Source organism: Microbacterium sp. NPDC076768, from assembly GCF_040687205.1.
In the GTDB taxonomy this organism is placed as follows: Bacteria; Actinomycetota; Actinomycetes; order Actinomycetales; family Microbacteriaceae; genus Microbacterium.
Map to the genome: position 1 here is coordinate 1 of NZ_JBFBMU010000003.1, position 115078 is coordinate 115078.

Consider the following 115078-nt stretch of genomic DNA (forward strand, 5'->3'; position numbering starts at 1 on the left):
CCCCGCCGTGTCTGCGCAGACACGGCGGGGTTTCGACGCTAAAGCGGGGTCTCAGCGGAGGGGGTTAGGGGGGGGGGGGTAGGGGGTTAGGGGGTGAAGAGGCGCTGCAGGCGCTGGACGCCTTCGAGGAGAGCGTCGTCGCCCAGGGCGTATGACATGCGGATGTAGCCGGAGGGGCCGAAGGCTTCGCCGGGGACGACGGCGACCTCGGCCTGGTCGAGGATGAGGTCGGCGAGCTCCAGAGACGTCGTCGGCGTCACGCCACCCCAGGTGCGACCGAGCAGACCCTGCACATCGGGGTAAACATAGAACGCGCCCAGCGGGTTCGGCACCACGAGACCATCGATCTTCGACAGCTCAGAAACAATGAGCTTGCGCCGGCGATCGAACGCATCGCGGAACTGCTCTGCCTCTGTCTGCGGACCGTTCAGCGCGGCAATCGCTGCCTTCTGGGCGACGTTATTGACGTTGCTCGACAGGTGAGACTGGAGGTTGCCCGCGATTTTGATGGCGTCGGACGGGCCGACCATCCAGCCCACACGCCAACCCGTCATCGCATACGTTTTTGCGACACCGTTCACCAGAATCGTCTGACCGGCAACTTCAGGAACGGCCTCGACGATCGACGTTGCCTTGACGCCCTCGTAGGTGAGGTTCTGGTAGATCTCGTCACTGATGATCCAGATGCCGTGCTCGAGAGCCCATTCGCCAATCGCCTTCGTCTCTTCGGCCGTGTAGACCGAACCCGTGGGGTTCGATGGGGAGACGAACACCAGCGCTGTCGTGCGTGCAGTGCGCGCAGCTTCGAGCTGGGCGACCGTGACCTTGTATTCCTGGTCGGCCCCGGCGAACACCTCGACGGGGGTGCCGTCGGCGAGACGAATGGCCTCAGGGTAGGTGGTCCAGTACGGCGCAGGCAGGAGTACTTCATCGCCGGGGTTCACCACAGCTTGGAACGCCTGGTACACCGACTGCTTGCCACCGTTGGTCACAATCACCTGGCTGGGGGAGACCTCCAGACCAGAGTCCCTCAGCGTCTTCGCGGCAATAGCCTCCCGCAGCGCTGGTAGCCCTGGAGCTGGCGTGTAGCGGTAGCTCGCCGGGTCGGCTAGTGCCTCGGCCGCGGCATCGACGATGAACTGCGGCGTCGCGAAGTCGGGCTCACCGGCGGCATAAGAGATGATGCTCTTGCCTTCGGCCTTGAGAGCCTTGGCTTTCGCATCAACCTTGAGAGTCGCAGACTCGGCGATGGCGGACAGCTTGCGAGAGAGAGGAGCGCGTTCGGTCACGACTACGAGCGTACTCGGATCACCCGGCGTCGTGCCCGGCGAAGTGTCATCAAAAACCTGAGATCTTTCTGCTGCACCGGATCGCTCAATTCGTTGTGAAGCCGTGCGCCTGCGCGACAGCATCGAGCGTGATCCGGCCGCCTTCGACGTTGAGGCCCTTTGCGAGCGCTGCGTCGTCTGCGGCGGCGCGCGTCCATCCCTTTGCCGCAATCGCCGAAACGTAGGGAAGTGTTGCATTGGTGAGGGCACGCGTCGCTGTCTCCGGAACAGCACCTGGCATGTTCGCGACGCAATAGTAAACGGAGTTGTGCACCTCAAAAGTGGGGTCGTCGTGGGTTGTCGGGTGCGAACCTTCGAAGCATCCGCCCTGATCGATCGCGATGTCTACGAGTACCGATCCCTGCTTCATCGTGGCGACCATCTCATCCGTGACGAGCTTGGGAGCGGCGGCGCCGGGGATCAGCACAGATCCGACAACCAGGTCGGCGGTCGCAAGCTCTTCCGCGATGTCATAGCGGCTGGAGGCGCGAGTTTCCAACGCTCCGCCATACCGATGTTCGAGTTCGCGCAGTCGCGGCAGAGCCACGTCGACCACCGTGACCTTTGATCCGAGCCCCAGAGCGTTGGCTGCCGCATGCTCGCCAGCGACCCCGCCGCCGATCACGACGGTCTTGGCGCGAGGGGTGCCTGCAATACCGCCGAGAAGCATGCCGCGCCCACCTTGCGAACGCAGCAAAGAGTGCGCGCCCATGACCACAGACAGGCGTCCCGCAATCTCGCTCATTGGCACAAGGAGCGGAAGCGAGCGGTCGGGGAGTTGCACTGTCTCGTAGGCAACCGCTGTGGTTCCTGCCTCTACGAGGGCGCTCGTCAGGGCGCGATCAGCTGCCAGGTGCAGATACGTGAAAAGGGTGAGATCAGAGCGGAGGAATCCGTACTCCTGGGCGATGGGCTCTTTGACCTTGATCAGGAGGTCGGCTTCGCCCCAGGCCTCAGCGGCGGTGGCGACGATCTCCGCTCCGACGGCGCGGTACGCGTCATCGTCGATGCGTGAGCCGAGACCAGCGCCGGCCTGCACGAGCACGCGGTGTCCTTCGCGAGTGAGGCGATCAGCACCCGCAGGGGTGAGAGCGACGCGGTTTTCGTTGTTTTTGACCTCGGTGGGTACGCCGATCTTCATCGATCCTCCTGATTACGTGCGTGGATGGCACCTAGAATCGCAGAAACACCGATAGAACGACAGAACCTCTGAAGATGATTCGCGTTAGCTCGAAATCCTGAATAATGCTTCGTATGCAGACGACTTCTGGAGCCTCCGTGCCGAACACTGTTCGGACTCCCGCCCTCGACGATGTTGACGCGAAGATTGTGCGCCTTCTCACCGAAGATGGGCGGATGACCAATGCGGAGCTCGCCGGGCGTCTCGGGGTGGCCCCCTCGACGGCTCATGCCCGGCTTCGCGCGCTCGTCGATCGTGGCGTGATTACCGGCTTCCACGCCAGCGTCGACGAGCGGATGCTGGGAGCAGGACTCCAGGCGATCATCGGAGTAACTCTGCGCCCGAGTGGTCGGCGCGAAAGCATTGTCGAGTTTGCCGAGCGGGTGCGTGTGCTGCCGCCGGTCATCCAGGTGTTTTTTCTGGGAGGTGACGATGACTTCTTGCTGCACATCGCCGTCGCCGACTCATCAGAGATGCGGGAGTTCGTGCTGGAACATCTTTCTGCCCAGAGCAGTGTCGCATCGACCCGCACAAGCATCGTCTTCGACTACCACCGCAACTCGGTAGCTGCCTCTTTCCACTGAGCGAGCTGAATGCAGAGAGCCCCCGAGGTGCGGCTTGATGACAAGCGGTGTTGCCGCACCTCGGGGGCTCTCTTTTCCTGATCAGTCTTCGTCGATGAAGAACCGGTTGTAGGCCCCCAGTGTGAGGAAAGCAGGGAACTCTTCCTGCAGTGCCACCTCGCGGAAGATCTCCGCCGCATCATCGAAACGGTCGCCAGCCCGGCGAGTTGCCTGCGCCAGCACCTGCGTGATCAGGTGTTCGATGTACTCCGCGGTGATCGGGGTGCCGTCTTGGGTCGTGCGATCCTGATGAATCCACTGCCACACCTGCGACCGGCTGATCTCCGCAGTGGCAGCGTCTTCCATCAGATCATCGATCGCCACGGCGCCGAGCCCACGAAGCCAGGCTTCGAGGTAGCGAATAGCGACAGACACATTGTCGCGCACGCCCTGGGCCGTGATCGGTCGTCCGATGTGCAGGTCGAGCAGGTCCCGCGCCTCCACATGCACATCATCGCGCTGACGATCAACCTGGTTCGGTCGATCACCGAGCACCGCATCGAACTCTGCCTGTGCGGTGGGGATCAGATCGGGGTGCGCGACCCAGGTGCCGTCGAAACCGTCGCCCGCTTCACGCTTCTTGTCTGCTGTGACCTTTTCGATCGCACGGGCGGTCACCTCGGGGTCGCGGCGATTGGGGATGAATGCACTCATACCGCCAATCGCAAAGGCACCCCGCTTGTGGCACGTCTGCACGAGCAGATCGGTGTAGGCCCGCATGAACGGCACGGTCATGGTGACCTCGCTGCGATCGGGGAGCACGAAGCGTGCGCCGCGTCCTCGGTAGTTCTTGATGATCGAGAAGATGTAGTCCCAACGCCCGGCGTTCAAGCCAGCGCAGTGGTCGCGCAGTTCGTAAAGAATCTCGTCCATCTCGAATGCGGCAGGCAGCGTTTCGATCAACACCGTCGCCCGGATGGTGCCGTGCGGGATGCCGATGTACTCCTCGCTGAAGGTGAACACGTCATCCCACAACTTCGCCTCATCGCTGGATTCGAGCTTGGCGATGTAGAAGTAAGGTCCTCGTCCGCCGTCGATCAGCGCCTGCGCGTTGTGCAAGAAGTAGAGGCCGAAATCGACAAGTGAACCGGAGGCAGCGGTGCGACGGCCTGCGCGATCGGTGAACGCCACATGCTTCTCTGGCAGGTGCCACCCGCGCGGTCGCATCACGATGGTGGGCGTGCGTTCGGCGGTGACACGGTACTCCTTTCCTTCGGGGGAGGTGAAGGAGAGCGTGCCGGAAATGGCATCGCGAAGCGACATTTGCCCTTCGATGACGTTCTTCCAGGTGGGGCTGGTGGCATCCTCCTGGTCGGCCAACCAGACCTTCGCGCCGGAGTTGAGCGCATTGATCGTCATCTTCGGATCTGTGGGGCCCGTGATTTCGACGCGGCGATCTTCGAGTCCTGGGCCTGCGCCCGCTACCCGCCAGTGCGGATCTTCGCGGATGTATGCGGTGTCTTCGCGGAACCGAGGGTCATGTCCGTTGCCGATCTCGAACCGGCGGCGCATGCGGTCTGCGAGCCTGTCGTGACGCCGGGAGGCGAATCGGTGGTGCAGCTCGGTCAGAAACGCGATCGCGGCCGGCGTGAGGATTTCTTCGTAGCCTTCGCGCAGTGGTCCGGTGATGTCGATCGACGGGCCCTGCTGGCTCGTCTGGATCGGAGCCGTGGTCGGGGGAGCGGTGGGAGTGGTCATGATCAAGTCCTTTACGTGGTGTGCTTCGACGGGCTCAGCAACCCGGGGTCGCTTGTCGAAGGTGGCGTGGTGTGCTTCGACGGGCTCAGCAACCCAGATGTGGGTCCCTGAGCCTGTCGAAGGGGTGTGGGTCCCTGAGCCTGTCGAAGGGTCAGTGGAACTGTGCGGTTTCGGTGGAGCCGGCGAGGGCGAGCGTCGCGCTGTCGGGGTTGAGTGCGGTGGAGATAACGTCGAAGTAGCCGGTACCTGCTTCGCGCTGGTGCTTGGTGGCGGTGTAGCCGTCTGCTTCAGCGGCGAATTCTGCTTCCTGCAGCTCGACGTAGGCGCTCATGGCGCGGTCGGCGTATCCGCGGGCGAGGTCGAACATCGAGTAGTTCAGGGCGTGGAATCCTGCCAGCGTGATGAACTGGAACTTGTAGCCCAGGTCGGCAAGCTCCTGCTGGAAGGTCGCGATCTCGGCATCTGAGAGGTGACGCTTCCAGTTGAAGCTCGGCGAGCAGTTGTAGGCCAGGAGCTTGCCCGGGAATTCCGCGTGCACAGCCGCCGCAAACGCACGCGCAAGCTCGATGTCTGGCTCTCCTGTCTCGACCCACAGCAGATCGGCGTATGGAGCAAACGCCAGACCACGGCTGATGACCGAGTCGATGCCAGGGCGGATCCGGTAGAACCCTTCTGGGGTGCGCTCGCCGGTGGTGAACTGCTGGTCGCGCTCATCGACGTCGCTGGTGAGCAGGTCGGCGGCGAGGGCATCGGTGCGGGCGATGATGACGGTCGGCACTCCGGCGACGTCCGCCGCAAGACGGGCGGCGTTCAGCGTGCGGATGTGTTGCTGCGTTGGAACCAGCACCTTGCCGCCGAGGTGGCCGCACTTCTTCTCGCTGGCAAGTTGGTCTTCCCAGTGGATGCCGGCGGCGCCGGACTGAATCAGCGACTGCGCGAGCTCGTAGGCGTTCAGCGGACCACCGAAACCCGCCTCAGCGTCAGCCACGATGGGCGCAAGCCAGTCCTGCGTGATCTCGCCTGTGCCAGCGCTTGCTTCGGCGTGCTCGAGCTGGTCCTGACGGATCAGGGCGTTGTTGATACGGCGCACGACCGCGGGAACAGAGTTGGCAGGGTAGAGCGACTGGTCGGGGTACGTCTGTCCCGCGAGGTTGCCATCGGCGGCGACCTGCCATCCAGAGAGGTAGATGGCCTTGAGGCCCGCCCGCACCTGCTGTACAGCCTGTCCTCCGGTGTAGGCACCCAGTGCTCGCACATAGTCTTCGGTGTGCAGCAGGTTCCAGAGGTTCTCGGCCCCGCGGTGGGCGAGCGTTGATTCTTCGCGCACAGAGCCACGAATGCGGATGACGTCTGCGGCAGAGTAGGTGCGTTCGACACCGTCCCAACGAGGGTCGGTGTCCCAGATCTCCTGAAGCTCCGCTGCTGTCTGCACTTGGTCGCCCGCACGCAGTCCGGCGGGTCGGGGAGTGGGGGTGTGTGCGGTGTTCGTCATGGTGTCTCCTCGGTGAGTCCTGAATCCGGTTGGCTTGTTCCCACTTTGTGTGAATATCGACGCACTTGAACACCAAACCCGAGGAGAAGATCACCAAAAATTCTGTTTCTGTGACAGAATCGCGGCCATGACCCCTCCGATCAATCCAGGGACCGATCTCTCCGATGCAGAGGAGTCCGATGCTTTGACAATCGGCCGTCGCATCCGGCAGCTCCGCACGGCGAAGGGGATGACGCTCGATGACCTGGCGTCGGCCGTTGATAGGGCGCCCAGCCAGATGTCGATGGTGGAGACGGGAAAGCGCGAGCCGAAGCTCACCCAACTGCAAGCGATCGCGCGCGCTCTCGGGGTCACCATCGATGCGCTGCTCGAGGGGGAGCCGCTGGATGAGCGCAGTGCGGCGGAGATTGCATTGGAACGCGCGATGAAGGGGCAGACCTTTCGCACCCTGGGTATTGAACCGTTCCGAATCGCCAAAAGCGTGCCAACGGATGCGTTGAAGGCGATGCTCGCTTTACACGGTGAGATCGACAGGCTCAGAGACGAGCGTGCGGCCACGCCAGAAGAAGCGCGACGGGCGAACGTCGAGCTGCGGCACCTCATGCGGCGGCAGGATAACCATTTTGCGGACCTGGAAGCGAAGGCTGCAGAGATTTTGGCGGCGGTGGGTCATCCTGGCGGGCCGCTGACGCAGCGCACCGCCTCGGAGATCGCCGCGTATCTCGGTTTCACACTGCATTACGCCTCTGATCTTCCGCCGACGACCCGCAGTGTCGCCGACCTTGCAAACGGTCGGCTCTATTTGTCGAGCAGTGTGCCGGCGAAAGGAGATGCACGCACCGCAGTGTTGCAGGCGTTGTCGAGTCGCATTCTTGGGCACTCTGAGCCGAAGAGCTACGCCGAGTTTCTGCGGCAACGCGTGGAGACGAACTACTTCACAGGAGCGCTCCTCATTCCGGAGGCGCACGTGGTTCCTGCGCTGCGAGATGCGAAACAGCGGCGCGCGATCTCGATTGAGGATCTACGCGACACGTACTCGGTTTCATACGAAACGGCGGCACATCGGTTCACCAATCTCGCCACTCGACACCTCGACATCCCCGTGCACTTTCTCAAGGTGCATGAGTCCGGCACGATCACGAAGGCGTACGAGAACGACGATGTGAATTTTCCCACCGACAGGTTGGGGGCGATTGAGGGTCAGATGTGCTGTCGCAAATGGACCTCACGCGTGGTGTTCGATGAGGATGACCGGTTCAATCCGTATTACCAATACACCGACACAGGCAACGGCACGTTCTGGTGCACCGCGCGGGTCGAAGCCTCGAGTGAGGGCTTGCACTCTGTGAGCGTCGGTGTGCGGTTCGACGATACGAAGTGGTTTGTCGGCCGCGATACCACTCACCGTGGCGTTTCCAAGCACTCGGTCGAAGCCTGCTGCCGGCGCGCTCCCGCTGACCTCGAAGAGCGCTGGCGAGATAATTCTTGGCCGAATGTGAAGACTCCGCGCACGCTCCTCGCCACGCTCCCGACCGGCGCATTCCCGGGCGTAGATACGACCGACATGTACGAGTTCCTCGAGGCTCACGCCCCCCGCTAACCCCCCCCCCACTCACTACCTGAATGCTCCCGTCGCACTTCCTGAATGCTCCCGTCGCACTTTCTGTCGCCCACACACCTGTGTTAGCGACAGAAAGTGCGACGGGAGGGATCAATGGGGGGCGTGGTATTCGTCTTCGTCGCGCTTCCAGTAGCCCTTGACGACGGCGTGGTCGGTGTCGACGCTCCAGCGGGTGAGCAACGCACGGCCAGGCTTGACGATCGACTGCTCCGCTGCGATGAACACGAATGGATCTGGTCCGACGGCGTCGTCCGCCGTGAGGGTTTCGAGGAAAGTTACCAGGGCGGATCCGGCGAGGTTGTCGCCCCTGTGCACCCATTCGATCGCTACCGGAGCATCGATCTGAATCTCGTCTTCGCTGCTTGCCACCTCCACCACGATGCGTGCCGGTGTGCCTTCTGGAATGAGCGCAGCGAAGCGGCGGATGGCCGGGATGGCTGTCTCGTCGCCCACCAGCATCCAGGCGCCAGGGTCGCCCACGATGACCGCCGAGCCGCGAGGGCCGCCAGCGCCGACCGTGGATCCGACGGGGGCCGTTGCTGCCCATGGCGCGGCAATACCCTGGTCTCCGTGCACGGCGAACTCGACATCGAGCCAGCCTTCACCCCAGGCCAGCGGCGTGTACTCGCGGCTGGGTGACGCGCGCAGTTCTTCGACGGAATTCGTGGGGCCGCTGGGGAAGAACAGGCGCATGTGGTCATCGGAACCAAGGGAGCCGAAGCCTTCAAGTTCCGAGCCGGTGAGCCGCACCCGCACGAAGTGGGGTGCCAGCCATTCGCGCGCAGCGAGGGTGAGATTGCGGAAGCGAAGCTCGAGGCCTCGACGCTCGATCGAGAAACCGGATTTCGTATTGCTCATAAAGTAAGGCTAACCTAATGGAGGTGAGCAAAGGTCACCCTAACCTCACCATCACCTGCGCCCCAGTGTGCGCGACCACCCCGCAGAACAGGAGTCACTCCATGTCCGTGCCCAGAACTCTCACTGCCACGAGCGCCGCGCTCGTCGGCCTCCTCGCGCTCGCCGGTTGCAGCAGCAACACGGCTGACTCGGAGGAGACTGAACCCGCGGCCGCGTCGGTAACGATTGAGGACAACAACGGTACGCATGAAGTTGCAACGCCCCCGACCTCGGTTGTCGCTCTGGACAACCGCACCTTCCAGACGCTTTCTGACTGGGGGATCGAGCTTTCCGCCGGCGCTGTGTCACTGATGCCAGACACCGTTTCTTACGTGGATGACGACGCGATCGTCGACATCGGAAACCACAACGAGCCCGACTTGGAAGCGATCGTTGCGGTCGACCCTGACCTGATCATCAGCGGACAGCGCTTTACGCAGCACAACAGTGCGATTGCCGACCTCGTTCCCGATGCCACCATCATCGACCTCGAACCGCGTGAGGATGAGCCTTTTGATGAGGAGCTGAAGCGCCAGGTCACAGTGCTCGGCGAGATCTTCGGCAAGGAAGACGAAGCGGAGCAGCTCGTCAGCGACTTCGACGCCGCCGCAGAGCGCGCCGCTGCCGCATACGACGACTCAGACACCGTGATGGCTGTGAACACCTCTGGCGGCACGATCGGCTACCTGGCACCGACTGTCGGACGCTCGCTTGGCCCGATCTACGACATGCTCGGCCTAACGCCTGCGCTTGAGGTGGACGACGCCACTGACGACCACCAGGGTGATGAAATCTCCGTCGAGGCAATCGCTTCTTCGAACCCTGACTGGATCCTCGTGCTCGACCGCGACGCAGTTTTTGCGGCAGACACGCCCGACTATGTGCAGGCATCTGAGATCCTTGAAAGCTCCGAGGCGCTCGCTGGCGTCACCGCAGTGACCGATGAGCAGATTGTCTACATGCCGACCGACACCTACCTGAATGAGAGCATTCAGACGTACACCATCTTCCTCAACGACTTCGCTGACGCCCTCGAGGCGAGCGCGAAGAACTGAGGCAATGCGGCGGCATCCGGTGAAACGGGTGCCGCCGCATTCACATGATGGTCACCACTGATATCACTCAGCCGCCCCGCTATGCCGGGCGGCTCTTCGACGTAAAACTGCTCTTCGGCGTGCTCGTCGTCGGCGTGCTCCTCGTTATCTCGCTGTTCACCGGGGTGTACGACATTGCTGGCGCGGACGACGGTGCGCAGATGTTCCAGATCACTCGTGTCCCTCGCACCATCGCGCTCGTGCTCGCGGGGGCGTCGATGGCGATGGCTGGCCTGGTGATGCAGCTCCTCACCCAGAATCGTTTCGTGGAACCCACCACCACTGGCACCACCGAGTGGGCAGGGCTGGGGTTGCTGATGGTGATGATCCTTGTGCCGCAGCCGTCGCTTACTTTGCGTATGGCCGGCGCGGTGATCGCCGCGTTCATCGGCACGATGATCTTCTTCGCTTTTCTGCGCAGGGTCGCGCTCAAGTCGTCACTTATCGTCCCCATCGTCGGTCTGATGCTCGGCGCAGTCGTCGGTGCGCTTTCGACGTATATCGCCCTCGCCACCAACTCGCTGCAGGCAATCGGGGTCTGGTTTGCCGGGAGCTTTACCTCGGTGATGCGTGGCCAATACGAGATGCTGTGGATTGTCGCCATCATTGGCGTGGTGATTTTTCTGGTGGCAGATCGACTCACTATCGCTGGTCTCGGAGAAGAGATCGCGACGAACGTCGGCGTCAACTACAACCGAGTCATTCTGCTGGGAACCGTGCTTATCGCCGTCACGACCGGTGTCGTTACCGTGGTCGTCGGCAACCTTCCGTTCCTGGGACTGATCGTGCCCAACATCGTTTCGATGGTGCGTGGCGACGACCTGCGCAGCAACCTCCCGTGGGTGTGCCTTCTCGGCATCGCGATCGTGACGGTGTGCGACATCATCGGACGCACCATCATCATGCCGTTCGAGGTTCCGGTCTCGCTGATCCTCGGCGTCGTCGGCGCTGTGGTGTTCGTTCTTCTTCTTCTGAGGCAGCGTCGCCGTGGCTAACGTGATGACGAGTCAGATGACAGCAAGTGGCGGCGTGCGCTCCGCTGGATCTTTCACGACTCCGCGCGCTCGTCGCCGCTATTTCATCGTGCTCGGAATCTTGCTGGTGCTCTCGGTCGGCTCCGCTGTTGGCCTGCTCGTGTGGGACAACCCGATGCCGGTGGGCTCCACCGGATTTTGGCGTATCGCTCAGTTGCGAGCGACCAATGTCACCGTGATTGCGCTTGTGGCTGTCGCCCAGGCGGTCGCAACCGTGAGCTTCCAGACGATCACCAATAACCGCATCATCACCCCCTCGATCATGGGCTTCGAGTCGCTGTATCGCTTGGTGCAGACCGGAACTGTCTACCTTTTCGGAGTGGCCGGAATCGTCGCGATTCAGGGGGTAGGGCAGTTCGCTATCCAGGTAGTGATCATGGTCGGCCTCGCCGTGGCGCTCTATGGCTGGCTGCTGTCTGGGCGGTACGGCAACCTGCAGATCATGCTGCTGGTGGGGATCGTGATTGGCGGCGGGCTCGGAGCAATCGCCACCTTCATGCAACGTCTGCTCACGCCCAGCGAATTCGATGTGTTGGCTGCGCGTCTGTTCGGCAACGTGTCGAATGCTGACCCTTCCTACTTGCCGCTTGCGATACCTCTCGTCGTCGCCGCATCCGCACTGTTGTGGCTTCGCTCGCGACGACTCAACCTCATGGCGCTCGGCTCCGATTCTGCACGCTCGCTCGGAGTAGACCACCGGCGGGAGCTCTTCATCGTGCTCTTCTTGGTTGCTGTGTTGATGGCGACGTCGACGGCACTGGTCGGGCCGATGACCTTCCTGGGCTTCCTGGTCGCGACGCTCGCGTATCAGTTCGCTGACACCCACGATCACCGACTGATCTTTCCGGTAGCGGTACTCACGGCATTCACCATCCTCGGTGGTGCGTACTTCGTGATGAAAAACCTGTTTTATGCCCAGGGGATGGTGTCGATCCTGATCGAACTGGTCGGCGGCACAGTGTTCCTCATCGTTATCCTCAGAAAGGGCAGGCTGTGATCTCACTCGAAGGCGTGCGGCGGGACTACAGCAGCGATGTTGCGATCGGCCCCGTCGACCTGATCATTCCCACCGGGGGCATCACAGCCCTCATCGGACCCAACGGTGCGGGCAAGTCGACTCTGCTGACGATGATCGGTCGGTTGAGTGGCATGGATGCCGGTGCGATCGAGATCGCAGGTCTCGATGTTGCATCTACCAAGTCGAAAGACCTGGCGAAAGTGGTGTCGATTCTGCGGCAAGAGAATCACTTCGTCACCCGGCTCACCGTTCGTCAGCTAGTCGGTTTTGGCCGTTTCCCGCATTCCCAGGGGCGGCTGAATAAGGCAGACGAAGAGATCATCAGCGAGGCCATCGACTTTCTCGAACTCGGTGCGCTGGAGGGCCGCTACCTCGATGAGCTTTCTGGAGGTCAGCGTCAGCGGGCCTACGTTGCGATGGTCCTCGCCCAAGACACCGAGTTCGTGCTCCTCGACGAGCCGCTGAACAACCTCGACATGCGTCACGCCGTGCAGATGATGAAGCACCTGCGACGTGCGACGGATGAATTAGGACGCACCATCGTGATCGTGCTGCACGACATCAACTTCGCAGGCCACTACGCCGACCATATCTGTGCGTTGAAAGATGGCGAAGTGGTGGAGTTCGGAACCCCGGCCGAGATCATGACCGACGATGTGCTCACGCGAGTGTTCGACACTCAGGTGCAGGTGGTTGATGGGCCGTCTGGCCCGCTCGCTGTCTACTACTGAAACGCGTGGTGTTTAAAGCTCGACACCGTGGTCTTTGTCGTTGACGCCGGCGTTGTTGCCGCGGCGCGACTCGTAGCCGAGAAACCATCCGAGCCAAATGATGGTGGCAAGCAGTACACCCAGCCAGACGTTCTGGAAGATCAGCCCCAACACAATGCCGGCGATCAGCAGGCCAGCGGGGACGAAGATGCGCAGTGCGTTACGGGACATAGCCTCAGCTTAGACGCCGAGCTCAGCGCTCACGGTGGTCTTCCGGTGCGAGGCGCGGTCCGCGACGCGGCTCGCGCACTCCGCTGGCGAACATGAGCCGGATGACGCGCTGACGCTGCCCTGCCCATGGCGCGAGCAGCTCGAGCATTCCGCTGTCATCCGTCCGCTTCCCTGTCAAAGCGAAGCCCACTTCATGGGCAAGGTGGTAGTCGCCCACACCGACACCGTCTGGGTCGCCGAGGGCACGAATGCGGGTTTCCGCCGACGTCCACGCGCCGACACCGGGAAGGCTGGTGAGGATGCGCTCGCGGTCTGCGCCGGAACCTGCCATTCTTACGGCTTTCGCAATGCGGTCACCTCGTTCAGCAGCGCGGGCGATGGTGCGCGCCTGCGGGGGCTCCACCCCGGCGCGATGAAAGTCCCACGAGGGGATCCGGTGCCACTGCTCTGCAGGCGGCGCCGCGAACATGGGCCGCGGCGTCGGACCTGGAGCGCGCTCGCCGTAGCGGGATACCAGCCAACGCCAGGCGCCGAACGCCTGCATGCCGGTGACCTTTTGTTCGATGATTGCGCACGCCAGCGCATCGAAGACCTCACCGGAGCGGGTCAGCCGGAGTCCAGGATGGCGTCGTGCTGACTCTGCGATCAGCGGATGCTGCGCTGCGTCAAAGTCGGTGGCATCGTCGTCCCGTCCGCAGAGCACTGGCACGGTTTCGAGCGCGTGCTCTGCGCCGTCGCCCCACGCCGATGCCCGTACCTCTCCGCTGATCGAGCGAAGTGCGAGCGTCGCTGGACCGACGGGCGTTCGAACCGCTCGCCAGATCACGGAACCATCGATCACGGTTGTTGGATCAGTTCGTCCGCGGCGAAGAAAACCCACTGTCCGGTGAAGATCGAGCTCGTGTTTCGGCCGGTACACGAGCTCCCGAGGGGAGGCTGTGCTGGCGGCTGCCGCCGTGACAGAGTCCGCCGGGAAGGTCATGCGCCTACCCTACGCGCGGCCCCTGACACTCGCTGTGATGCGCCGAAGGAACCGTGCTCAGAAGCGGTCAGGGGAAGGCGTGCCGTGGCCGTAGCGGATGACGACATCGGCGTGGCGATCGAAGCGGTATCCGATTCCGCGCACGGTGCGGACGATGTCTTCGTAGCGGCCGAGCTTTGCGCGAAGGCGGCGTACGTGCACATCAATCGTGCGCTCGCCCGGCGTTTCGTCGTCGTGCGCCTGCCACAGTGCCTCGACGAGCTCGCTGCGTTCGATCGTGCGGCCTTCGCGAAGCACGAGGTACTGCAGCAGTTCGAACTCTTTGTAGGTGAAGGCGGCAGATTCTCCGTCGATCAGTACGCGCTTGCGGGAGATGTCGACGGTGACGCCGCGTTCCGTGTCTTTTACCTCTTCTTCAGCCGCGGCTTTTGCGCGGGCAATGGCCCCAGGCTCCTGCAGAGCGAGGCGAACGACGTCGAGGTCTCGGCCACCAGAACCGTGCGGTGCGAGAGCGACAGTGGCGTGCGTATCCGCACCGGGGGCAAGCTCCGCAAGTGTGCGACGCAGGGCGTCGACCAGAAGGGGGAGGCTGACGCCTGCCTCGGCGGCTTTGATCTCATCGAGTCCGACATACAGCGCGAAGCCGCGGGGCGATCGGAGAGCCGGAAGGTCTGCAGCCGGAGCATGAGCGGCCGGTGCAGTGGAAACCGGTGCGGTGGATGTGGGGCGGGCCGAGATGGCGTCGTTGGTGGCGATGGCGGCTGGACGCTCAAGAAGTGCGGTGTTCGACATGATGATGAAGTCCTCAGGACATGAGCCCGAATCGAGCGGGGCTCTGATGCGTTGCATGAATGACCGGCGGAGCCGGGAAGCGAGCAAGGGTGGATGCTCGAGACACTGATCTCGCAGATCGCGAATTACAGGTCAGGCGGGGTGGCTGTTCGTTCAGCGACACATTCGGCAACACATACCGACGCGGCCGGGCATCATCATCCCGGCAGTCCTGTTCGCCTCCTGGGCGGATACAAGGCTTGCGTTGGTGGTCATGGGGGGATTATGTCTGACCATGACGCCCTGTGTCAAAACGTCCAGGCTGTTCAGGCAGGCGTAACGTGGATCGAATGAGCATTTCGCACAGTGTCGACGGGTTCATTCTTACCGACGAAAAGGACGCATCGCGCTACACGCTCGCGCGCGACGGAAAGCTCGTGAGCGTCCTCGACTACCGAGACGACGGCCACACCATCGCGCTCACCAGAGCCTTCACAATCCCGTCATTCCGGGGCAACGGCTACGCGGGAAAAGTTGTCGAAGGTGCCGTGGCAGATATTGAAGAGCGCGGGGACCGCAAGGTCGACGCTGTGTGCTGGTACGTCGGTGAATGGTTCTCTGCACACCCTAAACACGCGGGGTTGCTGCGCACGCGCTGAATGAGTCGCTGTGTGACGCACTGTGACGAGTGTCACCCGCACAAACATGCAGTTCGCTGCGACCTTGCGGCACGCCTGAGACGGAATGTCGGTGGTGGTTCGTAGCGTGTGAGTATGCGAATCCTGCACACCTCCGACTGGCACATTGGGCGGACCTTCCACGGCAACTCGACCTTGGACGCTCTCGCCGAGGTGTTGAGCGCGCTCACCGAGCAGGTTCGGGTGAACGCGGTAGACGTCGTCGTTGTCGCTGGCGACATTTTCGACTCGGCAACACCTTCCGGCGCTGCGTACACAGTGCTGGGAGACGCGTTGGTCGCGCTGCACGAGACGGGCGCCCGTGTCATCGTCACAAGCGGCAACCACGACTCGGCTGCGCGGTTGGGGTTTCAAGCCAAGCTGCTCCGTGACGGCATTCATGTTTTGACCGACCCCCTGGCTATCGGTACTCCCGTAACGGTGACCGATGCCGACGGGCCAGTACATTTCTTCGGCATCCCCTACCTCGAGCCGGCAATCGTCCGTCAGCACTGGCCAGAGGGCGACAGCGCAGGACGACAGTTGCGCACGCAAGCCCAGACCATGGGACACGCGATGGACCTTGTCCGCGAAGGCATGCGCGCACACGAAGGCCGCTCGGTCGCCATCGCGCACTGCTTTGCGGCAGGTGTCGAAATGACCACAGGACTCGAGAGGGAGGTGCGTCAAGGGGGCCTCGATGTCGTACCCCTCAGCGTTTTCGACGGCCCTGACTATGTCGCCCTCGGCCATATTCACGGACGACAGCAGATCAGTGAGCGCGTGCGCTACGCCGGAGCTCCGCTGCACTACAGCTTTGGAGAGCAGCACAAGCCGCGTGGGTCTTGGCTCGTTGACCTCGATGCAGATGGCCTCGGTGCTGTCCAGTGGCTGGAACTGCCGGTTCCCCGGCGGTTGGTCACCCTCACCGGCTCCCTCGACGAGATCCTTTCGGCGGAGAACATCAGCGCGCATCAAGACAGTTGGGTGTGCGCGATCTATACCGACACAACACCGCAGACAGAGCCCATGAGGCGACTCCGAGAGAGCTACCCCCACTGCGCGATGGTGCAACACCAACCCGCAGTGGTGATTGAGAAAGACGAACGTTCGTATGCGCAGCGATTGCGTAGCGCCGTCACCGACGCCGACCGCATCGAGGCGTTTCTCGAGCATGTGCGCGCAGGACAGGGGGCGACCGAGGCGGAGACCGAGCTGATCCGCGCGGTGCTCGACGAGCGGGTGCGCGCTGAGGCGCTCGTCTAGATGCGTCTCCATCGCTTAGAGGTCGAAGGGTTCGGCCCTTTTCGTGCTCGCCAGACTGTCGACTTCGATGCATTTGCCGACGACGGGATCTTTCTGATCGCCGGACGCACCGGAGCCGGAAAATCGAGCATTCTCGACGCCGTCTGTTTTGGGCTTTACGGGGGAGTGCCGCGCTACGACGGCGGCGAAAAGCGGCTACGCAGCGATCACTGCGAGGCAGACGATCTCTCTGAGGTGGTCGTCGAGTTCAGCACCCCTGCCGGTCGCTTTCGGGTGACGCGCTCGCCGGAGTATCTGCGCCCGGCCAAACGCGGCGGCGGCTTGACGAAACAGGCGGCAGCGGTCGCGCTTGACGAGTTGACCGAGTCCGGCTGGATCGGGCGAGCCGCGCGTGCCGTCGACGTTGCGACAGAACTAGAAGGGATTCTGCAACTCAGCCGCGAGCAGTTCCTCCAGGTGATCTTGCTCGCGCAGAACCGATTCTCGGAGTTTCTGCTTGCGGGGAGCCGTGATCGGCAGGCACTGTTGCGGCGGCTGTTCGGTACGCAACGTTTCGAAGACGTGCAAACACGGTTTGACGAGCGACGACGGGAACGGGAACAAGCGCACGGAGTGCGACTCGCTGCCGTCGACGCACGTATCGACGAGGCAGAGCGGCTCGCACGCACAGCAGATCTCACCGGCGAATCGGGCGAAGAGTCTCCGCACGCGTCTGAAAGCGAGACGGGGCTGCCCCAACCTCGGGTCACGGTGGACGAGCGCATCGAAGCCCTCCGCCGCGCCGATGCCAGAGCCGCGTACCAGGTAGAGCGCAAGAAGGCAGAGCAGGAAGCTGCAGAGCAGCAATCGACGGAAGCGGACGCGGAGCTGGCCGCGGCACGCGAAAATGAACGTGCACAACGCGAGCGCGATCGCGCACGGTCAGCCCTCGATCGGTTGGAGGAGGAGGCTCCGCTGATTGAGGCCGCAAAAGCTGAGCTCGAAGCCGCACACTCGGCAGAGCTGTTGAGATCGCTGATCACGGCCGCTGTGCGGGCACGGACCGCTCTGACGAGCGCCGTCGAACACGAGAAATCTGTGCGCGAGAGCTGGGAGGCTTTCGGTATCGCCGTAGGTGGCGAGCTCGAGGCGTGGGCAGAGGAGCGCACGAGAGAGAGCGGAGCGTGGGAGCGAGCACGCGAGTGGGAAAAGCAGGCTCCGCACCGTGAGGCAGAGCTGCAAAAGGCCGAGGGAAGCCTCTCCCTTGTGGCGGCACGGATCGAATCGGGAGAAACAGAGCGCGACTCCCTTCCCGCAGCCATGGCGGCTCTGACAGCAGAGCGAGACGACAGTCGTCGGCTGGCCGATCGAAAGAACGATCTAGACGCAGCGCAACAGACGGCCGATGGCCGGCGCAGGGCAGCGCACGAGATCGAACGCTTGCGGGTAGCCGAAGCGTCTGCGGAGCGTCAGCTCAGCGAATCCAGTGCGGTGCACGCGGCAGCCCAATCGGCGCTGGCTCAGTTACGACAGCGCCGCATAGACGGCATGGCGGGAGAGCTCGCTTCGGCTCTGCAGCCCGACCATTCCTGCCCCGTCTGCGGTTCGCTCGAACACCCGGCGCCGGCAGCGCACTCCGACCCCGTTTCGCCGGAAGATATTGCCGAGGCTGAAAGTGCTCGGGATTCCGCCGCCCAAAACGAGCGCGACTGTGCATCGACCTGTGCCGCATTGACAGCCGAACTTGCCGCCTCGGCCGCCGTTGCTGGTCAACGCAGTGTCGACCAAGCAGAGAGCGAGTATGCCGAGGCAGTGGAGGCATACGAACAGAGTCTGGCAGCGGCGAAAAGATGTGCGGAGCTTGACCAGCAGCTGAGCGAACTCTCCGCCAGGGCCGAACGACTTGAGGCAGAGCGAGCCGCGGACGTTACGGCGCTCGCGCAGGCGAGAGAAGAGCACGCGGTGCTCTCGCAACGAAACAAAGATGCGCACGATCTGATTGCTGACGCGCGAGGCGAGTTCGACTCCGTCAGCTCTCGCCTCGCAGACAACGCCACCAAGATCGCCGCGGCACGTGCCGTGGTCGAGGCAGAAGCCGACCGCGCACGAAAAGCAGAGGTGCTTGCCGAGGCTGAAGCTGAACGTGATGCCGCACTCGCCAGTTCTCTGTTCGACGATGTCACCGCTGCGGAGCAGGCGCTTCGTTCTGCATCGGCACGCGATGCGTTGGCAGAACGAATCAAGAAGCACGGGGTGGAGTGGTCCAAAGAGCGAGAGATCTTGCTCGCTCTCGAGCTACGAATCCTCCCAGAAGATCCGATCGATCTTGCGCCGATCGAAGAGGCGGCCGCCGCGGCCAGGACGATGTGGCAGGCGGCGGTAGCGGCCGCTTCTCGCGCCGCAGCGACCGCGGATCGGCTCCGTGAGCTGATCGACTCGGCTGCCACAGAGCACGAAAAAACCGCGGAAGATGCCGCGGAACTCGAGGTGTTGCAGGGGTTGGCCGATACCATCGCGGGGCGCGGGGCCAACAGTCGCAAGATGGCACTCGAGACATTCGTGCTCGCCGCAGAACTCGAAGAAATCGTTGAGGCGGCGAACCGTCGTCTGCACGATATGTCAACGGGGCGGTATCAGCTGCAGCATTCCGACGCGCTTGCCGCACGTGGAGCGGCTTCGGGTCTGGGAATCGTCGTCTTCGATGCCTTTACCGGGCAAGCGCGACCGCCCCAATCGCTGTCGGGTGGCGAGACTTTCCTGACCTCGCTTGCCCTGGCGCTCGGCCTCGCCGAGGTGGTGACGGCGAGGGCCGGCGGCATTCGACTAGACACGCTGTTCATCGACGAAGGATTCGGCTCTCTCGACGGCGACACTCTTGACGTTGCCATGGCCACCCTGGATGAACTGCGCCAAGGGGGCAGGACAGTCGGCATTATCAGCCACGTCGAGGCGATGCAGGAGCAGATCCCGGCTCAACTGACCGTGCGGGCGCTGTCGAATGGACCGAGCGTGATCTCGGCGCGCTAGGAGCGGATTGCAGGCTCAGACGCCGTACTTGGCTCGGATGAAGTCACGGAGTTGGGCACTGCACCGAGCGAGAGCTGCGCGCCAATCCGTCAGAGCGCCCTCTTCTGCCTGGTCAGATACGGAGCGGAAGACACGAATGGGAACCCCGAACTGTTCGGCCACCCAGATGTAGGCGTAGGTCTCCATATCGACCATCGCGGCTCCGGCTGCACGAATCGCGGCGGTCACCTCTGCATCTTCGACAAAGCTGTCACCGGTAGCGATCAGAATTCCCGCGCGCCCGGTAGTCACCCGCGCTGGCAGGGAGATGTGCTGCCCTGTGACGCCATCGTGATCGACGACGTCGTGCTGGTAGGCAGTGCCTACCTCATGCACCGTCGGGGCAAGGTCGGGGTCGATCCCGCCGGCGGTCCCCACGACGACGATCTCGTCGTAGGTGTTTTCGTTCAGTGCCCTCGTCAGCGCATAGGTGGCGTTCAACTTGCCTGGCCCCGTAACGAGACGATCAAAGCCGCTGAGTTCCTCCGGGAAGGCGGAGAGTTCGGACTCGAGGGCGGCGAGGAGAAGCTTCACCTGGTCATTCTGTCACCTCGACGTAACACGGAGGGGCGATACTGATTTGAGGATCAGACCGGAGGATGAAATGTCGTTGCAACAGCAGATCTCTGAGGACCTCGGCGTTATGCCTGAGATTGACGCCACCGCTGAGGTAGAGCGCCGTGTCAGCTTTCTCGCCGACTATCTCCGTTCCACCGGCGCGAGAGGTTATGTGCTGGGGATCTCCGGCGGACAGGATTCGACCCTTGCCGGGCGCCTGGCCCAGCTCGCTGTCGAGCGAGTGCGAGCCGAAGGAGGAGACGCGCGTTTTCTTGCGGTGCGCTTGCCCTACCGAGTGCAGCACGACGCCGCAGACGCCGAGGCTGCGCTCCAATTCATCGCTCCAGACGCCTCCGTAGAGGTCAACATTCAAAACGGTGTCGATGGGGTAGAAGAAGACATCGAGTTTGCCGTGACCAGTGACATCAGCGACTTCAACCGGGGCAATATCAAGGCGCGCGTGCGCATGGTTACGCAGTACGCCCTTGCAGGGCACGACGGGATGCTGGTGATCGGCACCGACCACGCCGCCGAGGCTGTGACGGGTTTTTACACCAAGTTCGGTGACGGTGCCGCTGACATTCTTCCCCTGTCTGGCCTCAGCAAACGACAGGGGCGAGCCTTGCTGCAAAAGCTGGACGCGCCTGATCGTCTGACGTTCAAAGTGCCCACGGCTGATTTGCTCGATGGCCAGCCGGGGCGCGCTGACGAAGACGAGCTGGGACTCACCTACGAGCAAATCGATGATTTTCTCGAAGGGCACGATGTTGATCCAGAAGTCGCCGGTCGCATTGAGGCGAGGTACCTCGCAACTCAGCACAAGCGGCGCCTTCCGGTGACGCCCACCGACGGCTGGTGGCGTTGATCGTCGCCGCGCAATACTCGGCGAGCTTCATCGGTGTCTGACGTCACAGATAGTGTCGAGGCATCCGACAGAACAGGAGCATCGTGCGGATCGACACTCAGGCGCAGCGCGTCATTTGGAGCGCGAGCGACCTAAAAGCAGCGGCAGAATGCGAATTCGCATGGGGCAGAGCCATCGATGCGAAGTTGGGCAGAGTGCCTGCGGTCGAAGAGCCCGAGGATGCGACCCTTCGGCGTGCGGCGCGGTTGGGTGACGCGCACGAAGAGAATGTGCTCGCCCGCTATATCGATGACCTGGGAGACGAGAGTGTCCATCGCGTCGAGAAGGTCTCTTCAATTGACGCGGAAGCTCTCGCAGCGGCGACGCAAGAGACGCTGGACGCGTTGCGATCCGATGCGCTCGTTGTCTTTCAAGCTGCCTTTGCCACAGAAGAATTTGTCGGGTTCGCTGACTTCTTGCGCAAAGATGACGATGGTCGTTGGCGCGTGCAGGACTCGAAGCTGGCTCGAAAGGCCCGCGTAACGGCGCTCATGCAGCTGGCGGCATATGTCGATCAACTCGACAGGCTCGGGGTGCCCCGTGCCGATGAGGTCGACCTCATTCTGGGTGATGGTTCGCTGAGCACGCATTCCGTCGATGACCTCCTTCCGCTGTTTCAGGTTCGGCGCGCACGCCTGCGCGCGCTCATCGCAGATCGGCAGATCTCCGATGGGGCTGTGGGGGCGCCACTGGCCTGGGGAGACGACAGAGGCGATCTGCAGATCGTGGCGTGTGGGCGCTGCGCGACGTGCGAAGAACAGGTGTCGGCACACCGCGACCTTCTGATGGTGGCCCGGATGCGTCCGGTACAGCGCGCTCGCCTGCGCGCAGCCGGCATCGAGAGCATCGATGGGCTGGCGGCTGCGACAGAAACGCCAGCGGGAATGAATGGTGAGACGTTCGAGACCCTCCGCGCCCAGGCCCGCCTGCAGATCCGCGCCGATGCAGAAGGGGAGCCAACTTTTGATGTGCACTACGCCTCGGCGATCCACACCTTGCCTGTGCCCAGTCGTGGCGACATCTTCTTCGACTTCGAAGGTGACCCGCTTTACACCGAACCTGCCGCCGATGGCGCGGCGCAGTTGGCTGACGGTGCGGCGCAGTGGGGCATCGACTATCTCTTCGGCTGGGTAGACAACGCCGATGAATATTCGGCTCTCTGGGCGCATACGTTCGCTGAAGAAAAGCGTGCCTTCGAAACGTTTCTCGACTTCGTGAACCTTCGCAGATCAGCGCACCCCGACATGCACATCTACCATTACGCGCCGTACGAAACGTCGCACCTTGTGGCGATGGCCGCGCGATACGGCGTGCGCGAGGGCGAGGTAGACAGACTGCTTCGCGAAGGCGTGTTCGTTGATCTGTACCCGCTGGTGTTGCGGACAGTGCGCGTCGGTTCCCGCTCTTACTCGATCAAAAAGCTCGAACCCCTCTACATGGGCGAAGACGTGCGCACGAGCGACGTGCAGAAAGGTGACGACTCGATCGTGCAGTACGTTGCTGCGCGCGAGCTCGCGGTGGCGGGAGAGCAGGTCGAAGCCGATGCCGTACTCGCTGACCTTGCCGACTACAACCGCTACGACTGTGTCTCGACACGGCGACTACGCAACTGGCTGATCGAGATCGCCAGACAAAAGGGCGTTGCACCCGCACCGCCAGATGATGCCGACCAGATCATCTACGAGCCTTCGTATCGTTCGGTTGCATTGCTCGCCGACGCCGAACGCGCTGTCGAGGCAGGCGGCGACGGGCAGGTGCATCGGATCGCCGCTGCGGCGATTGACTACTTCCCGCGCGAGGCAAAGAGCTTCTGGGTCTCCCATTTCCAGCGGCTACGCGAGCCAGTGACGATGTGGGAGGGGACCCGCGACGTCGTGCGGATCGATCCAGCGGTGTCCGTTGTCGCGCGGGAGTGGAGTGTCGGCGAAGGGCGACGAGTGATGTCGCGCGACATTGAGGTTCGTGGCGAGGTGTCGCCAGGGACGACGCTGGGGGTCGGCTCGCAACCCTTCGCGCTCTACGACGTACCAGCTCCGTTCGACACCGAGGTGCCTTCGCGAGCAGTCCATGTGCCGCACGCCGTCACGGTGACCGAGGTGCTCGACGACGGTTACCTCGTTACAGAGTCCGCTGTGCGAGGGGAGACGTGGGACGAACTGCCGCTTGCGCTTACGCCAGCAGCACCTCCGCGCGTGGTGTCGCTCCAAGGCGCGATCGACGAATGGGCAGACGCGGTCCACGCGGCGGCGCCAGGGTTCCCAGAAGATCCGGCGACCGACATCCTGCGCCGTATTCCGCCGCGGACGGTATCGGGTGAAGCGTTGCCGGATGCAGATGGCGATGTCATCGACGCGATTGTGCGGGGCGTTATCGACCTCGACCGCAGCTACCTTGCCGTGCAGGGCCCTCCTGGCACCGGAAAGACCTACACAGGGTCGCGGGTGATCGCGCGGCTTGTGAACGAGTACGGGTTCAAAATTGGGGTGGTCGCACAGTCGCACTCGATCATCGAAACGCTGTTGTCCCGCGTTGTCGCAGATGGAGTGCCAGCGGGCCAGGTGGCGAAAGCGCCGAAGAACTCCGATGCAGATCCGGCCTACACGGTAATTCCGAAGAACGGTATGGCGAGCTTCCTGGCTGAGCATGCCGGCGAAGGAGCCGTTGTCGGCGGCACGGCGTGGGACTTCAGTAACACGCAGCGAGTCGACCGCTCCGGCCTCGACCTGCTGGTGATCGATGAGGCTGGCCAATTCTCACTTGCCTCCACGATCGCTGTGGCTGCGGGCGCGAAGCGGCTGTTGCTGCTGGGAGACCCGCAGCAACTTCCTCAGGTAAGCCAAGGCGCGCATCCCGAGCCAGTGGACACTTCTGCGCTCGGATGGGTGTTGGACGGCGACCAGGTTGTGCGGCCCGAGTACGGCTACTTTCTCGCTCGTTCTTGGCGCATGCATCCGTCCGTGGCAGCGCCCGTCTCAAAACTCGCCTACGCGGGGAAACTCGCTTCGGCCCCAGGAACAGAACGTCGCTCGCTTGACGGCGTCACTCCCGGCCTTCACCCCGTTCCGCTACGCCATCGGGGAAACGCCACGCAGTCGGTTGAGGAGGCATCGGAGGTGGTTCGGCTCGTTCGTGACCTTCTCGGACGAACCTTCACTGACAACGATCCTGCTGCTTCGACAAGGCCGCTCGCACAGTCAGACATCATCGTTGTCGCTCCCTACAATGCGCAGCGGCAGCTGGTGCTCGATGCGCTCGTGGATGCCGGGTTCCCCGACGTGCCGGTGGGAACCGTCGACAACTTTCAGGGCAAGGAGGCGGTCGTGTCGATCACCTCGTTGGCTGCTTCCAGCGGTCGAGACGCGCCCCGAGGCCCCGAGTTCTTGCTGCTGCAAAACCGCCTCAATGTCGCGATCTCACGGGCGCAAGTTGTCGCATACCTCGTGCACTCCCCGGCACTGCTTGACGACCTCCCGCGCACGCCAGAAGGCGTCGCTCGTATGAGCGCGTTCGCCCGTCTCGTCGGCGCAGCTGAGTAAGCACACCCGAGTAAACACACCCGAGTAAACACACCCGAAGCACATGCACACAAACGAGCAGATCCTACGCGCGGCTGCAGAGTGGACGTGGACACCGCGGGGAAGCATGCAGGACACAGATCAGCTGCGCCTCACGCGTTATCCGGAGCGACTCGGCGGGGGAGTGCGCGCCTCTCAGGTGAACTCAGAAAGTCCTGCGGATGAGGTGCTGAGTTACGCAATCGAGCGCACGCGTGCATGGGGTTCATCGGAGATCACTTTTTGGACTAATCCCGCTGACAGTCCAGACATCGAAGCGGCGTTGATTCGCCGCGGCGCACAGCACGTTGACACTGTGACGGTGTTTGCCTGCGCAATTGCCGAGGTCTCACTTCCGGTCGATGACATCGTTTCGGTCGAGGTCGTGCGCACAGGCGAGCAGGTGCGCGAAGTTGACGCGATCAATGTCCCCGTCTGGGGCCAGACCGCTCTGGACGAGAACGGACTTGCCGCCGAGCTGCAAGACGTGACCAGCGCGTTCGAGAGCGGCCTCAGCATTCAGGTGCTCGCTCGGCTAGATGGTGAGGCAGTGAGCGTCGGCGGCTGCACGATTGTTGACGGTTTCGTGCGCTTGTGGGGTGGCGCGACCCTTGGGGCAGCGCGCGGACGCGGCGCCTATCGTGCGGTGCTGGCCGAACGGTTTCGGGTCGGCTCCGAGCGCGGTGCGACGACTGCCCTGGTGAAGGGCCGGGTGTCGACGTCGGCACCGATCATCGCCAGTGCAGGATTCCAACGATACGGAGACGAACGCGCATACCGCCTTACGGTCGAATGACTGCGCACTTGTCGGGAGTTTTTCCCGCAGCACCCACAGATCGCCCAAATTCGACCGACATGCGTACATCCTCCCGACATCCGTACCGCGGGACGGGATTAGGGATGGGCAGGCGAGGCGGGGCGGCGAGGGGGAGGGGGGCTAGACGGTGCCGTAGAGGCGGTCGCCGGCGTCGCCGAGCCCTGGGACGATGTAGCCCTTTTCGTTGAGGCCTTCGTCTAGCGCACCGAGAACGAGCGTCACGTCGCGGTCGCCAGCCATCGCCTCGATGGCGGCAACGCCCTCAGGCGTTCCGAGCAGACAGATCGCCGTGACGTCTTTTGCGCCACGGTCGAACAAGAACTGGATCGCGGCAGCGAGCGAACCACCCGTGGCGAGCATCGGGTCGATCGCGAAGCACTGGCGGTCGCTGAGGTCGTCGGGGAGACGCTCTGCGTAGGTAGTCGGCTCAAAGGTCTCTTCGTCGCGGACCATCCCGAGGAAGCCCACCTCGGCGGTCGGAAGCAACTTCACGAGGCCCTCGAGCATGCCGAGGCCAGCGCGAAGAATCGGCACCACAATTGGCCGCGGCTCCGAGATCTTCACGCCCATGGTGGTCGTCACAGGAGTGTTGATCTCAATCGGACTGACCTTCACACTGCGAGTAGCTTCGTACGCCAGCAGCGTGACGAGCTCCTCCGTGAGTTGCCGGAACACGGGCGATGGGGTGCGCGCATCGCGCAATACCGAAAGCTTGTGAGTGATGAGAGGGTGGTCGGCCACGTGAACACGCATGGATACAGGGTAATGCGCCGTGCGACCGGATACGACATCGAACCCACTCGACGTGTTCGATCCCTGTCGTAGGCTCATGTCATGACCGCGGCCGACAACCTTGCGATGGAGCGTGCTCTTGCCCTCGCCGTGGAAGCATCGGAGGCAGCCGAGATCCCCGTCGGAGCCGTGGTTCTCAACGCTGCAGGCAACATCGTTGCCGAGGGGCGCAATACCCGCGAAGCGACGCATGACCCCACCGGTCACGCTGAAATCGAGGCGCTGCGTCAGGCGGCGGCATCCGTAGGCTCTTGGAATCTTGAGGGACACACCCTCGTCGTCACCCTGGAACCCTGCATCATGTGCGCAGGGGCGATTCTGCAGGCGCGGATCAGTCGCGTGGTGTTTGGTGCATGGGACGACAAGGCTGGCGCCGCTGGGTCGATGTACGACGTGCTGCGTGACCGGCGCTTGCCCTACCGCGCAGAAGTGATCGGCGGCGTGGAAGAAGAGGCGACTTCCGCTCTGCTGCGTGAATTCTTCGAACGGCGGCGTTAGCCAGATTCAGTCTGCCGACTTGAGGACGAAAACGTCGGTCGGGGGCGTCGGGTCGATCGCGGGGCGATAGACATCCGGCTCGATGTAGATGACCCGTGCGACGGGGACTGCTTCGCGGATTCGCGCTTCGATGGAGTTGATGTCATCCGCGGCTTCTCGCAGAGGCTTGTCGGCGTTAAGAGCGATCTTTGCCGCGACCATCAGCTCATCCGGGCCGAGGTACAGGGTCTTCATGTGGATGATCTTCTCGATCTCGTCGCCTGCGTTGATGGCGTCGACAATGCGGTCGTAGTCGGCACGGGTCGCTCCCTCGCCAACCAGCAGGCTCTTGGTCTCGATGCCGAGCACGATTGCAATCAACACCAACAGCACACCGATCATCACGGTGCCGATCGCATCAAATACGGGGTTGCCGGTGATGAGGGTGAGTCCGACGCCGAGCAGCGCAAATGTGAGACCGGTCAGTGCCCCGGCGTCTTCGAGCAGCACGACAGGGAGCTCAGGCGCCTTCGAGCGCCGAATGAACGACACCCAGGACTGCCCCTTTTCGCGAATGACGTTGCTCTCCCTGACAGCCGTGCGAAGCGAGAACGACTCCAGCCCAATCGCGATGACAAGAACCACCAGCGGAAGCCACCACCAGGTCTCGTCGATCTCGTGGGGATTGGCGAGCTTTTCCACACCCTCGTAAATAGCGAAGAGCCCACCGACCGAGAACAGGATGATCGAGACGACGAACGCATAGACGTAGCGCTCGCGACCGTAGCCAAATGGGTGAGCACGGTCGGGGTCGTGCTGCGCCTTGCGACGGCCGAGCAACAGCAAGAGCTGATTGCCAGAATCAGCGACCGAGTGGATCGCTTCGGCGAGCATGGACGCAGATCCAGAAAGCGCCCATGCGACGAACTTTGCGAGGGCGACCCCGACGTTCGCCAAGAACGCTGCGACGATGGCCCTGTTGCCTCCGGATGCACTCATGGCATGAGTCTAGAACCGTCAGTCGGAAGATGCGGGAGTGCCCGCCGTAGGATGGCGAGATGGTTGACTCGCTTCCCTCTCTTGCTTTTCTCGGTGCCGGTTCGATGGGAGGGGCCATCCTTCGCGGAGTGGTCTCCTCCGGCGTCCAGGTGGACGGAGGGGTGATCGCAACAAACCGCACAATCGAGAAGGCACAGGCGTTTTCGGGCCTCGACGGCGTCACGAGCATTGCGCTCGCCGAACGCCCAGACGGCAACGCTGAAGCCGCAGCGGCCGCGCGAATCGTCTTGGTCGGGGTGAAGCCGGCAATGGTTCCTGACCTGCTGCGCGAGATCGCGCCGCACCTCGCCTCTGACGCGATTGTCGTGAGCCTGGCCGCAGGGGTCACGCTGCAGACGTTCACCGATGCGCTGGGGGAAGACGCTCGCGTGATCCGCTCCATGCCCAACACGCCGTCGATGGTGCGCAAGGGTGTTACGGGTCTTGCCGCCGGCGCCACCACCACTGCCGAGGACTTGGCGCTCGTGCGTCGCCTGTTCGAGACTGTCGGCGCAGTGATCGAGGTGCCGGAGTCGCAGATTGACGCGCTCTCCACGATCTCGGGGTCGGGGCCTGCGTATGTCTACCTCCTCATCGAGGAGTTCACGAAGGCCGCGATGGGGCTGGGGTTCGAGCAGGCAGACGCTCGCCTGATGGCGGAACAGACATTCATCGGCGCGACGGCCCTGCTCGACAGCTCTACGCAAGAAGTGACCGAGCTTCGTCGCAGCGTTACCAGCCCGAAAGGCACGACAGAGCGCGCCGTGGCCGTTTTGCAGGACGCGCAACTTGATCGCACCTTCGCTGATGCTGCCGCCGCTGCGCTGGCGCGTGCCAAAGAGATCGCTGCGGGCTCCTAACCGCCCCGGACGTGCTCTTGCGTGAGGCGGTCAGCTTTCGCTGGAGACCGCGGCGAGCACTTCTGGCCAGCGACGATCCAGGATGCGTCCCCCGAGCGCTGTTCCGGCCCAGAGAGCGCCTGCTCCGACGACCACGCCACACGCCAGGCTCACCCAGCCGAGCGCGGGGAACCAGATCGCCGCGATCGCGAAGCCGAATGCCGGGGCGCCGAGCACGAGCGTGATGGGCCCGACGATGATCATCGCCAGGAACGTCTGTATTCCGCCGGACGATCCCCGGCCGAACGGACTCGCCTCTGGCGCGGGAGCCTGGCCAGGCAAGAAGCCGCCCACCCACGCCCCGGCCCCGGCCGCGATCGCGCTGAGGCCCAACGCGGAGCCGAGGCTGGCTGGCAGGAGGTCAGGTCGTCCGGCGACAAAGCACGATGCGACGCACATGGCGACGGTCACTGGTACGGCAATCACTCCGAAGCCGAGCAATCGTCCGGCCCTATCCGCGGCCCCACTGACGCCGCTGAGGATATGCATGGCGACGGCGTCATTGTCGTAGGCGATCATCATCTGCATGATCGTGCCGGTAAGTAGTGCGTTGACCGTGGGGATCAGGATGATGGCGGCGCTGAAATCGAAGCCGACAGTCTCAATCCCATTCATCAAGGACAGGGCGAGGAAGAGCCCCGGCAAAACCACCAGCATTGCGATGTTGACGAGGTGGCGGGGGTCGCGTCGGAAGAACCGCAGCGTGCGCGCGGCAATCGCACCCACCGGACCGGCTGGCAGCATCCGATCGAGTACCTTGCCTGAGCGCACGCGTCCGCCGCCGCTGCTCTGAATCGGCGCGACGAGGCGCGCGTCTAGCAGGCGCTGCGCCGTGAACCAGAGCACCACGACGGTTGCGAGTGCGATGACTATCCGAAGAGCCGCACTGAGAAAATCTCCGTGAGCAAGCGACGCAGAGACTCCGAACACGGCTCCTACTGGTGTCCACCCCGCGATATCGCTTGCAGCGGCAAACGCACCATTCGCGTCTGACACGGTGGAAAGCGCTCCGATGCCCAGGTTGATGATCAGGCCAGACGACGCGACCAACAGCACACCGACAGTGAGCACCAGGTCCCGCGTGCTGCGACGCGCCAGCCACCGGCCGAGGAGACCGCTGACGACTCTGGCGCCCAGCACGCAGGTGGCGACGGCGAGGGGAATCAGGATGAGCGCGGCGAGGAGAGCCGGCATGCTCACCGACCACCCGACAAGCATGAGCAACAGCGCAAAAGTCGTGCCGATGCCCCCCACTGTCGTCACGCCAGCAACGACGAACCCCGGCAGCAGCGCTCGCGCTGTCACCGGAAGCAGCGCAAACCTCTCGGGGGCGAGCGAGTCGTCTGCACTGATCAGGATCGACCCGATCCACCACGCAAGCACAATGACAGAGCCAGCGAGCACGACGGCTGCAACGGCATCGTTCGGGGCGAAGATACGCAGCGCGAGCAAACCAGCTGCGAGGAGCGCGAGAAAGCCGAGGGCCAGCATCCCCATGATGATCAGCGTGACGAACATCCACGGGTTGCGCGACAGCTGATGCCGAAACTGGCGCCACCGCAGGCCTACGAGGAGCGCAACCACGCGAGCGTCTCCGATCCGAGTTCGTGCGCCCCCACGAGAGTAAGGAACCGCTGCTGCAGGGAAAGCCCATCACGCACGTCATCGAGAGTGCCGTGCGCGAGCAATCGACCCTCGGCCAAAATGGCGATCCGGTCACACATCGACTCCACCAGCTCCATCACGTGACTGGAGAGCACCACCGTGCCGCCTCCCGCGACGAACGAGCGCAGGATCTGACGGATCGTCTCCCCAGACACTGGATCGACGGCCTCCAGCGGTTCGTCCAAGATCAACAGACGCGGCGCGTGGATCAAGGCGCAGGCAAGCCCGATCTTCTTGCGCATTCCAGCGGAGTAGTCGACCACGAGTGTGTCGCGATCGTCTGCAAGACCCAGGGCCTCCAGGAGGTCGCTACTGCGCGAAATGACATCGGCTTCGGCCATGCCGCGGAGCAAACCTGTGTAGCGCAGGAGTTCGGCGCCGGTGAGTCGGTCGAGCATGCGGATGCCGTCTGGCAGCACGCCCATGCGTGCCTTTGCCTCAGCAGGGTTTGCCCAAACGTCGGCTCCGAGCACCCACGCGGTCCCGGCATCGGGGCGCAGAAGGCCGGTCGCCATCGCCAGCGACGTCGTTTTGCCTGCGCCGTTCGGCCCGAGAAGGCCGAGCATGGATCCGGCAGGCACGTCGAGGGAGACGTCGTCGACGGCGACTTTTGCTCCGAACTGCTTACGAAGCCCGCGAAGGGCGAGCACTGGTGGGGCCGCTAGGTGATCGGTCATGACACCCATCCCACCACGAGCAGAATGAGGCGGCATCCACCGCCAGACGGAGTTTCTCGAAGAGGCTAGCGGTCTAGGGCAGCGAAGCGCTCGATGTCGCTGTTCGTGCCAGAAACGATGATCAGGTCGTGGTTCGTCACGATGGTGTTGGCCTCCGCATAGCGGAACGGCTTGCCTGGGCTCTTCACACCCACAACGGTGACCTTGTACTTGGAGCGCACACCGGATTCGTTGAGACCAACGCCGCGAATGAACTTCGGCGGGTACATTTTGGCGAGAACGAAGTCATCGTCGAAACGGATGAAGTCGAGCATCCGTCCGCTGACGAGGTGCGCGACGCGCTCGCCGGCTTCACGCTCTGGGTAAATCACATGGTTCGCGCCGACGCGCGCCAGGATCTTGCCGTGCGACTGCGAGACCGCCTTCGCCCAAATCTGGGGAACCTTGAGGTCGACAAGGTTGGCGGTGATCAGCACAGAAGCCTCGATCGAGGAACCCACGGCGACCACGGCGACCTGAAAGTCTTGCGCGCCGATCTGGCGGAGTGCATCGATGTTCTTCGCATCGGCCTGAACCGTGTGGGTAACGCGGTCTGACCACTTCTGCACGAGCTCGAGATTGCCGTCGATCGCGAGCACTTCGCGGTCGAGGCGGTCGAGTTCGCCGGCACACGCCGCGCCGAATCGGCCGAGACCGATGACCAATACAGGAGCGTCGCTCCGGAGCCCTTCAACCAACGATCGGCCTTTCCACGGGCAGTGAGTAATACTGCGTTCGTGATGTCGCGGCGACTGCCGCGGCGAGAGTCACTGTACCAATGCGCCCCATAAAGATGGTGGCTGCGAGTACATAGGTGGCGGATTCTGGCAGCTCAGCGGTGAGACCAGTACTGAGGCCGACGGTACCGAAAGCCGAAATTACGTCGAACAAGACGTGGCTAATGTCGGCCTTGGTGATTTGCGCGATGGTGATTGTCGAGAGGGCCACGATCGTTGCGCCCCAAGCCACGACACTGAGGCCGACTCGCTGCACGTCGCTGGGGATGCGGCGACCGAAAGCTTCAACCGACTGGCGTCCCTTCGCCTCTGACCACACGGCGATGGCGAGCACGGCGAGGGTGGTCACTTTGATTCCGCCTGCGGTGGAGGCAGAGCCACCGCCGACGAACATCAACATGCTCGCGGCGACCAGGGAAGAACCGTTGAGGTCGGCGATATCGATCACGTTGAAGCCGCCGGAGCGGGTCATCGCAGAGAGGAAGAAGGCCTGGAACGTGGTGTCTGCGGCATCCATCGACCCGAACGTTTTCGGGTTGTTGAACTCGAGAGCGAGGAACACAACCGCGCCGAGCAGAAACAGGAGAGTGGTGGTCAGCAGGGTGAGCTTGCTGTGCAATGACCAGCGCTTGACGTGCCACACATGCTTGGCGAGCGTGTAAATGACGGGAAAGCCGATGCTGCCGAGAAAGACGCTGGCCATCAGCACGGTAAGCACGAGATAGTCGTCTGCGAAGGCGGCGACACCGCCCACGTTCGGGGTGAACCCGGTATTCGTAAACGACATCGCGGCGTAGTAGGGGGCTTCCCAAAGTGCGGTGATCGGGTCGATCCCCGCCATCACGAGGCCCGGATACAGCAGCAGCGCGACCACACCCTCGATGAGGAGGGTAGAAAGAGCGACGGTCGTGAGAAGTTGTCCAACCTCACCGAGACGCACTGTCTGGCTTTCGTTGACGACACCACCGTGGGCGCGCATCGGGTTGGTGTCGCCAGCGGCCATCAGCTTCGCGCGAAGGCCCAGCTTGCGAGAAATCACCATTCCCATCAGCGAGGCAAGGGTCAGCACACCCATCCCGCCGATGTTCACACCGATGAAAATCAGCACATTCCCGAAAGGAGACCAATGGGTGGCCATATCGACAGTGGTCAGACCCGTCACACAGATCGTTGACACCGCAGTGAAGAGGGCATCGTTCAGCGGCGTGACGCTGCCGTTCGCCGAGGAGATCGGCAGCGAGAGCAAAACGGTAAACACCAGAATCAACAGCGCAAAGACCACGATGGCGAAGCGCGAAGGGGAAGAGGTGACCAGGTGTTTGAACCAGAAACCGAATCCGCGCAACCGCTCTTTGGGGGACGACGCCGAATCGATACCCGACATCGCAACCCTCTCTTTCGCTCTCGACCGCTCGAATTTGCACACCCGCCGCTAGTCGCCGAGCCTTCGTCATGGTACTCCGTGCGGGGGACGACTACCCTAATCACATGACCGACATCTTCGACGTGATCGCAGACGGCACGAGGCGCGACATCCTCCAGCTCCTGTTGCGACGCACCACAGAAGGTGAAACTGGCACGAGCGTGAGCCAGATAGTCGCCGATCTGGGTATCAGCCAGCCCACCGTGTCGAAGCATCTCAAGGTGCTGCGCGACGCCGAACTCGTCAGCGTGCGGGAGGACGGGCAGCGGCGTTTCTACAGCCTCGCCGTCGCGCCGTTGGAGGCCGTCGACGACTGGCTCGTCCCGTTCCTCGTTGACGCGTACGGCGATGACGCGCCTGACATCGACTACTTGGGAAGCCCCTTGCCCGGCAGTGCATCGCACGCTGCAGAGGTCGTCGGACGTGCTGCCGCATCTGCGAAGCACGTGGTTGCGACAGCCCTCAAGCGTCTCGGTTCCTGACCGAATCGACGGAAGGCTCTTCGGCCGTCTGTATTGCCGGCGACCACTATTGCAACTGGATGCGAATTCGATGAGAACGACGCTTAGTTACTTGTGGACAACCTCGCCCCCGTGGATTTCGGTTGGGCATGGAGAACCCGGGAGTGCGAAAAGGATTCCATCCTATTTTTACAACCCGTCGGATTCGAGTGACGTGTGTGTGCGAAAGCTGCGTGGCTGGAAGATGCGCTCTTATGAAGGTCTGATGGACGAATTTGGAGCCGTATTTCAGTTCTTTGATGGGTTCGGGGAAAACTGGCCCGCGTTGGGTGAACTTCTCCAGATCATGGACGACTGGCTTCCGGCCAAGGCGTACGTGCTCGTTATCGAACGGGCCGAGGAAGTCCTTGCTGACGATCCGGTTGAGCTACCAACTTTCCTCAAGGTGCTTAATTACGTCGGTGATGCGTGGGCGGAAGCTGTCGATGGGCCTGAACAGCATGTAAGGCCTCCCATTCCGTTTCATGCGTTGATGATTATCAGTGAGAACGGTACCGACAACATAAGTCGTTTCACCGCAGCTGCAGCCGAAAGGCAAGTTCCTTTGCGTCTGGAGAGCTAGCTTTCAGCAACGCTCGGCGAATCCTCGCTGGGCGGGTGGGTGAAGTGAAATAGGAAATCGGGGTTGTATGTCGTATGACATAGAGGTCTACGGAGAGACAGCCCTCCCCGTAGACCAGGCGCTAGCGCTCATGGCGGGAAAGCTCATCGAACGGAAGAATTCTGCCGATGAAGACGTCTCCACCATTGCACACCAAGAAAGCGGTGAGTACTGCTTCACGATCGAGGGCCCATACGACGTCGATGATGACGCTGGGGACATGCGGGAGGTCGATATCCCGAAGTCGCTCAAGTATCGCTATTCAATATTGGTGGAAGGAACGCAGGAGCCCCATGTGGGCCACGCGCTTCGTTTCGGAGAACAGCTCGCCCTTCTTGTTGCTGGTCGCATAGTCGATCTGCAGGTGGAGTCCAGCGTTCTGGTTGGAGAAGCTGCTGAGCAAGAAGAACCGAAACCTGAAGACGGTTTTCTTCATGTCAGGTGGCATCGCCGCTTGGATCTGGATAGCCGTTCTTTTGCGGCGCACTACATCGAGTCGGCGTCGAGATTGCTGCCGGTTGCATTGCCATTCACTTATGAGCCGAACCGAGGGAAGTTCTCGCGGGATGGCGGGGAGGGTGTCGACCGTGTGTATCGGGAGATGTGTGAGACCCGCCCACTCCGCATCAGTGGACGCAAAGGCTTGGTCTCTGGAGTCGTTGACTCATGGACAGACGAGTATCTTGCGAACTTCCAGGTTCTCGAGCTGAAGTTCGAGGCAACGCTACTCGCGAAGAAAAGTTTTGCTAGTAACTTCGAAGCATTCTTTATCGAGCTCGCTGAACGCTCGAACAGCTTTTTCGCCTTTGCTGAGATCAACCAGTCGAGATATTTCACGTCAATCGCGGATTCACAATGGGGCGAGTGGCCAGGGCTCCCCTCCAAGGCGCCCTGGATGAGTTGGTTCTCTCCTGATTATGCAGAGCTCGTGCGGCCACACCTGGTGGCTGAACGAGTCCGCGATCTGGGGAAGGGCACCTTCTACGATGTGCCGCTGCCTCCTCACCGGGCTGATCGAGGAGTCGAAGATTGGGTTCCGCGCGAATTTATGGCCAAGCAAGACGATCCTGCACAACCGCAGAGGTCTACGGCTGCAGCGTTGACGATGCCTGACGCGATCCGCTCGCTCGGCCAAGACCAGTGATCACATCCGTCACATGGGTTTACATGCGTCACAGCTACCCCATAGAGTGTGGACATCGAGAAAGGGGTACGTGGGATGCCCGAAGTTCCTGACGTCCGGTTCCTCACAGTTGCTGAGGTTGCAGAGTTGATGCGCGTATCGAAGATGACCGTGTATCGACTCGTTCATGCGGGCGAGCTGCCAGCTGTCCGCTTCGGTCGTAGCTATCGTGTGCCAGAGTCCGCTGTGGCTGACGCATTGCAACGACCAATCGCCGACGTCGGATGATGTCGGTGGCTGTTGCACTTGTGTGACAGCCGAGGCCGTCGGGTTTGCTAGACTGATCCGAGGCATTTTCCGTGCCCGTACCCGGGTGTCCGATTTCGGCGACACCTAGCCACTGACTTAGTGAGGTTTCCGTGGGTTCTGTCATCAAGAAGCGCCGCAAGCGCATGGCGAAGAAGAAGCACCGCAAGTTGCTTCGTAAGACTCGCCACCAGCGTCGCAACAAGAAGTAAGCGACCAGACACGAGCGCCTGTCTTCGGACGGGCGCTTTGTGTGTCTGGCCGTATTTCTCTACCGCCGAGAGGACGTCATGAAGTCGATCACTGTCACCGAACTCGCCGCACGCAGCGGAGTTCCGCTTATCGATGTGCGCGAGGTCGATGAGTTCGCCGCGGGGCACGTCCCCGGGGCTGTCAACATCCCGATGTCTGAGATCGGCAACCGTCTCGAAGAGCTGCCATCCGAGTCTTTCGACGTGATCTGCCATGCAGGTGGACGGTCGGCGCGCGTCATCGAAGCGCTGGAGACTCGCGGCTACGACGCCACCAACGTCGAGGGCGGCACCAGCGAGTGGATCGCGCAGGGACACGCAGTCGAGGTGCCTTCGGCGTGACCACGCTGACTCTGATCGGCAAACCAGACTGTCACCTCTGCGAGGTGGCATCTGAGGTTGTAGACGCGGTCATTGCCGAGCTGCCAGACGCCGCAGCAGAGCAGATTGAAGTTGTCGAAGCGTCGATCCAAGAAGATCCAGCCCTCTATGAGCTGTGGTGGGAGAAGATTCCCGTGGTCTTGATCGATGGTGAACTGCACGCACACTGGCGTGTAACCCCCGACCGCCTCCGCACCGCTCTTGAGCAGGCCGTGAGTGCGGATTCAGTGACCGTCAAGAAGGAATCGCTATGACAATCCGCCACGTCGTCACCTGGAAGCTCGCCGCCGAAGATGCGGACGAACGCAGCGCACAGGCCGCAGAGGTCGCCCGCCGCCTGAATGCGCTCGATGGTGTCGTGCCGCAACTTCTCTCCGTCTCAGCGGGGGCGAATTGCGCCTATCTCGATGCGAATTGGGATGTGACCCTGGTGGCAGACGTGGCCTCGCTCGCCGCGCTGGAGGAGTACCAGGTACACCCTGCCCATGAAGAAGTTGCGGTCTACATCCGCTCCGTCGTCGCCTCCCGCGTCGCGGTCGACTTCGAGGTCTGACTGGCGGTTTTCCCTCAGTGACGATCAGCGGAGGGATCACCTGGTGCGGTGTGACAATCGCCTGGGCTCGTCCAGATGACCTGCGCGACTTCGGCGAAGCTGACCTCGCCGCGCTGGGCGCTTCGCAACTCGATCGCTACCGTCAACTCAGCGGTCATCGCTCCGCGGGCTTTCTCGCAGGACGGGCGCTTATCCGCGACCTTGTCTGGCAGGTCCGAGGGCACGGTGCTGTCACGATAGATAGTCAGTGCATGCGGTGTGGTGATGCGCACGCGGCGCCGCGTGTGCAGGGCGTCGCGGTGAGCGTGAGCCACGCCGACGACCTCGTCGTCGTAGCTGTCAGCACAGAAGCCACTGCAGTGGGAGTTGACGTGGAGGCCGATTCCGCAGCTCCCAGGATTGCGGATCTCGCGCCTATGTTTGCACAGGGTGGCCTCCCCGACCTCGCTGGCTGGACGCGCATCGAGGCCGTCGTCAAGGCCGACGGTCGAGGCATCGAGGTTGAGCCAAGCACGGTGCAGTTTTCTCTCGATCCTCCAGGGGTCGCCGACGATGCGACCTGGATGGCTAGGCTCCCCGGCAGCCCCGCGACGCTGCGTGTCGTCACGTTGGCGGGGCCCTCCGGTTACACGCTGTCTGTCGCGCGCGACTGAGCTTCGCGGGGGAGTGCAGGTAGTGGCAGCTCATCGATCCACGTACGCATCAGATCGCGAGCCGCTGTCCCCGCGAGCTCGTCGACGAGTCCGAGAAAGTCGTCGCTAGACACGGCAAGGCTTGCATAACGCGAAGTCCAGGTGCGGGCCAGCGTGAAAAATGCCTCGGAGCCGATCGATAGGCGTAGTGAGTGCAACGCGAGCGCGCCTCTTTTGTAGACGCGGTCATCGAACATGTCTTTTGCGCCGGGGTTCGACAGCAGCAGATCTGCGGGGAGCGACGCAATGCGGGCGTAGTGCGCGAGCGCCTCGGCGTGCGCGCTCGGGCCCCCAGCGGCCTCCGACCATATCCATTCCGCGTAGCACGCGAAGCCCTCGTTCAACCAGATGTCTTGCCACCGGCGAACGCCCACACTGTTGCCGAACCACTGATGCGCGAGTTCGTGAGCGACGAGCCGCTCGCTGCCCCCGGCGCCATCGATATGGTTGGCACCGAAAATTGCCATCCCCTGCGCTTCGAGCGGGATTTCGAGTTCGTCCGGTGTGACGACCACCTTGTAGGAGTCCTGAGGGTACGGGCCGAATGCTGTTTCGAACACACGCATCATCTGCGGAAGATCAGCAAAATCGGCCGCAACTCTTGGTGCCATCGCTCGCGGGTAGTAGATGCGACCGGGGACGTCGCCCAGATTCACACGCTCGTCGACATACTGGCCGATTTGCACGGTCATCAGATAGGTAGCGGTCGGCAGCGGTTGCTGAAAAGTCCACCTCGTCCGGCCTCGCTGGGTCGACCGAGTGGCGGTTCCGCCGCTCACGACCGTGTACTCGGGATCTGCGGTGAACTCCAGCCGGTACGTCGCCCGATCGGAGGGGAGGTCGTTGCAGGGAAACCATGTCGGCGCTCCCGTGGGCTGCGATGCGACGAGCGCTCCGTCTTCGAGTTCCTCCCAGCCGATGAGGCCCCACCTGGTTCGACGTGGCGCGGGAGCGCCGGAGTATTCAACGGTGATCGCGAGCTCTTCTCCAGCCGCGCTCTCTTTTCCGAGCTGCAGTTTGAGGTGCCTCGCATCCTGCCGGAACCGCACGGCCCGATCGCCGCCCACTTTCACCTTTGTCGCTTTGAGACCGACGAGGTCGAGGAACAGGCTGTTCGTGCGTTCTTCAACGCGCACGTGGAGAGTCGCCGTTCCGGTGAGCCTATTGGGGGGAACACGGTAGTCGAGCGCCAGGTCGTAGTGCAGAACACTGAATCGTCGATCTCCGCTGTGCGGTGTGTATGCGTCAGCGGTCATGCGTCTGTCTCCTGGTAGGAGCGCACTTTGACCGCGCGCCATGGCCCAATCGGATTGCCGCTCCAACGGCTCCCGACCGGAACATACTCACCCCTCATCACGAGTGAGGCAGGGCCCACCGTGGCATCCGCACCAATCGTCGCAGCGGGAAGGATCACGCTGTGCGGCCCGAGGGTCGCACCGTTCTCGAGATGTACGACATCAATGCTCATCACACGATCATGGAACAGATGTGTCTGAACCACACAACCGCGGTTCACGGTGGCGCCATCGCCGAGGGTGACGAGGTCGGGTTCTGGCAGCCAGTAGCTGTCTGTCCAGACACCGCGTCCGATCTTCGCCCCCAACGTGCGTAGCCAGATCGCCAGTGCCGGTGTGCCGGAAGCGGCGTTGGCAAACCAGGGCGCGGCGACCATCTCGGTGAAGGTGTCCGATACCTCGGTGCGCCACACGAAGCTCGACCAGAGCGGGTGCTCACCCGCGCGGATCGGGCCGACGATCAGCCACTTGGCTGCGGTGGTCACTAGCGCCGCCACGGCGCCAGCGGTCAGCATGACAACGCTAGACAGCGCGACAGCCCAGCCCCACCCCCACGACTCGAGGATCGTGGAGAGCGCGAGCATCACGCACAACCCGATCGCGCAGGTGACGAACACAGGAATGACGCGACAAAGCTCCCACAGCGCCCTCGCCACGCGCAGGCCGGTGCGTGGGCGGTAGGTGCGTTCAAGGTCGGAATCGTTGACAACCCGGCGCAGTCGCGCGGCAGGCGACCCGAGCCAGGATGACCCTGCTTTCGCCTTCAACGGCGCGACCGAGAGCACAGCGACGAGACCATCACGCGGCACGTTGTGTCCTCCGGCGGCGAGACCGGAATTGCCGAGGAAGGCGCGCTTGCCGATGCGGGCACGCCCAAGGCGCATCCATCCGCCGTGCAGCTCATATGTGGCAACCATGGTGTCGTCCGCGAGGAACGCACCGTTTGCGATGGTGGTGAGTTTGGGGATCAAGAGCACAGTCGAGGCCTCAACATCACGGCCAACGTCAGCGCCGAGCGCCCGCAACCACAGCGGCGTGAGGATGCTCGAGTACAGCGGAAACAGGAACGTGCGCGCCGAGTCGAGCAGTCGTTCCGTCGTCCAGGCCTGCCACGCCACCCGAGAGCGCACCGGATAGGTGCCCTCAGTGAGGCCGATGCCGAGAAGTCGCACCAGCAGCAGCACCACGACAGTGAAGACCGCTCCCGTGAGTAGTACCGCAGGTATCAGCATTGCGAACAGGTGGGGAGCAGCTGCGGCGATGCTCGCGGCGTCCCGCGCGGGAGAGACCAGTAGTGCTGCTCCGGCGGCGAAGGAGAGGACAGGCAGAATGCCGAGGAACGTGGAGGAGAGGGCATAGGCCCAGAGCCATCGCGTCTTGCTCGGCGGGCGCTCGTTGGCGAACGGCTGAGAGGCCCCGCCCACGCGAGCCGCTGGCGAACCAGCCCAACGCTGACGTGAGCGCACGCGTCCGAATACGGCGGAGCCCGGAGCGATCTCCGCCCCTCTGCCGATCTTCGTACCGGGCGCCAGGGTGCTTCTCGCGCCGATCTTCGCATCGGCACCAATGCGGATACCGCCGATGCGTACGGTGTCACCGTCGATCCAGTAGCCCGTGAGATCGACCTCCGGCTCGATGGAGGCACCTGCGCCAACGCTGAGCATGCCGGTGATCGGCGGAATCGTGTGCATGTCGACGTCTTTGTGGATCCGGGCACCGAGCGCTCTGGCGTAGTAGACAACCCAGGGCGCTCCGGCGAGGCCTACCGGATCGACCTGCTGAGCGATCTGCTCAGCGAGCCAGAGTCGCAGGTGCACTCCACCGCCGCGCGGGTAGTCACCTGGTCGCACCCCCGCCAGCAAGAGCCGAGCCGACACCGCCGCGATACTCATCTTGCCCAGCGGTGTTGCGAAGACGACAAGGCCGAGCAAGAGCCCCCAACCGGAGACAACAGGCAGAAAATCGAACCCGGGAACCCACTGCAGGATCCAGCCAGCGGTGAGCACGAAGAGGAGCCAACGGATACCGGTGAACACGAACAGCGGCAGACCAGCGATTGTCTGCACCCACTGCATTCGTCGGGGCGTCGGGCGCTGCTGGCTGAATGAGCGGGGTCCGTCGTCGTCTGATTCTTCTTCTACCGCATCTGCCATCTGCCGCAGTCGCGGCAGATCGTAGACATCAGACATCGTGAACTCTGGGGCGCGGGTGCGCAGCCGTGAAACCAACTGCGCCGCGGCGAGTGACCCGCCGCCGAGCCGAAAGAAGTCGGCGTTCTCATCCCCAGGGCGCACGCCCAGCACAGCGAGCCACTGCTCCGCGACCCAGGCAGCCGTGCCAAAGAGTGACGATCTGCCGGGTTCCGCCGAGTCGAGCGGCCACGGAAGTGCTGCCTTGTCGACTTTGCCTGAGGTGCGAACGGGAAGGTCGTCCACTGTCGTCAGTAGCGGAATGAGAGGGGCGGGAAGGGTCTCTGACAGCTCGCCTCTGGCGGTCTGCAGGTCAAAGTTCTCATCCGGCACGAGGTAGCCCACGAGGAGTGGCATGCCACTCTCCGTCTTTTGCACCACCACAGTGGCCGCCGAAACAGCACTCAGGCGCTGTAGGGCGGTCTCTACCTCACCCAATTCGATACGTCTGCCGCCGATCTTCACCTGATCGTCGGCACGGCCTTGGAAAATCAGGCCCTCGGGTTCGAAGCGCACCAGGTCGCCCGAGCGATACGCCCGGTCCCAGCCAAGCGACGGCATCGGGGCGTACTTCTCCTGATCCTTGGCGGGATCGAGGTAGCGGGCGAGGCCCACTCCGCCGATGATCAGTTCACCGGGTTCTCCATCTGCGACCAGCTCGCCAGCCTCATCGACGACGGCGAGCGACCATCCGTCGAGCGGTAGGCCAATGCGGACGGGGCCCGTGCCGGTCATCAGTGATGCACAAGCAACGACGGTCGCCTCCGTCGGGCCGTATGTGTTCCAAATCTCTCGCCCTTCGGAGGCGAGGCGGGCGACCAGCTCAGACGGGCAGGCTTCGCCGCCAAAGATCAGCAGGCGTACGTTCTCGATCGCATCTTGAGGCCAGAGCGCTGCGAGAGTCGGCACGGTAGAGACCACAGAAATACCGTGGCCGAGCAGCCAAGGCCCCAGATCTTCGCCGGAGCGCACCAGCGCTCGGGGAGCGGGAACCAGACACGCGCCGTGACCCCACGCGAGCCACATCTCTTCGCAGGAGGCATCGAAAGCGACCGAGAGTCCTGCCAGCACTCGATCTCCCGCACCGAGCGGCGCATCCTGCAGGAAGAGTCGACTCTCGGCGTCGACAAACGCGGCAGCGGAACGGTGCGAAACGGCGACCCCCTTCGGCACCCCTGTCGAACCGGAGGTGAAGATGATCCACGCGTCATCATCCACCGTCGGTGGGGTCGCGATAGGGATAGCTGCGGTGCGCGGATGCGGCGCTTCGCCCTTGAAAAGTTCCGTGTGGTCTTCGGTTCCCGCGAGTTGAAAGCCGGAGTCGGTGATCATTCCGGCAACTTCCGCTTCGCGGAACACGAGATCAGCGCGCTCCTGCGGGTCGTCGGCATCGACCGGTACGTAGGCCGCGCCTGCGGCCATGGTGCCAAGGATCGCGATGTACAGCTCTCGTCGCCCCGAGGTCATCCGCACACCGATGCGGTCACCCGCGCGCACTCCGTGTGCGGCCAGAACAGCGGCGGTCTGCCGCACACGCACGAGCAGTTCGGCGTAGCTCAGTGCGCCATCTGCGTCTTCGATTGCTGACGCCTCGGGGTGCTGCGCCGCTGTTGCGCTGAGGATGTCGATCAGAGTGCGGGGTGCGGGAGCCTCAGCGCCCCGATCCAGTCCTTGTTGCACGTCAGCGTTCAAGGAGATCGAGCAGGTCGGCCTTCGAAAGACGCGAGTATCCGGTGTGTCCGGCTGCACGGGCACGGGCTCGAAGGGCGACGACCGTCAGTGACGAAAGATCCGGCGTGGCCTCCGGTGCAGACGCTGGCGCCTGGACCGAGGTGTCCGCGGAGGTCGCAGTCTTCTTCGGAGCCTCTTTCTTCGGAGCCTCTTTCTTCGGAGCCTCTTTCTTCGGAGCCTCTTTCTTCGGAGCCTCTTTCTTCGGAGCCTCTTTCTTGGAGGACTCCTTCTTGGAGGACTTTTTCGGTGCCTGCAAGCGTGCGGTCGCTTCTTCCAGTCGCTCGGTGGCAGCGGTGGCCTTCTTGATTACCTTCTTCGGGCGGTCGGCAACCTTCTTCTTCGATGCCTTCGACGCATCCTTTGCATCCTCGACGAGCGGCTTCAGCTTCTTTGCGCGTTTCTTCGGGAGGGTCTTGATCAGCTTGTTGGCGCTCTTAGCTGCGTCTTTCGCCGCGTCTAGAGCGGCCTCAGCGTTGCGTTGTGACGTCTTCTTCTTGGCCATGATCTCTTCCCTTTGCATGTGGAGCATGTGCGCTCAAGCGATAACGGGAAGCAAGGTAGTGCGCGTAGGTGAACAGTTGGTGCCGCACCCTGGTGCGCAGGCGCGCATCTGAAACACAAACGTAATGCGCCTTGCCGCGATGTCATTGGTCACGCGACGAGCCGCGTGCTTGAATGTTCTCCTACCCGCCTGGGCCTCGCCCTCGTCTCACAGGAGCACATATGCCTCGTCGCAACCTCTTCGCCGGTCTCGCAATTGCGGCTACCGCTACCCTCGCGCTCGCTGGCTGCGCGACCGGATCTGATGACGCAGGAAGCGACACGGAACCCGCAGCGGACAACGAGTACGGCCTGATCGAGGCAGGGACGCTGACCGTCTGCTCTGACATTCCTTACGCTCCGTTTGAGTTCGAAGACCCGAGCACCGAGACCGGATACTCCGGGTACGACATCGACCTGCTCGGCGCGATTGCGGAGAACCTCGGACTCGAGCTCGCTGTTCAGGATGTGGGCTTCGATGCTCTGCAGTCCGGCACGACGCTCGCCGCCGGACAGTGCGACATTGGTGCGTCTGCCATGACGATCACCGAAGAGCGCAAGGCGAACATCGACTTCTCTGACCCGTACTACGACTCGCTGCAGTCGCTGCTCGTGCGCACGGACTCCGGCATCGAGTCGATCGACGACCTCGATGGCAAGAACGTCGGAGTGCAGCAGGGCAGCACCGGCGAGACGTACGCAGGCGAGAACGCTCCAGGCGCACAGCTCGTGCAGTACCCCTCTGACGGTGAACTGTGGCCGGCGATCCAGGCAGGCCAGATCGAAGCGATCCTGCAGGACCAGCCCGTCAACCTCGAGCACGAGAAGGCGGACGAGGCCTACGAGATCGTCGAGACTTACAACACCGACGAGTCCTACGGCTTCGCTTTTGCAAAGGGCGAGAAGGATGCGCTCCGCGACGCGGTCAACGCAGCGCTCCAGGAACTGCGCGACAGCGGCGACTACCAGACGATCTACGACACCTACTTCACCGCAAATTAATCGGTAGGCACGGGAGGTCGGGAGGACCTTGACGATGGCGTTAAGGCGCACCACCAAGAAGAAGCTGTACCGGTACACCGTCTATGCGGTGCTGATAGCCGTCGCGATTTGGCTGGCTGTCAGCACCGACTGGGCGCGTATAGCGGAACTGTTCCTCAACCCCGAAGTCGCGTTGCAGATGTTCCCTGGGATCATCACGACGGCGCTCGTGAACACGCTGTGGTTCACCGCGGTGGCGTTCGTCGGCGGGCTGTTGCTCGGCGTGCTGTTGGCGTTGATGAAGCTCTCGTCCATCGGTCCGTTCCGGTGGATTGCGACGGTGTGGATCGAGCTGTTCCGCGGGCTGCCTGCGATTCTCACGATCTTCGCGATCGCGTTCATCTTGCCGATTGCGCTGGGTGTTCCTGGAACGAAACTCGGCGGACCGGTTGTACTCGGCCTGATCGGACTCGTGCTCGTGGCTTCTGCCTATATGGCGGAGACGATTCGCGCCGGGATCCAGGCGGTCCCCAAGGGACAGAGCGAGGCCGCACGATCCCTCGGAATGTCGCCCGCGAAGACGACATTCTGGATCGTGGTGCCGCAGGGCTTCCGGATCATCATTCCGCCGCTGACCAACGAGTTCGTGCTGTTGCTGAAAGACACCTCGCTGCTGTTCGTCGCAGGCTCCTTCATCTGGTCGAAAGAGCTCACGAACTTCGCACGTGATGCGAGCACGCAGAACGCGAACGGCACGCCGCTCATCATGGCGGCGATCCTCTACCTGATCGTGACAATCCCACTCACGCGCTTTAGCGCGTGGCTGGAACGACGGATGGCGAAGCAACGATGATCACCGACCTGATTGATGTCCACGCGCCGGTAATCGACGTGCAGGGGCTCGTGAAGTCGTTCGGCGACAACGAAGTGCTCAAAGGCATCGACCTCACCGTGACCAAGGGTGAGGTTGTCTGCGTGATCGGACCGTCCGGCTCTGGAAAATCGACGCTGTTGCGTTCGGTGAACCTGCTGGAAGAGCCGACCTCGGGCAAGATCCTGATCGAGGGCGTCGACATCACCGATCCTGATGTGGATATCGACAGGGTGCGTACGCGCATCGGCATGGTGTTTCAGAGCTTCAACCTTTTTCCGCATCTCAGCGTCTTGGGCAACCTCACCATCGCTCAGCAGCGCGTGAAGAAGCGGTCCAAGAAAGAGGCGGAGCTTATCGCGCAGGCGATGTTGGAGCGGGTCGGCCTTTCTGAGAAGGCGGAAGCCTACCCAGGCCACCTCTCCGGTGGTCAGCAACAGCGTGTGGCAATCGCCAGGGCGCTGTGCATGAACCCCGACATGATGCTGTTCGATGAGCCGACGTCGGCGCTTGACCCTGAGCTGGTCGGCGAGGTGCTGCAGGTGATGCGCCAGTTGGCCGACGAGGGCATGACCATGCTGGTCGTTACGCACGAAATGGGCTTTGCTCGCGAGGTCGGCTCCCGACTCATCTTTATGGATGGCGGCTACATCGTCGAAGAGGGCAATCCGCGCGAGGTGCTGGGCAACCCGCAGCACCCGCGCACCCAAGACTTCCTCGCACGCGTGCTCTGAGCCTTTCTGCCGACGATGGCCTAGCCGCGCGGGTGCACGGCAACAGGCTCAGGAGCGACCGCGATGCGAACGCGATCGCCGTAGGTGGGGTTTATGCCTGGCGCGTGCTGCACTCTGACAAGTTCGCCCGCCTCTGTACGCACCAGCGTGCGGCGCATGCTGCCGAGGAACGTGCTCTCTTCCACCAGCGCTTCGGTGGCGGCATCCGCCTCTGACGCGAAGTACACGTTCTCTGGGCGTAGGTACACGTCGACCGGTCCGTCGGCAGGTGATTGCAACGGAAGCTGCTGCCCCCACACCACGACATGATCGCCCTCTGCGACCCCAGATACGATGCTGGAGAGGCCGACGAACGCCGCCACGCCCGCCGTCGACGGCATGGTGTAAAGCTCCTCCGGTGAACCGATCTGCTCGATCCGACCAGAGTTCATCACGGCGATGCGGTCAGAGACAGCCAATGCCTCTTCTTGGTCGTGAGTGACGAAAACGGTGGTGATGCCGAGGCGCAGTTGAATGCGACGGATCTCGTCTCGCAGCTGCACTCGCACCTTCGCATCAAGTGCCGAGAGCGGCTCGTCGAGCAACAGGACTTTGGGCTCGGTGACGAGGGCTCTGGCCAGCGCTACCCGCTGCTGCTGTCCGCCAGAGAGCTGATGCGGAAAGCGGTCAGCGAAGTCACTGAGGCCCACAAGCGCGAGGGCGTCGACAGCGCGGCGGGCCGACTCAGCCTTGCCGACACCGCGGCGGCGCAGTCCGAAGGCTGTGTTCTCTGACACCCGAAGGTGCGGAAACAGTGAGTAGGACTGGAAGACCATTCCGATGTCGCGCTTGTTTGTAGAGACGCGCGAGACATCGCCGCCGTCCAAGAACACAGCGCCTTCATCTGCGCCTTCGAGTCCAGCGAGCACGCGCAGCAGTGTCGTCTTGCCGCAGCCGGAGGGGCCGAGTAGCGAGACGAATTCTCCTGGCGCGATATCGAGGTCGACGCCGTGCAACACGCGGTTGCCGCCAAAGCTCTTCACGATGCCCTGCAGCTCGACGCGAGTGCCTTCACCAGCGCCGGCGAGAAGGAGATTGTCTTTGGTGCGGGGGAGCGGATGGGCGAGGGTCATGAGCGGACCTTTCCGGTGCCGCGGGCAACGCGACCGATGAGGAGCAGGAGCAGGAAAACAAAGAGCAACGCCAGCAGCGTGAAGATGGCAGGGGCATATGGGTCTTGCTTATTCACCACGACCATCGCCGTTTGGAACACCTGTCGGTTCAGCAGCGAGGCGATCGTGAATTCCCCCAGGACCACGGCGATAGAGATCAGTGACGCAGCGAGAAGGCCCTGGCGCAGATTCGGGGCGAGAACCTTCCATACAACGGTCGGCCAGCCTGCGCCGAGCGACCGTGCGGCTTCAGAAAGCGTGCGCAGATCGGCGGCGTCAATCGAGGCCTGGATGGAGCGAAAGGCGAACGGCAACACCGTGATGCCATACGCGAATGCGAGCGTCCACGTGCCGGTGCCGAATGTGCGGCCGATCTGCAGGTAGATGGGGGAGAGGCCGACGACGAGCACGATCGCCGGAATCGAGATCGGTAGCAACACCACGAACTCGAACGCAGGCCGCAGTTTCGGGAAGCGCAGGTTGACCAAGATCATGGTCGGTGCGAGCAGAAACAACACAATTGCCACGGTGACGACCGCGAGAATCAAAGAGTTGCCGAGCCCGATCCAGATGGGCTTGATCGTGGCGGCGGCCGCCGGATCAAAGAGTGCCGTCCAGCGGGCGAACGACAGACCATCCTCAGGATCACGCAGCGTGAACAGGAAGGTCGACAGGAGGGGGATCGCGAAGAACGCGCCCACGACAATGCCGATCACCCAGCGGGTGGTGCGGGAGGGGCCGAGCCGGTTCATGACTGCCACCTCGCTGCTCTGCGCTGCACGAGCGAGTACAGCGTCATCACGATGCCGACGATGACGATCATGCCCAGCGCGAGTGCGCCGGCGAGGTTCTCACGGCCCAGCACGGTCTCACTCGTGAGGGCGGCGCGAATCTGCAACGGCACAATCTGCGCTCCCTGACTGGCAAGCGCGGCAGCGGTGGCATATGACGAAAAGGCATTCGCGAACAGCAGTAGCAGGCTGGCAAGAAAAGAGGGGGCGAGAACGGGAATGCCGATGCGCATCCAGAAGCTCGCGCGCGTGCCGCCGAGGGTCAGGTTGGCCTCGGCCCACTGCGGCTTGAGCGCGGCAAGAGCGGGCATGAAGGTGATGACCATCAGCGGAATCTGGAAGTAAAAGTAGGGCAGGATCAGCCCAGGCAGCTCGTAGAGCCACGTGCCATTTTCGAAGATGTTGATGCCGAGGTCTTCCCGCAGGAACACCGTCACGACGCCCTGAATGCCGATGGTGGCGATGAAGGTAAAGGCCAGCATGACGCCGCCGAACTGCGCGAGGACACCGGCGGCTGCGTCCACGGAAGAACGCGTGCGCCCTTGCGGGTCCATGCCGAGCAGGGCATAACAGACCAGTGCTCCCACCAGCGCGCCGACGACGGCGGTGAGCAGGGAGAGGCCAGCAGAATTGGCGAAAGTCTTCAACACCACGGGGTCGACGAGCGCCGACATGTTGTCCCAGGTGAACGTGCCGTCCTTCGTGAAGAAGCCGGATCCGATCGCCAACACCGTGGGCACAGCGAGGAACAGCACAACGTAAGCGGCGAAGGGGACAAGCCCCAGCCAGGCCAAAGATGGAACGGACCGCCGGGCCCTCGCGTGGGGCGAGGACCCGGCGGGGGTCAGGGGTGCAGATGCCGCAGCATCTGCACCCGTTGCGGTGAGGGTGGTCACTGGACCGCCGCGGCCCACTTCTCGCCGAGCAGCGTGCCAGCGTTCGTCGACTGCTCTTCGGTCGGAACCACCGTGTCAGCCGGGGTTTCGGGAAGTGCAGCGGCGAGGTCGGCGTCAATCGTGCCTGCCTCGGTCATGGCGTCCATACGCACAGGGCGTGCGCCACCCTTCAGCCAGAGGTTCTGGACCTCGTCGCTGTAGAGGAACTCCTGCCACAGGCGAGCAGCCGCAGGGTTCGGCGCGTCGGCGTTGATCGCCTGGTTGTAGTAACCGGCGTAGCCGACACCGTCGAAGACGACGACCTTCCAGTCTTCGTTGTCGGCGGTGTGCGCGGCGTTCAGGTAATCCCAGTCGAAGACGACCGGGGTCTCGCCACTCGCAACAGTTGCGGTTGTCACGTCGACCTTGAGCATGTTGCCTGCCTGCTGCAGCTCGGTGAAGAAGTCGATGCCTGGCTGGAAGTCGTCGAGTGTGCCGTCTGACTGCACGGTGGAAAGGCCCACCGCAGCGAACGCTGCGCCAGCCTGGGTCGGGTCGCCGTTGATGGCGACGGCGCCCTTGTAATCGGCCGAGAGCAGGTCATCGAGCGACGCAGGCGCGTCGAACTTCGACGAGTCGTAGCCGACAGACATGTACCCGCCGTAGTCGCCGACGAAGAGGCCGGTCGGCTCCTTCAAAGCGTCGGGGATCTCGTCCCAGGTCTGCACCTTGTAGGGTGCGAACACATCTGTGTTCTGCAGCGCGACGGTGAGACCGAGGTCGAACACGTCGGGGGCTGTGTCGAGGCCCTCGTTCGTCTTCGCTGCCTGGATCTCTTCCGCACTGGAGAAGTCGGGGGAGGCCTCGTTGACGGTGATCTCCGGGTACTTCTCGGTGAACAGGTCGATGATCTCGCCGTAGTTCGCCCAGTCGCGCGGCAACGCGATGACGTTCAGTGCGCCTTCGGCCTTGGCCGCCTCTTCGAGGTCAGCGAATGTGCCGAAGTCGGTCACCGACGTTGCGGCGGTGGCGTCGACGTCGGAGTCGCCTCCGGCGGCAGCATCTGCAGTGCCTGCGCAAGAAGTGAGTACGAGTGCGGCCGTGGCGGCCAGGGCGATACCAGCGCCGATGCGCGCGTGGCGGGTAGTGCGGGCCATGAGTGTCCTCTCGGTGTCCGGCGCTGTGAGCCGGCTTCGGGTTGCGAATGGACACTATGAGGCCGAAGTGACCGGCAATCGCGGGTCAGGTAAACGGGCGATGACGGGGTGGTGGCCGGTCCGGTTGACCGAATCTCGCTACATGTCTGGAATCATGGCCAAGTGGATATCGGCGCAGTGCTCGGACTAGAAGAGCTCACCTGGGGGATGCTGCTGTTGATCGTCATCGCGGCATTCTGTGCCGGATGGATTGATGCAGTCGTCGGCGGGGGAGGGCTGCTGCAGTTGCCCGCACTTTTGTTGATACCCGGAATCTCACCAGTGCAAGCGCTGGCCACCAACAAACTTGCTTCGGTGTTCGGCACCGCGACCAGCAGCGTGACCTACTATCGACGCGCGAAACCCGACATCCGCACCGCGATACCGATGGCCTTGATCGCGCTGGTTGGCTCGTTTGGAGGGGCCGCGGTCGCGACGGTGCTGCCGCCAGCCGCTTTCAAGCCCATCATCGTGATCGCCCTGCTCGTGGTCGCGTTGTTCACCGCGTTTCGGCCGCAGATGGGCGCGGCGACGCAACTGCGGTTCCACGGACACAAGCACCACATCATGGCGGGGGCCGCGGGGCTCGGGATCGGCTTCTACGACGGCATGATCGGACCGGGGACCGGCACTTTTCTGGTGATCACTCTGGTCGCGCTTCTCGGATACGACTTTCTGCAGGCGAGCGCGAAGGCCAAAATCGTAAACCTCGCCACCAACGCAGGCGCACTGATCCTGTTCATCCCGTACGGCGCCGTGCTGTGGGTGCTCGGGGGGATTTTGGCGGTCGCCAACGTTGCAGGGAGCTACCTCGGTTCGCGGATGGCGATCTCGCGCGGCACCACGTTCATCCGGGTTGTGTTCTTGGTGGTCGTGATCGCGCTGATCGCCAAGCTCGGCGCCGACGTGTGGAACGAGAACATCGTCCCGGCCTTCGGCTGACCCTTCGACAGGCTCAGGGACCGCCCTTCGACAGGCTCAGGGACCGCCCTTCGACAGGCTCAGGGACCGCCCTTCGACAGGCTCAGGGACCGCCCTTCGACAGGCTCAGGGACCGCCCTTCGACAGGCTCAGGGACCCAGGGGGTGGTTGCTGAGCCTGTCGAAGCACGAAGGCTGGGTTGCTGAGCCTGTCGAAGCACGAAGGCGACGGGAGGCGTCAGGCCTCGTCGTCTTCTGGCTCGAAGTCGACGCCGGCCTCGGCGCGCTGTGCGTCAGTGATCGGCGCGGGGGCAGAGGTCAGCGGGTCGAAGCCGTTGCCGGACTTCGGGAACGCGATGACTTCGCGGATCGACTCGGTCTTGGTCAGGTGCTGGAGCACGCGGTCCATGCCGAGTGCGATTCCTCCGTGCGGCGGAGCACCGAACTTGAAAGCGTCGAGCAAGAACCCGAACTGCTCGTCTGCCTGCTCATCGCTGATACCCATGACCTCGAACACGCGCTTCTGCACATCTTCGCGGTGGATACGGATCGAGCCGCCGCCGAGCTCGGAACCGTTGCACACGATGTCGTACGCGTAGGCGAGGGCGGAGCCTGGATCGGTGTCGAAGGTGTCTTGGAACTCCGGCTTCGGACCGGTGAAGGCGTGGTGCACTGCCGTCCACGCTCCTGCGCCGACGGCTACGTCGCCCGACGCCACCGCGTCGGCTGCTGGCTCGAACATCGGGGCGTCAACCACCCAGGTGAACGCGAACTCGTCCGGGTTCAGGTAGCCGAGGCGGCGACCGATCTCCACACGTGCGGCACCGAGCAGTGCGCGGCTGTCTTTCGCCGCACCGGCAGCGAAGAAGACGCAGTCGCCCGCTTCGGCGCCGACCAGAGCAGCAAGCCCCGCCTGCTCAGCTTCGGACAGGTTTTTGGCTGCGGGACCGCCGAGCGTTCCGTCTTCCTGGAACAGCACGTAGGCGAGACCGCGAGCGCCGCGCTGCTTCGCCCAGTCCTGCCAGGCGTCGAGCTGCTTGCGCGGCTGGCTGGCGCCACCGGGCATGCGCACAGCGCCAACGTATTCTGCCTGGAAGACACGGAATGGAGTGTCTTTGAAGTACTCGGTCGCCTCGACAAGCTCGAGGCCGAAGCGCAGGTCGGGCTTGTCTGAGCCGTACTTCGACATCGCGTCGGCGTAGGTCATGCGCGGCAGCGGGGTAGAAACTTCGACGCCGATCGTGGCCCACATCGCCACGATGAGCGACTCCATCAGGGTGATCACGTCTTCTTGGTCAACGAAGCTCATCTCGATGTCGAGCTGCGTGAACTCCGGCTGACGGTCTGCACGGAAGTCTTCGTCGCGGTAGCAACGGGCGATCTGGAAGTACTTCTCCACGCCGCCGACCATCAGCAACTGCTTGAACAGCTGCGGCGACTGCGGCAGGGCGTACCAGCTGCCGGGGCTCAGACGAGCAGGCACCAGGAAGTCGCGAGCGCCCTCAGGCGTCGAGCGCGTGAGAGTCGGGGTCTCGACCTCAGTGAAGTCATCGGCATGCAGTACATCGCGGATCGCCTTGTAGACGTTCGACCGCAGACGCAGTGCGGAGGCCGATGCGGGGCGGCGCAGATCGAGGTAGCGGTACTTGAGACGTGCCTCTTCGCCGACGGTCTCGGTGTCGGCAAGCGCCGTGGACACCTGGAACGGCAGGGGAGCGGACTCGTTGAGCACCTCGACGTCGGTTGCGATGAGCTCGATCTCGCCCGTGGGCAGGTTCGGGTTCGCGTTGCCATCGGGGCGACGCGATACCTCGCCTGTGACCTTCAGCACGAACTCGTTGCGCAACGGGTGCGCGATCTCTTCATCGCGGATAACGACCTGGGCGATGCCAGAAGCATCACGCAGATCAATAAAGGCAACTCCTCCGTGATCGCGACGGCGATCGACCCAACCCGAGAGGGTGACAGTCTGACCGATGTGCTCGGCTCGCAAAGAGCCTGCCGAGTGGGTGCGAAGCACGGAGTATTCCTTCTGATCTGGGAAATGGGTAACCCGTCCAGTGTACGGGGGCTCGTGCGCTGTTCCCCGCTTCGTTGGTGGCGCTCATCCGGCGATCAGTAGGGTGGGTACGACGAAAGGTGCACTCATGAACTATTCCGACGGCAACGGCATCCCCGACCTCTTCGGTGCGATCTTCTCCGGGACGACCGGCCTGATCAGCCTGGTCTTTTACATTCTGGTGGCGGTCGGTCTGTGGAAGGTCTTCAGCAAGGCCGGATACGCGGGCATTTGGGCCATCATCCCGATCGTGAACGTCGTGCTTCTGGTGCGCATCGCCGGGATGTCAGCGTGGTTTGCGCTGCTGTACCTGATTCCCATCGTCAACTTCGTCTTCTACATCATCGTGGCGTTCAAGATCGGCGCCCGCTTCAATAGGAGCGGTGTCTTCTCGTTCTTCCTGCTGGTGCTCTTCCCGTACATCGGATACCTGATCCTCGGCTTCGGGGATTCCCGCTACAGCAAGGCGTGAGATGACGGGGTCGAAGCAGCTGCACCTCGTCAGACACGGTGAGGTCTACAACCCCGACCGTGTGCTCTACGGGCGGTTGCCCGACTTTCACCTCAGCGACGCGGGGCGGCGGATGGCGAGGTCGGCTGCGGAACACGTGAAGTCGCTTGATCGCCGCGTGGGTGCGCTGTTCTCCTCGCCGCTGGAGCGTGCGCAGGAGTCTTCAGAGCCGTTCACGGAGGTCTTTGATCTCGTTCCGGAAATCGACATCCGTTTGATCGAACCGACAAACGTGTTCGAGGGCACTCAGATGCGTCGTTCACTGATGAATCCGATGAACTGGTGGCACCTGCGTCAGCCAGCACTACCCAGTTGGGGTGAGCCCTACACGTCGATCGCCGAGCGGATGCTTGGGGTGATGGACGAGGCGTGGAACGCCGCAATCGACACCGATGTGGTGATGGTGTCGCACCAGGCCCCGATCTGGATCACGCACCTGCGCGTGGCAGGTCTGCCGTTACGCCACGATCCGCGCACTCGACGGTGCGCTCTGTCGAGCGTGACCTCTTTCGAGCGGGTTGGCGATGTGTGGCGCGAGGTCGGGTACGCCGCACCAGCCGAGACAGGAGGCGCCGTCGACGTCGGCGCAGTCTGACTTCCATCCGGCGCACGCATAGGTAGCTCTGAGTAAAATCAGAGGGTGCCACTCGACTCGACGATTCGTCCGATCCGCGGCGGCCGCCCCTCTCGCGTTCGACGTTCGCGTCACGCGATTGGTGCCGCTCTCGCTGCGGTGCTTGCTATTGGTTTGAGCGCCTGCGCTCCCGATGCGGTCAGCGAATCGTTCTTGAGCGGTGACAACACCGGCTATGTCGCAGCCGACGGTGCGATCGTCGAGATTCCGGTCGATGAACGCGGTGAGCCAGTGGAGTTCGCCGGCGTGACCGAGCTGGGTGAGCAGTACGACAGCGCGGACGACGCAGGCAAGGTCACAGTCGTCAACTTCTGGTACGCCGGATGTGCGCCGTGTCGCCTCGAAGCCGCCGACCTCGAAGCGGTGTGGCAGGAGTACAGCGAAGACGACGTCGCGTTCGTGGGAATCAACACCCGTGACCAGGCAGACACCGCCATCGCTTTCGCCGAAGAATATGGCATCACCTACCCGAGCTTGATCGATGTAGACACCGCCGAAGCGAAGCTCGCCTTCTCTAAAGTGGTGCCGATCGCTGCCACCCCCACCACCCTCGTGCTCGACAAACAGGGCAGGGTGGCTGCCCGGATCATCGGTCCGATCGATGGCACTTCGATTCTCTCCACGCTCGTCAAAGACGCGCTAGCGGAGGACCTGTGAACGAGCAGGGTGCGCAGTGACCCCCGAAGCGATCATCTTCTCTGGCGGGCTCTGGATCGCAATTCCGGTTGCGATGTTGGCAGGGCTCGTCTCTTTTCTGTCCCCGTGCGTGCTCCCGCTTGTTCCCGGTTACCTCGGGTTCATCAGCGGCGCCGTTGCGCCTCGGCAGCCGGTCGCTGCGGGGAGCGCAGGTCAAACCGCAGGCCAGACAACCGCGACACAGAAGGCAGCGACACAGAAAGCAGAGACGTCTACGCGCGGCAGGCTCGTGCTCGGCGTGCTGCTGTTCATCCTCGGATTCACCATCGTGTTCGTCACGTACACGGTGCTGGGGGGAACTGTCGGAGTGTTCCTGCTGCAGTGGGGCGACCTGGTTACCCGCATCCTCGGTGTTTTTATCATCGCGATGGGATTCGTTTTCCTCGGGCTTTTCGGCTTCGCGCAGCGGGAGTTCCGCTTTCAGGTCGATTCGAAGGCGGGCATCGTTGGTGCTCCTCTACTCGGGGTCGCGCTCGGGATCGGGTGGGCGCCCTGCATGGGGCCGACGCTCGCCGCGATCCTCGCACTGTCGTTTAACGCAGGCGATCCGGTGCGCGCCGGTTTCCTCGGTCTTGCGTACTCCCTCGGCCTGGGCATCCCGTTCCTGCTTGTCGCTCTCGGGTTCGGGTGGGCGACGAGGGCTATCGGGTTCCTGCGTCGCCACATTCGCGTCGTGAACGTGATTGGCGGCGTGATGCTCATTCTGCTCGGGGTGCTCATGGTCACCGGCCTCTGGACCGACATTATGTCTCGGTTGACGGCGGTGATCGGCAGTGTCATCCTCCCCCTCTGATCCCTCCGACCCCTCTGAGAAGACCACGATGAAGAACAAAGGTGCCGTGAACAGCGACTCCAGCGATCCGCTCCGCCCGTCAGACCACGTCGACGGCGATGACGCGATCACGCAACCGAAGCTCGGTCTCGTCGGATGGCTGCGGTGGGGATGGCGTCAGCTGACCTCCATGCGCACTGCGCTGATCCTGCTGCTCGTGCTGGCGATTGCGGCGATTCCCGGATCGATCTTCCCGCAGCGGATGGCTGACCCGAACGGTGTCACGCAGTGGGAGCGCAATAACCCAGATCTCTTCCCGATCCTCGACTCGCTGAAGCTGTTCGACGTCTACCTGTCGCCGTGGTTCTCGGCGATTTACCTGTTGCTGTTCGCCTCGCTGGTCGGCTGCGTGATCCCGCGCATCAAGCACCATGCGAAGGCTCTGCGCGCGCGGCCCCCTCGCACCCCTGCTCGCCTGCAGCGGTTGGAGGACTACCGCGGCGTCACGCGGGGGACGACGGCAGATTCCGGTACCAAGACGGGCGATGCCGAGAAAGAAGCCGCCGCGTCGATCGATGTCGCGACGAAGCAGCTCAAGGCACTCGGCTACCGGGTAGAACGCTACGACCGAGGCACCACATTCTCGGTATCCGCGGAGCGAGGATACTGGCGTGAGACGGGCAACCTGATCTTCCACATCGCGCTCGTCGGCGTGCTGGTGACCGTCGGGGTCGGCGGCGGTTTCGCGTACACCGGTCAGCGCGTGCTTGTCGAAGGGGAGACCTTCGCGAACACGCTTTTGGACTACGACTCGATGAACCGCGGTCGCTTTGTCGGCGACGACGCCTTTGCCCCGTACTCGATGCGCCTCGACTCGTTCGACGTCAACTATCAACCGTTCGGAGCGCCAGGTTCCGGTCAGGCCGACAACTTCTCGGCCAACGTCACGGTGCAGGAGAACGGTGAAGAGCGCACTGGTTCTGTGAAGGTCAATGAGCCGCTCGCGATTGCCGACGACGACGTGTTCCTGCTGGGTAACGGCTACGCGCCGACCGTCACGGTGCGCGACCCCGATGGCAACGTGGTGTTCACCAATAGCACCCCGTTCCTCCCGCAAGACAACAACATGACCTCGCTCGGCGTGCTCAAGGTGCCAGACGGGCTGGCCGAACAGGTCGGCCTTGTGGGGTTCTTCTACCCGACGACCGGCGTGCTGGAGAGCGGCGCTTTCTTCTCCGCATACGGCGACCTCACGAACCCGACCCTCACGCTCGACGTGTACACCGGCGATCTGGGGATCAACGAGGGTGTGCCGCGCTCGGTGTACGTGCTCGACACCACAGGGATGACGAAGCTCACCGGTCGCACCACCGACGTGGAGTCGATCGAACTTACCCCAGGGCAGACGGCGCAGCTGCCGAATGGGCTGGGATCGGTGACCTTCGACGACGAGTCTCCCGCGGGGGCCACCGACGCCTCAGAATCGGTGAAGAGGTTCGCATCGCTGCAGATCCACCGCGACGAGTCGGGCATCATCGTGCTCGGCTTCGCGACGTTGGCTCTTGCTGGACTCATGCTCGCGCTCTTCGTGCCCCGTCGGCGCGTCTGGGTCAAGGCTTCTGCGAACGACGGCGCGGTGTCGTTGGAGTACGCCGCGCTGGCTCGCGGAGAAGACCCGACACTTCCTACGGCGGTAGAAGACCTCGTCAAGGGACACGCTCGGCTGCTCGACGCTGTTGGCGGCACGACCGCGGGTGCGGACGACTCCGCAAAGCCGGAGACTCCGGCGTCCGAAACTCGGAAAGTAGACTGAAATCATGCTTGAACTCGACGTGATCTCGCCTGTCCTGCTCTGGACGGCGATTGCGATCTATGCGGCGGCCTTCGTGGCCTACGCCTTCGATCTCGCACGACGTTCGCAGGCGACAGCCGATGCGCAGAGCGTCCAAGAGTCGATGCTGGTTGGCGCGGGAGGCGGCAGCGTAACCACGTCTTCCGGGGCGGTGGCGACAGCGAAACCTCCACGGTTCGTGATGGAACGCATCGGCACATCGTTGACAGTGCTCGGGTTCCTCTTCCATCTGGCTGCGACCGTCACGCGTGGCATCGCGGCTGGCCGGGTGCCGTGGGCCAACCTTTACGAGTTCGCAATGATGGGCACGCTGCTCATCATCGCCGTGTATCTGATCGTGCTCACCCGGATCGATTTGCGCTTCCTCGGCACCTTCATCACCGGGCTTGTTGTGGTGCTGCTCGGGCTCGGCTCGACCAACTTCTACGTCGAAGTTTCTCCTTTGATGGATCCGTTGAAGAGCGTGTGGCTCGTCATTCACGTCTTCGTGGCATCGCTGGCGACGGCGTTCTTCGCCCTCGCGTTCGCGTTGTCGGTGATCCAGTTGATGCAGTCGCGGCGTGAGCGCCTCGTCAACGAGGGGGCAGCGAAAACGGGTCCTGGATTCCTTCGTACGTTCCCCACTTCTGTGCGCCTCGAAAGCCTGGCGTACATGTTCACGATCATCGGCTTCATCCTCTGGACCTTCACACTCATCGCCGGATCCATCTGGGCCTATTACGCCTGGAGCCGGTACTGGGGCTTCGATGTGAAGGAGACCTGGACCTTCGTGATCTGGGTGCTTTACGCCGGATACATCCACGCCAGGGCAACGAGAGGCTGGCGCGGAAACCGATCCGCATGGCTTGCCATCGTCGGCTTCTCGGCCGTGTTGTTCAACTTCACCATCGTGAACGTCTTCTTCAAGGGCCTGCACGCCTACTCCGGCCTGAGCTAACCCTCGCCCTCCTTCACAAAACGGAGACCATCTGCGCCCAGCCCGGCGTGTGTACATACACACGCCGCGCATAGCGCAGGTGGTCTCCGTTTTGGTGTGGGGTGTGGGTGTGTGGGGATGGGGGGATGGGGGGTGGGGGTTAGGCGGGTAGGGCTTGGGGGGAAGTGGTGCGGCGTAGGGTCACGGCGAGGGTGGTGGCCAGGAGTGACAGGGCGGCCCAGACGATGAGGGCTGCGACGGCGGAGCCGTTGGCGGTGATCAACCCTGCGAAAGCGGGATCTGTGGGCAACGCCGCGCCGAGGCTGGAAAGCCACGCTGGCACTGTCGAGATGAGCCCAGTCGCGACAGCGAGAACGCCGATGAGAGCAGAGATCCAACGCCCCACTCCGCCGAACAGAGCGACGAGCGCCTGGTTCACCGCAGCGAATGCGATGCCAGCCACCACAGCGGTGCCCGCAAAACTCCACCAGGCAGCGGCGTCGTAGTTCGCCACAATCTGCACGATCAGCGACACCAAGAGGCCCTGGCCAGCACCGATCAACGCGGCGGGGGCGAAAGCGCGCAGGGTGAGCGCCGCCGACGATCGCCGCGACGTGAGCGTGCGGGCCGTGTGCGCCCGCATCACCACGAACGTGGCGAGGCCACCGAACCACAACACCACGGCTGTCAGCAGCGGGATGGCGGTAGGCCCGAAGATCGTGCTGATCGATGAGTTCGACGACACAGGGTCGGCAATCACCGAGGCGAGCGAGGTGGTCTCACTGTCGCTGAAAGAGGGGAGCGAGTCGGAGGCCGTGCGCAGTCCGCCAGCAAGGTCGCCGGTACCCGTGGCGAGAGTGTCGAGGCCTGTTGCAAGCTCGGTGCCGCCATCGGCGAGCGCCGTCGCACCATCGGAGAGCTGGGTTGCACCAGAGCCAATCCCGCGAGCACCGGTGGCAGAAGCGGCGACGCCCTGATCGGCAAGCTGAGTGAGCCCGTTGGAGAGATCAGTGGCTCCGGTGCCCGCTTGAGAAAGCTGCCCGGCGAGCTCCGCTGAAGCCTGGGTGTCAAACGTGCCAAGGCCTGCTGCGGTTCCCGCTGCCACTTCGGCCGACGTGTTCGCCGTCGAGACGAGGTCGCCTGCGCCGGTCGCGAGGGCGTCGAGTTGTGCGCAGAACTCGGGAGCGGCTGCCAAAGCACACTGTGCGACGAGCGCATCGAGACCGGTGGAAATACCCGATACGCCGGTGGCGACTCCGCTGGCCAGCTGCGATGCACCGTTCGCACCCGCATAGAGTTCGTCGGGGACAAGCCCGTTCCGGGAGAGTTCCGCTGCTCCACTGGAGAGCCCGGATCCGATGCTGCTGGCCCCGGCTGCGGCATCGCGCGTGTTGCTCGCGATCGTGTCGAGTCCTGATGCCAGCGAGTACGCACCGTTGCTGAGATCGCTCGCACCGGTGGCGAGCTGAGTGGCGCCGTCGGGGATCTCAGCGGCGCCATCTGCTGCGCCTCTGGCGCCGTCTGCGAGCTCGAATGCTCCGTCTGCCGCCTCACCGATTTGGTCGCCGATGGTGGTGAAGCCGACGAGGATGTTCTCGGTCGTTGCCTCCGAAAGCATGGTGCCCAGGGTGGCAGCGGCAACGTCAGCGATCTGTCCGGTGATGAGATCGTCGGCGATGAGTCCGTCTTCTGGAGTGGTCACGCCGATGGTGGCCTGCTCTGGGTTTCCTTCGCCGTCGGAGATCGTTCGCCCGGCCGAAGTGGCGGCGGCAGAGAAGTCTTCAGGAATCGTGATGACTGCTTGGTACGAGCCGTCGGCGAGGCCGTTCGCGGCGTCATCTTCGTTGGAGATGACCCAGGTGAGGTTCGAGTCGAGGTCGTCTGAACCCTCGACGAGTCCGGAGGCCAGTTGGCGGCCAAGAGGCGTCAACTGATCGTCAATCGTCACCGGTTCGTCGAGGTTAACGATCGCCGCCGTCATGGAATCCAAGCGCTCAGTGGGGTTCTGCAGCGCGGCGACCAAGATGCCGCCCACCGCCGCAGGCAGCAGCAGGATGCCGAGGATGGTCAGCCAGGTGATCGGCTTGCGGGAGCGTGCACGCTCGATGGGGAGGGTCATGCGTTCACCTCGGTGGATTCGGCGGCACTCCGACGGGGAGTGTGCGTGTGGAGAATTTCTGCGGAGCGCCAGCCTGCGTCCGCGAGGACGGCACCTGCCGCTTCAACATCAGCGGCTGTCGCGAGGACGGCGAGCCGGCGGGTTGCCGTCGCATCACGCAACATGGCCGTTGCTTGGTCTTGTTGGCTGCCGGTCAGACGGTCGATGCCGTCGATGATGACGATCTGCGACTTGCCGCGCAGCGCTTCGGCGAGGTCGGCGAGCGCCGCCCCTGAGTCATCGACAAGCACGCAGCCGACGTGCGAGCGTACCCATGCGGCACGACCTGGCAACAGGTGACCGGCCACCCGGAGGCGTCCGTCGGTGGGAGTGAGTCGTCCAGCGAAAGCGAGAGCGAGCGCACGGTGGGTGCGTGCGTCTGCGCCAGTCGCGATCACGGCACCACCCTCGGGAATGCGCACCGACAAGCCCGATATAAGGCGGGAGTCGGCGTCAATCTCCAGGTCGTCTGCGGCGAGGATCGATCCGTCACCTGGCCACTCGGCGAGGTGACGTTCGCGTTCGACGGCCTCCCCTTCGACATCGACCCGGGGGAGGATCTTCTCGAGCCACGCTGGCAACTCCCAGGCGCGTTCGCCAAGGATCGCCATCAGCGCCGGGATCAGCGTCATCCGCACCAGGAAGGCATCGATAGCGATACCGGCGGCGAGGCCGAGGGCGATCGGTTTCAGGGATGAGTCGCCCTCTGGGACGAACGCCACAAAGACTGCAAACATGATGAGGCCAGCGGCGGTAACCACCTTTGCCGAGCCGGTGAACCCGCTGCGTACGGTGCGCAGCGCAGCCGCACGACGGGTCTGCCGGTTGGGGCTCTTCGAATCGGGGTCGTGCACGAAGTCTTCGCGCATCCGTGAGACGAGGAATACCTGGTAGTCCATGGCGAGGCCGAACAACACACCCATCAAAATGATCGGCATGAAGCTGATGATCGGCCCCACTCTGGCCACGTGCAGCAGATCGGCGAACCAGCCCCATTCGAAGACAGCTCCGACGACACCGAATGCGGCAATGATCGAGAGCAGGTAGCCGGCGGCGGCAGTGATCGGTACCCACAGCGATCGGAACACGATGGTCAGCAGGATCAGGGAAAGGCCGATCACGAAGATCCCGAACGGGAGAAGGGCATTGCCGAGCTGATCGGAGATGTCGATGCCGACGGCAGTGAAGCCGGTGACCTTCAGGTCGATGCCGAATTCGTCGAGCCATTCGTCGTGATGGCTGCGCAATTCGCGCACCAGATCAGCGGTCTCCGGGGCATCGGGTGCTGTTTCTGGAATGATCTGCACGATGCCGGTGTCGGCTGTTTCGTTGGGAGTCGCCAGGGCGACTTCTTTGACGCCGGGGACCTTGGCGACCTCGTCGCCGAGGTCTTCCATCAGCGTGAGGGGGTCGGTGGAAGTCACGATGGTGCCCGTGAGGATGAGCGGTCCGTTGAAGCCCGCACCGAACTCTTCAGCCACCAGATCGTAGTTCTGGCGCGCTTCGGAATCCTGTGCCAAGACCCCGGCGTTGGGGAGCGCCAGGTTCAAGCTCAAAGCGGGGATGGCGACGATACCGAGGCCGAGGACCACAGCGAGCGACACCAGGATTGGGCGCTTGGTTACGCCATTCACCCACCGAGCGCTGCCCTTGGGCTGATCAGTAGCGGAAGCAGTTTTACGCACGCGCTTCGGGCGTCCGACAACCTTGCCCTTCATGAAACCGAGAAGCGCAGGGGTGAGCGTCACGGCGATGGCGACGGCGACGGCGACAGCGACAGAAGCCGCGATACCCATGGTGGTCAAGAACGGAATGCCAGCGAATCCCAGCCCAATCAGCGCGATGAGCACGGTGACACCAGCGAAGACGACAGCGGATCCGGCAGTGCCGACAGCGCGGGAGGCGGACTCTTCTGGGTCAACACCTTCGCGCACCTGGTCTTGATGCCGCGCCATGATGAACAGCGCGTAGTCAATCCCGACCGCGAGTCCGAGCATGAGGGCCAGCAGGGGGGTGGTCGATGAGACCGTGGCGAACGCGGTCGCTGTAAAGATGCCGGCCATCGAGATGCCGACCCCCAAGATTGCCGTCAGAAGGGGAAGCCCCGCCATCACGAATGAGCGGAACGTGACGATGAGCACCAGGAGGGCGATTAGCAGACCGATCGCTTCGGTGATCGTGACACCGGGGATCGAGACAGCGAAAAGGTCGCCGCCCAGCGACACCTGCGAGCCGTCGGGCAGTGCAGAGTCGAGATCGCTGACAACCGTGCGCAGAGATGCGACGGTCTCCTCAGATACATCGGTGGATTCGCCAGCGAACTGCACGCGCACAATCGCCGCGGTGTCGTCATCGTTGATCATGCCACTGACGGTTTCGTCATACGGAGACGTGGTGGCGAGCACATCGTCGAGGTCGCCGAGCTCGTCGACGGCATCCTCGATGTCTTCGCGGTACTCGTCGTCTGTGACCTTGTCGCCGTCGGCCGCGACGACGATGAACTGCGCGTTGGTGCCACTTACCTGCGGGAATGAGCGCGACAGCTGCTCAAGACCGGCCTGCGACTCAGTCCCTGGGATGGAGAACGTGTTGTCTGTGCCCGCCCCGAGGACGAGGGCGCCTGCTCCGGCGATGCCGAGGGCAAGCAGCCAGGAGACGAGAACTCGCCACGGATGCCGGAAAGACCATCGTCCGAGTGACGACAGGAGTGTGGACACGCGTGCCTCCGAGGGGGTACAGGGTGGATACACAGGTGTATCCGATACATAGATGTATCGTAAGGTCATTCGCTTCGCGCATCCTGTGTGCGGGGTGTGAGAGAGCGACAACGAAGGGCGAGGTGGTCTCAATGTCGATACCCGTAACCCGCAGCCGCGAGAATACGCGCGCCCGTCTTTTAGAGGCAGCGGCGCAAGTGTTCGCGGAGGTCGGGCTCGACGGCGCATCGGTCGAAGCGGTGTGCGAACGCGCAGGCTTCACGCGCGGCGCTTTCTATTCGAACTTCGAGTCCAAAGACGAGCTTTTCCTGATGCTGGCTGGCAGCGTCGCCGAGGTGCGCGTGAGTGCCGTGCGTGCACGAGTCGATGAGCTGGCTGCCGACGGTGCGCTGGTCGCCGGGTGCGACCCGATCGGTCTGCTCCAGCAGATTATGGAGCTCGGCGGCGATGATCGTCTCGGCGTGATGCTGATGAGCGAGATCCGGATTAGGGCTCTTCGCGACGCGCAGTTCGGCGAAGCCTATTTGGCTCAAGAGCGCGAGATGGTCGCGAGTATCGAGCAGATCATCGACGACATCATCTCGGCAGGCCTCCTGCGGCTACGTCTGCCTGCGGAGACTGCCGCGCGCATGCTCATGATCATGTGGGAGGGCATGACGGTGCGCGGAGCGATGGCAGGGGAAGACGACGCGCAGCTTCGCCACTCCGGTGGCGAAGAGCTCGGCCAACTCGTTCAGCTGCTGATCGAGTCGTAGCAGCGTGCCAACCGCGCGATCCACCATTCCCGTCGCTCATCAGCGGCGGCAAGTCTGGTGAGAGCGGCGGCATCCGGGGTCACTCGTTCCACCGGAACCGAGCCGTCTACCTGTCGAAAATCGGCCACGTCATCCAAGAACAGCGACGATGTTCCGAGGCCGCAGTCGTAGTCAAGGTTCGGGAGAGCGGCGGCGAGCGCGGCACCTTGCGACAGGCCGATCGCGGTATCCAACGCACTAGACACCACGACAGGTAGCCCTGCGGCCGTCACGATCTGAAGCGCGTGCGTGACTCCGCCCAGGGGCTGAGCTTTGATGACGAGCAGATCGGCGGCGCCTGCGCGGGCGACGGCGAGAGGGTCAGCGGACTTGCGTACGCTCTCGTCGGCGGCCACCGGAATGCCCATGTACTTCACGCGCTTGCGCAGGTCAGCGAGCTCCGGAACCGTGGCGCACGGCTGTTCAACGTACTCCAGGTCATACTCGCTCATGGCGTGCACGGCGTGCTCTGCTTCGTCGACATTCCACGCACCGTTGGCGTCGATCCGCACGCGTCCCTCTGGTCCCATCACCTCGCGCACCGCACGCACGCGTGCGACATCGTCTGCCAGGGTTTGGCCAGGCTCCGCGACCTTGACCTTGGCGGTGCGGCAGCCCGCAAATCTCGCAAGCAGATCGGGCACCCGTGCGGCCTCAATTGCGGGAACCGTCGCATTCACACCAATTCTGGTGCGCAGCGGTTCTGGTTGAGGGCGCCAGGCGAAGTCGATCGCGGCAGCCAGCCACGTCGACGCTTCCGCGTCGTCGTACTCGACAAACGGAGAGAACTCCGCCCACCCTTCTGGGCCTTCGAAGAGCAGCGCCTCACGCACATCGACGCCGCGAAAACGACTGTGCATCGGAAGGGCGACGACCCTGGCAGAGTCGAGCAGGTCTGCAAGCGGTGGGATCATGTGCCCATTCTGCTCCGTGCGCTCTGCTGTGTCTCGTTCGTTGGTTGGGTGAGTCGCGGCGGTTTAGCTGAGGCGCTTCTGCAACTCGGCCATCCGCTCGCTCGGGATGAACCCGAGTCGCGTGTTGACGGCTCGCATATGCACGTTGGATTCGGCGTTGTAGGTGTACACGGCGCGGGTATGTGCAGCGGTGCTCTGCAGAAGCCGGAGGTTGGCGATTTTGACGGCTGTGCCCAGGCGGTGACCGCGGTCAGACCCACGAACGAGGGTGCCCCACTGGTAGGCATTTCCGTCATCGCGGGAGATGACGAGCTGCGAGTAGGCGGCGACCTCGCGGTTGGGGGTCAATGCCACGGCACCGAGTGAAATGCGGCGCTGCTGGGCCAGCAGACTTTCGGTTTCGCGCACGCCGTCGACGTCGGGAGTTGCCTGCTCAATGTCGAGGTCGCCGCTGGGGGCTTCGGTATCGATCGACGCATCCAACACCGCCCAGTCTTCGATCACGTCTTCGGGGACGGGGCCGATCCAACTCCGAAGTGTGTAGCCCTCGACTGCTGGCGCAATGTCTTCACCGATGCTGTCGAGGAGTGCGAGGTCGACCGGCAGTGCAAGACGGCTCTGCACATCTCCCAGCGCGAGGGCGTAGCCGTGGCAGCGGGCGAACTCTCTGCCGGGGGAGCCTCCGCCATCCGCGCCCAACTCGTACGGCCACGACGCGTCGCTGCGCACAGTGGTGCGTCCAGCGGTGACCGCCTCGCCTTCGAGGAACGTGAGTGCTGTGGAGCCGATCCCTCGACGTCGCTCCGCTGGAGGAACCTCGATGCTGATGTTTGCGACATGGGTGTTGTCTTTCAGCGGGAGGGCGAGTCCTGCAGCTCCGACAACGGCATCGTCGTCGAGAAGTAAGTACGCGCGTCGCTCGGTCGTCCGCGACTCCTGCTGGAACTGGTGACGGATTTCTTCCCTCGACCACACTGTGGCCATCGGGCCTCTGTCTTCGCGCTGGGCTGCGGCATAGGCGTCCCACCACGCGTCTACCGCCGCGGTGTCGAACGGGTCGATACGCGAGATCTGCAATGTCATGCCCTCACGGTAGTCGCGGAGGGAGCGCACACGCGCGCACCTCCGCTGACGGCGCGTGCAGTACATGCGTGCGAGCGCGCGCAATAGGGTGGAGAGCGTGACCACCGCATCCGTTTCTGACCTGTTCGACCCGGCCGAATGGGTGCTTGCGCCCGGAGCTGAGGTCTACACCGACATCACAGCCCACGTCTCACACGATGGCGGGATCGCGCGCATCGCGTTCAACCGGCCAGAGGTGCGCAATGCATTCCGCCCGCACACGGTGGACGAGCTGTACCGTGCACTCGATATCGCACGTCAAGACTCGCGCATCGGGGCGGTGCTGCTGACCGGCAACGGACCGAGCGCGAAAGACGGCGGTTGGGCGTTCTGCTCCGGCGGTGACCAGCGCATTCGCGGACGCGATGGGTATCAGTACGCTTCGACAGGCTCAGCGACCGAGGGGGCGGCGGGCTCAGCGACCGAGGGGGCGGCGGGCTCAGCGACCGACGCTTCGACAGGCTCAGCGACCGAGGGGGCGGCGGGCTCAGCGACCGACGCTTCGACAGGCTCAGCGACCGAGGGGGCGACAGGCTCAGCGACCGAGGGGGCGACGGGGTCAGGGACCGGGGCGGCGACGGGACGGCTGCACATTCTTGAGGTGCAACGGTTGATCCGCTTCATGCCCAAAGTTGTCATCGCTGTTGTTCCCGGCTGGGCGGCTGGCGGAGGGCACTCGTTGCATGTGGTGTGCGACCTGACGATCGCCTCCGCAGAAGAAGCCCGTTTCAAACAGACAGACGCCGACGTCGGCAGTTTCGACGCCGGATACGGTTCGGCATATATGGCGCGTCAGACCGGCCAGAAGTTTGCCAGGGAAGTGTTCTTCCTGGCCGAGGAATACTCCGCGCAACGCGCCTATGAGGCAGGCGCCGTGAACCGGGTCGTGCCGCATGCGGAACTCGAACGAGAAGCGCTAAAGATGGCACGCACGGTGTTGACGAAGTCGCCGACGGCGATCCGCATGCTCAAGTTCGCCTTCAACGCGGTCGACGATGGGCTGGTCGGCCAGCAGGTGTTCGCGGGAGAGGCCACCCGCCTCGCCTACGGCACGGACGAAGCCGTTGAAGGCCGCGACTCCTTCCTGCAAAAGCGCGACGCCGACTGGTCTTCCTTCCCCTGGCACTACTAAGCAGGAAACGCGCATGACTGCCCTGGTCCCGACCCAAGCCGATGACCCCGCGCTCCTGCGAGAAGCGCTGCAGCGAGCACTCGAGGGTGGCCCAGCCCTCGGGTTGGGAATGGTTGCTGGTGCTCCAGAGACGGTGGCGGAGGGGATCGCCGCGGTCATTGCCACTTCCGGTTCTAGCGGAGTCCCCAAGCGGGTAGCTCTGAGTGGCGAGGCGCTTCGGGCCAGTGCCGAGGCTACCGCCGCCCGCATCGGGAGCGGACGTTGGCTTCTTGCACTCCCCGCAAGCTATGTGGCGGGGCTTCAGGTTGTGGTGCGTTCGATTCTTGCTGGCACGCAGCCGGGAATCATCGAGGGACGCTTTTCTCCCACCTCGTTCGCCGAGACGACACTTGCCATGTTGCGTCCTCAGGGGGCGACGGGTGCTGTCCCCGACCTGTACACCGCACTTGTGCCAGCACAGATAGCGACTCTGCTCGATGCGGCAGACGACGACACCGCGGTGCGCGGGGCGCTCATGGCGTACCGTGCCATCCTCGTCGGAGGTCAGTCGCTTCCTGAGCCGTTGCGAGAGCGCGCTGCCGATCTGGGAGTGCGGGTCGTGCGCACCTACGGTTCGACGGAGACCAGCGGAGGATGCGTCTATGACGGCATGCCGCTCGATATTGTCGGCGTGCGCACCGTCGATGGCGAACTACGCATTGCCGGACCTATGCTCGCTCAGGAATATCTGGGCAACGAGTCACTCACGGAGCGCACGTTTGAGCGCGACGAGCACGGGATCCGCTGGTACCGCACCGGAGATCTCGGGCTCATCGAAGACGGTCTTGTGCGAGTGCGAGGGCGGGCCGACAACGTGATCGTTTCCGGCGGTATCAACATCTCGCTCGACAGAGTAGAACGCATCGTCCGGCGAGTTGCAGGGTTGCAGGAAGCGGTGGTGATCGGCGTCGAAGATGAACGATGGGGCGAAGCATCCGTTATCGTCGCGTCCCGCGGCCAAGCCCTTCGTCGAACCGAACGAGACCAGCTTGCGCAGGCGCGTGAAGCCGTCGCACAGGAGGTGGGCAGGCACGCTCGCCCTACCCAGCTTTTCCTTGTTGATGAACTCGCATCACTCCCGTCAGGGAAGCCAGACCGCGAGACAATCCGCCGCACCGTCGCCGAACTGTACTGAACAGGCGCTATGCGAGACTGAGCGCCATGGCCTCGTACACACACGGACACCACGAATCTGTTCTGCGCTCACACAACGTGCGCAACATCGCCAACTCCGCCGAGTACCTGCGCCCCCACCTCACCTCTTCTACTCGCCTGCTTGACGTCGGCGCTGGTCCGGGCAGTATCACTGTCGATTTTGCCGCTGTCGTCACGCACGTCACCGCTACCGAAATCGACGAGCACGCGATGTCGCTTTCCCGTGCGCTCGCCGCGGAGCGCGGGCTCACCAACATCGCATTCTCGCTGGAGGATGTGCACGCGCTGAGCTTTCCCGAGAACTCTTTCGACGTCGTGCACGCCCATCAGGTGCTGCAGCATGTGGGGGATCCAGTGCAAGCGCTCCGCGAAATGCGCCGGGTCACGGTCTCCGGTGGGATCGTAGCGGCCCGCGATGCCGACTATGCCGGCTTCCTCTGCTTTCCGGTGATGCCGGAACTCGAACGCTGGCTCGCCCTCTACCGCGCCGCGGCCAAGGCCAACGGCGGCGAACCAGATGCTGGTCGCCGGCTACTGTCGTGGGCGCGTGCCGCAGGGTTCGAAGAGGTTGTCGCCACAGGATCCACCTGGTGCTATGCCTCGCCATCGGAGCGTGCGTGGTGGGGCGGGATGTGGGCCGATCGCATCGTAGAGTCTGCACTCGCACGCCAGCTCGTGGACAGCAACATGGCGACCACTGCAGATCTACACGAGATCAGCAAGGCGTGGAAGCGCTGGGCCGATGACGAAGACGGGTGGTACCTCGTGCCGCACGGAGAGATCATCGCGCGCGCCTAGTTCGCACGGATACATCTCGCGGCGGATGCTCACCGAAGAAGCCCTCGCGTAGCGTGGGGGAGTGATCCGCCAGCTTTCGCCCACAGCACTGACACTCGACATCGTCGGGGCTGTGCTGTTGTACCTGATGTTGACATGGATGTCGTTTATCGTCGCGCTTCCCATCATCGGATGTGGACCGCTTACCGGGTGGCCGCTGGTGGGGCTCGCACTCGCCAGCGTGATGATGTGCGCCGCCGTCGCGATAGGCAGGCTCGCCCCCGGACTCGCGCTCGGTGCGGCCTGGGTCGGCGCGGCGCTACAGATGGCGTCTGGCCTCACGCCCCTGCCGATCAACTTCGGTATCTTGCTCGTGCTGTACTCCACCGCAGCCTGGGGTACGCGAAGGGTTCTGTGGTGGGGATTTGCCTCCATGCTGTTCGGAGGGCTCGTCGCGGCGGCGTACCTCGTGATCGTTGGCGAGGCCGCCTTCGGCAGCGTGACCGGCTGGGAGCGGCTCGCAGTGGGATCATTGCTGCTCGCCGTCTGCGTCCTGGCTCTCGGGCTTGCCTGGGTGTGCGGGTTGTTGTGGCGGATAGCACGACGCGCTCGCCGCACAAAGGCGGCCCAGCTACGGGCAGAAGCGCTCGCCGCCGAAGAACAAGAACGAGTGAGCATCGCCCGTGACATGCACGATATCGTCGCCCACTCGCTGGCGGTCGTCATCGCGCAAGCCAATGGTGCACGGTACGCGGTAGCCGCCAACCCGGAGGTGGCAGCAGACGCACTCGAAACGATCTCGCAGACGGCGCGTGCTGCCCTGAGCGATGTGCGCATGCTTCTGACGCAACTACGTCATCGCCAGGGCGATGGCCCCCAACCAGCGCTCGCCGACCTGGAAGCGCTGTTCGCGCAGGTACGCCACGCGGGGATTGAGCCGCGCATCACAATCGATCCGATACCGGCGGAAGAACCGCCAGGCGCTATTCAGCTCGCCGTCTATCGCATTCTTCAAGAAGCACTCACGAACGCGATCCGGCACGGTGACGGCACCGTCGATGTGCAGCTCGCGTGGTTCGCTGACCGCGTCGATCTCGACGTGCGCAACACAGTGGGTGGCGACCAGAAGAGTGCCTCAGGTGGCCATGGGCTTATCGGGATGCGCGAGCGCGCGCAGCTTGTCGGCGGTAGTCTGCAAGCCGAGCGACGAGGGGCACAGTTTGTCGTCCACGCCACGCTCCCGATCGGAGCATTCGAATGATCAGAGTCGTGCTGGTCGATGACCAGGCGCTGTTTCGCGCAGGCATCCGGATGCTCGTGGCGTCGCAGCCCGACCTCGACGTCGTCGGAGAGGCGGGCAACGGCAAGGAAGCGCTGGACATCGTGCGCGAAACTCGTCCTGACGTGGTGCTGATGGACATCCGCATGCCGGTCATGGACGGACTCACCGCGACGACGGAGCTGCTCGGACAACCGAATCCGCCCCGCATCGTCATGCTCACCACCTTCGACCTCGATGAGGCAGCGGCGCGAGCGATGCGACAGGGCGCGAGTGGTTTTCTGCTGAAAGACGCTGACCCGGAGTTTCTGCTCGCGGCTATTCGTACGGTGCATGCGGGATCCAGTGTCATTGCTGCCTCCGCCACCCGCGATCTCTTTGAGCACTTCGCTGAGGCACCGAAACCTGTACCGGCGCAGTACACCGAGCTGACAGAGCGTGAGCGAGAGATCTTCGCGCTTGCGGCGCGCGGGCTCTCGAACGCAGAGATCGCCGGCCGTGAGTATCTGAGTGACGCGACGGTGAAGACACACATCAGCCGCATTTTGAACAAGCTGTCGCTGCGAGACCGGGTGCAGCTCGTGGTCTTCGCCTTCGAACACGGCCTGGCCTAACGGCTCTAGGCTGGTTGGATGCCATCGCCGTTTGATCAGTCCACGTATCAGGTCCGTTTTGACTGGGGCACCGCGGGTCTCGCCCGTCTCGCGCCAGCCGACGTCGTCGTGGTGGTCGATGTGCTGCGATTCTCATCCACGGTGATCGATGCCGTGGCCTCCGGGCACGAGGTGGCGCTCTCCGAAGCTGCACAGTGGTCGAGCAATGGTGCGGCAGTGGTCGCCGCCGCTGCCCCGGAAGCGACCGTTTTGGTGGGGGGAATTCGCAATGCTTCTGCCGTCGCTTCCGCGGTGCAGAAGATTCAAGAAAGACGACAGGCGCGAACGTCGATCGCGGTCATTGCCGCCGGTGAAGCAGACGAGGCAGGAACGTTGCGTTTTGCCGTCGAAGATCAGCTCGGTGCAGGCGCAATTGTCTTGGCACTGTCAGACCGAGGGATCGACCACACGGCACCCGATGCGGCCGTCGCTGCGGAAGGATTCCGCGCGTTGCGCGGTGCGCTCCGCCACATGATCGGGGCGAGCGGTTCTGCCCGTGAAATCGCCGCCGGCGTCGCCGCAACCGAACGCATCGAAGCGTCGGGCCTCACCCCCACCTCGACCCCCGATGCCGCGGCCCTCGACGCCCTCGACACCGTTCCGCTGCTGCGCGAAGGAATCTTCACCCCCTTCGCCTAACTCTGTACAGGAGGAGAACCCTGCCTGGGGAGGGGATTCTGCGCGAATCGATCCTCCCGAGAGGTAGTTCTCCGCACCACGCCGCGCGGGGTGAACGCGCGAAGCATCCGGCACGTAGGGTCGTGGCATGAGGTACCTTCCCGCCATCATCGTCGACATCGTGTTCGTGCTGGTCTTTGCCGCGATTGGCCGTGCATCGCATGGCGAGAATCCGGTGGGATTCATCCTCACAGCCTGGCCTTTTGTGATCGCGCTCCTGGTCGGTCACTTGCTCGCTGGCCTGTTACCGGCACGGCCGCGTCGTCCGTGGTCGCTGCTGTGGGGTGTCGTCGTCTGGGCTGTGACAGTGGCGGGTGGCATGCTCCTGCGCGTGCTCAGCGGTGACACGGCAGAAGTGCCATTCATCATCGTGGCCACCCTCGTGCTCGGGGCCTTCCTTGTCGGCTGGCGTGCAGTGGCCGGACTCTTGCGCCGTCGCCGAGCTGCCGCCGGCGCCGACCAGAGGTCTTCCGACCAGGAGCATTCCAACCAGGAGCCTTCCGATTCCGGTGAGACCGAAGCCCTCGACTTAGAGCGCTGATCTCGTTAAGGAACTCTCGCTCAGCGGGGCATTTGCGCGGCGAGGCGTACGTCGGTGGGAATCTCGCGTCGTGTCCACGAAAACAGATGTGCCTCGCTGAATGTGCGCGAACAGCGTGCGCATGATGTCGCTCTGCTGGGTCGGCGGTGCCGGTATGTCATGTGACCGGCGGGGCAGCGCCCCACCCATGGGGCGAGTTCGACAGCCGTTTCGCCGTGGTGGGTCGTGCCGCCGACGTAGCCGAGGTCGCGAGCGACACGCTTCCATTTGACGCCGTGCGCAGCGGAGTGACCTGCGAGCGCGTGCGCCACCTCGTGCAGTAACACCTGGTGGATGTCGTCGTCTTCAAAACGCGCAGCCAGATACCGCGAAACCGTGATGCGCTTTTTCGTGTAATCGCACTGTCCAGCCCGACGTTTGGCGTTGTCGAAGTCGAACGACCAACTCTCGTCGAGGTGCAGTGTGATCAGTGCCTCGCCCCAGACGCGCACACGGTCAAGTTCCGCCATGCGATCAGGTTAGGGCATGCGGCCGACATTGCCGCCGGGCGGCAGCTCAGCCGGCGATGAGCTGCGAGGGGCGGCGCCGTTCTGCCGCCTCGATTGCCAGCAACGCTGTCTCGAGTTCACTGTCTTTTGCGCCAGATTCTCGGCGCAAAAAGAGCGACTGCTTGAAGCTCTCCCGAGCGGTCTCGTAGTCCTCCGCGTCGTACGCATTCTTGCCGTGGTGGTGGTAGGCGAAGGCGGCGATCGAGGCCCAGCGCTGGCCCTCTGCTTCGGTCGCGCATGTTGCCAGCTCTTGATCAGCCGCCGCGTATGCGCCGCGGTACTGCAAAATCGTTGCGTGCAAAACTCGCGCGCGCAACACGTCTTTGCGTGTGCCGGCCATGCGAGCTTGACGCACGGCCTCGTCCGCGATGATCAGTGCTTCGTCAAGGCGGTCGAGCACCTTCAGCAGCCACACGCGCTCCATCAGAGCGGGCAGACTACGCTGCGATTCGATCTCTGCGAGTCGAGTCGCGCACTCGTGTAGATCGACCACTTCGCGGAGCGTCTCTTGGTCATATCCCCGGATGTAACTCATTGCTCTCCTTCCGCAGCGTCCTCATCAAGTGTGCCTTCCGTGGAGGCCCACGGCTGGGCGGCGCGCCCTGGTCTTCGTATCCTCAGCGCAAGAAGAGGGAGGCGTCGGGGCGCGGCGACGCGACAGCGTCTGCATCGGTCACGATCTTCGCGTCTTGCATGAAGGATCGAGCCTCTGCGCCCTGCGCGATCTTGGCAGGGTGCGGACCTGCCGCCAGCATGCGCGGCAGCCACTCGGTGGGAAGGGGAGTGGCGGATGCAGCGACCACGAGATTGCCGAATCTGCGCCCTTTGAGCACCTGAGTGTCGGCGAGGATTCCGATCTCGGGGAGAACTTCTGCGATTGTCGCCGCTTGACGACGTGCAAACGCAAGACCGGGCCCATCGGCAACATTCACCAACAGCACGCCGCCTGGTGCGAGCAGTGCAGCAAGCTCCCGGTAGAACTCCACGCTGGTGAGGTGTGCAGGAGTCTGCGCGCCGGAATAGACGTCGGAGACCACCAGATCGCAGCTTCCGTGCAACGCGCTGGGGAGGCGGCGAACACCTTCGCGGGCGTCGCCAATACGGATGCGAATCGCCGCGCCTTTTGGCAGCGGCAGATGCTCGCGCACCAGCTGAGCAAGCGGCGCTTCGAGTTCGATCACCTGCTGACGAGAGCCATGACGGGTGGCGTCGATGTAGCGGGGGATCGTCAGCGCGCCCGCACCGAGGTGCACCGCTGTCAGGGGACCAGGGGCGAGCTGGTCGATCACGGCCCCCATCCGCACGATGTACTCAAAGTGCAGATGCGTGGGGTCATCGAGGTCGACGTGCGACTGGGGAGTGCCGTCAACAACGAGTTCGAAGCCGCTGGTGAACTCCGAAGGCACGATGCGGGCAACGCCGCCGTGATCGAGGCGGGCCTCCGGGTGCTCGGTGTCTCGTGTTCGCATCCGGCCCATGCGCACGAGCCTACGCGTTGGCGGCAGCCATTAGCGTTGCTGGCCGTTGGCGCAGGTCTCCTGCGCTGCGGTCTGCCCAGATACATTCGGATCGAGAGTCGCGCGCGGCGCCGGCGACGCGCTGGGCGGAGTATCTGTGGCTGGCACCGCTGGCGTGCTGGGGGACGGATCGACGAGTTCAACGCCGCCGTTGTTGGTGACATCGCCGGTCAGCTCTATGGACTGCCCGCTGTCGAGCGCGTCCCAAATGCTGGCGGCGGCGGCGTAGTCGGGAACGACCCTGTTCTCGTCCTCGGGATCTGGGAGGACGGGGTACTGCAGAAAAACGAAGTCTGAGAACGGCACACTCTTGACCGATAGTGCGAGCTGTGCGAGTCGTATGGGGTTCGCCAGCTCATCGCTGGGGTCGATGTTGTCGACGACGGTGTTCGCGAGTTTGAGTACCTTCGCGGGGTCGGCGAGAACTTCATCGCTCATGATCTTCTTCACCAGACGCGACATGTACTGCTGCTGGTTGGACACTCGAGCCATGTCGCTTCCATCGCCGACGCCGTTGCGTGTGCGGATGAACTGTAGTGCTTCGTATCCAGAGACGGTCCGGGCTCCTGCTGCCCAGTCGATGTCCGTCTTTTCGTCTCGGATTCCGTCGCCTCCGATGCACACCTCTACCCCTCCGATCGCATCGGTGATATCCATCACCCCGTCGAAGTCGATCTTCGCGGCGAACGGAATGTCCACCCCTGTGAGGTCGGTCACTGATTTTGCGACGCACGAAAGTCCAGCGCGTTGGAAGACCGAGTTGATCTGGGTCTTGCTTGTCGCCGAGGCGATCGTCCCCTCTGGTGTTGTGCATTCGGGGGTGGGGATCATCAGGTCACGCGGAAGTGAGATCACCGTTACATTTCGAGGTTCCGCTGAGACGTGTACGAGCAGGTTTACGTCATTAAGCACGCTGCCGTCGGCTTCGGAGCAACGTTCTCCCAGGAGTCCCGTCGAGACTTCGCCACACTCGTCCGTGCCGATGAGGAGCACACTGAACTCGCCAGGGTAGGCGCCGATCGCTGGGGGCTCAACGTCGGGAGCGTCCTCAAGAGACACGGCGCCGTCGTTGAATCGATTGAGGTAGTCCGCCATGACGAAGGCACCGACCGCGATTGCGGAAACGAGAACGACCCCCAGTGCGACTCCGATGATCTGGAGCAGCCCCTTAGTTGGCCCAGGGGTGGGGAGGGGCGCATGCCGAGCGAGTGTCGATCGATCCCGGTCTGCCGTGCGTCGTGCCATGGCGGGAGACTACCTGCGCGAGCTGATGTTACGACGGTGTGACGTTTCTGGTAGCAAGTTGCAGCGAATTAGTTAGTCGTGGATACTTTTTCCTAACCCCGGGTGAGCGCCCCCTGCTCGTCTGGACTTTCAAAGAGGAGATCCCTGCATGCACAAGCGCATTCTTCCGGTCATAGCGCTCGGCGCCGTGGCCACTCTCGCCCTTGCCAGCTGTGCTGGTGGCAGCGACAACGGCTCGGCCGATGGTGAGGGTCAGGAACTGACCGTCTGGATCATGAAGGGCACCAACCCTGACGCGACCGCCTTCTACGACGAGGTATCTGAAGCCTTCGAAGCGGAGACCGGTGCAACGGTCAACATCGAAGAGATCCAGTGGGCAGACGCTCACGACCGCTTCGTCACCTCGATCGCCGGTGGGACCACCCCCGACATCGCCGAGACGGGCACCACCTGGACCGCAGAGTTCGCTGACGCTGGCGCACTGCTCCCCATCGACGAGTACGTCGACGCCGAAGACGGGCTGCGCGACGACCTGGTCGAGGGCCTTGCCGTTGCTGGCACCTACGACGATGAGCTCTACGGCATGCCCTGGTACGCCGGCGTTCGCTCGCTCGTCTACCGCACCGACGTTTTCGAGGAACTCGGACTCGACGCCCCCGAAACGTGGGACGACATCGTGACCGCTGGTGAAGCCATCAAGGCAGCCAAGCCAGACATGCTCCCGTTCCCGGTTGCCGGTGACGCAGAGTTCCAGGTCTACCCCTGGGTTTGGGGCGCGGGCGGCGAGGTCGCAACGCTCGACGGCGAGACCTGGACCAGCGAGCTCGACAGCGATGAGTCGCAGGCAGGTATCGAGTTCTACACGGGTCTTGCTACCGAGCACGGCTTCTCTTCCGCAGGTGCTACCACCTGGAAGGAAACGGACCTGCGTGACTCGTTCACCCAGGGCAACGTCGCCATGATGCTCTCCGGCTCGTGGACGCCGAAGTCGCTCATTGAGGCGAACCCGGAGCTCGATGGCAACATCGGCGCCGCTGTTATCCCCGGCGAAGACGGTGGCATTGCTCCTTCGGTGCTCGGTGGATCGCACCTTTCGGTGTTCAACACGACCGAGAATGCTGACCTGGCATGGGAGTTCGTCCAGCTGATGACCACCGGTGACCTCGCTGAAGAGTGGGCAAGCCAGACCGGTTACTTCCCCGGCGTGCAGTCCGCCATGGAGGAAGCGCTGGCTTCGACCGACCCGCTGGTCGCCCCGTTTGCCGAGCAGATGGTTGATGGCGGAGCATCCGTGCCCGTCACCCCGAACTTCGGCGCCGTCCAGGCAAAGAAGACGACCAACTCCATGATCCAGGCCATCCTCAGCGGGCAGAAGGACGTCGCAACCGCGACGGCTGACGCCGCTGCGGAAATGACCGACCTGCTCAACCAGAAGTAAGGAAGCACTCCTTCCATGTCAATGGTGCAAGCACCACTGCCGGCTACGGAGGCGGAGTCCACCTCCGCCCCCGTGGCCGGCGGCCGGAAGCGTCGCGGTCGCGCAATCATCGCGGCCCGCCCCTGGCTCCTCCTCGCGCCGGGTCTCGCGATCCTCGCCGGGCTCATGCTCTGGCCGCTCATCCAGGTATTCATTTACTCGCTGCAGGACTACGGTCTTCGTGAGATCAACACGGGCGAGAACAACTGGATCGGCTTCGAGAACTACATCGAAGCGCTCACTGATCCGACTCTCTGGACAGTGGTGCTGCCCAACACCGTCGGATTCGCCGTGGCGGCCGTGTTCGTCACCGTCGCCGTCGGCACGCTCGTCGCTCTCCTGCTTGCCCGGCTCGGCACCACCTGGCGAGTCATTGTCTCCAGCTGCATCATGATCGCGTGGGCGATGCCCGCCGTGACCGGTACCTATGTCTGGACCTTCATCTTCGATGCCGACCGTGGCATCTTCAACGCCGTGCTCATGGACCTCGGTCTGATGAGCGAACCGGTGAACTGGTTCACCAATCAGTGGTCGTTCTACGCGATCGTGCTGCTGAACGTGGTGCACCACGGATTCCCGTTCGTCGCGATCACGGTACTCGCCGGCCTTCTGGGCGTCTCCAAAGAGATGCTGGAAGCGGCAGCACTTGACGGTGCGGGCGCCTGGCGACGCTTCTGGAAGATCATCTTCCCGACGCTCAAGCCGGTCTTCTCTGTCGTCATCATCCTGTCGACCATCTGGGACTTCAAAGTCTTCGCCCAGGTCTACCTGATGCCCGGCGGTGGCGGCGGAAACCGACAGGTACTGAACCTCGGAGTCTGGTCGTACGTCGAATCGTTCGGACAGAACCGCTACGGCTTTGGTGCGGCGCTCGCCGTGCTGCTCACCCTTGTTTTGATCGGCATCACGATCGTCTACATCCGATCCCTCATGAAGGAGGATGAGCTGTGAACCCGCGCGCCTCACTCCGTTCCCGCATCGGATTGGGTATCGCGGTCGCCGCTGTCCTGATCTTCACGCTGTTCCCTGTGTACTGGATGGTCTCCAGCGCCTTCGACGCGAAGGCATCCAGTGGCGGACAGTCGCTGTTGCCGCAAGAGTTCACGCTCGACAACTTCGCTTTCGTGCTCACAGATGGCGGATTCGCCACCTACCTCCGCAACTCGGCAATCGTGGCGCTTGTCACCGTATTGGTGAGTGCGATCGTGTGCCTGCTGGCAGCCGTCGCCGTGGCACGTTTCCGGTTCAAGTTCCGCACGACGATCTTGATGATGATCCTGATCGTGCAGATGGTGCCGCTCGAGGCGCTCGTGATTCCGCTGTTCTTGCAGGTGAAGACGCTCGGGCTCCTCAACAGCATCCTCGGCCTCATGGTTGTCTACATCGCACTGTCGTTGGCTTTCGGAATCTGGATGCTGCGCGGCTTCGTCGCGGCAGTGCCAGTGGAGCTGGAAGAGGCGGCGTACATTGACGGCGCGAGCTGGTGGCGGATGTTCCGCTCCGTGCTGTTGCCGCTGGTGATGCCCGGCCTTGTCGCCACGAGTATCTTCAGCTTCATCACCGCGTGGAACGAGTTCATCTTCGCCATGACCATCCTCGGTGCAGAGACCGACCAGTACACCGTCTCGATCGGTCTGAAGTCGTTCTTCGGGCTCTACTCGAACGACTGGGGCAGCATCATGGCTGCATCGACAATCATTACGCTCCCCGTGATGATCTTCTTCGTGCTGGTGCAGCGCAAGCTGGCCTCTGGCATGGTGGCCGGAGCAGTGAAGGGATGACCGACGAACTCGAACGCCTTGCCAACGGTGTCTTGTGGCCGGGGTTTCTCGGAACGGAAGCGCCAGAGTGGTTGCGGTCTGAACTTCGCGCCGGTCTTGCGGGAGTGGTCTACTTCAGTCAGAACGTCGGGGACGGAGTATCTGCGCTCAGCGCCGAAATTCTTGAGGCAAACCCGAACGCCCTGATCGGTATTGATGAAGAAGGCGGAAGCGTCACCCGTCTCGAATCCGCCACAGGGTCAACCATTCCAGGGGCGGCGCAGCTGGGCCTTCTCGACGATCCGGTGGCGTCGGCACAAACTGGAGCTGAACTGGCCAGGCGTGTGCGCGCCGTTGGCGCAAACGTCGTGCTCGGCCCTGTCGCCGATGTCAACACCGATCCGCGCAACCCCGTAATCGGTGTGCGCGCATTCGGCGACGATCCGGCGCTGGTCTCCCGACACGTGGTTGCCACCATCGACGGCGTGCAACACGGAGCGGTCGCGGCGTGCGTCAAGCACTTCCCTGGGCACGGCGATACCCACATGGACTCGCACCATTCTCTGCCGGAAATCACTCTCGGCCTCGACGAGTTCATGCGCGTGCACCTGGAGCCTTTCCGTGCAGCTATCGGGGCAGGGGTCGACGCCGTCATGACGGCCCACATCGTGGTGCCAGCGTGGGGCGAACAACCCGCAACGCTCAACCCTCGCGTGCTGGGCATCCTGCGCGAATGGGGCTACGACGGCGTCATCATCACCGATGCGCTCGACATGGCCGCCATCCGCGAGACTGTCGGCCTGGGTGGGGGAGCAGCTCAAGCGCTCGCCGCTGGCGCTGACCTGCTCTGCATTGGTAACCCCACGAACCCTGGCGATGCGGCGTTCCCCGATCAGGATGAACGCGACTTCCGCGCCGCGCGGGACGGCATCGTGGCAGCGTTGCGTGACGGCACGCTTTCCAGAGCCAGGGTAGAAGAGGCGGCGGCACGCGTGGCGGCTCTTGCTACGAAGCTTCGTTCCGCTGAACCGGATCATGCGAGCAGCGATGCCTTCGACGCCGCCGAAATTGTGCGTCGCGTGGTGACGGTCACCGGTGAGGTGCCTCCTGTCGCGGCAGAACTGGCTGTGCTCGACGCGCGTCGCCGGTCAACGCTCGCGGTCGACAGTGCAGGCTCATATGTGGCCAACGCGCTTGCAGGGGATGGTCCGCGGGTGCGTGTGGACGTCGCCTCTGCGTCGATGCACGAGCAAGACCGTGCGCTAGACCAGGTGTGCGCTGCCGCGGAAACTACGGTGATCCTGGTTGACAGACCAGACACCGATCCCGCGCAACGCGCGCTCGTCGAGCGGGCAGCGCTGCGGGATCCAGGTGCCGTGGTGGTCAACGTGGGGCTTCCCACCGAAACTCCATTGCCGCTTCCCACGTTCGAGGTTGCTTCCGCGAGCAGAATCGGTGCGGAGATCGCACGCGAAGCACTCCGCGGGGGCTTCACAGCGCAGCGAAGAACGATCAGCACCTCCTGAGACAGGATCTTCATGGACGGAGACGTTCTTACTCGTGTGCGGCGCTCGCTTGCCCAGGCGAGCGCCGCAGAGACGCGGGTAGCTGAGACGATTCTGGGGGACCCCACACGTGTCGTTGCGCTCGCAATCAACGACCTCGCCCAGCTCTGCCACACCTCTCTTTCTACGGTCGCCCGCTACGCCCAGTCGCTCGGCTACAGCGGATACCGGGAGCTGCGGGTAGAGGTCGCACGGGCCATCACGCTCGTCCAGGCGCAGCAAGCCAGGTTCGGGCTGGACACGATGACCATCGACCAGGAAGACGGTCCAGTCGCGATAGCGGCCAAATTGGCGGCGCAAGAGATCGATGCGATTGAGAAGACGGCTCTCGCGCTCGACGCTGTCGCTCTGGATCGAGTGGCTCGTGCGCTCATCGAAGCGCGCCAGATCGATCTTTTTGGTCAGGCAGCGTCCTCACTGACCGCGCAAGACCTTCAGCTGAAGCTCTCTCGGATCGGTTGCTCCGTCTCACATTCCCCGGATCCGCACCTTTCCGTCACCATGGCAGCCCTGCGCGGTGCGGATGACGTGGCGATCGCCTTCTCGCACGGTGGTGAGACCGCCGAGACACTACGTGCGCTGGAGGTTGCCCGCGACGTGGGAGCACTGGCTGTCGCTGTGACCGGCGTTAATGACTCCCCTCTGGCGTTAGGGGCAGACGTGGTGCTGCTGACCCAGGCGCAGGAGTCGCCGTTTCGGATGGCGGCGATGTCGAGTCGGATCGCGCAGCTCGCACTCGTCGACGTGCTTTTCGTGCGCGCCGTGCAGTTCAGAGGCGAACCCGTTGCTGTGTCGTTGCAGTTGACGCACGACGCGGTGCCGCACCACCGCACCGGAGCCGGTCGCGTCGATACCTGATTGCAACATTGGCCTGTTGGTTTCCGACGGTCCGCTGGGTAGCGTCTAGGCATCACCGTCACCGAGGCGACGAAGCCTGGGGAACGCGCAACGATGCGCACGACAGGGAAAGGCACACAATGCACCAATCAGTGAAGCGTCGGCGATCACTCATCGCCGTGACCGGAGCGACCATCGCAGCACTCGCCCTCGCAGGCTGCGTCGCCAGCGAGCGAGGAGATGACAGTTCAGATGGTGGGGGCGATGTCGACGGAACGTTCGTCTTCGCCGCGTCCTCTGACCCGGCAAGCCTCGATCCAGCGTTTGCGCAGGACGGCGAGAGTTTCCGCGTCTCCCGCCAGATCTTCGAGGGTCTCGTCGGTACAGAACCTGGCACGGCAAACCCCGCGCCGCTGCTCGCAGAATCGTGGGAGTCGTCGGAAGACGGCATGTCCCACACATTCGTGCTGCAGGAGGATGTGACCTTCCAAGACGGCACCCCGTTTAATGCCGAAGCCGTGTGCGTCAACTTCGACCGCTGGTACAACTGGACAGGCCTTGCTGCCTCCGAAGCCTTCGGTTACTACTACAACAAGCTCTTCAAGGGATACGCCGACAGTGCGGCTGATGCCGTGTACAAGTCGTGCACTCCGGATGGCGACTACGCGGTCACTATCGAGCTGAACAAACCATTCGCTGGCTTTGTGGCGTCGCTCTCGCTTCCGTCCTTCGCGATGCAGAGCCCCTCAGCAATGCAGGAATTTGGGGCAGACGAGGTCGGTGGATCAGCCGAAGCGCCTCAGCTTTCCGAGTACGCGATGGGAAACCCTGTCGGAACAGGGCCATACCAGTTCGATGAGTGGGCTCCGGGCGAGCAGGTCACCCTCTCGGCGTACGACGGCTACTGGGGCGACCCAGGGCAGATCGACGAGATTATCTTCCGCACAATCGACGACCCCACTGCTCGTCGCCAAGCGCTCGAGTCGGGCTCCATCGACGGCTACGACCTGGTCGGCCCCGCTGACACGAAGGCCCTCGACGACGACGGTTTCACGATGGTGTCTCGCCCGCCGTTCACAATCCTCTACCTCGCCTTCAACCAGGCGGTGCCAGAGCTGCAAGACCCGAAGGTCCGTGAGGCACTCTCGTACGCGGTCGATAAAGACGCCCTCATCACACAGGTGCTTCCTGAAGGCACAGAGAAGGCGACGCAGTTCGTGCCAGACACCGTCAACGGCTACAACCCCGATGTCACGACGTTTGACTACGACCCAGAGAAGGCGAAGGCGCTCCTGGCTGAGGCCGGGTACGACGAAGCAAACCCGTTGGCGCTCACCTTCAACTACCCGGTCAACGTCTCACGCCCTTACATGCCGGACCCCGAGCAGATCTTCACTGTGCTCTCGTCTCAGCTCGCTGAGGTGGGTGTCGAAACGACTCCGGTATCCGAAGAATGGGTCGAGTATCTCGATCGCACCACCGGCACCGCAGACCACGGTATTCACCTGCTGGGATGGACAGGCGACTACAACGACACAGACAACTTCGTGGGGGTTTTCTTCGGACAGCAGAGTTCTGAGTGGGGCTTCGACAACCCGGAGCTGTTCCAGAAGCTGAACGAGGCTCGCGGAGTTTCTAGCCTCGAAGACCAGACTCCTCTCTACGAGGACATCAACGAGATGGTCGCGCAGTTCATCCCCGGTGTTCCGCTCGCGCACCCGGCGCCCACCCTGGCGTTCGACTCGCGCGTGAAGAGCTACCCGGCAAGCCCGGTGAACGACGAAGTTTTCACTGACATCGTTCTCACCAAGTAAGCCTGACCACTTGCCGCGTTCTCCCCGGTCTCGCGCACGGCGCTTGACCGGGGAAGACGCGACTTCTGATCGACGGAGATCTTCGTGCTGCGCACTATCGGCAGGCGACTGCTGTTTCTCATCCCCACCCTGTTCGGGCTCAGTATTTTGCTGTTCGCCTGGGTCAGGGCACTCCCCGGCGGCCCGGCTGTCGCTCTTCTCGGTGAGAAGGCGACTCCTGAGGCGGTCGCCAGAGTCAATGAGCTCTACGGCTTCAACAAGCCGCTTCTTGAGCAGTACTTCATCTGGGTCGGACGACTCCTCCAAGGAGACTTCGGTACGTCAATCCAGACCAATCGGCCGGTGACGGAAGAGTTTTTACGTCGCTTTCCCGCCACGCTCGAGTTGAGTGTGATGGCACTCATTTTTGCGATCGGGGTCGGTATTCCGCTCGGCTACTGGGCGGCTCGCCGCCACGGAAAGTTCACCGATCACGCATCGGTCGTGTTGAGCCTTATCGGCATCACGATCCCCGTGTTCTTCCTCGCCTTCATCCTGAAGTACGTCTTCGCTGTACAACTGGGATGGCTACCGTCAGACGGGCGCCAGAACCCCCGAATAGATGCCACCCATCCCACCGGCTTCTATGTGTGGGATGGCATCATCACCGGTGAGTTCGATGCGGCGTGGGATGCGATCCTGCACTTGATCTTGCCGGCGCTGGCGCTGGGTACCATTCCGCTGGCCATCATCGTCCGCATCACCAGAGCCAGCGTTCTCGAGGTGCAGAACGCGGACTACGTGCGCACAGGGCGCGCGAAAGGCGTCGGTTCTCCGACTCTGCGTAACCGCTTCATTCTGCGCAACTCGATGCTGCCCGTCATCACGACGATTGGGCTGCAGACCGGCCTCTTGATCTCCGGCGCGGTGCTCACCGAAACGGTGTTCGCTTTTCCCGGTATCGGCTCGTTCCTTGCGAGATCGATCTTCACCAGAGATTTTCCGGTGCTCCAAGGGTTCATCATCTTCATCGCGATTGCGTACGCGCTGATCAACCTGGCGGTCGACGTTTCCTACAGCTTCATTGATCCGAGAGTGAGGGTGCAGTGATGTCACACCCCATCGTGCGAAAGAAGGCGATCGTATGAGCGTCGCGCTTCCCCCCGCCCAGGGGCCATCTGCGGGTAACGGCGGCAACATCGACACCGTGGCGCTCGCGCAAGCCGATCTCAAGAACAGTTCTGGCGGATTCTGGCGCGACGTGTTCCGCCGTCTTCGGCGCAACCCTACGGCGTGGATCGGCGCGGTTATCGTGCTGGCTTTTCTGTTGGTGGCTGCGCTCGCTCCATGGCTTGCTGCCTACCCAGAGACGGCGCTCCCCGGCGCAAAGTACATCACCCCCACCTACATCCCAGGTCCAGGGGAGCTGCCACAGTTCCCCCTCGGGCTCGACCGCTTCGGCGGCGACGTATTGTCCAAACTCATCTGGGGTGCCCAGGCATCACTCATGATCGGGGTGATTTCCACGGCGATGGGACTCGTCGGCGGCATGATCCTCGGGCTGCTGGCTGGCACATTCGGTGGATGGGTAGACACCCTGATCATGCGGGTGGTCGACATCATCCTTTCGGTACCGAACCTGCTTCTGGCTGTTTCGATCGCTGCGATCCTCGGTCAAACCCCGTTCGCGGTGATGATCGCCATCGGAGCATCACAGGTGCCGATCTTCGCTCGCCTGCTGCGGGCATCGATGCTGCAGCAGCGCTCCAGCGACTACGTGCTCTCGGCGCAGACCCTCGGCCTCGGCCGGGGCAAGGTCACAATGTCGCACGTGCTGCCGAACGCCATCGGGCCCGTCATCGTGCAGGGAACGCTGACACTCGCGACAGCGGTGATCGACGCCGCCGCGCTGTCATTCCTCGGTCTGGGTGGCGGACGCCCCGAGACGGCAGAGTGGGGGCGCATGCTCACTTACGCGCAGTCTGAGCTGGCGATCGCGCCGTGGCTCGCGTTCCTGCCTGGTATTTGTATCGCCGTCACCGCGCTCGGCTTCACGCTGTTGGGCGAAGCGTTGCGTGAGGCAATGGACCCGAGGACGAGGGCGCGATGAACGCGGCGAAGGAGAATCAGATGTCGGAACCTCTGCTGTCTGTCCAAGGACTTGCCGTGGACTTCGCGACGATGGATGGCGTCGTGCACGCGGTCGAAGGAGTGGATCTAGAGATTCGACCAGGGGAGACCGTGGCGATCGTGGGGGAGTCCGGCTCAGGCAAATCGACCACAGCGATGGCCATCATCGGGCTCCTCGCCGGCGGGGGAAAGATTGCCGCTGGCACTATTCAGCTCGATGGCAAAGACATCACCCATGCCTCAGAACAGGAGCTTCGTCGCATTCGCGGGCGGGACATCGGCCTGGTTCCGCAAGATCCGATGTCGAATCTGAACCCGGTCGCCAAGATCGGCACGCAGGTGGCAGAGACATTGCTCGCGCACGGGCTTGCCACGCGAAAGAACGTCCACGCGGGCGTCGTCGAAGCGCTCACCGCTGCGGGGCTGCCCGAACCAGAGAAGCGTGCAAAGCAGTACCCCCACGAGTTCTCTGGCGGGATGCGGCAACGCGCGCTCATCGCGATCGGTCTCGCCTGTAAGCCGCGGCTGCTGATCGCAGACGAACCGACAAGTGCACTGGACGTGACAGTGCAGCAGACCATCCTCGATCAGATCGGCGCGATGACGCGCGAGCTCGGTACCGCCGTGCTGCTTATTACGCACGACCTCGGGCTCGCCGCCGAACGGGCAGAGCGCGTGATCGTGATGCACCGAGGCAAAGTGGTCGAGCAGGGCACCGCGCGGCAGATTCTGGAGGCTCCGCAACATCCGTACACCCAGTCGCTCGTCGAGGCCGCGCCATCTGTGGCCGCGGTGCGCCTTCGCCCTGCGGCGTCGACGGGCTCGGCCGCTTCGACAGGCTCAGCTGCTTCGACAGGCTCAGCAACCAAGGGCTCAGCAAGCGAGCGCGTGGTCCCTGAGCTTGTCGAAGGGCCCGCCGACAACATCGTAGAAATCGAGCACCTCACCAAGGTGTACCCGGTGCGGGGGCGCGGCGAAGATTTCGTGGCAGTGGATGATGTCTCTCTGGTGATTCCGCGTGGCGAGACAGTGGCGATTGTGGGGGAGTCCGGTTCTGGCAAAACCACAACTGCACGCATGCTGCTGAAGGTCATCGAACCCACGAGCGGGCTGATCCGCTACGAGGGGCAAGACATCTCGTCGCTGAAGCGCCCGGAGCTGAAGCAGTTCCGTCAGCAGGTGCAGCCGATCTTCCAAGATCCGTATTCGAGCCTGAACCCAATGTTCACGATCGAGCGCCTGATCGCTGAGCCGCTGGAGTTCTACAAGCGGGGGAGCGGCGCGGAACGGCGACGCCGTGTGCGGCAGCTGCTCGACGACGTCGCGCTCCCACAGTCGATGCTGCGTCGCTACCCATCTGAGCTCTCTGGTGGTCAGCGGCAACGGGTCGCCATTGCGCGGGCTCTTGCTCTTTCGCCCGATCTGATTGTGTGCGACGAGCCGGTATCTGCCCTTGATGTGCTGGTGCAAGATCAGATCTTGACGCTGTTGGGCGATCTGCAGCGAGAGTACGGACTCAGCTACCTCTTTATCTCGCATGACCTTGCGGTGGTGCGGTTGATCAGTGACTACGTCTGTGTCATGAAAGACGGCAAGCTTGTCGAAGCCGCAACGTCAGAAGAGATTTTCACGAACCCCAGGGACCCGTATACGCGGCGTCTGCTGGCGTCGATTCCGGGCAACGAACTCAACATCGCATCGTGAGAGTGCACTAATACCTCAGCTTCCAAGATTGGTCAAGGATTGAGCTTGCCATGTCGCCGAATCGTGCGTATAGTTAGTAGTTGCGCTCGTTTCTCCCTGCCCTCATATGGTGGTCGGCATTTGTTGAGTTCCCGGGCGCACACTCCACCTGACGACAAAGGAATCGAGAAGCCCTGCGGGGCTCACGGAGGTTATTCCCTTGGCTGCTGCTCACAACGCATCCACATCCACCACCACGAAGAACGGACGCGGAGCTTCCCGTCTTTCGTTCGCCAAGATCTCCGACACGCTGACGGTCCCTGACCTTCTCGCCCTGCAGACCGAGTCCTTCGGTTGGCTGGTCGGCAACGACGCCTGGAAGGCGCGCGTAGCCGAGGCGAAGAAGGCTGGCCGCACAGACGTCAACGAGAACAGCGGTCTCGGTGAGATCTTCGAAGAGATCTCCCCGATCGAGGACCTTGGCGAAACGATGCAGCTGTCGTTCACCAACCCTTACCTCGAGCCGGAGAAGTACTCGATCGACGAGTGCAAGGAGCGTGGCAAGACCTACGCTGCTCCGCTTTACGTCGAGGCCGAGTTCATGAACCACCTCACCGGTGAGATCAAGACTCAGACGGTCTTCATGGGCGACTTCCCGCTGCAGACCGACAAGGGAACGTTCATCATCAACGGCTCGGAGCGCGTTGTCGTTTCGCAGCTGGTGCGTTCCCCCGGTGTCTACTTCGACAAGACCCCTGACAAGACGTCTGACAAGGACATCGTGTCGGCGCGTGTCATCCCGAGCCGTGGTGCATGGCTCGAGTTCGAGATCGACAAGCGCGACCAGGTGGGCGTGCGCGTCGACCGCAAGCGCAAGCAGTCGGTCACCGTCTTCCTCAAGGCGCTGGGTATGACCAGCGAAGAGATCCTCACGGAGTTCGCCGGCTACACGTCGATCGAAGAGACGCTCGCCAAAGACACCATCGTCACGAAGGAAGATGCGCTTCGCGACATCTACCGCAAGCTGCGTCCGGGCGAGCAGGTTGCTGCCGAGGCCGCTCGCGCGCTGCTCGACAACTTCTACTTCAACCCGAAGCGCTACGACCTGGCCAAGGTCGGTCGTTACAAGATCAACCACAAGCTGGGTCTTGACCAGCCGTTGACCTCGTCGGTGCTGACCGTCGAAGACATCGTGGCCACGATTAAGTACCTCGTTCGTCTGCACGCAGGCACCGAGGAGACCTTCTCTGGTATCCGCTCTGGCAAGAAGGCCGAGATCCGTCTCGCGACCGACGACATCGACAACTTCGGTAACCGTCGTATCCGCGCCGTCGGTGAGCTCATCCAGAACCAGGTGCGCACAGGTCTTTCCCGCATGGAGCGCGTCGTTCGCGAGCGCATGACCACGCAGGACATCGAGGCCATCACGCCGCAGACTCTGATCAACGTGCGCCCCGTCGTCGCCGCGATCAAGGAGTTCTTCGGAACCTCGCAGCTCTCGCAGTTCATGGACCAGAACAACCCGCTCGCTGGGCTGACGAACAAGCGTCGTCTCTCGGCGCTCGGACCTGGTGGTCTTTCGCGTGACCGTGCAGGTGTTGAGGTTCGTGACGTTCACCCGTCGCACTACGGCCGCATGTGCCCGATTGAGACTCCTGAAGGCCCGAACATTGGTCTGATCGGTGCGCTCGCTACGTTCGCGCGCATCAACTCCTTCGGTTTCATCGAGACCCCGTACCGCAAGGTAGAGGGTGGCGTTGTCACCGAGCAGATCGACTACCTCACGGCTTCTGAGGAAGTTGACTTCAACATCGCGCAGGCCAACGCGCCGCTCGATGCCAAGGGTCGCTTCCGCGAGAGCCACGTTCTCGCACGCCCCAAGGGTGGTAGCGGTGAGGTCGACCTGTTCGTCCCAGAAGAAATCGGCTACATCGACGTTTCTCCTCGTCAGATGGTGTCTGTTGCAACCTCGCTCGTGCCGTTCCTCGAGCACGACGACGCGCAGCGCGCACTCATGGGCGCCAACATGCAGCGTCAGGCTGTGCCGCTGCTGCGCAGCGACTCGCCGTTCGTCGGAACCGGTATGGAGGGCTACACAGCCATCGACGCCGGTGACGTGATCACGGCTGAGAAGCCTGGTGTCGTCTCCGAGGTTTCTGCAGACCGCGTTGTCGTCATGCTCGACGAGGGTGGAACGCAGGAATACCACCTCCGCAAGTTCGACCGCTCCAACCAGGGCACCTCCTACAACCAGAAGGTCGTCGTCAACGAGGGCGACCGTGTGGAGATCGGTGAGGTCCTCGCTGACGGTCCGGCTACCGAGAACGGTGAGCTCGCACTCGGAAAGAACCTTCTCGTCGCGTTCATGACGTGGGAGGGTTACAACTTCGAGGACGCGATCATCCTCAGCCAGGACCTGGTGAAGGACGACACCCTCTCCTCGATTCACATCGAGGAGTACGAGGTCGACGCTCGCGACACCAAGCTCGGCAAGGAAGAGATCACTCGCGATCTCCCCAACGTCAGCCCTGAGCTGCTGAAGGACCTCGACGAGCGCGGCATCATCCGCATCGGTGCTGAGGTTCGCCCGGGAGACATCCTGGTCGGCAAGGTCACGCCTAAGGGTGAGACCGAGCTTTCCGCTGAGGAGCGTCTGCTTCGTGCGATCTTCAACGAGAAGAGCCGCGAAGTTCGCGACACTTCGCTGAAGGTTCCTCACGGCGAGCAGGGCACGATCATCGCGGTCAAGGAGTTCAACGCCGAAGATGGTGACGACGAGCTCGGCTCAGGCGTGAACCGCCGAGTCGTGGTCTACATCGCTCAGAAGCGCAAGATCACCGAGGGCGACAAGCTTGCTGGCCGTCACGGCAACAAGGGTGTCATCGCGAAGATCCTTCCGGTGGAAGACATGCCATTCATGGCTGACGGTACGCCCGTTGACATCGTGCTCAACCCGCTCGGTATTCCTGGACGAATGAACTTCGGTCAGGTCTTGGAGACTCACCTCGGGTGGATCGCCAAACAGGGCTGGAAGGTCGAAGGCACTCCGGAGTGGGCTGCACGCCTTCCGGAGCAGGCATTCGAGGCTGCTCCAGGCACGAAGGTCGCTACCCCGGTGTTCGATGGTGCGAGCGAGGAAGAGATCTCTGGTCTTCTCGACTCCACCATTCCGACCCGTGATGGTGTCCGCCTGATCGACTCGAGCGGAAAGGCCCAGATGTTCGACGGCCGCTCCGGCGAGCCGTTCCCGGCGCCGATCTCCGTGGGCTACATGTACATCCTGAAGTTGCACCACCTGGTCGACGACAAGATTCACGCACGTTCCACTGGTCCGTACTCGATGATCACCCAGCAGCCGCTCGGTGGTAAGGCGCAGTTCGGTGGACAGCGCTTCGGTGAGATGGAGGTCTGGGCCCTCGAGGCCTACGGTGCCGCATACGCGCTCCAGGAGCTCCTCACGATCAAGTCCGACGACATCCTCGGCCGCGTCAAGGTGTACGAGGCGATCGTCAAGGGCGAGAACATCCAGGAGCCCGGCATTCCTGAGTCCTTCAAGGTGCTCATGAAGGAAATGCAGTCGCTGTGCTTGAACGTCGAGGTGCTCTCGGCTGACGGCACGCTGGTGAACCTCCGCGACACCGACGATGAGGCGTTCCGCGCCGCAGAAGAGCTCGGTATCAACATCTCCAGCCGCTTCGAGGCCGCCTCGATCGACGAGATCTAGCAGTTCGGCAGGCTCAGGCTCCCCGTGGGGGACTGAGCCTGCCGAAGGCCCCCGATTTCTCAAAAAGAATTTCCGACACAGGAGAACTAGTGCTCGAGTCAACAACTTTCGATGAGCTTCGCATCGGCCTGGCGACCGCAGACCACATTCGCGCGTGGTCATACGGCGAGGTCAAGAAGCCCGAAACCATCAACTACCGCACACTGAAGCCGGAGAAGGACGGTCTCTTCGGAGAGCAGATCTTCGGCCCGTCCCGCGACTGGGAGTGTGCATGCGGTAAGTACAAGCGTGTCCGCTTCAAGGGCATCGTCTGCGAGCGCTGCGGCGTGGAGGTCACCAAGAGCTCCGTTCGTCGTGAGCGCATGGGTCACATTGAGCTTGCTGCTCCCGTAACCCACATCTGGTACTTCAAGGGCGTGCCTTCGCGTCTGGGTTACCTGCTTGACATGGCGCCGAAGGACCTCGAAAAGGTCATCTACTTCGCCGCTTACATGGTCATCTCGGTGGACGAGGATGCTCGTCACCGCGACCTTGGCACGCAGGAAAACAACATCCGCCTCGAGCTGAAGACGCTCGGCGACCGCCGCGACTCCAAGATCGCGGAGCGCATGGCCAAGCTGGAAGAGGAGCTTGCTGCTCTTGAGGCTGATGGTGCCAAGGCTGACGCCAAGAAGAAGGTCAAGGACGCCGCCGAGAAGGAAATGACTCTCATCCGCAAGGGTGCAGACGAGGCGATCATGAAGCTTGAGCGTGTGTGGGAAGACTTCCGCACCCTCGAGGTTGGTGCCCTGCGTCCGGAAGACGATGTCTTCCACGAGCTGCAGGACCGTTTCGGTCAGTACTTCGAGGCCTACATGGGCGCGGAGTCGATTCAGCGTCGCCTCGCGGCGTTCGACCTCGCTGCTGAGGCAGAGAACCTGCGCCTGCAGATCTCTGAGGGCAAGGGCCAGCGCAAGATCCGTGCGATCAAGCGCCTCAAGGTCGTCAGCTCGTTCCTTGAGACCGGCATGAGCCCGGCCGCTATGGTCCTCGACGTCGTTCCGGTTATTCCGCCGGAGCTGCGCCCGATGGTGCAGCTTGACGGTGGCCGTTTCGCGACGTCTGACCTCAACGACCTCTACCGTCGTGTGATCAACCGCAACAACCGTCTTCGTCGTCTGATCGACCTCGGTGCCCCCGAGATCATCGTCAACAACGAGAAGCGCATGCTGCAGGAAGCTGTTGACGCGCTGTTCGACAACGGTCGCCGTGGTCGTCCCGTCACCGGTACCGGTAACCGTGCCCTCAAGTCCCTCAGCGACATGCTGAAGGGTAAGCAGGGTCGTTTCCGTCAGAACCTGCTCGGAAAGCGTGTTGACTACTCTGGCCGTTCGGTCATCATCGTCGGACCGCAGCTCAAGCTGCACCAGTGTGGTCTGCCCAAGCAGATGGCGCTGGAGCTCTTCAAGCCGTTCGTTATCAAGCGCCTGATCGACCTCGGTCACTCGCAGAACATCAAGGCTGCGAAGCGCGCCGTCGAGCGCACCCGTCCCGAGGTCTGGGACGTGCTCGAAGAGATCATCCGCGAGCGTCCTGTGCTGCTCAACCGTGCACCTACGCTGCACCGTTTGGGAATCCAGGCGTTCGAGCCTCAGCTCGTTGAAGGTAAGGCCATCCAGCTGCACCCGCTCGTTTGTGCGGCGTTCAACGCCGACTTCGACGGTGACCAGATGGCTGTGCACCTGCCGCTGTCGGTTGAGGCTCAGGCCGAAGCCCGCGTGCTGATGCTTGCATCGAACAACATCCTGAAGCCGTCTGACGGACGTCCGGTCACCCTGCCTTCGCAGGACATGATCATTGGTCTGCACCACCTGACCACGGTCAAGGAGGGCGCAGCCGGTGAAGGACGTGCATTCGGTTCTGTGGGCGAAGCGATCCTGGCGAAGGACGAGGGAACCCTCGACCTGCAGGCGAAGATCCGCATCCGCATCCCCGGTTTGACGTTCCTCGAGGGCGAAGCCCCCGAGAACTACGACCGCCACGGACTTGTCGACGCTTCCCTGGGTCAGGCGATCTTCAACAACACCTTGCCGAAGGGTTACCCGTTCGTTCGCGAGCAGGCTGACAAGAACAAGCTGTCGCAGATCGTCAACAAGCTGGCCGAGGAATACCCCAAGGTCGAGACGGCTGCCTCGCTGGACCGCATCAAGGACGCCGGTTTCTACTGGGCTACGCGCTCGGGTGTCACCGTCGCACTGAGCGACATCCTCACCCCGCCGAACAAGGCAGAGATTGTTGCCGGCTACGAGAAGCAGGCCGCGAAGGTTCAGTCGCAGTACGAGAAGGGTCTGACGACCGACACCGAGCGTCGTCAGGAACTCATCAAGATCTGGACCGAGGCAACCGACGAGGTTCAGGCCGCGATGCGGGCGAACTTCCCTGAGGACAACACCATCAACCGCATGGTTTCCTCTGGTGCCCGTGGTAACTGGCTGCAGATCCGAAACATCGCCGGTATGCGTGGTCTTGTGAACAACCCCAAGGGTGAGATCATCCCGCGTCCGATCATTTCCTCGTACCGCGAGGGTCTGTCGGTGGCGGAGTACTTCATCGCGACGCACGGTACCCGTAAGGGTCTGGCCGACACCGCTCTGCGTACCGCTGACTCGGGTTACTTGACCCGTCGTCTGGTGGATGTCTCGCAGGACGTCATCATCCGCGAAGAGGACTGCGGCACGTCGAAGGGCCTTGAGCTCCCGATTGCTGCTCCGGACTCGCAGGGCGAGCTGGTGCGCGACGCAAACGTCGAGAACTCGGTGTTCGCTCGTACGCTGGCTTCCGAGGTCGTCGACAGCAAGGGCGAGGTTCTCGCCGCTGCTGGTGAAGACGTTGGTGACGTGCTGATCGACAAGCTGGTCGCCGCAGGCGTCGAGAGCATCAAGGTGCGCTCGGTGCTGACCTGTGACTCTGCTGTCGGTGTCTGCGCGCAGTGCTACGGACGTTCGTTGGCGACGGGTAAGACCGTCGACATCGGCGAGGCCGTCGGCATCATCGCGGCACAGTCGATTGGTGAGCCTGGTACTCAGCTGACGATGCGTACCTTCCACACGGGTGGTTCGGCTTCGGCAGATGACATCACGCAGGGTCTTCCCCGCGTGCAAGAGCTCTTCGAGGCTCGTACCCCGAAGGGTGCGTCGCCGATCGCCGAGTCCGATGGACGCGTCACGATCGAAGAGAACGACAAGGGCAAGAAGGTTATCCTCACGCCTGACAGCGGCGAAGAGCCCGTCATCTACCCGGTGCTGAAGCGTGCAACGCTTCTCATCGAAGATGGTCAGCACGTCACTGTCGGTCAGCCGATCCTGGTCGGCACGCTCGATCCCAAGGAGATCATGCGTGTCATGGGTGCTCGCGAGGTGCAGCGTTACCTCGTTGGCGGCGTCCAGGGCGTGTACCGCTCGCAGGGTGTGCCGATTCACGACAAGCACATCGAGGTCATCGTTCGCCAGATGCTCCGCAAGGTTACGGTCGTCGATCACGCCGACACGAACCTGCTGCCGGGTGAAATGGTCGACCTCAAGCGCTACCAGTCGATCAACCGTGAGACCGTGGCAGAGGGCAAGCGCCCCGCGTCTGGTCGTCCGGAGCTGATGGGTATCACGAAGGCGTCGCTTGCGACCGAATCGTGGCTGTCTGCGGCCTCCTTCCAGGAGACCACTCGCGTGCTCACTGAGGCTGCTATGCAGGGCAAGCGTGACCCGCTGGTCGGTCTCAAGGAGAACGTCATCATCGGTAAGCTCATCCCCGCTGGAACCGGTCTCTCGAAGTACCGTGACGTTGCGGTCGAGGCTACTGAGGAAGCCAAGAGCGAGCGCTACCCGAACCGGATCTTTGCATCCGACGGTGCGTACGCAGATGGCGACTTCGGTTACGTCGACTTCGACGCGTTCTCGACAGATGACATCACCCCCGGTACCTACAACTGAGGTATTGAGTAAGTAAGAAGGCCCCAGGCGATTCGCCTGGGGCCTTCTTCGTTTCTCTCTCCAATATTTGGGGAGGAGAACCCTGCCTCGGGAGGAGTGCTGTGCCCCAAACCTCCTCCCGAGGCAGGGTTCTCCTCCCTGCGGCGCGGTAAAGTCGGCGGGTGAGTACTGAGACTTCTGTAGCCGGTTCCGTGGTTGTGATCGGTGACGCGCTGATTGATGAGATTCGAGATAGCAACGGGGTGCGTGAGCTGGTTGGCGGGGCGGCACTCAATGTCGCTGTGGGCCTCCGTCGTCTCGGTGTTCCGACCACGTTGATCGCGATGGTGGGGGATGACGAGGCAGGCGCACACATTCGTGAGTACCTCGCAGATCACAACGTGAAGCTGATCGTCAGTGCGGCGCCGCTCGGTTCGTCTCGCGCGATTGTGCAGCGGGCCGCGAACGGCGAACCAGAGTATGTCTTCAATGAGGCTGCGCAGAAGCGGTGCATTCGTTACTCCGACGAGGCATGTGCGGCTATCGCCCAGGCAGGGCTCGTAGCGATCAGTTGCTTCCCCTTCGATGTGCCGGCGGAGGTCGATGCAATGGTGGAGGCGCTGGGTGACGCCCGCGTCGCCGTTGACCCGAACCCGCGGACAGGGATGCTCAGCGATCGTGCCGAGTTCGTGCACGGGTTTGAGCGCGTTGCAGCCACGGCAGCCATCGTGAAGGTTGGGGCAGACGACGCCGGAATCCTCTACGACGGCGACCTTGATGTCCTGCGCACTCGGCTCCGTGGCCTCGGCGCGGCGGCCGTGCTCGCCACCGCGGGCGCTGACGGAGCCAAGATCGATGTCGACGCAGGCACAGTCTCAGCTCCCATCTCTCACCTTCCCGGTGCTGTCATCGACACCGTGGGAGCGGGAGACGCGACGCTCGCCGCCGTCTCCGCCGGGCTGGTGGATGCCACGCCGGGCGAGCTGGGGGAGTGGGAAGCGCTGCTGCAGCGGGCCATGGATATCGCGGCGGCGACGTGCCGCGCAGAGGGCGGATTGCTGCGGACACCGGAGTCGCTCCAGCATGCAGGCCGCGGCGTACAGGGCAGCTGACACGTCGATTTCTTGCACCCGGCTCTGACAGGTATGCTTGTCTCTCGTGCCCCCGGTTGGCTGTCCAAGTCGGACGGGTGCGCTCTGGCGAGTTACCCAAGCGGCCAAAGGGATCTGACTGTAAATCAGACTGCATTGCATTCGGGGGTTCGAATCCCTCACTCGCCACCACAAATCATCACGAAGTGGCCCGAAGAACTCGGGCCACTTTTTGTTTGCCCGCCCTTCGGATCAAGGGCGACCCACTCGCTGCCAGTTCATGGCCCTTGCTATGAGGTAGCGTGCCTGTATGAAGCCTGCTGGAGTACTTGCTCTGATCTTCTTGCTGTCAGGCTGCGTCGGTACAACTGGCGAGTCGCAGGCATCGACACCGCATCCCGTCGGATCGTCTTCGCCTTCGCCTTCAGCCTCGCCGCTATTGCCGACACCGAGCGCAAGTGCGCCACCTCAGACCGATGCTCCGGAGTCGCCTGAAACGTTCGATAAAGCCGCGCTCATCGACCTATGTCTCGAAGTAACGGGGCCCGACTTCGGCTCCCCGCTCAGTCCAGATAGAGCGCGCGCCGTGATCGAGCGCAATGAATCTGAGTATCCGTGGTTCGTGTTGGTTCCAGGAGTTGCCGGGGGCAGCGAGAGTTTGGCTTACTGCACCATCGGTGGAACCCCATCAGAACCGACTTTCTTGTTGCGCGGCGCAGCCGCGGCAGAGCTAGAAGATGAGATCCGTAGTTGGGTGCAATGAAGCCGCCCCGCCGGAGCTCCTATTTGAACCCCATTCAGCAGTCCGGCTAGCGATCCCCCCGATATATCTGTTGAAGGCAGGGTCGGACTTTCGTATGATTCTGGTGAATTCTGGCGGGCCGGAGGCGCTCGATCCTCGGTTCGAACTGAGAAAGATCACCGATGCGGAGTGGGTGCTTCTCGATCACCGCTACGACCAGAACGACTCTCGTCGCACCGTTGCGTGCGTCTACCAGGTCGACGCGGTCGAAGTCGAGGTGGTGTGGCTACGGGACCTTCCCCTGGCGACCAGCTACATGTCTGCGATCGATGCGCTGGAGGATCTCCAGCGGTTCCACTCCCCGCGTCGTGCGGGACGACCGATTCCGATCCCACATCTGCCGCCGCTTGCGACCGCCTGAGCGGAGTGTTGTCTGCCGCATGTCGATCTGTCAACGGGGGACCCATCGCTGGCCTTGGCTGTGAAACTGGTCATTCGCCAGCCCCGTGATTGGAGATTCGGATGTCAGACCCCCAGCTGTACCCGGACGCGAACCGCGAGATCGATGCCGAAGGGATCGATCCAGATATGCCATCGACCGACGACGAGCGAGTCGTCCCCATCGAAGACGAAGACGAAGACGAAGACGAAGACGATACCGACTCCGTCGAACCTTCGTGATCGCAGAAAGGCCACCACATGAGCAAAAGCAGTGACCGCACCGATATCAGCACCGAGCCGTCCCCTGGGCCGGAAGAGAACGACAACCTCGGAGCAGAAGACGGAAAGGGAAAGCCGACCGAAGACGTTCGTGCAGAGAAATCGGACGCAGATTAGCAACATGAAGGCCCGCACTTCGGTGCGGGCCTTCGTGCGTCTCGACCCCGTGGGAGTTCATAGACTGGAGAGATGCGACCGCTTACCGAAGCCGATGTCCTCGCCTCGTTCGTGAACGCAGATGAGGAAGAACTTCGTGTGCTGGAGCTCCCGCACGATTTTCTCCTCGTTGACTGGGACTACCTGGACTTCTTCGCATGGCGCGACCCGATGGTAAGCCGTCGCGGATATGTCATCGTCCCGCACGAGGACCACGTCGCCGGAATCGTCTTGCGCACTTCAGACCCTGCGCGTGCGCGATCGGGACTGTGCAGCATCTGCCACATGATGCAGCCAGGCAACCAGGTCGCATTGTTCTCTGCGCGTCGTGCTGGCGCGGCTGGACAAAAGGGAAACTCCTTCGGCACCTACATTTGCGCCGACCTGTCGTGTCACGAGAACGTGCGCCTGGCACATCCACTCGCCCCCAACGAAGTGCTCGTGCCAGGCCAGATCGATATGCGCCTTGATGGCACGCGCCGCCGCATGGAGGCCTTTGTCTCGCGGGTCTGGTCGCAGGGCTGAACGCGGTTACGCTGGAGCCACACGTCTCGCGCTCAAAGGAGAAGCCATGAGTGATGCCATTCTGTTCACCGTCGAAGAGGGCATGGCCAGGCTGACCCTGAACCGTCCTGCTCGACTCAATGCTTTCAACGCCGATCTTGCCCACGCCTGGAAAGAGGCCACCGCGGATGCGACGTCGCGACCCGACGTGAAGGCGATCATGATCGATGCGGCAGGGCCGGCTTTCTGTGCAGGCGGCGATGTCATCGATATGGCGACCACGATGGGGGCCTCTGGTGCAGACATCACCGCGCTCGCCGAGGTGATCAACGCGGGTATCCGGTCGTTGACCGAGTCCGCAGTTCCTGTGGTGGTGGCGGCGCACGGCACGACGGCCGGTGGCGGGCTGGGAATCTTGTTGGCTGGCGACTACGCCGTCGTTGGTTCCCGCTCGAAACTCGGCAGCCTGTACGCGAACATTGGACTCACCCCGGATCTCTCCGTGTCGGCTCAACTCGCTCATGCCGTCGGACAGCGTCGTGCACTGCAACTCGTGCTGCAAGATCGCCTGCTCTCCGCCGCCGAAGCGGTGGAGTGGGGGCTTGTCGCAGAAGCTATCGAAGGCGAAGACTCGGCCTCTGAAGCCGAGGCTGTGCGCGCGCGGGCCGAAGAGATCGCTCGCTTCTGGCTCGCGGGGGCCGCAGGAGCCTACGGACAGGCAAAGCGATTGGTGCGCTCGCGGCCAGAGCGGACTTTCGCCGAGCAACTCACAGAGGAAGCGCGTTCCATCGGTGCGTCTCTGGAGACGCCAGATGCCCAGGCCCGCATCGCAGCGTTCGCGGCGGCCGCTATGAAGAAGGCGCGCTGACCGCTCCTGCCCAATCGCCACTGAGCCCTGGCATTCCCCAGTGACTGAAAACCCCTGAACTACCGACAGGTCCCGTGGCAGGATGAACTCATCGCCGCTGGACGAGAGGATCCCCATGTCTCAACAAGACATCACCACGCGCTCACCGAACGGTGAGACGAAGAATATGTCGTTGCTGATTAGAGGATCCCTCTGGATCGCAATCGGTGCGCTGATCGCAGCGGCGCTCGTGTGCGTCATCTGGGTCCTTGTCGGAGATCAGAACGGCTTGATCGGTCGAGCTTTCCTCACCATCGTGCTGCTGGCGGCGTTCGCTGGCATCGCGATCTTGGAGGCGAGTCTCGCACCGAACCGTCCTGACTGGCTACAGCTGGCCAGCATGGTCAGCTGGATCATCGCGCTACTGGTCGGTGCCGTAAAGATCTGGCTTCCGGAAGATGGTTACTTCTTCGGCGCCGAGCGCTTCTTCCAGCTCCTCCTCGTCATAGGCATTCTGCAGCTAGCGCTCCTGCATGTGCGGCTCTTCACCCCTGCGGCGCAACGACACGTCACCACCTTCACTCAGGTGATCTACATGGTGACCGTTGCCTTCCTCTGCGGCCTCGTCGGGATGCTCGTCTTCTTCCTCGCCTTCCCGAACACTTTTGTTTACGGAGAGCTCTACTGGCGGATCGTGGTCGCGTTGACGATTCTCGTCGCCGTGGGGACCACGCTGATCCCGCTTCTGAATGCTCTGTTCGCACCGAAGAAGGAGGCACCCGCGGAGCGGGCAGTGGCCTCCCCGCCATCGTGGCCGACGTATGCGGATGGCGTCACGCCCCTGCCCGCGTTGCCGGACTCGAGTCCAGACTGGAACGCGTACTACACCGGATACCCCACCGTTGCCGCCCAGCAACAGCAGCCTGCAACGGCCATCGTGCCGAACTTTCCCGTGCCGAATGCGCCCGTACCGCCGCAGCCACCGGCTCCACAGCAACTATCGGCGCCACAGCAGCCACCGGCTCCACAGCAGTCAACGCCTCCGTCTACAAGCCTCGGGGGTCACGCACTCCCTCAGGCTCCCGCGAACACGTCGCCTGTGGCGCCGCCTTCGGGGGAGCAGTCCTTCCCGCCGCCGCCGCCCACACCGCAGGCTCCCGCACCGCAGGCGCCCACGCAGTGACGCTTTCACTGGAGCTGTCAGAGCTCGCGACAGAGATCGCTCGGGAAGCGGGAGAGCTGGCGCGTCGCCGACGAGACGAAGGTGTGCGCCTCGCGGCCACCAAATCGACACTCGCCGACATCGTTACCGAGGCTGACCGCGAAGTCGAAGCGCTCATTCGAGACCGCATTCGAGAGGCGAGAGCAGGCGACGGGTTCCTCGGAGAGGAGACCGGCGCTGAGCTTGGCGAAAGTGGCATCACCTGGGTGGTCGACCCCATCGACGGCACTGTCAACTACGCCTACGGCATCCCCGCCTACAACGTCAGCATCGCCGCGGTCAGCGGCAACCCCGAGCCGGAGTCGTGGGAGGCGCTCGCCGCTGCCGTCAACGCCCCGGCGGTCGGGGAGATTTTCACTGCGGCGCTCGGGCACGGTGCCTGGCTTGCGGGAAACCGGCTCGCTGTCACGGGAGAGACCCCTGCCGGCGCGCTTCTCGCTACGGGGTTCGGCTATGACCCGGCGACGCACGCTGACGACCTCGCAACGGTGAGCCGCGTCATGCCGATGGCGCGCGACCTGCGGCGCATGGGGGCAGCCGCACTCGACCTTGCGTACGTTGCCGCTGGTCGAATCGATGGATATTTCGAGCGCGGATTGCGTCCGTGGGATCACGCCGCCGGCGAACTCCTGGTGCGAGAAGCTGGCGGAGCAGTGTCGTGGATCGACAGCAGCGCCACTCGTCCGATGCTGATCGCGGGAGGACGTGAAGTCCATGCCAAACTGCACGCGATTCTTACGGAAAAAAGATGAACGATTCATGGCATTCTCAGACTGATCAAGGTATCGTTTACCCGATCGTTACTTCCGCCACCCGAAGGTGAAAGTCGATTCAGCGCCCCGAGACTGACGCACAACCGAGAGAAACCTTTTGCCCTTCGAGAATTCCCAGGCTGACTCCGTGCCCACCCGCCGGTCGAGCCGACTCCGAGACGCGGCCGCCCAGGCCTCTACGGATGGAACGACGACACCTGCCTCTGCCGCAGAGGCTGCCATCGCTCTCTCGGTAGTCGCACCGCTTTCTCGTCGTGCGTCACGTCAGCGCCCCGTGGCCGCCGACACTCCCGCAGTGAACTCTGCCGCAGGGGAGCCCGCCGCCCCGCTAGTGGCAAAAACGCGTGAGACGACCGTTGCTGACATCGCAGATGTTCCCGTCGCTCCCGCCCCCATCACTGTTGAGACCAAGCCTGCTGCCGCAGAAGCGGCTTCTCGCGTCTCCGCACATCCCTCCGTCGAAGACGACGTCGATGCTTTCGAGCGCGCCTCGCGCGCTTTCAGCAACACCGGATCGGTGCCAACGGCAGCTGACTCTGAGCAGGCCGCTACCGAGCAGCGCCCCGCAGGGGCTGTGCCGCCTACCTCCACCTTCGTCGCGCACGTGGCTCCTCGTCGGTCGCGCAGCGTCCGAAAGGTATTCGCTGTCGGCGCGACCGTTGGCGTGATGAGCCTCGCGGGGCTCCTCGCCGTCTCAATGACTCTTCCGGCCGAGGCCGTCGCCGCCGTGCAGAGTGCGCCCGGTGCCTCGATGTCTCTGGTGTCGGCAGGTTCTGCAGGCGCCGAGGCAACGGACGAAGAAGAGATTCAGGCTTTCGTTGCTCCGTCCGGGGTGGAGAACGAGTCGCTCGTTCGCGCCGATGACTTCAGCACCGTATCGCTGGTGCAGGTAGCTGCAGAGCAGGGCATCAACTACTCGGGCGAGGTTTACACGAACGACCCGGAGGCCGCGATTCAGTGGCCTTTCCTTGTGGGCGTCGGGATGAGCTACGGCTACGGCATGCGCAGCGGACGGCTTCATGAAGGAATCGACTTCGTGCCGGGCGATGGTGCGCCTGCCCAGTCGATCGCCGATGGTACCGTCCGCATTGCTACCGAGCAGGGCGGCGCCTACGGCGTTACCGTCTACATCGATCACGTCATCGACGGTGAAGTCATCACGAGCCACTACTCGCACATGCAGTACGGCTCGTTGCAGGTGAAAGCCGGCGACAAGGTGAAGGTCGGCGACATCGTCGGCAAGACCGGAAACACGGGCCGCTCCTACGGCGCCCACATGCACTTTGAGCTCATCGTCAACGGATCGACCATCGATCCGATGCCGTGGCTGAACGAGAACGCCGGACGGTACGACTACTAACCGGCTCGATTTCATGAGGACGCCACTGTGATGGTATTCTCGTACGGTTGCCTCGCAAGGGGCAGCACGCCCCGATAGCTCAGTGGTAGAGCACTTCCATGGTAAGGAAGGGGTCGTCAGTTCAATCCTGACTCGGGGCTCGCAGCATTCTTCTCACGCGGACGGATGCCTCGCGGCAGGGTAGCTCAGCTGGTTAGAGCGCACGACTCATAATCGTGAGGTCGCGGGTTCAAGCCCCGCTCCTGCTACAGATTCAAACCCCCGATTTATCGGGGGTTTTTTCGTGTCCTGAGGTTAGCGAAGTGCGAGTACGGCCACAGAGCATGTGTGCAATAGTGCACACATGCTCTGTGGGAATGGTCATTGTTGTTCGAGCTTCGCGCTGGGAGACTCAGCAAACCGGGAACGTGCCGCAGCTCATAAGACGCGAGCGGCAGGCCTCAGATGTCAATGCCGACAGGCGCGCTACGGCGCGGAGGAGCTTAAAGATGAGTGCAAATGCTGGGCCACGCCCATCATCGAAAGAGTCGGGTCTGCGCAAGGTCGTCGCCGCCTCTATGGCAGGCACAGTCGTGGAGTGGTACGAGTTTTTCTTGTACGCCACTGCTGTCACCCTGGTGTTCGGCAAAGTGTTCTTTCCGAACTCAGGGTCTGAGCTCGATGCCATCATGGCCGGGTTCCTCACCTACGCCGTTGGCTTCGTGGCACGGCCAATTGGTGGCATCGTCTTTGGCCACTTCGGCGATAAGTTCGGACGCAAGAAGCTGCTGCAGCTGAGCATCATCCTGGTCGGCGTTTCGACTTTCCTGATGGGGTGCATCCCCACGTTCGGTCAGATCGGCTACTGGGCTCCGGCGCTACTTGTCGGTCTGCGCTTTATTCAAGGCTTCGCAGTGGGCGGCGAATGGGGCGGCGCTGTGCTGCTCGTAGCTGAGCACAGCCCGAATAAGTCGCGCGGCTTCTGGTCTTCCTGGCCACAGTCGGCTGTGCCGATCGGTAACCTGCTGGCCACCGGCGTGCTGCTCACGCTAGCCACCCTTCTGAGCGACGAAGCGTTCCTGAGCTGGGGTTGGCGGGTGGCGTTCTGGCTCTCTGCCGTCATCGTGCTGGTGGGCTACTACATCCGCACCAAGGTCAGCGATGCTCCGATTTTCTTGGAAGCGCAGTCGGAAATCGCAGACAACCCCAAGGTTGGCTATGGCGTGATCGAGGTCTTGCGCCGCTACCCGCGTGGGGTGTTCACGGCCATGGGTCTGCGCTTCGCCGAGAATATTCTCTACTACCTGGTGGTCACGTTCTCGATCACCTATCTCAAGGTCATTGTCGACATCGACACCTCCCGCATTCTGATGCTGTTGCTCGTGGCGCACGCCATCCACTTCGTGGTGGTGCCGCTGGTAGGGCGTCTCTCTGACTCGCTCGGACGCAAGCCCACCTACATGATCGGCGCATTGACTGGCGCGACCTGGGGTTTCTTCGCCTTCCCGATGATGGACACCCGGGACGACTTCATGATCCTGGCCTCGGTCACGATCGGGCTCACCTTCCACGCCTTCATGTACGCAGGTCAGCCGGCGATCATGGCCGAGATGTTCCCGACGCGCATGCGGTACTCGGGCGTCTCGCTCGGTTACCAGGTCACCTCCATCGTGGCTGGTTCGATGGCCCCGTTTATCGCTACCGGCCTGGTGGAGCGTTACAACTCCTCCGTTCCCGTGGCGATCTACCTACTCGGCGCCTGCATGGTGACAGCGGTTGCGGTGTACTTCTTGAAAGAGACCAAGGGCGTCTCACTGCAAGACATCGACGACGCCGATGCCGCAGGAACGTTGGCGCTGGGGCGTGCCGCTGCGGCTAAAGTCGCGGCCACACAGAGCGAGAAATGACTGCTGATTCCAGCAGACGCCGGGCACTTGTGACCGGAGGCGCAGGCGGGGTGGGGGCCGCCTGCGCCAGGTCGCTCGCGGCCCAAGGCGCCTACGTTATCGTCGCGGACCGCGACGCGAGCGGTGCCGCGGCCGTCGCCGCCGAGGTGGGCGGTGAATCTTGGGCGATAGACCTGACAGACACCGCAGAGCTGGAGTCCCTGACCCTCGACGTGGACATCCTCGTCAACAATGCCGGTATCCAGTCGATCAGTCCCATCGAAGACTTTGATCCGGCCGCATTCAGGCTCATCATGACGGTGATGCTGGAGGCGCCGTTCTTGCTGATTCGAGCAGCGCTGCCTCATATGTACGAGCAGGGCTTCGGCCGCATCATCAATATGTCATCTGTGCACGGGCTGCGTGCCTCCCCGTTCAAGTCGGCGTATGTCGCGGCCAAACATGGGCTCGAGGGGCTTTCAAAGGTCACGGCCCGCGAGGGGGGAGCGCACGGCGTCACCAGCAACTGCGTCAATCCCGGGTACGTGCGGACGGCGCTTGTGGAGGGGCAGATCGCCGAGCAGGCGGCACGCCACGGCATCTCGGAGGCTCAGGTGCTGGCCGACGTCATGCTCGCCAAAAATGCAATCAAACGGCTGATCGAACCTCAGGAAGTTGCCGGGCTGGTGGCCTGGTTGGCGTCCGACCAGGCCACCATGGTGACGGGTGCCTCATACGTCATGGATGGCGGCTGGACAACCTAACTCGGTCGCCAGGCTAGCTCGGTCGTCAGGCGGGGAGGAGCTGGTCTTTCATCCGCGACGTCTCCTGCAGGAGCGCGCCCATCACCGCCTGCACGGCGGGGGATCGAAGGGACTCTGGCCGCGCCGCCGCCCAGTACTGCACCTTCTGCTCCACCTCCCGTGGCAATACTCTGACGAGTCCTTGCTGGCCCTCCGCCATGAACGCCGGCAACATCCCGATCCCGGCGTTGGCCTTGACCGCCTCTATTTGGGCGAAGACGCTCGTGGCCTGGAACTGTGCTGGCACGCTGGTGAGTGACCGGCGTTGCTGTGCCAGCTCGGCTACCTGAAGCGTGGACTCCAGGTAAGAAATGAAGCGGTGGTTAGCCAGTTCGGCTGTCGTCTCGGGCATGCCGTGATTCGCGACATATCCGGCACCGGCATAAAGGCGCAGTGCGTAGTCGGCCAGCAACATCGTCTCGGCTTGGTCTACTTCGACGCTCCCAGGCACCACCTCGATGTCGACGCCAGAGCGGTTCCGGCTCAAGCGTCTGGTGGCGCTGAGAAGCTCGACGCGCAGCAGGGGGTGCCTCTCTTGCAACCGTACGAGGGCAGGGGTGGCGATGTGCACCCCAAAGGCATCCGACGTGCTCACTCGCACGACGCCGGAGATCGCATCGGCCCCGTTCCGCACGCCGGTGCCGAGGGCGCTGAGGCTCTTTTCAATGCCCTCGGCGGCCGACACGGCTGCACGGCCGAGCTCTGTCAGCTCCCACCCCTGGGGAGTTCGCTCCAGCGTGCGGCCGCCCAGCTGCTTGTCGAGCGCCAAGATTCGCCGCGAAACGGTGGTGTGCGTGGTGTCTAAGGCATCAGCGACAGCGGTGAAGCGACCGAGCCTTGCCACCGAAAGTAACACCAGGAGATCGTCAGGGCTGGGCGATCGCGTGAAGTCCAGCATTGAACTGCTCTCCTGTCTGGGACGCCATCGTCCGCTCATCTGAACGTGTGCATAGATGCACATGCACTCTGCCATTTTCGTTCTTGTTTGCACTCTAACAGGGTGTGATGCTGGCCTTGCCGGGCTCGAATCAAGGGCGCTGGGACAGAGGGCGACGTATGCGAGGGAGCATTCATCATGGCAGTTGTAGCGTGGATTGGTTTGGGCAACATGGGGGGCCCGATGACAGCCAACATGGTTAAAGCAGGGCACACTGTGCGCGGCTTCGACCTGAATGATGATGCTCTCGCCGCAGCCGTCGAGCGCGGCGTTGAGGCTGCTGATTCGATCGCCGACGCTGTCGCCGGCGCCGACGTCGTCTTCAGCATGCTCCCGAAAGGCGAGCCTGTGCGCAGCGTCTACCTCGAGGGCGACGGCATCCTCGCCCATGCAGACAAGGGTGCCCTCTTGATCGACTCCTCCACGATCGACATCGAGTCTTCGCAAGCCGTGCACGACGCCGCGGCTGACGCTGGCTTCCGCTTCGTTGACGCCCCTGTCTCTGGAGGCATGAGTGGCGCGACCGCCGGGACCCTCACCTTCATGATCGGTGGGGAAAGCGGCGCGGTGGCTGATGCTTCCGAGTACATCAAGCCGATGGCTGGAAACATCATCCCGACGGGCGGTGCCACCACAGGTCAGGCCGCCAAAATCTGCAACAACCTCATCCTGTTCATCAACCTCGCCTCCACGGCCGAGGGTGCCGTGCTGGCAGACAGGCTCGGCCTAGACAAGCAGGTCTTTTGGGATATCGCCGCTGTGTCATCCGGTGACAGTTGGGCGCTGCGCACCTGGTACCCGATCGCTGGGGTGGTGCCGACAGCGGCATCCAACAACGACTTCGCCGCCTCTTTTACCGCAGACCTGGCGAACAAAGACATCGGACTGGCCATTGCCGCGGCGCGGAACACCGACACCCCGCTGGAAATTGGGGAGCACGTTCAGCAACTGTTCCAAAGGCTCATCGATCAGGGCGAGGGTGGCAAAGACTGCAGCCAGATCGTGTCACTGATCGACGGATCGCTCGAGAGCTCCGGAACGCGATCGGACTAGAGGCCGCGTCGCCGTAGCCCGCTGGAGGGTGGAAGGTGGGGGATGGCGATCGGGCGTGTGGCACGAGATGTGTAGTGATAGCCGCGCACAGCCTGCAACACGTCCGTCGCCGTCGCATACCGCATCGGAAGCGGAAGGTCTCGGCGCCAGAGTGTTTCCACCCCGTCAGTGGTCTCGGCGAAAATCATGCACACCACTCGACGATGATCATGTTCCGGATAATGCCGGTCGTGAACGGCCCAATTCGACGCGTTCACCTGCACCAGAGTGAATCTCTCCTCCGGATCGGTACCCTTCTCCATTTCTCTCCTGACTCTCCCAATCTGCAGTGTGCGCTCTCGCAAGCCGAAGCGCGAGCCCCTTGACAGTGCGCGAGATGCGGTGCAGTTCAGGCGTATCTGCGAAATCCGTTGCGAATGCCCGGGGTATCCCACGGATTCAGTTGACAAGAAACTCGTTGACGCGCGAACTGCGCTGGCTCTACTGTTCTGAACATGACGACTACCCCCATTCATTTAGAACGCCCAGGCGGTAAAGGCCTTGCAGTTGGCACGCTCGGGCTCTGGGGGTCTACCGTCATCGGGCTGGCATCCACGGCGCCTGTCTATTCGCTGGTGGCGACACTCGGGTTCGTCGTGCTCGCGGTGGGAGCACAGGCGCCCATCGCGTTCATCATCGCGTTCGTCCCGATGCTGCTCATCGCCTTCGCCTATCGAGAACTCAACAATGCTGTTCCGGATTGCGGCACGACCTTCACCTGGGGAACCAAGGCGTTCGGCCCGTGGGTGGGCTGGATGGGCGGCTGGGGCGTCGCCGTCGCCGGGATGGTCGTGCTCGCCAACCTCGCCCAGATCGCATCGGTGTACTTCTGGTCGCTGATCGGGCAAGACGTCGAGAACAACGACTGGCGTGTGGTGCTCGTCGCGGTGGCCTTTATTGCGGCGATGACCTGGGTGAGTTGGAGAGGGGTGGAGATCGGGGAGCGGCTGCAGAACATCCTGCTCGCCATCCAATACCTGGCACTCGCCATCTTTGTGGTGGCGGCTCTCTGGCAGTTCTTCGCTGGCACAGCCCCGAACCCCACTCCTTTTGATTGGGAGTGGATGAACCCGTTCGCCTTCACCGAATGGTCGGGCTTCACCGAGGCCATCTTGCTCGCACTCTTCATCTACTGGGGCTGGGACACCTGCCTCGCCCTGAATGAGGAGACCAAAGACCCAAAGCGCATTCCGGGAAGAGCAGCTCTGCTCACGACCGTCATCCTGCTCTTCACCTACGTCTCGGTCACGATCGCGGCGATGATGTACGCCGGACTGGGAGAGGACGGCACCGGCCTTGGCAATGAGGCCAATGCCGACGACTTCTTCCTCGCCATCAAAGACGGCCTGCTCGGCCCGTTCGGATGGGTGCTGGTGGTCGCGGTGATCATCTCGGCGATCTCGTCGACCCAGACAACGATTTTGCCGACAGCTCGTGGAACGCTGGCGATGGGCGTGTACCGCGCGTTGCCCGAGCGATTCAAGAAGGTGCATCCGACCTACAAGACGCCTTCGTTCTCGACCCTCGTGATGGGAGTTGTGGCGTCGCTGTACTACGTCGGTATGACGCTGATCAGCGACAACATTTTGCAAGACTCCATTTTGTCGCTCGGCCTTGCGATCGCGTTCTACTACGCCATCACCGGCTTCGCTTGCGTCTGGTACTTCCGCAAGGATCTGACGAGCTCAACCCATGCCTTCTTCTTCAAGGGGCTGTTCCCCCTGCTCGGTGGCGTCATGCTGGCGTGGGCTTTCATTCAGTCGGCCATCGACATGTGGGATGTCGACTACGGCTACACGGTCTTGTTCGGCATCGGCGGAACCTTCGTGATCGGCGTTGGCTCGCTCGCGTTCGGGCTGGTGTTGATGTTCGTCTGGTACTTGTTCCCCCGGTCGAAGCGGTTCTTCCGTGGCGAGAGCCTCAACCGCGACACCCAGGTGATGGTGCCGGATGAGCCGAACGTGACCATTCGTTCTATTGACGGTGGCATCTGAGCGGAGCGATGCGGCGGCACAGGGGGAGCGGCACGGGTGTCTTAGGCTTGAGCGGTGCGCATCCGGCTTGATATCGCCTACGACGGCACCCACTTTCGAGGGTGGGCAAAGCAACCGACGCTTCGCACGGTGCAGGGGACGCTAGAGGCAGCGCTCTCGCGGATCGTCGGGTCCGATGTGCAGTTTGTCGTCGCCGGACGCACTGACGCTGGCGTCCATGCCAGTGGGCAGGTGGCGCACGTTGACCTGGACGAGCAGCAGTGGTCACGGATTGCGGCGAGAAACGGACGTCAACCAGAAAGCCCGGCAGAGACGATCGCCGGACGCATGCGCGGAGTGCTCGGTGCATACTCCGACGTGGCCGTCGTGCGCTCCTCTGTCGCCCCAGAGGGATTCGACGCCCGGTTCTCAGCCGTCTGGCGACGCTATCGTTACCGTCTCGCAGACTCGCACGCTGGCTATGATCCGCTGCGCCGCCTGAACACGACAAGCGTTCGTGCGCACCTGGACGAGCAGGCGATGGACGCCGCGGCCCGCACGCTCATCGGGCTGCATGATTTTGCGGCGTACTGCAAGCCTCGAGAGGGAGCGACCACGATTCGCACCCTGCTGGACTACCGCTGGGAACGCGACGCCGACGGAGTGCTCGTCGCAGAGGTGAAAGCAGACGCCTTCTGCCACAGCATGGTGCGCGCCCTCGTCGGAGTGTGTGTCGCCGTGGGGGAGGGGCGACTCGATGTCAGTGACGTAGTCCTGCTCCGCGACGCGCTGACCAGAACCAGCGAATTCAAGGTGATGGCTGCGCGCGGCCTCACCCTCGCTGAGGTGGGATATCCGGAGGAGAATCTGCTCGCCCTTCGCGCCGAGCAGACCCGCGCACGCCGATCCCCGTGAATCGATAGTGAATCTGCAGCTAGCACCATGAAGCTGCGAGTAGCGTAGGTGCCGTTATGAAGGTCATTTCCTACAACCTCCAAAAGCATCGGGCAGCAAGTGAGCTCGCGGCGCTCGTCGGTGAGCACGATCCCGACATCCTCTGTCTGCAAGAGTGCGACGTTCCGGAGCTTCCGTCGCAGATCGGCGACCTCGCGCTTGCAGATGCGACGCAAGGAAACCGGCTGGGGCTTGCCCTGTTCTATCGGTCAAGCAGATTCCATCTGCAGGGCATCCGGATGCTGGGCCTCAAAAAGTCGCTGCACGACAGGATCGCAAAGCCCGCCCATGAACGAGTACTCGGGGCGCGGCTGCGCGACATCGACGATGGTCAGGATTTCATCGTGGCGTCTTTCCACGCCGCCCCGCTTACAGCGCTGAACTCGTTGCGACGGCACCAGATCCGTGCGGCGCTCACCGAGCTCGCGACGCTTGGCGAAGACTTGCCTCAGCTGATGGTCGGCGACTACAACTACCCGGTCTTCAAAGAAAGCCTCGGCCAGGCCGTGCGAAATCACGGCTACTCGCTCTCCATGAGTGACGACCACACCTACACCCGGTATCGCATCTTTCGCGGGCACTACGACTTCGCGACATCAGCCGGATTTGAGATCGAGCGCATCACGACCCTGCCGCAGGGGTCGAGCGACCACCGTCCGATCCTTGTCACCGTCAAACCCGACTGAGCAAGCAGTTTGGGCATCCGGCACTCGGTGGCGTATGATTTCCCTTTGGTGCCTTTCCCGTCCGCGGCGAAAGTGCATCGTCCGAACGTGAGCCCTCCACTGGCGTGTTCCCATCTCTGCAGACTCGATGAGTCGGAGATGAAGAACCACCCCGGAGTGGGATTCACGAACTTCTCCGTTCGACACAAGAAAGCAGCACTATCGTGACGCGCACTTACACCCCCAAGGCTGGCGAAGTCCAGCGCGATTGGGTCGTCATCGACGCCACAGACGTCGTTCTCGGCCGCTTGGCTTCGCACGCCGCTACGCTCCTGCGTGGCAAGCACAAGCCGACCTTCGCTAACCACATCGACTCGGGTGACTTTGTCATCATCGTGAACGCTGAGAAGGTCGCGCTCACCGGTCAGAAGCTCCAGAAGAAGATGGCCTACCGTCACTCGGGTTACCCGGGCGGCCTGAAGTCGGTCACCTACGCCGAGCTCCTCGAGAAGAACCCGGTCCGCGCTGTCGAGAAGGCCATCCGTGGCATGCTCCCCAAGAACAGCATCGGCCGCCAGCAGTTGTCGAAGCTCAAGGTGTACGTCGGTGCAGAGCACCCGCACGCCGCGCAGCAGCCGCAGACGTACACCCTCGACCAGGTCGCCCAGTAAGCGCCGTAAAGACTTAAGGACATACTCGTGGCTGACATCCAGGACACCACCGAAACCCCCCAGAGCTTCTCGACTTCGACTCCCGAGACTGAAGCAGTCGAGGCGGCTCCCCGCCCCGTGCTGAACGTCCCCGGCGCCGCTGTCGGTCGTCGCAAGCAGGCTATTGCCCGCGTGCGTATCGTTCCAGGCTCTGGCACGATCACGGTCAACGGCCGCACGATCGAGGACTACTTCCCGAACAAGCTGCACCAGCAGCTGATCAACGACCCGTTCACGGTGCTGAGCCTTGCTGGTTCGTACGACGTGATCGCGCGCATCTCCGGCGGAGGCCCCTCGGGCCAGGCCGGTGCGCTTCGTCTCGGCATTGCACGTTCGCTGAACGGCATCGACGAGGAGAACAACCGTCCCACCCTGAAGAAGGCCGGCTTCCTTTCGCGCGACGCTCGCGTCAAGGAGCGCAAGAAGGCTGGACTCAAGAAGGCCCGTAAGGCGCCTCAGTACTCGAAGCGTTAAGGTCTACTGCTCCGATGCCGATCTTTGGCACGGACGGCGTACGAGGACTCGCCAATGGCGTCCTCACCGCCGACCTCGCGCTTACCCTGGCCCAGGCGACTGCTGTCGTCCTGGGCCAGGGCCGTACTGCGGAGGCTCGCAAAGCCGAAGGCAAGCGACTCACCGCAGTAGTCGCCAGAGACCCTCGGGTCTCCGGACACTTCCTGGCCGCGGCTGTTTCTGCTGGCCTCGCCTCCTCTGGCGTTGATGTGCTGGAAGCAGGGGTTATCCCCACACCAGCGCTTGCATTCCTGGTGGCCGATCGTGACGCCGATTTCGGTGTGATGATTTCGGCGTCGCACAACGCGGCGCCCGACAACGGCATCAAGATTTTTGCCCGCGGAGGGCGCAAGCTCCCAGATGCCGTTGAACAGCGCATCGAAGAGGCAATGGCTGGTGAAATCCTGCGCCCGACGGGGGCAGGTGTGGGCCGTATCGAGCGGTTCTCTGACGCCGAAGACCGCTACGTCGTGCATCTGCTCGGCTCGCTGCCGAACCGTCTCGATGGCATCCATGTGGTGCTGGACTGCGCGCACGGCGCGGCATCTGGCGTGTCTCCAGACACGTTCCGTGATGCGGGCGCTGAGCTCACGGTCATCGGTGCAGAGCCAGACGGCTGGAACATCAACGACGGTGTTGGATCTACCCACCTCGACAACCTTGCTGAGGCTGTCGTGCGTTTGGGGGCCGACATTGGTATCGCCCATGATGGCGACGCCGACCGTTGCTTGGCCGTCGATGCGCAAGGCAACGCGATCGACGGTGACCAGATCATGGCGATCCTCGCGCTGGCAATGAAAGACCGTGGACACCTCGTCGATGACACGCTTGTCGCGACAGTGATGAGCAACCTCGGTTTGCATGTCGCTATGCGCGAGAACGGTATCGCTGTGCGGCAGACCGCTGTCGGCGACCGTTACGTGCTCGAAGACATGAACCAGGGCGGCTACTCGCTGGGAGGCGAGCAGTCCGGTCACGTGATCATGAGCGAATTCGCGACCACGGGCGACGGCATCCTCACCGGACTGCACCTGGTGGCCGAGATGGCACGCCAGAAGAAGTCGATCGCTGAACTCGCGGCCGTAATGAAGGTGTACCCGCAGGTGCTGATCAACGTGCGCGATGTCGACAAAGATCGCGTCGCCGACGATGAGGGCGTCCTGCAGGCCGTGCGTGAAGTGGAAGCAGAGCTCGGCGACACAGGCCGTGTGCTGCTGCGCAAGTCAGGCACAGAGCCTCTGGTGCGCGTCATGGTCGAAGCGGCTGACGCGGAGTCGGTGCATGCCTACGCTGACCGTCTAGCGGCGGTTGTCAAAGAACGCCTCGCGCTCTAATCCTCGCGCAACTGTATAAATGGCCGGCCGCTGATTCAGCGGCCGGCCATTTACGTTTCGTCCCAGCCCAGCTGCTCGATGTAGCGGAGCAGCACGCCCTCGCGCAGTGCCCAGGGTGACACTTCTAGTTCTTCGACCTTCAGCGCGGTCATCGCGGCGTGTAGGGAGATGGCTGCCGCCACGATCTGGAAGGTGCGGTCGGGGGTGATCCCAGGGAGCTCCTGTCTGGCGGATGCCGGTAGGCGTGCAAGCCGTGGAATCCAGGAGCCGAGCGATGCGCGAGGCAACAGCATCCGTTCGTTCCCCGACCACCCAGGCGCGGGGTAGCCGACGAGTCGCGCCAGGGAACGGATCGCCTTTGACGAGCCGACAACGTGATCGGGGCGGGGGAGCGCGGCGAATCGTGGTGTGACCTCTTTCAGGGTCGCCAGAGCGTGGGTGCGCAGCGTCTCTACGTCTGTCTCCCCAGGTGGGTCATTCGGTAAGAACTGCATCGTCATGCGCCCGGCGCCCAGTGGCACGGAGGCTGCAGCGTCTGGCAGTTCTTCTGCACCCGCGGCGATTTCGAGGGAGCCGCCGCCAATGTCGAGCAGCAGCAGCTGACCTGCTGACCACCCGAACCAGCGTCGCACGGCGAGGAACGTCAGTTCCGCCTCTGTCTCCCCGTCGAGGACCTGCAAGGGCTGGCCCAGCGCCTTCTCGATGCGGGCGATAACGTCTGCACCATTCTGCGCATCGCGCACGGCACTCGTTGCCGTCGCGAGGAGCGAATCCACGCGCTCGGTCTCTGCAACTCTGCGCGCTTGCGTGACAGCAGCTTCGAGCGCTGTGACGCCTTCTTCTGAGATCGAGCCATCGGCGGTGAGATAGCGCATCAGGCGCAACACCGTCCTGTCGCTCGTCGTCGCGAGTGGTCGTCCACCGGGGCGGACGTCGGCCGCCAGCATGTGGACGGTATTGGATCCGATATCAAGGACTCCCAGGCGCACGGAAAGAGACTACTCGCTCCCGGATACGATGTATCCCGTGAGCACCGCCGACCCCACCCTCCCGTTGTCCCCCTACCGGGAGATCGGTCGAGCAGAGTGGGCGCGGCTCGCTGCGGGAATCGACCAACCGCTCACCGAGACTGAAGTCGTGGAGCTCCGAGGTATCGGTGACAGGCTCGACCTCAATGAGGTGCGCGAGGTCTACCTGCCGTTGAGTCGTCTCCTGAGTCTCTATGCCACTTCGACGAAGCGTTTGGGGGCCGCTACCTCCGCTTTTCTGCAAGAGGAAGACACGACGACACCGTTCGTGGTCGGAGTTGCGGGATCCGTCGCGGTCGGAAAATCGACTATCGCGCGTCTTCTGCGGGAATTGATGAGTAGGTGGCCTGGCACCCCTCGAGTAGAGCTGGTCACCACCGACGGGTTCTTGTACCCAAATGCAGAGCTCGAGCGCCGCGGGATTATGGACCGCAAGGGTTTCCCTGAGTCATATGACCGCCGGGCGCTCATCGACTTTTTGACCGAGGTCAAGAGCGGCGCCACCGAGGTGCGAGCGCCGTTCTACTCGCATATGCGCTACGACATCGTGCCAGATGCGAACGTCGTCGTGCGTCGTCCTGACGTAGTCATCGTCGAGGGTCTGAATGTGTTGCAGCCGCCAGCGGCCCCCAACGACGTCGCGGTGAGCGATCTCTTCGACTTTTCGATCTTTGTCGACGCCGAGATCTCGAATATTGAGAAGTGGTACGTCGACCGCTTTCTGGCGCTGCGCCAAGCGGCGTTCAGTAACCCGTCGTCGTACTTCAACGTGTTTGCGCACCTCACAGACGAAGAGGCGATCGCCACCGCGCTCGGGTACTGGAACGAGATCAACATGCCCAACCTCATCGACAATGTGATGCCGACACGACACCGGGCGCGCTTGGTCTTGCGCAAGGGAGCGGGCCACGGCGTCGAGACGGTGTTGCTGCGCAAACTCTGAGCTTGCGCCTGTCCGAATATTGTTCGGACGACTCGCAAAAATCCAGGCTTATTCTTTATCCCATGTGTGGAATCGTTGGATACGTGGGCCCGCGCCCCAGCCAGGACATCCTTCTCGCCGGTCTTGCCCGCTTGGAGTACCGAGGCTATGACTCTGCGGGAGTGGCTGTCATCGACGGCGAAGGCTCGCTCGGAATGCGCAAGAAGGCGGGCAAGCTCGCGATGCTTCGCGACTCGCTGACGGATGCGCCGCTCCCGGATGGATCGACAGGCATC

General features: G+C 63.0%; 107 protein-coding genes and 3 tRNA genes (1 of these 110 cut by a window edge). 76 read left to right on the forward strand and 34 right to left on the reverse strand.

Going from position 1 to position 115078, the window contains the following annotated elements; all coding sequences use genetic code 11:
* Positions 1-86: 86 nt before the first annotated feature.
* On the reverse strand, positions 87-1289 hold the full coding sequence (locus tag AB0O87_RS12195) for a pyridoxal phosphate-dependent aminotransferase (protein ID WP_363516271.1): 1203 nt from the start codon (positions 1287-1289) through the stop codon (positions 87-89).
* A gap of 85 nt (positions 1290-1374) precedes the next feature.
* Complete coding sequence (gene ald, locus AB0O87_RS12200; RefSeq protein ID WP_363516274.1) at positions 1375-2469, reverse strand: alanine dehydrogenase; 1095 nt, start codon at positions 2467-2469, stop codon at positions 1375-1377.
* Positions 2470-2573: 104 nt separating this feature from the next.
* On the opposite strand from ald, the gene AB0O87_RS12205 reads away from it, so the two are divergent.
* Entirely contained in the window at positions 2574-3092 is a 519-nt protein-coding gene (locus AB0O87_RS12205; protein ID WP_363516277.1) for an Lrp/AsnC family transcriptional regulator, read from the forward strand.
* An 81-nt stretch (positions 3093-3173) separates the two neighbouring features.
* On the opposite strand, the gene aceB is transcribed toward AB0O87_RS12205, so the two are convergent.
* Entirely contained in the window at positions 3174-4829 is a 1656-nt protein-coding gene (gene aceB / locus AB0O87_RS12210) for a malate synthase A (protein ID WP_363516280.1), read from the reverse strand.
* 151 nt (positions 4830-4980) lie between these two features.
* The gene (gene aceA, locus AB0O87_RS12215; protein ID WP_363516283.1) at positions 4981-6321 is read right to left on the reverse strand and encodes an isocitrate lyase; all 1341 of its coding nucleotides are present in this window, start codon (positions 6319-6321) and stop codon (positions 4981-4983) included.
* Between the two features lie 127 nt (positions 6322-6448).
* Here aceA and AB0O87_RS12220 point away from each other — a divergent pair, with 127 nt between their 5' ends.
* Complete coding sequence (locus AB0O87_RS12220; RefSeq protein ID WP_363516286.1) at positions 6449-7921, forward strand: helix-turn-helix domain-containing protein; 1473 nt, start codon at positions 6449-6451, stop codon at positions 7919-7921.
* A 111-nt stretch (positions 7922-8032) separates the two neighbouring features.
* On the opposite strand, the gene AB0O87_RS12225 is transcribed toward AB0O87_RS12220, so the two are convergent.
* Positions 8033-8800 carry a siderophore-interacting protein gene (locus tag AB0O87_RS12225; RefSeq protein WP_363516289.1) on the reverse strand — a complete coding sequence of 256 codons (768 nt, stop codon included), beginning with the start codon at positions 8798-8800 and terminating at the stop codon, positions 8033-8035.
* A gap of 101 nt (positions 8801-8901) precedes the next feature.
* Between AB0O87_RS12225 and AB0O87_RS12230 the strand changes: the two genes are divergently transcribed.
* Genes AB0O87_RS12230 through AB0O87_RS12245 form a run of 4 tightly spaced genes read left to right on the forward strand, consistent with a single transcriptional unit; the run spans position 8902 to position 12716 of the window.
* A complete protein-coding gene (locus AB0O87_RS12230) occupies positions 8902-9894 on the forward strand; it encodes an ABC transporter substrate-binding protein (RefSeq protein WP_363516292.1) in 993 nt (330 codons plus the stop codon).
* 47 nt (positions 9895-9941) lie between these two features.
* Entirely contained in the window at positions 9942-10928 is a 987-nt protein-coding gene (locus tag AB0O87_RS12235) for an iron chelate uptake ABC transporter family permease subunit (protein ID WP_363516295.1), read from the forward strand.
* A gap of 4 nt (positions 10929-10932) precedes the next feature.
* Positions 10933-11964 (forward strand): iron chelate uptake ABC transporter family permease subunit, encoded by a 1032-nt coding sequence (locus AB0O87_RS12240; RefSeq protein ID WP_363516298.1) that lies wholly within the window; start codon positions 10933-10935, stop codon positions 11962-11964.
* A complete protein-coding gene (locus tag AB0O87_RS12245; protein ID WP_363516301.1) occupies positions 11961-12716 on the forward strand; it encodes an ATP-binding cassette domain-containing protein in 756 nt (251 codons plus the stop codon). Before AB0O87_RS12240 ends, AB0O87_RS12245 begins: the two co-directional genes overlap by 4 nt.
* Before the next feature lie 12 nt (positions 12717-12728).
* Here AB0O87_RS12245 and AB0O87_RS12250 read toward each other — a convergent pair whose 3' ends face one another.
* The 3 genes from AB0O87_RS12250 to AB0O87_RS12260 are packed head-to-tail and all read right to left on the reverse strand — an operon-like array spanning position 12729 to position 14700.
* Positions 12729-12926, reverse strand: coding sequence for a hypothetical protein (locus AB0O87_RS12250; RefSeq protein WP_363516304.1), 198 nt, complete (start codon positions 12924-12926; stop codon positions 12729-12731).
* A gap of 22 nt (positions 12927-12948) precedes the next feature.
* Positions 12949-13908: a DNA-3-methyladenine glycosylase 2 family protein gene (locus AB0O87_RS12255; RefSeq protein WP_363516307.1), complete on the reverse strand. Its 960-nt coding sequence runs from the start codon at positions 13906-13908 to the stop codon at positions 12949-12951.
* A gap of 57 nt (positions 13909-13965) precedes the next feature.
* A complete protein-coding gene (locus AB0O87_RS12260; protein WP_363517388.1) occupies positions 13966-14700 on the reverse strand; it encodes a winged helix-turn-helix domain-containing protein in 735 nt (244 codons plus the stop codon).
* A 329-nt stretch (positions 14701-15029) separates the two neighbouring features.
* Here AB0O87_RS12260 and AB0O87_RS12265 point away from each other — a divergent pair, with 329 nt between their 5' ends.
* The 3 genes from AB0O87_RS12265 (at position 15030) to AB0O87_RS12275 (ending at position 19628) form a co-directional block, all read left to right on the forward strand.
* Positions 15030-15338, forward strand: coding sequence for a GNAT family N-acetyltransferase (locus tag AB0O87_RS12265; RefSeq protein ID WP_363516310.1), 309 nt, complete (start codon positions 15030-15032; stop codon positions 15336-15338).
* 114 nt (positions 15339-15452) lie between these two features.
* Positions 15453-16622, forward strand: coding sequence for an exonuclease SbcCD subunit D (locus AB0O87_RS12270; RefSeq protein ID WP_363516313.1), 1170 nt, complete (start codon positions 15453-15455; stop codon positions 16620-16622).
* Entirely contained in the window at positions 16623-19628 is a 3006-nt protein-coding gene (locus AB0O87_RS12275) for an SMC family ATPase (protein ID WP_363516316.1), read from the forward strand.
* Between the two features lie 15 nt (positions 19629-19643).
* Here the strand turns inward: AB0O87_RS12275 and AB0O87_RS12280 are convergent, their stop codons facing one another.
* Positions 19644-20201: a nucleoside phosphorylase gene (locus tag AB0O87_RS12280; protein ID WP_363516319.1), complete on the reverse strand. Its 558-nt coding sequence runs from the start codon at positions 20199-20201 to the stop codon at positions 19644-19646.
* A gap of 70 nt (positions 20202-20271) precedes the next feature.
* Here AB0O87_RS12280 and nadE point away from each other — a divergent pair, with 70 nt between their 5' ends.
* The 3 genes from nadE to AB0O87_RS12295 all read left to right on the forward strand — a co-directional run bounded on the left by nadE (position 20272) and on the right by AB0O87_RS12295 (position 25479).
* Entirely contained in the window at positions 20272-21090 is an 819-nt protein-coding gene (gene nadE / locus AB0O87_RS12285) for an ammonia-dependent NAD(+) synthetase (RefSeq protein ID WP_363516322.1), read from the forward strand.
* A gap of 83 nt (positions 21091-21173) precedes the next feature.
* Positions 21174-24665 (forward strand): TM0106 family RecB-like putative nuclease, encoded by a 3492-nt coding sequence (locus AB0O87_RS12290; RefSeq protein ID WP_363516325.1) that lies wholly within the window; start codon positions 21174-21176, stop codon positions 24663-24665.
* 106 nt (positions 24666-24771) lie between these two features.
* Positions 24772-25479, forward strand: a complete 708-nt coding sequence (locus tag AB0O87_RS12295) for a hypothetical protein (protein ID WP_363516328.1) — start codon at positions 24772-24774, stop codon at positions 25477-25479.
* Between the two features lie 141 nt (positions 25480-25620).
* On the opposite strand, the gene upp is transcribed toward AB0O87_RS12295, so the two are convergent.
* Complete coding sequence (gene upp / locus AB0O87_RS12300; RefSeq protein WP_363516331.1) at positions 25621-26253, reverse strand: uracil phosphoribosyltransferase; 633 nt, start codon at positions 26251-26253, stop codon at positions 25621-25623.
* An 81-nt stretch (positions 26254-26334) separates the two neighbouring features.
* On the opposite strand from upp, the gene tadA reads away from it, so the two are divergent.
* Positions 26335-26790, forward strand: a complete 456-nt coding sequence (gene tadA / locus AB0O87_RS12305; RefSeq protein WP_363516334.1) for a tRNA adenosine(34) deaminase TadA — start codon at positions 26335-26337, stop codon at positions 26788-26790.
* Between the two features lie 6 nt (positions 26791-26796).
* Here the strand turns inward: tadA and AB0O87_RS12310 are convergent, their stop codons facing one another.
* Positions 26797-27768, reverse strand: a complete 972-nt coding sequence (locus AB0O87_RS12310) for a cation diffusion facilitator family transporter (protein ID WP_363516337.1) — start codon at positions 27766-27768, stop codon at positions 26797-26799.
* A 59-nt stretch (positions 27769-27827) separates the two neighbouring features.
* On the opposite strand from AB0O87_RS12310, the gene proC reads away from it, so the two are divergent.
* The gene (gene proC, locus AB0O87_RS12315) at positions 27828-28667 is read left to right on the forward strand and encodes a pyrroline-5-carboxylate reductase (RefSeq protein WP_363516340.1); all 840 of its coding nucleotides are present in this window, start codon (positions 27828-27830) and stop codon (positions 28665-28667) included.
* A gap of 30 nt (positions 28668-28697) precedes the next feature.
* Here the strand turns inward: proC and AB0O87_RS12320 are convergent, their stop codons facing one another.
* The 4 genes from AB0O87_RS12320 to AB0O87_RS12335 form a co-directional block, all read right to left on the reverse strand.
* On the reverse strand, positions 28698-30290 hold the full coding sequence (locus AB0O87_RS12320) for a hypothetical protein (protein WP_363516343.1): 1593 nt from the start codon (positions 30288-30290) through the stop codon (positions 28698-28700).
* Positions 30272-31048 carry an ABC transporter ATP-binding protein gene (locus AB0O87_RS12325; RefSeq protein WP_363516346.1) on the reverse strand — a complete coding sequence of 259 codons (777 nt, stop codon included), beginning with the start codon at positions 31046-31048 and terminating at the stop codon, positions 30272-30274. Before AB0O87_RS12325 ends, AB0O87_RS12320 begins: the two co-directional genes overlap by 19 nt.
* A 65-nt stretch (positions 31049-31113) precedes the next feature.
* Positions 31114-31785 carry a TrkA family potassium uptake protein gene (locus AB0O87_RS12330; RefSeq protein WP_363516349.1) on the reverse strand — a complete coding sequence of 224 codons (672 nt, stop codon included), beginning with the start codon at positions 31783-31785 and terminating at the stop codon, positions 31114-31116.
* Positions 31778-33208, reverse strand: a complete 1431-nt coding sequence (locus tag AB0O87_RS12335) for a potassium transporter TrkG (RefSeq protein WP_363516352.1) — start codon at positions 33206-33208, stop codon at positions 31778-31780. Before AB0O87_RS12335 ends, AB0O87_RS12330 begins: the two co-directional genes overlap by 8 nt.
* Positions 33209-33312: 104 nt before the next feature.
* Here AB0O87_RS12335 and AB0O87_RS12340 point away from each other — a divergent pair, with 104 nt between their 5' ends.
* The 9 genes from AB0O87_RS12340 (at position 33313) to AB0O87_RS12380 (ending at position 37636) form a co-directional block, all read left to right on the forward strand.
* Positions 33313-33729: a metalloregulator ArsR/SmtB family transcription factor gene (locus AB0O87_RS12340; protein ID WP_363516355.1), complete on the forward strand. Its 417-nt coding sequence runs from the start codon at positions 33313-33315 to the stop codon at positions 33727-33729.
* A gap of 70 nt (positions 33730-33799) precedes the next feature.
* Complete coding sequence (locus AB0O87_RS12345; protein ID WP_363516358.1) at positions 33800-34330, forward strand: barstar family protein; 531 nt, start codon at positions 33800-33802, stop codon at positions 34328-34330.
* 67 nt (positions 34331-34397) lie between these two features.
* Positions 34398-35513 carry a hypothetical protein gene (locus AB0O87_RS12350; RefSeq protein ID WP_363516361.1) on the forward strand — a complete coding sequence of 372 codons (1116 nt, stop codon included), beginning with the start codon at positions 34398-34400 and terminating at the stop codon, positions 35511-35513.
* A 75-nt stretch (positions 35514-35588) separates the two neighbouring features.
* Positions 35589-35780: a helix-turn-helix domain-containing protein gene (locus AB0O87_RS12355; protein WP_017204627.1), complete on the forward strand. Its 192-nt coding sequence runs from the start codon at positions 35589-35591 to the stop codon at positions 35778-35780.
* 131 nt (positions 35781-35911) lie between these two features.
* The gene (locus AB0O87_RS12360; protein WP_003792170.1) at positions 35912-36010 is read left to right on the forward strand and encodes an AURKAIP1/COX24 domain-containing protein; all 99 of its coding nucleotides are present in this window, start codon (positions 35912-35914) and stop codon (positions 36008-36010) included.
* A 78-nt stretch (positions 36011-36088) separates the two neighbouring features.
* Positions 36089-36391 (forward strand): rhodanese-like domain-containing protein, encoded by a 303-nt coding sequence (locus AB0O87_RS12365; RefSeq protein WP_363516364.1) that lies wholly within the window; start codon positions 36089-36091, stop codon positions 36389-36391.
* A complete protein-coding gene (locus AB0O87_RS12370; RefSeq protein ID WP_363516367.1) occupies positions 36388-36684 on the forward strand; it encodes a glutaredoxin family protein in 297 nt (98 codons plus the stop codon). Before AB0O87_RS12365 ends, AB0O87_RS12370 begins: the two co-directional genes overlap by 4 nt.
* On the forward strand, positions 36681-36983 hold the full coding sequence (locus AB0O87_RS12375; RefSeq protein WP_363516370.1) for a Dabb family protein: 303 nt from the start codon (positions 36681-36683) through the stop codon (positions 36981-36983). Before AB0O87_RS12370 ends, AB0O87_RS12375 begins: the two co-directional genes overlap by 4 nt.
* Before the next feature lie 17 nt (positions 36984-37000).
* Positions 37001-37636, forward strand: coding sequence for a 4-phosphopantetheinyl transferase (locus tag AB0O87_RS12380; protein WP_363516373.1), 636 nt, complete (start codon positions 37001-37003; stop codon positions 37634-37636).
* Here AB0O87_RS12380 and AB0O87_RS12385 read toward each other — a convergent pair.
* Genes AB0O87_RS12385 through AB0O87_RS12395 form a run of 3 tightly spaced genes read right to left on the reverse strand, consistent with a single transcriptional unit; the run spans position 37609 to position 43392 of the window.
* Positions 37609-38931 carry a M1 family metallopeptidase gene (locus tag AB0O87_RS12385; RefSeq protein WP_363516376.1) on the reverse strand — a complete coding sequence of 441 codons (1323 nt, stop codon included), beginning with the start codon at positions 38929-38931 and terminating at the stop codon, positions 37609-37611. The two genes, AB0O87_RS12380 and AB0O87_RS12385, sit on opposite strands and share 28 nt — an antisense overlap.
* On the reverse strand, positions 38928-42839 hold the full coding sequence (locus AB0O87_RS12390; protein WP_363516379.1) for a Pls/PosA family non-ribosomal peptide synthetase: 3912 nt from the start codon (positions 42837-42839) through the stop codon (positions 38928-38930). The genes AB0O87_RS12385 and AB0O87_RS12390 overlap by 4 nt, the downstream gene beginning before the upstream one ends.
* A 1-nt stretch (position 42840) precedes the next feature.
* Positions 42841-43392, reverse strand: coding sequence for a hypothetical protein (locus AB0O87_RS12395; RefSeq protein WP_363516382.1), 552 nt, complete (start codon positions 43390-43392; stop codon positions 42841-42843).
* Positions 43393-43613: 221 nt separating this feature from the next.
* Between AB0O87_RS12395 and AB0O87_RS12400 the strand changes: the two genes are divergently transcribed.
* Genes AB0O87_RS12400 through AB0O87_RS12410 form a run of 3 tightly spaced genes read left to right on the forward strand, consistent with a single transcriptional unit; the run spans position 43614 to position 46016 of the window.
* On the forward strand, positions 43614-44432 hold the full coding sequence (locus AB0O87_RS12400) for a transporter substrate-binding domain-containing protein (RefSeq protein WP_363516385.1): 819 nt from the start codon (positions 43614-43616) through the stop codon (positions 44430-44432).
* A 34-nt stretch (positions 44433-44466) separates the two neighbouring features.
* Positions 44467-45264, forward strand: a complete 798-nt coding sequence (locus tag AB0O87_RS12405) for an amino acid ABC transporter permease (protein ID WP_363516388.1) — start codon at positions 44467-44469, stop codon at positions 45262-45264.
* Entirely contained in the window at positions 45261-46016 is a 756-nt protein-coding gene (locus AB0O87_RS12410) for an amino acid ABC transporter ATP-binding protein (RefSeq protein ID WP_363517391.1), read from the forward strand. The genes AB0O87_RS12405 and AB0O87_RS12410 overlap by 4 nt, the downstream gene beginning before the upstream one ends.
* A 20-nt stretch (positions 46017-46036) precedes the next feature.
* Here AB0O87_RS12410 and AB0O87_RS12415 read toward each other — a convergent pair whose 3' ends face one another.
* The 4 genes from AB0O87_RS12415 to AB0O87_RS12430 are packed head-to-tail and all read right to left on the reverse strand — an operon-like array spanning position 46037 to position 49990.
* Complete coding sequence (locus AB0O87_RS12415; protein ID WP_363516391.1) at positions 46037-47128, reverse strand: ABC transporter ATP-binding protein; 1092 nt, start codon at positions 47126-47128, stop codon at positions 46037-46039.
* Positions 47125-47919 (reverse strand): ABC transporter permease subunit, encoded by a 795-nt coding sequence (locus tag AB0O87_RS12420; RefSeq protein ID WP_363516394.1) that lies wholly within the window; start codon positions 47917-47919, stop codon positions 47125-47127. The genes AB0O87_RS12415 and AB0O87_RS12420 overlap by 4 nt, the downstream gene beginning before the upstream one ends.
* The gene (locus AB0O87_RS12425) at positions 47916-48854 is read right to left on the reverse strand and encodes an ABC transporter permease (RefSeq protein ID WP_363516397.1); all 939 of its coding nucleotides are present in this window, start codon (positions 48852-48854) and stop codon (positions 47916-47918) included. Before AB0O87_RS12425 ends, AB0O87_RS12420 begins: the two co-directional genes overlap by 4 nt.
* A complete protein-coding gene (locus AB0O87_RS12430) occupies positions 48851-49990 on the reverse strand; it encodes an ABC transporter substrate-binding protein (RefSeq protein WP_363516400.1) in 1140 nt (379 codons plus the stop codon). Before AB0O87_RS12430 ends, AB0O87_RS12425 begins: the two co-directional genes overlap by 4 nt.
* Before the next feature lie 207 nt (positions 49991-50197).
* Here AB0O87_RS12430 and AB0O87_RS12435 point away from each other — a divergent pair, with 207 nt between their 5' ends.
* Entirely contained in the window at positions 50198-50971 is a 774-nt protein-coding gene (locus AB0O87_RS12435) for a TSUP family transporter (protein ID WP_363517394.1), read from the forward strand.
* 216 nt (positions 50972-51187) lie between these two features.
* Here AB0O87_RS12435 and aspS read toward each other — a convergent pair whose 3' ends face one another.
* Positions 51188-52969: an aspartate--tRNA ligase gene (gene aspS, locus AB0O87_RS12440; protein ID WP_363516403.1), complete on the reverse strand. Its 1782-nt coding sequence runs from the start codon at positions 52967-52969 to the stop codon at positions 51188-51190.
* 127 nt (positions 52970-53096) lie between these two features.
* Between aspS and AB0O87_RS12445 the strand changes: the two genes are divergently transcribed.
* The 6 genes from AB0O87_RS12445 to ccsB are packed head-to-tail and all read left to right on the forward strand — an operon-like array spanning position 53097 to position 58410.
* Positions 53097-53480, forward strand: a complete 384-nt coding sequence (locus AB0O87_RS12445; protein ID WP_363516406.1) for a DUF5684 domain-containing protein — start codon at positions 53097-53099, stop codon at positions 53478-53480.
* Between the two features lies 1 nt (position 53481).
* Positions 53482-54114, forward strand: a complete 633-nt coding sequence (locus AB0O87_RS12450; RefSeq protein WP_363516409.1) for a histidine phosphatase family protein — start codon at positions 53482-53484, stop codon at positions 54112-54114.
* A 45-nt stretch (positions 54115-54159) separates the two neighbouring features.
* Positions 54160-54810 (forward strand): TlpA disulfide reductase family protein, encoded by a 651-nt coding sequence (locus tag AB0O87_RS12455; RefSeq protein ID WP_363516412.1) that lies wholly within the window; start codon positions 54160-54162, stop codon positions 54808-54810.
* Between the two features lie 16 nt (positions 54811-54826).
* The gene (locus tag AB0O87_RS12460; RefSeq protein ID WP_363516415.1) at positions 54827-55642 is read left to right on the forward strand and encodes a cytochrome c biogenesis CcdA family protein; all 816 of its coding nucleotides are present in this window, start codon (positions 54827-54829) and stop codon (positions 55640-55642) included.
* 28 nt (positions 55643-55670) lie between these two features.
* Positions 55671-57434 carry a cytochrome c biogenesis protein ResB gene (locus tag AB0O87_RS12465; protein ID WP_363516418.1) on the forward strand — a complete coding sequence of 588 codons (1764 nt, stop codon included), beginning with the start codon at positions 55671-55673 and terminating at the stop codon, positions 57432-57434.
* Positions 57435-57438: 4 nt separating this feature from the next.
* A complete protein-coding gene (gene ccsB / locus AB0O87_RS12470; protein WP_363516421.1) occupies positions 57439-58410 on the forward strand; it encodes a c-type cytochrome biogenesis protein CcsB in 972 nt (323 codons plus the stop codon).
* A 139-nt stretch (positions 58411-58549) separates the two neighbouring features.
* On the opposite strand, the gene AB0O87_RS12475 is transcribed toward ccsB, so the two are convergent.
* Entirely contained in the window at positions 58550-60508 is a 1959-nt protein-coding gene (locus AB0O87_RS12475) for a YhgE/Pip family protein (protein ID WP_363516424.1), read from the reverse strand.
* The gene (locus tag AB0O87_RS12480) at positions 60505-63264 is read right to left on the reverse strand and encodes an efflux RND transporter permease subunit (RefSeq protein WP_363516426.1); all 2760 of its coding nucleotides are present in this window, start codon (positions 63262-63264) and stop codon (positions 60505-60507) included. Before AB0O87_RS12480 ends, AB0O87_RS12475 begins: the two co-directional genes overlap by 4 nt.
* A gap of 131 nt (positions 63265-63395) precedes the next feature.
* Between AB0O87_RS12480 and AB0O87_RS12485 the strand changes: the two genes are divergently transcribed.
* Positions 63396-64019, forward strand: coding sequence for a helix-turn-helix domain-containing protein (locus AB0O87_RS12485; RefSeq protein WP_363516429.1), 624 nt, complete (start codon positions 63396-63398; stop codon positions 64017-64019).
* Here AB0O87_RS12485 and AB0O87_RS12490 read toward each other — a convergent pair.
* Positions 63998-64972, reverse strand: coding sequence for an o-succinylbenzoate synthase (locus AB0O87_RS12490; RefSeq protein ID WP_363516432.1), 975 nt, complete (start codon positions 64970-64972; stop codon positions 63998-64000). The two genes, AB0O87_RS12485 and AB0O87_RS12490, sit on opposite strands and share 22 nt — an antisense overlap.
* A 63-nt stretch (positions 64973-65035) precedes the next feature.
* Positions 65036-66055, reverse strand: a complete 1020-nt coding sequence (locus AB0O87_RS12495) for a GNAT family N-acetyltransferase (protein WP_363516435.1) — start codon at positions 66053-66055, stop codon at positions 65036-65038.
* Positions 66056-66119: 64 nt separating this feature from the next.
* Here AB0O87_RS12495 and AB0O87_RS12500 point away from each other — a divergent pair, with 64 nt between their 5' ends.
* The 7 genes from AB0O87_RS12500 (at position 66120) to AB0O87_RS12530 (ending at position 72348) form a co-directional block, all read left to right on the forward strand.
* Positions 66120-67226: a 1,4-dihydroxy-2-naphthoyl-CoA synthase gene (locus AB0O87_RS12500; protein WP_363516438.1), complete on the forward strand. Its 1107-nt coding sequence runs from the start codon at positions 66120-66122 to the stop codon at positions 67224-67226.
* A 13-nt stretch (positions 67227-67239) separates the two neighbouring features.
* Positions 67240-68400, forward strand: a complete 1161-nt coding sequence (locus AB0O87_RS12505; protein ID WP_363516441.1) for an AMP-binding protein — start codon at positions 67240-67242, stop codon at positions 68398-68400.
* A 26-nt stretch (positions 68401-68426) separates the two neighbouring features.
* Complete coding sequence (locus AB0O87_RS12510) at positions 68427-69218, forward strand: class I SAM-dependent methyltransferase (RefSeq protein ID WP_363516444.1); 792 nt, start codon at positions 68427-68429, stop codon at positions 69216-69218.
* Positions 69219-69279: 61 nt separating this feature from the next.
* Entirely contained in the window at positions 69280-70458 is a 1179-nt protein-coding gene (locus tag AB0O87_RS12515; RefSeq protein WP_363516447.1) for a histidine kinase, read from the forward strand.
* Entirely contained in the window at positions 70455-71090 is a 636-nt protein-coding gene (locus tag AB0O87_RS12520) for a response regulator transcription factor (protein ID WP_363516450.1), read from the forward strand. The genes AB0O87_RS12515 and AB0O87_RS12520 overlap by 4 nt, the downstream gene beginning before the upstream one ends.
* Before the next feature lie 18 nt (positions 71091-71108).
* Entirely contained in the window at positions 71109-71768 is a 660-nt protein-coding gene (locus AB0O87_RS12525) for a 2-phosphosulfolactate phosphatase (protein ID WP_363516453.1), read from the forward strand.
* 127 nt (positions 71769-71895) lie between these two features.
* Positions 71896-72348, forward strand: coding sequence for a DUF3054 domain-containing protein (locus AB0O87_RS12530; protein WP_363516456.1), 453 nt, complete (start codon positions 71896-71898; stop codon positions 72346-72348).
* A 20-nt stretch (positions 72349-72368) separates the two neighbouring features.
* Here AB0O87_RS12530 and AB0O87_RS12535 read toward each other — a convergent pair whose 3' ends face one another.
* The 4 genes from AB0O87_RS12535 to AB0O87_RS12550 form a co-directional block, all read right to left on the reverse strand.
* Entirely contained in the window at positions 72369-72857 is a 489-nt protein-coding gene (locus AB0O87_RS12535) for a SprT-like domain-containing protein (protein WP_363516458.1), read from the reverse strand.
* Between the two features lie 46 nt (positions 72858-72903).
* Positions 72904-73431 carry a hypothetical protein gene (locus tag AB0O87_RS12540; protein WP_363516460.1) on the reverse strand — a complete coding sequence of 176 codons (528 nt, stop codon included), beginning with the start codon at positions 73429-73431 and terminating at the stop codon, positions 72904-72906.
* A gap of 82 nt (positions 73432-73513) precedes the next feature.
* A complete protein-coding gene (locus AB0O87_RS12545) occupies positions 73514-74374 on the reverse strand; it encodes a fused MFS/spermidine synthase (protein ID WP_363516462.1) in 861 nt (286 codons plus the stop codon).
* A gap of 30 nt (positions 74375-74404) precedes the next feature.
* Positions 74405-75658 (reverse strand): LCP family protein, encoded by a 1254-nt coding sequence (locus AB0O87_RS12550; RefSeq protein WP_363516465.1) that lies wholly within the window; start codon positions 75656-75658, stop codon positions 74405-74407.
* A gap of 148 nt (positions 75659-75806) precedes the next feature.
* Here AB0O87_RS12550 and AB0O87_RS12555 point away from each other — a divergent pair, with 148 nt between their 5' ends.
* From AB0O87_RS12555 to AB0O87_RS12680, 26 genes are all read left to right on the forward strand, one after another.
* Positions 75807-77096 carry a sugar ABC transporter substrate-binding protein gene (locus AB0O87_RS12555; RefSeq protein WP_363516468.1) on the forward strand — a complete coding sequence of 430 codons (1290 nt, stop codon included), beginning with the start codon at positions 75807-75809 and terminating at the stop codon, positions 77094-77096.
* A 15-nt stretch (positions 77097-77111) separates the two neighbouring features.
* Entirely contained in the window at positions 77112-78086 is a 975-nt protein-coding gene (locus AB0O87_RS12560) for a sugar ABC transporter permease (protein WP_363516471.1), read from the forward strand.
* Positions 78083-78916 carry a carbohydrate ABC transporter permease gene (locus AB0O87_RS12565; protein WP_363516474.1) on the forward strand — a complete coding sequence of 278 codons (834 nt, stop codon included), beginning with the start codon at positions 78083-78085 and terminating at the stop codon, positions 78914-78916. The genes AB0O87_RS12560 and AB0O87_RS12565 overlap by 4 nt, the downstream gene beginning before the upstream one ends.
* On the forward strand, positions 78913-80421 hold the full coding sequence (locus AB0O87_RS12570) for a glycoside hydrolase family 3 N-terminal domain-containing protein (protein ID WP_363516476.1): 1509 nt from the start codon (positions 78913-78915) through the stop codon (positions 80419-80421). Before AB0O87_RS12565 ends, AB0O87_RS12570 begins: the two co-directional genes overlap by 4 nt.
* 12 nt (positions 80422-80433) lie before the next feature.
* On the forward strand, positions 80434-81318 hold the full coding sequence (locus AB0O87_RS12575; protein WP_363516479.1) for a MurR/RpiR family transcriptional regulator: 885 nt from the start codon (positions 80434-80436) through the stop codon (positions 81316-81318).
* A 119-nt stretch (positions 81319-81437) separates the two neighbouring features.
* Positions 81438-83111: an ABC transporter substrate-binding protein gene (locus AB0O87_RS12580; RefSeq protein WP_363516482.1), complete on the forward strand. Its 1674-nt coding sequence runs from the start codon at positions 81438-81440 to the stop codon at positions 83109-83111.
* Between the two features lie 84 nt (positions 83112-83195).
* Complete coding sequence (locus tag AB0O87_RS12585) at positions 83196-84200, forward strand: ABC transporter permease (protein ID WP_363516485.1); 1005 nt, start codon at positions 83196-83198, stop codon at positions 84198-84200.
* A 34-nt stretch (positions 84201-84234) separates the two neighbouring features.
* Complete coding sequence (locus AB0O87_RS12590; protein WP_363516487.1) at positions 84235-85200, forward strand: ABC transporter permease; 966 nt, start codon at positions 84235-84237, stop codon at positions 85198-85200.
* Positions 85201-85220: 20 nt separating this feature from the next.
* On the forward strand, positions 85221-86924 hold the full coding sequence (locus tag AB0O87_RS12595) for an ABC transporter ATP-binding protein (RefSeq protein ID WP_363516490.1): 1704 nt from the start codon (positions 85221-85223) through the stop codon (positions 86922-86924).
* Positions 86925-87123: 199 nt separating this feature from the next.
* Positions 87124-90627 (forward strand): DNA-directed RNA polymerase subunit beta, encoded by a 3504-nt coding sequence (locus tag AB0O87_RS12600; RefSeq protein WP_363516493.1) that lies wholly within the window; start codon positions 87124-87126, stop codon positions 90625-90627.
* Between the two features lie 89 nt (positions 90628-90716).
* On the forward strand, positions 90717-94592 hold the full coding sequence (gene rpoC, locus AB0O87_RS12605; RefSeq protein ID WP_363516496.1) for a DNA-directed RNA polymerase subunit beta': 3876 nt from the start codon (positions 90717-90719) through the stop codon (positions 94590-94592).
* 161 nt (positions 94593-94753) lie between these two features.
* The gene (locus AB0O87_RS12610) at positions 94754-95683 is read left to right on the forward strand and encodes a PfkB family carbohydrate kinase (RefSeq protein WP_363516498.1); all 930 of its coding nucleotides are present in this window, start codon (positions 94754-94756) and stop codon (positions 95681-95683) included.
* An 86-nt stretch (positions 95684-95769) separates the two neighbouring features.
* Positions 95770-95854 (forward strand) — tRNA-Tyr (locus AB0O87_RS12615).
* A 118-nt stretch (positions 95855-95972) separates the two neighbouring features.
* Entirely contained in the window at positions 95973-96425 is a 453-nt protein-coding gene (locus tag AB0O87_RS12620) for a hypothetical protein (RefSeq protein WP_363516501.1), read from the forward strand.
* A 94-nt stretch (positions 96426-96519) separates the two neighbouring features.
* Positions 96520-96825, forward strand: a complete 306-nt coding sequence (locus AB0O87_RS12625; RefSeq protein ID WP_363516504.1) for a hypothetical protein — start codon at positions 96520-96522, stop codon at positions 96823-96825.
* 101 nt (positions 96826-96926) lie between these two features.
* A complete protein-coding gene (locus AB0O87_RS12630) occupies positions 96927-97085 on the forward strand; it encodes a hypothetical protein (protein ID WP_363516506.1) in 159 nt (52 codons plus the stop codon).
* An 18-nt stretch (positions 97086-97103) separates the two neighbouring features.
* Positions 97104-97241, forward strand: a complete 138-nt coding sequence (locus AB0O87_RS12635; RefSeq protein ID WP_363516509.1) for a hypothetical protein — start codon at positions 97104-97106, stop codon at positions 97239-97241.
* A gap of 72 nt (positions 97242-97313) precedes the next feature.
* The gene (locus AB0O87_RS12640; protein ID WP_363516512.1) at positions 97314-97805 is read left to right on the forward strand and encodes an FBP domain-containing protein; all 492 of its coding nucleotides are present in this window, start codon (positions 97314-97316) and stop codon (positions 97803-97805) included.
* Positions 97806-97851: 46 nt separating this feature from the next.
* On the forward strand, positions 97852-98652 hold the full coding sequence (locus AB0O87_RS12645; protein ID WP_363516515.1) for an enoyl-CoA hydratase/isomerase family protein: 801 nt from the start codon (positions 97852-97854) through the stop codon (positions 98650-98652).
* A gap of 115 nt (positions 98653-98767) precedes the next feature.
* Positions 98768-99814 carry a hypothetical protein gene (locus tag AB0O87_RS12650; RefSeq protein ID WP_363516518.1) on the forward strand — a complete coding sequence of 349 codons (1047 nt, stop codon included), beginning with the start codon at positions 98768-98770 and terminating at the stop codon, positions 99812-99814.
* Entirely contained in the window at positions 99811-100605 is a 795-nt protein-coding gene (locus AB0O87_RS12655) for an inositol monophosphatase family protein (RefSeq protein ID WP_363516521.1), read from the forward strand. The genes AB0O87_RS12650 and AB0O87_RS12655 overlap by 4 nt, the downstream gene beginning before the upstream one ends.
* Positions 100606-100753: 148 nt before the next feature.
* Complete coding sequence (locus AB0O87_RS12660; RefSeq protein WP_363516524.1) at positions 100754-101986, forward strand: peptidoglycan DD-metalloendopeptidase family protein; 1233 nt, start codon at positions 100754-100756, stop codon at positions 101984-101986.
* 68 nt (positions 101987-102054) lie between these two features.
* Positions 102055-102126, forward strand: a tRNA-Thr gene (locus AB0O87_RS12665).
* Positions 102127-102160: 34 nt separating this feature from the next.
* Positions 102161-102234, forward strand: a tRNA-Met gene (locus AB0O87_RS12670).
* A gap of 240 nt (positions 102235-102474) precedes the next feature.
* On the forward strand, positions 102475-103872 hold the full coding sequence (locus AB0O87_RS12675; protein WP_363516526.1) for an MFS transporter: 1398 nt from the start codon (positions 102475-102477) through the stop codon (positions 103870-103872).
* The gene (locus AB0O87_RS12680) at positions 103869-104615 is read left to right on the forward strand and encodes a 3-hydroxybutyrate dehydrogenase (RefSeq protein ID WP_363516529.1); all 747 of its coding nucleotides are present in this window, start codon (positions 103869-103871) and stop codon (positions 104613-104615) included. Before AB0O87_RS12675 ends, AB0O87_RS12680 begins: the two co-directional genes overlap by 4 nt.
* A 25-nt stretch (positions 104616-104640) precedes the next feature.
* Here AB0O87_RS12680 and AB0O87_RS12685 read toward each other — a convergent pair whose 3' ends face one another.
* Entirely contained in the window at positions 104641-105552 is a 912-nt protein-coding gene (locus tag AB0O87_RS12685; RefSeq protein WP_363516532.1) for a LysR family transcriptional regulator, read from the reverse strand.
* A gap of 177 nt (positions 105553-105729) precedes the next feature.
* Here AB0O87_RS12685 and mmsB point away from each other — a divergent pair, with 177 nt between their 5' ends.
* Positions 105730-106644: a 3-hydroxyisobutyrate dehydrogenase gene (gene mmsB / locus AB0O87_RS12690; protein WP_363516535.1), complete on the forward strand. Its 915-nt coding sequence runs from the start codon at positions 105730-105732 to the stop codon at positions 106642-106644.
* Here the strand turns inward: mmsB and AB0O87_RS12695 are convergent.
* A complete protein-coding gene (locus AB0O87_RS12695; RefSeq protein WP_363516538.1) occupies positions 106641-106946 on the reverse strand; it encodes a hypothetical protein in 306 nt (101 codons plus the stop codon). The genes mmsB and AB0O87_RS12695 overlap by 4 nt on opposite strands.
* Before the next feature lie 192 nt (positions 106947-107138).
* On the opposite strand from AB0O87_RS12695, the gene AB0O87_RS12700 reads away from it, so the two are divergent.
* The 6 genes from AB0O87_RS12700 to glmM all read left to right on the forward strand — a co-directional run bounded on the left by AB0O87_RS12700 (position 107139) and on the right by glmM (position 112832).
* Entirely contained in the window at positions 107139-108677 is a 1539-nt protein-coding gene (locus AB0O87_RS12700; RefSeq protein WP_363516541.1) for an APC family permease, read from the forward strand.
* Positions 108678-108731: 54 nt separating this feature from the next.
* The gene (gene truA / locus AB0O87_RS12705) at positions 108732-109571 is read left to right on the forward strand and encodes a tRNA pseudouridine(38-40) synthase TruA (RefSeq protein WP_363516544.1); all 840 of its coding nucleotides are present in this window, start codon (positions 108732-108734) and stop codon (positions 109569-109571) included.
* A 56-nt stretch (positions 109572-109627) separates the two neighbouring features.
* A complete protein-coding gene (locus AB0O87_RS12710) occupies positions 109628-110296 on the forward strand; it encodes an endonuclease/exonuclease/phosphatase family protein (protein WP_363516547.1) in 669 nt (222 codons plus the stop codon).
* Positions 110297-110499: 203 nt separating this feature from the next.
* A complete protein-coding gene (gene rplM / locus AB0O87_RS12715) occupies positions 110500-110946 on the forward strand; it encodes a 50S ribosomal protein L13 (RefSeq protein ID WP_363516550.1) in 447 nt (148 codons plus the stop codon).
* A gap of 27 nt (positions 110947-110973) precedes the next feature.
* Complete coding sequence (gene rpsI, locus AB0O87_RS12720) at positions 110974-111459, forward strand: 30S ribosomal protein S9 (RefSeq protein WP_363516553.1); 486 nt, start codon at positions 110974-110976, stop codon at positions 111457-111459.
* Between the two features lie 14 nt (positions 111460-111473).
* On the forward strand, positions 111474-112832 hold the full coding sequence (gene glmM / locus AB0O87_RS12725; protein WP_363516556.1) for a phosphoglucosamine mutase: 1359 nt from the start codon (positions 111474-111476) through the stop codon (positions 112830-112832).
* A 50-nt stretch (positions 112833-112882) separates the two neighbouring features.
* Here glmM and AB0O87_RS12730 read toward each other — a convergent pair whose 3' ends face one another.
* Positions 112883-113821 carry a Ppx/GppA family phosphatase gene (locus AB0O87_RS12730; RefSeq protein WP_363516559.1) on the reverse strand — a complete coding sequence of 313 codons (939 nt, stop codon included), beginning with the start codon at positions 113819-113821 and terminating at the stop codon, positions 112883-112885.
* A 28-nt stretch (positions 113822-113849) separates the two neighbouring features.
* Between AB0O87_RS12730 and coaA the strand changes: the two genes are divergently transcribed.
* Both coaA and glmS read left to right on the forward strand, forming a co-directional pair.
* Positions 113850-114803 carry a type I pantothenate kinase gene (gene coaA, locus AB0O87_RS12735; RefSeq protein ID WP_363516562.1) on the forward strand — a complete coding sequence of 318 codons (954 nt, stop codon included), beginning with the start codon at positions 113850-113852 and terminating at the stop codon, positions 114801-114803.
* A gap of 62 nt (positions 114804-114865) precedes the next feature.
* Positions 114866-115078 carry the beginning of a glutamine--fructose-6-phosphate transaminase (isomerizing) gene (gene glmS, locus AB0O87_RS12740; protein WP_363516565.1) on the forward strand. It continues 1635 nt past the right edge of the window, so 213 of the gene's 1848 nt are visible here — the first part of the coding sequence; it begins with the start codon at positions 114866-114868; its stop codon lies beyond the right edge, outside the window.

Coding starts and splice junctions, on each gene's coding strand:
- AB0O87_RS12350 (WP_363516361.1), top strand. CDS start 34,398: ATGTCGTATGACATAGAGGTCTACGGAGAGACAGCCCTCCCCGTAGAC.
- AB0O87_RS12500 (WP_363516438.1), top strand. CDS start 66,120: ATGCGTGCGAGCGCGCGCAATAGGGTGGAGAGCGTGACCACCGCATCC.
- AB0O87_RS12595 (WP_363516490.1), top strand. CDS start 85,221: ATGTCGGAACCTCTGCTGTCTGTCCAAGGACTTGCCGTGGACTTCGCG.
- aceA (WP_363516283.1), bottom strand. CDS start 6,321: ATGACGAACACCGCACACACCCCCACTCCCCGACCCGCCGGACTGCGT.
- AB0O87_RS12490 (WP_363516432.1), bottom strand. CDS start 64,972: ATGATCCCACCGCTTGCAGACCTGCTCGACTCTGCCAGGGTCGTCGCC.
- AB0O87_RS12355 (WP_017204627.1), top strand. CDS start 35,589: ATGCCCGAAGTTCCTGACGTCCGGTTCCTCACAGTTGCTGAGGTTGCA.
- AB0O87_RS12700 (WP_363516541.1), top strand. CDS start 107,139: ATGACGACTACCCCCATTCATTTAGAACGCCCAGGCGGTAAAGGCCTT.
- AB0O87_RS12580 (WP_363516482.1), top strand. CDS start 81,438: ATGCACCAATCAGTGAAGCGTCGGCGATCACTCATCGCCGTGACCGGA.
- AB0O87_RS12450 (WP_363516409.1), top strand. CDS start 53,482: ATGACGGGGTCGAAGCAGCTGCACCTCGTCAGACACGGTGAGGTCTAC.
- AB0O87_RS12255 (WP_363516307.1), bottom strand. CDS start 13,908: ATGACCTTCCCGGCGGACTCTGTCACGGCGGCAGCCGCCAGCACAGCC.
- AB0O87_RS12695 (WP_363516538.1), bottom strand. CDS start 106,946: ATGGAGAAGGGTACCGATCCGGAGGAGAGATTCACTCTGGTGCAGGTG.
- AB0O87_RS12685 (WP_363516532.1), bottom strand. CDS start 105,552: ATGCTGGACTTCACGCGATCGCCCAGCCCTGACGATCTCCTGGTGTTA.
- AB0O87_RS12495 (WP_363516435.1), bottom strand. CDS start 66,055: ATGACATTGCAGATCTCGCGTATCGACCCGTTCGACACCGCGGCGGTA.
- AB0O87_RS12710 (WP_363516547.1), top strand. CDS start 109,628: ATGAAGGTCATTTCCTACAACCTCCAAAAGCATCGGGCAGCAAGTGAG.
- tadA (WP_363516334.1), top strand. CDS start 26,335: ATGACCGCGGCCGACAACCTTGCGATGGAGCGTGCTCTTGCCCTCGCC.
- AB0O87_RS12275 (WP_363516316.1), top strand. CDS start 16,623: ATGCGTCTCCATCGCTTAGAGGTCGAAGGGTTCGGCCCTTTTCGTGCT.
- AB0O87_RS12680 (WP_363516529.1), top strand. CDS start 103,869: ATGACTGCTGATTCCAGCAGACGCCGGGCACTTGTGACCGGAGGCGCA.
- aceB (WP_363516280.1), bottom strand. CDS start 4,829: ATGACCACTCCCACCGCTCCCCCGACCACGGCTCCGATCCAGACGAGC.
- AB0O87_RS12560 (WP_363516471.1), top strand. CDS start 77,112: ATGTCAATGGTGCAAGCACCACTGCCGGCTACGGAGGCGGAGTCCACC.
- AB0O87_RS12485 (WP_363516429.1), top strand. CDS start 63,396: ATGTCGATACCCGTAACCCGCAGCCGCGAGAATACGCGCGCCCGTCTT.
- AB0O87_RS12385 (WP_363516376.1), bottom strand. CDS start 38,931: ATGACCGCTGACGCATACACACCGCACAGCGGAGATCGACGATTCAGT.
- AB0O87_RS12365 (WP_363516364.1), top strand. CDS start 36,089: ATGAAGTCGATCACTGTCACCGAACTCGCCGCACGCAGCGGAGTTCCG.
- AB0O87_RS12220 (WP_363516286.1), top strand. CDS start 6,449: ATGACCCCTCCGATCAATCCAGGGACCGATCTCTCCGATGCAGAGGAG.
- AB0O87_RS12375 (WP_363516370.1), top strand. CDS start 36,681: ATGACAATCCGCCACGTCGTCACCTGGAAGCTCGCCGCCGAAGATGCG.
- AB0O87_RS12445 (WP_363516406.1), top strand. CDS start 53,097: ATGAACTATTCCGACGGCAACGGCATCCCCGACCTCTTCGGTGCGATC.
- AB0O87_RS12570 (WP_363516476.1), top strand. CDS start 78,913: ATGACCGACGAACTCGAACGCCTTGCCAACGGTGTCTTGTGGCCGGGG.
- AB0O87_RS12590 (WP_363516487.1), top strand. CDS start 84,235: ATGAGCGTCGCGCTTCCCCCCGCCCAGGGGCCATCTGCGGGTAACGGC.
- AB0O87_RS12540 (WP_363516460.1), bottom strand. CDS start 73,431: ATGAGTTACATCCGGGGATATGACCAAGAGACGCTCCGCGAAGTGGTC.
- AB0O87_RS12410 (WP_363517391.1), top strand. CDS start 45,261: ATGATCACCGACCTGATTGATGTCCACGCGCCGGTAATCGACGTGCAG.
- AB0O87_RS12295 (WP_363516328.1), top strand. CDS start 24,772: ATGCAGGACACAGATCAGCTGCGCCTCACGCGTTATCCGGAGCGACTC.
- AB0O87_RS12620 (WP_363516501.1), top strand. CDS start 95,973: ATGAAGCCTGCTGGAGTACTTGCTCTGATCTTCTTGCTGTCAGGCTGC.
- AB0O87_RS12435 (WP_363517394.1), top strand. CDS start 50,198: ATGCTGCTGTTGATCGTCATCGCGGCATTCTGTGCCGGATGGATTGAT.
- AB0O87_RS12225 (WP_363516289.1), bottom strand. CDS start 8,800: ATGAGCAATACGAAATCCGGTTTCTCGATCGAGCGTCGAGGCCTCGAG.
- ald (WP_363516274.1), bottom strand. CDS start 2,469: ATGAAGATCGGCGTACCCACCGAGGTCAAAAACAACGAAAACCGCGTC.
- AB0O87_RS12240 (WP_363516298.1), top strand. CDS start 10,933: ATGACGAGTCAGATGACAGCAAGTGGCGGCGTGCGCTCCGCTGGATCT.
- AB0O87_RS12415 (WP_363516391.1), bottom strand. CDS start 47,128: ATGACCCTCGCCCATCCGCTCCCCCGCACCAAAGACAATCTCCTTCTC.
- AB0O87_RS12250 (WP_363516304.1), bottom strand. CDS start 12,926: ATGTCCCGTAACGCACTGCGCATCTTCGTCCCCGCTGGCCTGCTGATC.
- AB0O87_RS12400 (WP_363516385.1), top strand. CDS start 43,614: ATGCCTCGTCGCAACCTCTTCGCCGGTCTCGCAATTGCGGCTACCGCT.
- ccsB (WP_363516421.1), top strand. CDS start 57,439: ATGCTTGAACTCGACGTGATCTCGCCTGTCCTGCTCTGGACGGCGATT.
- AB0O87_RS12205 (WP_363516277.1), top strand. CDS start 2,574: ATGCTTCGTATGCAGACGACTTCTGGAGCCTCCGTGCCGAACACTGTT.
- AB0O87_RS12335 (WP_363516352.1), bottom strand. CDS start 33,208: ATGTCGGGTATCGATTCGGCGTCGTCCCCCAAAGAGCGGTTGCGCGGA.
- AB0O87_RS12525 (WP_363516453.1), top strand. CDS start 71,109: ATGCCATCGCCGTTTGATCAGTCCACGTATCAGGTCCGTTTTGACTGG.
- AB0O87_RS12505 (WP_363516441.1), top strand. CDS start 67,240: ATGACTGCCCTGGTCCCGACCCAAGCCGATGACCCCGCGCTCCTGCGA.
- AB0O87_RS12630 (WP_363516506.1), top strand. CDS start 96,927: ATGTCAGACCCCCAGCTGTACCCGGACGCGAACCGCGAGATCGATGCC.
- AB0O87_RS12530 (WP_363516456.1), top strand. CDS start 71,896: ATGAGGTACCTTCCCGCCATCATCGTCGACATCGTGTTCGTGCTGGTC.
- AB0O87_RS12545 (WP_363516462.1), bottom strand. CDS start 74,374: ATGGGCCGGATGCGAACACGAGACACCGAGCACCCGGAGGCCCGCCTC.
- AB0O87_RS12340 (WP_363516355.1), top strand. CDS start 33,313: ATGACCGACATCTTCGACGTGATCGCAGACGGCACGAGGCGCGACATC.
- AB0O87_RS12395 (WP_363516382.1), bottom strand. CDS start 43,392: ATGGCCAAGAAGAAGACGTCACAACGCAACGCTGAGGCCGCTCTAGAC.
- AB0O87_RS12420 (WP_363516394.1), bottom strand. CDS start 47,919: ATGAACCGGCTCGGCCCCTCCCGCACCACCCGCTGGGTGATCGGCATT.
- AB0O87_RS12430 (WP_363516400.1), bottom strand. CDS start 49,990: ATGGCCCGCACTACCCGCCACGCGCGCATCGGCGCTGGTATCGCCCTG.
- AB0O87_RS12405 (WP_363516388.1), top strand. CDS start 44,467: ATGGCGTTAAGGCGCACCACCAAGAAGAAGCTGTACCGGTACACCGTC.
- AB0O87_RS12235 (WP_363516295.1), top strand. CDS start 9,942: ATGGTCACCACTGATATCACTCAGCCGCCCCGCTATGCCGGGCGGCTC.
- AB0O87_RS12270 (WP_363516313.1), top strand. CDS start 15,453: ATGCGAATCCTGCACACCTCCGACTGGCACATTGGGCGGACCTTCCAC.
- upp (WP_363516331.1), bottom strand. CDS start 26,253: ATGCGTGTTCACGTGGCCGACCACCCTCTCATCACTCACAAGCTTTCG.
- AB0O87_RS12520 (WP_363516450.1), top strand. CDS start 70,455: ATGATCAGAGTCGTGCTGGTCGATGACCAGGCGCTGTTTCGCGCAGGC.
- AB0O87_RS12635 (WP_363516509.1), top strand. CDS start 97,104: ATGAGCAAAAGCAGTGACCGCACCGATATCAGCACCGAGCCGTCCCCT.
- coaA (WP_363516562.1), top strand. CDS start 113,850: ATGTATCCCGTGAGCACCGCCGACCCCACCCTCCCGTTGTCCCCCTAC.
- AB0O87_RS12550 (WP_363516465.1), bottom strand. CDS start 75,658: ATGGCACGACGCACGGCAGACCGGGATCGATCGACACTCGCTCGGCAT.
- AB0O87_RS12555 (WP_363516468.1), top strand. CDS start 75,807: ATGCACAAGCGCATTCTTCCGGTCATAGCGCTCGGCGCCGTGGCCACT.
- AB0O87_RS12650 (WP_363516518.1), top strand. CDS start 98,768: ATGTCTCAACAAGACATCACCACGCGCTCACCGAACGGTGAGACGAAG.
- AB0O87_RS12465 (WP_363516418.1), top strand. CDS start 55,671: ATGAAGAACAAAGGTGCCGTGAACAGCGACTCCAGCGATCCGCTCCGC.
- AB0O87_RS12625 (WP_363516504.1), top strand. CDS start 96,520: ATGATTCTGGTGAATTCTGGCGGGCCGGAGGCGCTCGATCCTCGGTTC.
- glmM (WP_363516556.1), top strand. CDS start 111,474: ATGCCGATCTTTGGCACGGACGGCGTACGAGGACTCGCCAATGGCGTC.
- AB0O87_RS12535 (WP_363516458.1), bottom strand. CDS start 72,857: ATGGCGGAACTTGACCGTGTGCGCGTCTGGGGCGAGGCACTGATCACA.
- AB0O87_RS12265 (WP_363516310.1), top strand. CDS start 15,030: ATGAGCATTTCGCACAGTGTCGACGGGTTCATTCTTACCGACGAAAAG.
- AB0O87_RS12325 (WP_363516346.1), bottom strand. CDS start 31,048: ATGACCGATCACCTAGCGGCCCCACCAGTGCTCGCCCTTCGCGGGCTT.
- AB0O87_RS12260 (WP_363517388.1), bottom strand. CDS start 14,700: ATGTCGAACACCGCACTTCTTGAGCGTCCAGCCGCCATCGCCACCAAC.
- AB0O87_RS12345 (WP_363516358.1), top strand. CDS start 33,800: ATGAGAACGACGCTTAGTTACTTGTGGACAACCTCGCCCCCGTGGATT.
- AB0O87_RS12645 (WP_363516515.1), top strand. CDS start 97,852: ATGAGTGATGCCATTCTGTTCACCGTCGAAGAGGGCATGGCCAGGCTG.
- AB0O87_RS12310 (WP_363516337.1), bottom strand. CDS start 27,768: ATGAGTGCATCCGGAGGCAACAGGGCCATCGTCGCAGCGTTCTTGGCG.
- AB0O87_RS12675 (WP_363516526.1), top strand. CDS start 102,475: ATGAGTGCAAATGCTGGGCCACGCCCATCATCGAAAGAGTCGGGTCTG.
- nadE (WP_363516322.1), top strand. CDS start 20,272: ATGTCGTTGCAACAGCAGATCTCTGAGGACCTCGGCGTTATGCCTGAG.
- proC (WP_363516340.1), top strand. CDS start 27,828: ATGGTTGACTCGCTTCCCTCTCTTGCTTTTCTCGGTGCCGGTTCGATG.
- AB0O87_RS12475 (WP_363516424.1), bottom strand. CDS start 60,508: ATGACCCTCCCCATCGAGCGTGCACGCTCCCGCAAGCCGATCACCTGG.
- AB0O87_RS12575 (WP_363516479.1), top strand. CDS start 80,434: ATGGACGGAGACGTTCTTACTCGTGTGCGGCGCTCGCTTGCCCAGGCG.
- AB0O87_RS12230 (WP_363516292.1), top strand. CDS start 8,902: ATGTCCGTGCCCAGAACTCTCACTGCCACGAGCGCCGCGCTCGTCGGC.
- AB0O87_RS12640 (WP_363516512.1), top strand. CDS start 97,314: ATGCGACCGCTTACCGAAGCCGATGTCCTCGCCTCGTTCGTGAACGCA.
- AB0O87_RS12510 (WP_363516444.1), top strand. CDS start 68,427: ATGGCCTCGTACACACACGGACACCACGAATCTGTTCTGCGCTCACAC.
- mmsB (WP_363516535.1), top strand. CDS start 105,730: ATGGCAGTTGTAGCGTGGATTGGTTTGGGCAACATGGGGGGCCCGATG.